The sequence below is a fragment of the Egicoccus sp. AB-alg6-2 genome, from assembly GCF_041821025.1.
Taxonomy (GTDB): domain Bacteria; phylum Actinomycetota; class Nitriliruptoria; order Nitriliruptorales; family Nitriliruptoraceae; genus Egicoccus.
On the sequence record NZ_JBGUAY010000002.1, the window covers coordinates 1 to 111,289 of the forward strand.

General features: G+C 71.7%; 112 protein-coding genes and 2 pseudogenes (1 of these 114 cut by a window edge). 70 read left to right on the forward strand and 44 right to left on the reverse strand.

The features are described from left to right. On the forward strand, positions 1 to 670 hold a 670-nt coding region (locus ACERMF_RS02580), incomplete at its 5' end, for a PxKF domain-containing protein (RefSeq protein ID WP_373667459.1). A gap of 49 nt (positions 671 to 719) precedes the next feature. On the opposite strand, the gene ACERMF_RS02585 is transcribed toward ACERMF_RS02580, so the two are convergent. Beyond that, on the reverse strand, positions 720 to 2,693 hold the full coding sequence (locus ACERMF_RS02585; protein ID WP_373667460.1) for a S8 family serine peptidase: 1,974 nt from the start codon (positions 2,691 to 2,693) through the stop codon (positions 720 to 722). A 244-nt stretch (positions 2,694 to 2,937) separates the two neighbouring features. Further along, positions 2,938 to 4,887: a protein meaA gene (locus ACERMF_RS02590; RefSeq protein WP_373667898.1), complete on the reverse strand. Its 1,950-nt coding sequence runs from the start codon at positions 4,885 to 4,887 to the stop codon at positions 2,938 to 2,940. Between the two features lie 226 nt (positions 4,888 to 5,113). On the opposite strand from ACERMF_RS02590, the gene ACERMF_RS02595 reads away from it, so the two are divergent. The 3 genes from ACERMF_RS02595 (at position 5,114) to ACERMF_RS02605 (ending at position 7,565) form a co-directional block, all read left to right on the forward strand. Then, a complete protein-coding gene (locus tag ACERMF_RS02595; protein WP_373667461.1) occupies positions 5,114 to 6,127 on the forward strand; it encodes a murein hydrolase activator EnvC in 1,014 nt (337 codons plus the stop codon). A gap of 149 nt (positions 6,128 to 6,276) precedes the next feature. After that, positions 6,277 to 6,723 carry a DMT family transporter gene (locus ACERMF_RS02600; protein WP_373667462.1) on the forward strand — a complete coding sequence of 149 codons (447 nt, stop codon included), beginning with the start codon at positions 6,277 to 6,279 and terminating at the stop codon, positions 6,721 to 6,723. A gap of 44 nt (positions 6,724 to 6,767) precedes the next feature. Further along, entirely contained in the window at positions 6,768 to 7,565 is a 798-nt protein-coding gene (locus tag ACERMF_RS02605; RefSeq protein ID WP_373667463.1) for an META domain-containing protein, read from the forward strand. A 96-nt stretch (positions 7,566 to 7,661) separates the two neighbouring features. On the opposite strand, the gene ACERMF_RS02610 is transcribed toward ACERMF_RS02605, so the two are convergent. Continuing rightward, the gene (locus ACERMF_RS02610) at positions 7,662 to 8,315 is read right to left on the reverse strand and encodes an O-methyltransferase (RefSeq protein ID WP_373667464.1); all 654 of its coding nucleotides are present in this window, start codon (positions 8,313 to 8,315) and stop codon (positions 7,662 to 7,664) included. A 104-nt stretch (positions 8,316 to 8,419) separates the two neighbouring features. Here ACERMF_RS02610 and ACERMF_RS02615 point away from each other — a divergent pair, with 104 nt between their 5' ends. The 3 genes from ACERMF_RS02615 to ACERMF_RS02625 are packed head-to-tail and all read left to right on the forward strand — an operon-like array spanning position 8,420 to position 11,238. Continuing rightward, complete coding sequence (locus ACERMF_RS02615; RefSeq protein ID WP_373667465.1) at positions 8,420 to 9,025, forward strand: NYN domain-containing protein; 606 nt, start codon at positions 8,420 to 8,422, stop codon at positions 9,023 to 9,025. Positions 9,026 to 9,027: 2 nt separating this feature from the next. Beyond that, a complete protein-coding gene (locus ACERMF_RS02620; RefSeq protein ID WP_373667466.1) occupies positions 9,028 to 10,293 on the forward strand; it encodes an arginine deiminase in 1,266 nt (421 codons plus the stop codon). A gap of 54 nt (positions 10,294 to 10,347) precedes the next feature. Next, a complete protein-coding gene (locus ACERMF_RS02625; protein ID WP_373667467.1) occupies positions 10,348 to 11,238 on the forward strand; it encodes an EamA family transporter in 891 nt (296 codons plus the stop codon). Here the strand turns inward: ACERMF_RS02625 and ACERMF_RS02630 are convergent. From ACERMF_RS02630 to ACERMF_RS02645, 4 genes are all read right to left on the reverse strand, one after another. Next, positions 11,218 to 11,511 (reverse strand): SH3-like domain-containing protein, encoded by a 294-nt coding sequence (locus ACERMF_RS02630; protein WP_373667468.1) that lies wholly within the window; start codon positions 11,509 to 11,511, stop codon positions 11,218 to 11,220. The two genes, ACERMF_RS02625 and ACERMF_RS02630, sit on opposite strands and share 21 nt — an antisense overlap. Before the next feature lie 71 nt (positions 11,512 to 11,582). After that, entirely contained in the window at positions 11,583 to 12,218 is a 636-nt protein-coding gene (locus ACERMF_RS02635; protein ID WP_373667469.1) for a carboxymuconolactone decarboxylase family protein, read from the reverse strand. A gap of 108 nt (positions 12,219 to 12,326) precedes the next feature. Continuing rightward, positions 12,327 to 13,409: a LacI family DNA-binding transcriptional regulator gene (locus ACERMF_RS02640; RefSeq protein ID WP_373667470.1), complete on the reverse strand. Its 1,083-nt coding sequence runs from the start codon at positions 13,407 to 13,409 to the stop codon at positions 12,327 to 12,329. A gap of 45 nt (positions 13,410 to 13,454) precedes the next feature. Then, a complete protein-coding gene (locus tag ACERMF_RS02645; protein ID WP_373667471.1) occupies positions 13,455 to 14,483 on the reverse strand; it encodes a nitrile hydratase subunit alpha in 1,029 nt (342 codons plus the stop codon). Positions 14,484 to 14,838: 355 nt separating this feature from the next. Between ACERMF_RS02645 and ACERMF_RS02650 the strand changes: the two genes are divergently transcribed. The 11 genes from ACERMF_RS02650 (at position 14,839) to ACERMF_RS02700 (ending at position 26,082) form a co-directional block, all read left to right on the forward strand. After that, on the forward strand, positions 14,839 to 16,017 hold the full coding sequence (locus tag ACERMF_RS02650; protein ID WP_373667899.1) for a M24 family metallopeptidase: 1,179 nt from the start codon (positions 14,839 to 14,841) through the stop codon (positions 16,015 to 16,017). 173 nt (positions 16,018 to 16,190) lie between these two features. After that, positions 16,191 to 17,168, forward strand: a complete 978-nt coding sequence (locus ACERMF_RS02655; protein ID WP_373667900.1) for a thiamine pyrophosphate-dependent dehydrogenase E1 component subunit alpha — start codon at positions 16,191 to 16,193, stop codon at positions 17,166 to 17,168. Next, positions 17,156 to 18,136 (forward strand): alpha-ketoacid dehydrogenase subunit beta, encoded by a 981-nt coding sequence (locus ACERMF_RS02660; RefSeq protein WP_373667472.1) that lies wholly within the window; start codon positions 17,156 to 17,158, stop codon positions 18,134 to 18,136. Before ACERMF_RS02655 ends, ACERMF_RS02660 begins: the two co-directional genes overlap by 13 nt. A 63-nt stretch (positions 18,137 to 18,199) precedes the next feature. Beyond that, a complete protein-coding gene (locus tag ACERMF_RS02665; RefSeq protein WP_373667473.1) occupies positions 18,200 to 19,648 on the forward strand; it encodes an NAD-dependent succinate-semialdehyde dehydrogenase in 1,449 nt (482 codons plus the stop codon). A gap of 419 nt (positions 19,649 to 20,067) precedes the next feature. Next, entirely contained in the window at positions 20,068 to 21,426 is a 1,359-nt protein-coding gene (locus tag ACERMF_RS02670; protein ID WP_373667474.1) for an amino acid ABC transporter substrate-binding protein, read from the forward strand. Positions 21,427 to 21,522: 96 nt separating this feature from the next. Continuing rightward, the gene (locus ACERMF_RS02675) at positions 21,523 to 22,404 is read left to right on the forward strand and encodes a branched-chain amino acid ABC transporter permease (protein WP_373667475.1); all 882 of its coding nucleotides are present in this window, start codon (positions 21,523 to 21,525) and stop codon (positions 22,402 to 22,404) included. Further along, complete coding sequence (locus ACERMF_RS02680) at positions 22,401 to 23,603, forward strand: branched-chain amino acid ABC transporter permease (protein WP_373667476.1); 1,203 nt, start codon at positions 22,401 to 22,403, stop codon at positions 23,601 to 23,603. Before ACERMF_RS02675 ends, ACERMF_RS02680 begins: the two co-directional genes overlap by 4 nt. Further along, positions 23,600 to 24,331 carry an ABC transporter ATP-binding protein gene (locus tag ACERMF_RS02685; RefSeq protein ID WP_373667477.1) on the forward strand — a complete coding sequence of 244 codons (732 nt, stop codon included), beginning with the start codon at positions 23,600 to 23,602 and terminating at the stop codon, positions 24,329 to 24,331. Before ACERMF_RS02680 ends, ACERMF_RS02685 begins: the two co-directional genes overlap by 4 nt. Then, positions 24,324 to 25,028, forward strand: coding sequence for an ABC transporter ATP-binding protein (locus ACERMF_RS02690; protein WP_373667478.1), 705 nt, complete (start codon positions 24,324 to 24,326; stop codon positions 25,026 to 25,028). Before ACERMF_RS02685 ends, ACERMF_RS02690 begins: the two co-directional genes overlap by 8 nt. A gap of 38 nt (positions 25,029 to 25,066) precedes the next feature. Further along, positions 25,067 to 25,501 carry a RidA family protein gene (locus ACERMF_RS02695; protein WP_373667479.1) on the forward strand — a complete coding sequence of 145 codons (435 nt, stop codon included), beginning with the start codon at positions 25,067 to 25,069 and terminating at the stop codon, positions 25,499 to 25,501. Then, the gene (locus tag ACERMF_RS02700; RefSeq protein WP_373667480.1) at positions 25,501 to 26,082 is read left to right on the forward strand and encodes a carboxymuconolactone decarboxylase family protein; all 582 of its coding nucleotides are present in this window, start codon (positions 25,501 to 25,503) and stop codon (positions 26,080 to 26,082) included. Before ACERMF_RS02695 ends, ACERMF_RS02700 begins: the two co-directional genes overlap by 1 nt. Before the next feature lie 304 nt (positions 26,083 to 26,386). Here the strand turns inward: ACERMF_RS02700 and ACERMF_RS02705 are convergent, their stop codons facing one another. Then, positions 26,387 to 28,051, reverse strand: coding sequence for an amidohydrolase (locus tag ACERMF_RS02705; RefSeq protein WP_373667481.1), 1,665 nt, complete (start codon positions 28,049 to 28,051; stop codon positions 26,387 to 26,389). A 152-nt stretch (positions 28,052 to 28,203) separates the two neighbouring features. Between ACERMF_RS02705 and ACERMF_RS02710 the strand changes: the two genes are divergently transcribed. The 12 genes and pseudogenes from ACERMF_RS02710 to ACERMF_RS02765 all read left to right on the forward strand — a co-directional run. Continuing rightward, positions 28,204 to 29,565 (forward strand): amidohydrolase family protein, encoded by a 1,362-nt coding sequence (locus ACERMF_RS02710; RefSeq protein ID WP_373667482.1) that lies wholly within the window; start codon positions 28,204 to 28,206, stop codon positions 29,563 to 29,565. A 68-nt stretch (positions 29,566 to 29,633) separates the two neighbouring features. Next, positions 29,634 to 30,569 (forward strand): cupin domain-containing protein, encoded by a 936-nt coding sequence (locus tag ACERMF_RS02715; protein ID WP_373667483.1) that lies wholly within the window; start codon positions 29,634 to 29,636, stop codon positions 30,567 to 30,569. Positions 30,570 to 30,615: 46 nt separating this feature from the next. Further along, positions 30,616 to 31,323, forward strand: coding sequence for an SDR family NAD(P)-dependent oxidoreductase (locus ACERMF_RS02720; RefSeq protein WP_373667484.1), 708 nt, complete (start codon positions 30,616 to 30,618; stop codon positions 31,321 to 31,323). 24 nt (positions 31,324 to 31,347) lie between these two features. Next, positions 31,348 to 32,403: a LacI family DNA-binding transcriptional regulator gene (locus ACERMF_RS02725; protein ID WP_373667485.1), complete on the forward strand. Its 1,056-nt coding sequence runs from the start codon at positions 31,348 to 31,350 to the stop codon at positions 32,401 to 32,403. Between the two features lie 73 nt (positions 32,404 to 32,476). Next, the gene (locus ACERMF_RS02730; protein WP_373667486.1) at positions 32,477 to 33,712 is read left to right on the forward strand and encodes an LVIVD repeat-containing protein; all 1,236 of its coding nucleotides are present in this window, start codon (positions 32,477 to 32,479) and stop codon (positions 33,710 to 33,712) included. 271 nt (positions 33,713 to 33,983) lie between these two features. Continuing rightward, positions 33,984 to 34,775 (forward strand): ABC transporter ATP-binding protein, encoded by a 792-nt coding sequence (locus ACERMF_RS02735; RefSeq protein WP_373667487.1) that lies wholly within the window; start codon positions 33,984 to 33,986, stop codon positions 34,773 to 34,775. Positions 34,776 to 34,826: 51 nt separating this feature from the next. Continuing rightward, positions 34,827 to 35,969 carry an ABC transporter substrate-binding protein gene (locus tag ACERMF_RS02740; RefSeq protein WP_373667488.1) on the forward strand — a complete coding sequence of 381 codons (1,143 nt, stop codon included), beginning with the start codon at positions 34,827 to 34,829 and terminating at the stop codon, positions 35,967 to 35,969. A gap of 69 nt (positions 35,970 to 36,038) precedes the next feature. After that, entirely contained in the window at positions 36,039 to 36,815 is a 777-nt protein-coding gene (locus ACERMF_RS02745; protein ID WP_373667489.1) for an ABC transporter permease, read from the forward strand. Then, positions 36,812 to 37,642, forward strand: coding sequence for an ABC transporter permease (locus tag ACERMF_RS02750; protein WP_373667490.1), 831 nt, complete (start codon positions 36,812 to 36,814; stop codon positions 37,640 to 37,642). The genes ACERMF_RS02745 and ACERMF_RS02750 overlap by 4 nt, the downstream gene beginning before the upstream one ends. A gap of 108 nt (positions 37,643 to 37,750) precedes the next feature. Further along, complete coding sequence (locus ACERMF_RS02755; protein WP_373667491.1) at positions 37,751 to 38,722, forward strand: NAD(P)-dependent oxidoreductase; 972 nt, start codon at positions 37,751 to 37,753, stop codon at positions 38,720 to 38,722. A 136-nt stretch (positions 38,723 to 38,858) separates the two neighbouring features. Beyond that, a pseudogene (locus ACERMF_RS02760) lies at positions 38,859 to 39,254 on the forward strand (aminopeptidase P family N-terminal domain-containing protein); the annotation flags it as partial. Between the two features lie 48 nt (positions 39,255 to 39,302). After that, positions 39,303 to 39,980: pseudogene (locus tag ACERMF_RS02765) on the forward strand (M24 family metallopeptidase); the annotation flags it as partial. Between the two features lie 11 nt (positions 39,981 to 39,991). Here ACERMF_RS02765 and ACERMF_RS02770 read toward each other — a convergent pair. Then, entirely contained in the window at positions 39,992 to 41,563 is a 1,572-nt protein-coding gene (locus ACERMF_RS02770; protein WP_373667492.1) for a 2-oxo acid dehydrogenase subunit E2, read from the reverse strand. Between the two features lie 222 nt (positions 41,564 to 41,785). On the opposite strand from ACERMF_RS02770, the gene ACERMF_RS02775 reads away from it, so the two are divergent. Genes ACERMF_RS02775 through ACERMF_RS02785 form a run of 3 tightly spaced genes read left to right on the forward strand, consistent with a single transcriptional unit; the run spans position 41,786 to position 44,937 of the window. After that, complete coding sequence (locus tag ACERMF_RS02775; protein ID WP_373667493.1) at positions 41,786 to 42,979, forward strand: MFS transporter; 1,194 nt, start codon at positions 41,786 to 41,788, stop codon at positions 42,977 to 42,979. Continuing rightward, positions 42,976 to 44,190, forward strand: a complete 1,215-nt coding sequence (locus tag ACERMF_RS02780) for a M24 family metallopeptidase (RefSeq protein WP_373667494.1) — start codon at positions 42,976 to 42,978, stop codon at positions 44,188 to 44,190. The genes ACERMF_RS02775 and ACERMF_RS02780 overlap by 4 nt, the downstream gene beginning before the upstream one ends. Before the next feature lie 3 nt (positions 44,191 to 44,193). After that, entirely contained in the window at positions 44,194 to 44,937 is a 744-nt protein-coding gene (locus ACERMF_RS02785) for a sulfite exporter TauE/SafE family protein (protein WP_373667495.1), read from the forward strand. 12 nt (positions 44,938 to 44,949) lie between these two features. On the opposite strand, the gene ACERMF_RS02790 is transcribed toward ACERMF_RS02785, so the two are convergent. Then, positions 44,950 to 45,972 (reverse strand): LacI family DNA-binding transcriptional regulator, encoded by a 1,023-nt coding sequence (locus ACERMF_RS02790; RefSeq protein ID WP_373667496.1) that lies wholly within the window; start codon positions 45,970 to 45,972, stop codon positions 44,950 to 44,952. Between the two features lie 611 nt (positions 45,973 to 46,583). Here ACERMF_RS02790 and ACERMF_RS02795 point away from each other — a divergent pair. The 7 genes from ACERMF_RS02795 (at position 46,584) to ACERMF_RS02825 (ending at position 54,575) form a co-directional block, all read left to right on the forward strand. Next, positions 46,584 to 47,453: an ABC transporter ATP-binding protein gene (locus ACERMF_RS02795; protein WP_373667497.1), complete on the forward strand. Its 870-nt coding sequence runs from the start codon at positions 46,584 to 46,586 to the stop codon at positions 47,451 to 47,453. Further along, entirely contained in the window at positions 47,450 to 48,310 is an 861-nt protein-coding gene (locus ACERMF_RS02800; protein WP_373667498.1) for an ABC transporter permease, read from the forward strand. The genes ACERMF_RS02795 and ACERMF_RS02800 overlap by 4 nt, the downstream gene beginning before the upstream one ends. Before the next feature lie 97 nt (positions 48,311 to 48,407). After that, positions 48,408 to 49,571, forward strand: a complete 1,164-nt coding sequence (locus ACERMF_RS02805) for an ABC transporter substrate-binding protein (protein WP_373667499.1) — start codon at positions 48,408 to 48,410, stop codon at positions 49,569 to 49,571. A gap of 80 nt (positions 49,572 to 49,651) precedes the next feature. Next, positions 49,652 to 50,815, forward strand: coding sequence for an LVIVD repeat-containing protein (locus ACERMF_RS02810; RefSeq protein ID WP_373667500.1), 1,164 nt, complete (start codon positions 49,652 to 49,654; stop codon positions 50,813 to 50,815). Then, complete coding sequence (locus ACERMF_RS02815; protein ID WP_373667501.1) at positions 50,812 to 51,819, forward strand: amidohydrolase family protein; 1,008 nt, start codon at positions 50,812 to 50,814, stop codon at positions 51,817 to 51,819. Before ACERMF_RS02810 ends, ACERMF_RS02815 begins: the two co-directional genes overlap by 4 nt. Next, on the forward strand, positions 51,816 to 53,426 hold the full coding sequence (locus ACERMF_RS02820; RefSeq protein WP_373667502.1) for a phytoene desaturase family protein: 1,611 nt from the start codon (positions 51,816 to 51,818) through the stop codon (positions 53,424 to 53,426). Before ACERMF_RS02815 ends, ACERMF_RS02820 begins: the two co-directional genes overlap by 4 nt. A 63-nt stretch (positions 53,427 to 53,489) precedes the next feature. Beyond that, entirely contained in the window at positions 53,490 to 54,575 is a 1,086-nt protein-coding gene (locus ACERMF_RS02825; protein ID WP_373667503.1) for an alpha/beta hydrolase family protein, read from the forward strand. 16 nt (positions 54,576 to 54,591) lie between these two features. Here ACERMF_RS02825 and ACERMF_RS02830 read toward each other — a convergent pair whose 3' ends face one another. The 10 genes from ACERMF_RS02830 to ACERMF_RS02875 form a co-directional block, all read right to left on the reverse strand. Next, a complete protein-coding gene (locus ACERMF_RS02830; protein ID WP_373667901.1) occupies positions 54,592 to 55,194 on the reverse strand; it encodes a trimeric intracellular cation channel family protein in 603 nt (200 codons plus the stop codon). Between the two features lie 46 nt (positions 55,195 to 55,240). Then, positions 55,241 to 55,621, reverse strand: a complete 381-nt coding sequence (locus ACERMF_RS02835) for a cupin domain-containing protein (RefSeq protein ID WP_373667504.1) — start codon at positions 55,619 to 55,621, stop codon at positions 55,241 to 55,243. After that, positions 55,621 to 56,688, reverse strand: a complete 1,068-nt coding sequence (locus tag ACERMF_RS02840) for a Gfo/Idh/MocA family protein (RefSeq protein ID WP_373667505.1) — start codon at positions 56,686 to 56,688, stop codon at positions 55,621 to 55,623. Before ACERMF_RS02840 ends, ACERMF_RS02835 begins: the two co-directional genes overlap by 1 nt. A 19-nt stretch (positions 56,689 to 56,707) precedes the next feature. Continuing rightward, positions 56,708 to 57,478 (reverse strand): creatininase family protein, encoded by a 771-nt coding sequence (locus ACERMF_RS02845; protein WP_373667506.1) that lies wholly within the window; start codon positions 57,476 to 57,478, stop codon positions 56,708 to 56,710. Between the two features lie 27 nt (positions 57,479 to 57,505). Beyond that, complete coding sequence (locus ACERMF_RS02850; protein ID WP_373667507.1) at positions 57,506 to 58,468, reverse strand: NAD(P)-dependent oxidoreductase; 963 nt, start codon at positions 58,466 to 58,468, stop codon at positions 57,506 to 57,508. 88 nt (positions 58,469 to 58,556) lie between these two features. After that, entirely contained in the window at positions 58,557 to 59,801 is a 1,245-nt protein-coding gene (locus tag ACERMF_RS02855) for a threonine synthase (protein ID WP_373667508.1), read from the reverse strand. 15 nt (positions 59,802 to 59,816) lie between these two features. Next, a complete protein-coding gene (locus ACERMF_RS02860; RefSeq protein ID WP_373667509.1) occupies positions 59,817 to 60,839 on the reverse strand; it encodes a LacI family DNA-binding transcriptional regulator in 1,023 nt (340 codons plus the stop codon). 46 nt (positions 60,840 to 60,885) lie between these two features. Beyond that, positions 60,886 to 61,953 (reverse strand): alpha/beta hydrolase family protein, encoded by a 1,068-nt coding sequence (locus tag ACERMF_RS02865; RefSeq protein WP_373667510.1) that lies wholly within the window; start codon positions 61,951 to 61,953, stop codon positions 60,886 to 60,888. Further along, the gene (locus ACERMF_RS02870; protein WP_373667511.1) at positions 61,950 to 62,831 is read right to left on the reverse strand and encodes a xanthine dehydrogenase family protein subunit M; all 882 of its coding nucleotides are present in this window, start codon (positions 62,829 to 62,831) and stop codon (positions 61,950 to 61,952) included. The genes ACERMF_RS02865 and ACERMF_RS02870 overlap by 4 nt, the downstream gene beginning before the upstream one ends. Position 62,832: 1 nt before the next feature. Further along, a complete protein-coding gene (locus ACERMF_RS02875) occupies positions 62,833 to 63,321 on the reverse strand; it encodes a (2Fe-2S)-binding protein (protein WP_373667512.1) in 489 nt (162 codons plus the stop codon). A 107-nt stretch (positions 63,322 to 63,428) separates the two neighbouring features. On the opposite strand from ACERMF_RS02875, the gene ACERMF_RS02880 reads away from it, so the two are divergent. Next, entirely contained in the window at positions 63,429 to 65,693 is a 2,265-nt protein-coding gene (locus ACERMF_RS02880) for a xanthine dehydrogenase family protein molybdopterin-binding subunit (RefSeq protein ID WP_373667513.1), read from the forward strand. A 65-nt stretch (positions 65,694 to 65,758) separates the two neighbouring features. Next, positions 65,759 to 66,769, forward strand: coding sequence for a YeiH family protein (locus tag ACERMF_RS02885; RefSeq protein ID WP_373667514.1), 1,011 nt, complete (start codon positions 65,759 to 65,761; stop codon positions 66,767 to 66,769). 172 nt (positions 66,770 to 66,941) lie between these two features. On the opposite strand, the gene ACERMF_RS02890 is transcribed toward ACERMF_RS02885, so the two are convergent. Further along, on the reverse strand, positions 66,942 to 68,477 hold the full coding sequence (locus ACERMF_RS02890; protein WP_373667515.1) for a phosphoenolpyruvate carboxykinase: 1,536 nt from the start codon (positions 68,475 to 68,477) through the stop codon (positions 66,942 to 66,944). Positions 68,478 to 68,731: 254 nt separating this feature from the next. Here ACERMF_RS02890 and ACERMF_RS02895 point away from each other — a divergent pair, with 254 nt between their 5' ends. The 5 genes from ACERMF_RS02895 to ACERMF_RS02915 all read left to right on the forward strand — a co-directional run bounded on the left by ACERMF_RS02895 (position 68,732) and on the right by ACERMF_RS02915 (position 72,126). After that, positions 68,732 to 69,562, forward strand: a complete 831-nt coding sequence (locus tag ACERMF_RS02895; protein WP_373667516.1) for an ABC transporter ATP-binding protein — start codon at positions 68,732 to 68,734, stop codon at positions 69,560 to 69,562. A gap of 70 nt (positions 69,563 to 69,632) precedes the next feature. Beyond that, positions 69,633 to 69,899 carry a bacterioferritin-associated ferredoxin gene (locus tag ACERMF_RS02900; RefSeq protein WP_373667902.1) on the forward strand — a complete coding sequence of 89 codons (267 nt, stop codon included), beginning with the start codon at positions 69,633 to 69,635 and terminating at the stop codon, positions 69,897 to 69,899. A gap of 66 nt (positions 69,900 to 69,965) precedes the next feature. Next, complete coding sequence (bfr, locus tag ACERMF_RS02905; RefSeq protein ID WP_373667517.1) at positions 69,966 to 70,445, forward strand: bacterioferritin; 480 nt, start codon at positions 69,966 to 69,968, stop codon at positions 70,443 to 70,445. A 104-nt stretch (positions 70,446 to 70,549) separates the two neighbouring features. Beyond that, positions 70,550 to 71,758: an acetyl-CoA C-acetyltransferase gene (locus ACERMF_RS02910; RefSeq protein WP_373667518.1), complete on the forward strand. Its 1,209-nt coding sequence runs from the start codon at positions 70,550 to 70,552 to the stop codon at positions 71,756 to 71,758. Continuing rightward, positions 71,755 to 72,126, forward strand: a complete 372-nt coding sequence (locus ACERMF_RS02915; RefSeq protein WP_373667519.1) for a DUF6027 family protein — start codon at positions 71,755 to 71,757, stop codon at positions 72,124 to 72,126. The genes ACERMF_RS02910 and ACERMF_RS02915 overlap by 4 nt, the downstream gene beginning before the upstream one ends. Here the strand turns inward: ACERMF_RS02915 and ACERMF_RS02920 are convergent. Both ACERMF_RS02920 and greA read right to left on the reverse strand, forming a co-directional pair. After that, entirely contained in the window at positions 72,123 to 72,857 is a 735-nt protein-coding gene (locus ACERMF_RS02920; protein WP_373667520.1) for a LuxR C-terminal-related transcriptional regulator, read from the reverse strand. The genes ACERMF_RS02915 and ACERMF_RS02920 overlap by 4 nt on opposite strands. A 126-nt stretch (positions 72,858 to 72,983) precedes the next feature. After that, complete coding sequence (gene greA, locus ACERMF_RS02925) at positions 72,984 to 73,448, reverse strand: transcription elongation factor GreA (RefSeq protein WP_373667521.1); 465 nt, start codon at positions 73,446 to 73,448, stop codon at positions 72,984 to 72,986. Between the two features lie 187 nt (positions 73,449 to 73,635). On the opposite strand from greA, the gene ACERMF_RS02930 reads away from it, so the two are divergent. Beyond that, the gene (locus ACERMF_RS02930) at positions 73,636 to 74,403 is read left to right on the forward strand and encodes an isoprenyl transferase (RefSeq protein ID WP_373667522.1); all 768 of its coding nucleotides are present in this window, start codon (positions 73,636 to 73,638) and stop codon (positions 74,401 to 74,403) included. 49 nt (positions 74,404 to 74,452) lie between these two features. Here the strand turns inward: ACERMF_RS02930 and ACERMF_RS02935 are convergent, their stop codons facing one another. Together ACERMF_RS02935 and ACERMF_RS02940 are read right to left on the reverse strand one after the other, a co-directional pair. Continuing rightward, positions 74,453 to 75,703 carry an APC family permease gene (locus ACERMF_RS02935; RefSeq protein WP_373667523.1) on the reverse strand — a complete coding sequence of 417 codons (1,251 nt, stop codon included), beginning with the start codon at positions 75,701 to 75,703 and terminating at the stop codon, positions 74,453 to 74,455. Further along, entirely contained in the window at positions 75,700 to 76,113 is a 414-nt protein-coding gene (locus ACERMF_RS02940; RefSeq protein WP_373667524.1) for an arsenate reductase ArsC, read from the reverse strand. Before ACERMF_RS02940 ends, ACERMF_RS02935 begins: the two co-directional genes overlap by 4 nt. A gap of 455 nt (positions 76,114 to 76,568) precedes the next feature. On the opposite strand from ACERMF_RS02940, the gene ACERMF_RS02945 reads away from it, so the two are divergent. The 4 genes from ACERMF_RS02945 to ACERMF_RS02960 all read left to right on the forward strand — a co-directional run bounded on the left by ACERMF_RS02945 (position 76,569) and on the right by ACERMF_RS02960 (position 80,573). Then, entirely contained in the window at positions 76,569 to 77,972 is a 1,404-nt protein-coding gene (locus ACERMF_RS02945) for a PhoH family protein (protein ID WP_373667525.1), read from the forward strand. Positions 77,973 to 78,062: 90 nt separating this feature from the next. Continuing rightward, on the forward strand, positions 78,063 to 78,659 hold the full coding sequence (locus tag ACERMF_RS02950; RefSeq protein ID WP_373667526.1) for a TetR/AcrR family transcriptional regulator: 597 nt from the start codon (positions 78,063 to 78,065) through the stop codon (positions 78,657 to 78,659). Positions 78,660 to 78,726: 67 nt separating this feature from the next. Next, a complete protein-coding gene (locus ACERMF_RS02955; protein WP_373667527.1) occupies positions 78,727 to 79,737 on the forward strand; it encodes an ATP-binding cassette domain-containing protein in 1,011 nt (336 codons plus the stop codon). Beyond that, positions 79,734 to 80,573 carry an ABC transporter permease gene (locus ACERMF_RS02960; protein ID WP_373667528.1) on the forward strand — a complete coding sequence of 280 codons (840 nt, stop codon included), beginning with the start codon at positions 79,734 to 79,736 and terminating at the stop codon, positions 80,571 to 80,573. Before ACERMF_RS02955 ends, ACERMF_RS02960 begins: the two co-directional genes overlap by 4 nt. Positions 80,574 to 80,583: 10 nt before the next feature. Here the strand turns inward: ACERMF_RS02960 and ACERMF_RS02965 are convergent, their stop codons facing one another. Continuing rightward, entirely contained in the window at positions 80,584 to 81,399 is an 816-nt protein-coding gene (locus ACERMF_RS02965) for a tetratricopeptide repeat protein (RefSeq protein ID WP_373667529.1), read from the reverse strand. A 118-nt stretch (positions 81,400 to 81,517) separates the two neighbouring features. Here ACERMF_RS02965 and ACERMF_RS02970 point away from each other — a divergent pair, with 118 nt between their 5' ends. Both ACERMF_RS02970 and glpX read left to right on the forward strand, forming a co-directional pair. Further along, positions 81,518 to 82,294 carry an enoyl-CoA hydratase/isomerase family protein gene (locus ACERMF_RS02970; protein ID WP_373667530.1) on the forward strand — a complete coding sequence of 259 codons (777 nt, stop codon included), beginning with the start codon at positions 81,518 to 81,520 and terminating at the stop codon, positions 82,292 to 82,294. A gap of 71 nt (positions 82,295 to 82,365) precedes the next feature. Continuing rightward, positions 82,366 to 83,355, forward strand: coding sequence for a class II fructose-bisphosphatase (gene glpX, locus ACERMF_RS02975; protein WP_373667531.1), 990 nt, complete (start codon positions 82,366 to 82,368; stop codon positions 83,353 to 83,355). Between the two features lie 18 nt (positions 83,356 to 83,373). On the opposite strand, the gene ACERMF_RS02980 is transcribed toward glpX, so the two are convergent. Then, positions 83,374 to 84,054, reverse strand: a complete 681-nt coding sequence (locus tag ACERMF_RS02980) for a helix-turn-helix domain-containing protein (RefSeq protein ID WP_373667532.1) — start codon at positions 84,052 to 84,054, stop codon at positions 83,374 to 83,376. Between the two features lie 85 nt (positions 84,055 to 84,139). Here ACERMF_RS02980 and arsB point away from each other — a divergent pair, with 85 nt between their 5' ends. Beyond that, positions 84,140 to 85,246, forward strand: coding sequence for an ACR3 family arsenite efflux transporter (gene arsB / locus ACERMF_RS02985; protein ID WP_373667533.1), 1,107 nt, complete (start codon positions 84,140 to 84,142; stop codon positions 85,244 to 85,246). Between the two features lie 19 nt (positions 85,247 to 85,265). Here arsB and ACERMF_RS02990 read toward each other — a convergent pair whose 3' ends face one another. Beyond that, positions 85,266 to 85,598, reverse strand: coding sequence for an ArsR/SmtB family transcription factor (locus tag ACERMF_RS02990; protein ID WP_373667534.1), 333 nt, complete (start codon positions 85,596 to 85,598; stop codon positions 85,266 to 85,268). Positions 85,599 to 85,810: 212 nt separating this feature from the next. Between ACERMF_RS02990 and ACERMF_RS02995 the strand changes: the two genes are divergently transcribed. Next, positions 85,811 to 86,206, forward strand: a complete 396-nt coding sequence (locus ACERMF_RS02995; protein ID WP_373667535.1) for an ArsI/CadI family heavy metal resistance metalloenzyme — start codon at positions 85,811 to 85,813, stop codon at positions 86,204 to 86,206. Positions 86,207 to 86,243: 37 nt separating this feature from the next. Continuing rightward, positions 86,244 to 86,423: a hypothetical protein gene (locus tag ACERMF_RS03000; protein WP_373667536.1), complete on the forward strand. Its 180-nt coding sequence runs from the start codon at positions 86,244 to 86,246 to the stop codon at positions 86,421 to 86,423. A gap of 40 nt (positions 86,424 to 86,463) precedes the next feature. Here the strand turns inward: ACERMF_RS03000 and pstB (ACERMF_RS03005) are convergent, their stop codons facing one another. The 5 genes from pstB (ACERMF_RS03005) to ACERMF_RS03025 all read right to left on the reverse strand — a co-directional run bounded on the left by pstB (ACERMF_RS03005) (position 86,464) and on the right by ACERMF_RS03025 (position 91,730). Next, positions 86,464 to 87,384, reverse strand: a complete 921-nt coding sequence (gene pstB, locus ACERMF_RS03005; protein ID WP_373667537.1) for a phosphate ABC transporter ATP-binding protein PstB — start codon at positions 87,382 to 87,384, stop codon at positions 86,464 to 86,466. 17 nt (positions 87,385 to 87,401) lie between these two features. Further along, positions 87,402 to 88,301, reverse strand: coding sequence for a phosphate ABC transporter permease PstA (gene pstA, locus ACERMF_RS03010; protein WP_373667538.1), 900 nt, complete (start codon positions 88,299 to 88,301; stop codon positions 87,402 to 87,404). Further along, the gene (gene pstC / locus ACERMF_RS03015; protein ID WP_373667539.1) at positions 88,298 to 89,302 is read right to left on the reverse strand and encodes a phosphate ABC transporter permease subunit PstC; all 1,005 of its coding nucleotides are present in this window, start codon (positions 89,300 to 89,302) and stop codon (positions 88,298 to 88,300) included. The genes pstA and pstC overlap by 4 nt, the downstream gene beginning before the upstream one ends. A 72-nt stretch (positions 89,303 to 89,374) precedes the next feature. Further along, positions 89,375 to 90,514: a phosphate ABC transporter substrate-binding protein PstS gene (pstS, locus tag ACERMF_RS03020; protein ID WP_373667540.1), complete on the reverse strand. Its 1,140-nt coding sequence runs from the start codon at positions 90,512 to 90,514 to the stop codon at positions 89,375 to 89,377. Positions 90,515 to 90,698: 184 nt separating this feature from the next. After that, positions 90,699 to 91,730, reverse strand: a complete 1,032-nt coding sequence (locus ACERMF_RS03025; RefSeq protein WP_373667541.1) for an alpha/beta fold hydrolase — start codon at positions 91,728 to 91,730, stop codon at positions 90,699 to 90,701. A gap of 72 nt (positions 91,731 to 91,802) precedes the next feature. Here ACERMF_RS03025 and pstB (ACERMF_RS03030) point away from each other — a divergent pair, with 72 nt between their 5' ends. Both pstB (ACERMF_RS03030) and ACERMF_RS03035 read left to right on the forward strand, forming a co-directional pair. Continuing rightward, positions 91,803 to 92,666 (forward strand): phosphate ABC transporter ATP-binding protein PstB, encoded by an 864-nt coding sequence (gene pstB / locus ACERMF_RS03030; protein WP_373667542.1) that lies wholly within the window; start codon positions 91,803 to 91,805, stop codon positions 92,664 to 92,666. Next, on the forward strand, positions 92,663 to 93,319 hold the full coding sequence (locus ACERMF_RS03035) for a phosphate uptake regulator PhoU (protein ID WP_373667543.1): 657 nt from the start codon (positions 92,663 to 92,665) through the stop codon (positions 93,317 to 93,319). Before pstB (ACERMF_RS03030) ends, ACERMF_RS03035 begins: the two co-directional genes overlap by 4 nt. A 20-nt stretch (positions 93,320 to 93,339) precedes the next feature. On the opposite strand, the gene phoU is transcribed toward ACERMF_RS03035, so the two are convergent. Next, positions 93,340 to 94,005 carry a phosphate signaling complex protein PhoU gene (gene phoU, locus ACERMF_RS03040; protein ID WP_373667544.1) on the reverse strand — a complete coding sequence of 222 codons (666 nt, stop codon included), beginning with the start codon at positions 94,003 to 94,005 and terminating at the stop codon, positions 93,340 to 93,342. Positions 94,006 to 94,060: 55 nt separating this feature from the next. Between phoU and ACERMF_RS03045 the strand changes: the two genes are divergently transcribed. The 4 genes from ACERMF_RS03045 (at position 94,061) to nth (ending at position 97,545) form a co-directional block, all read left to right on the forward strand. Next, positions 94,061 to 94,747 (forward strand): response regulator, encoded by a 687-nt coding sequence (locus ACERMF_RS03045; protein WP_373667545.1) that lies wholly within the window; start codon positions 94,061 to 94,063, stop codon positions 94,745 to 94,747. After that, complete coding sequence (locus ACERMF_RS03050; protein WP_373667546.1) at positions 94,744 to 96,048, forward strand: sensor histidine kinase; 1,305 nt, start codon at positions 94,744 to 94,746, stop codon at positions 96,046 to 96,048. Before ACERMF_RS03045 ends, ACERMF_RS03050 begins: the two co-directional genes overlap by 4 nt. Before the next feature lie 86 nt (positions 96,049 to 96,134). Next, a complete protein-coding gene (locus tag ACERMF_RS03055; RefSeq protein WP_373667547.1) occupies positions 96,135 to 96,833 on the forward strand; it encodes a sensor histidine kinase in 699 nt (232 codons plus the stop codon). Between the two features lie 31 nt (positions 96,834 to 96,864). Beyond that, entirely contained in the window at positions 96,865 to 97,545 is a 681-nt protein-coding gene (nth, locus tag ACERMF_RS03060) for an endonuclease III (protein ID WP_373667548.1), read from the forward strand. A gap of 2 nt (positions 97,546 to 97,547) precedes the next feature. Here the strand turns inward: nth and ACERMF_RS03065 are convergent, their stop codons facing one another. The 5 genes from ACERMF_RS03065 to ACERMF_RS03085 are packed head-to-tail and all read right to left on the reverse strand — an operon-like array spanning position 97,548 to position 101,271. Next, on the reverse strand, positions 97,548 to 98,273 hold the full coding sequence (locus ACERMF_RS03065; RefSeq protein ID WP_373667549.1) for a hypothetical protein: 726 nt from the start codon (positions 98,271 to 98,273) through the stop codon (positions 97,548 to 97,550). After that, entirely contained in the window at positions 98,270 to 99,784 is a 1,515-nt protein-coding gene (locus ACERMF_RS03070) for a TrkH family potassium uptake protein (RefSeq protein WP_373667550.1), read from the reverse strand. Before ACERMF_RS03070 ends, ACERMF_RS03065 begins: the two co-directional genes overlap by 4 nt. Before the next feature lie 3 nt (positions 99,785 to 99,787). Continuing rightward, positions 99,788 to 99,922: a hypothetical protein gene (locus ACERMF_RS03075; RefSeq protein ID WP_373667551.1), complete on the reverse strand. Its 135-nt coding sequence runs from the start codon at positions 99,920 to 99,922 to the stop codon at positions 99,788 to 99,790. Then, complete coding sequence (locus tag ACERMF_RS03080; RefSeq protein ID WP_373667552.1) at positions 99,919 to 100,581, reverse strand: TrkA family potassium uptake protein; 663 nt, start codon at positions 100,579 to 100,581, stop codon at positions 99,919 to 99,921. Before ACERMF_RS03080 ends, ACERMF_RS03075 begins: the two co-directional genes overlap by 4 nt. 3 nt (positions 100,582 to 100,584) lie before the next feature. After that, positions 100,585 to 101,271: a TrkA family potassium uptake protein gene (locus ACERMF_RS03085; protein ID WP_373667553.1), complete on the reverse strand. Its 687-nt coding sequence runs from the start codon at positions 101,269 to 101,271 to the stop codon at positions 100,585 to 100,587. A 103-nt stretch (positions 101,272 to 101,374) separates the two neighbouring features. On the opposite strand from ACERMF_RS03085, the gene ACERMF_RS03090 reads away from it, so the two are divergent. Further along, the gene (locus tag ACERMF_RS03090) at positions 101,375 to 102,385 is read left to right on the forward strand and encodes a 4-hydroxy-3-methylbut-2-enyl diphosphate reductase (protein WP_373667554.1); all 1,011 of its coding nucleotides are present in this window, start codon (positions 101,375 to 101,377) and stop codon (positions 102,383 to 102,385) included. On the opposite strand, the gene ACERMF_RS03095 is transcribed toward ACERMF_RS03090, so the two are convergent. After that, positions 102,310 to 103,512 (reverse strand): HRDC domain-containing protein, encoded by a 1,203-nt coding sequence (locus tag ACERMF_RS03095; RefSeq protein ID WP_373667555.1) that lies wholly within the window; start codon positions 103,510 to 103,512, stop codon positions 102,310 to 102,312. The genes ACERMF_RS03090 and ACERMF_RS03095 overlap by 76 nt on opposite strands. Positions 103,513 to 103,577: 65 nt before the next feature. Between ACERMF_RS03095 and mshB the strand changes: the two genes are divergently transcribed. From mshB to ACERMF_RS03110, 3 genes are read left to right on the forward strand one after another with little or no spacing between them, the layout of a single operon-like run. Next, positions 103,578 to 104,480: an N-acetyl-1-D-myo-inositol-2-amino-2-deoxy-alpha-D-glucopyranoside deacetylase gene (gene mshB, locus ACERMF_RS03100; protein ID WP_373667556.1), complete on the forward strand. Its 903-nt coding sequence runs from the start codon at positions 103,578 to 103,580 to the stop codon at positions 104,478 to 104,480. 39 nt (positions 104,481 to 104,519) lie between these two features. Next, on the forward strand, positions 104,520 to 105,059 hold the full coding sequence (locus ACERMF_RS03105) for a flavin reductase family protein (protein WP_373667557.1): 540 nt from the start codon (positions 104,520 to 104,522) through the stop codon (positions 105,057 to 105,059). Between the two features lies 1 nt (position 105,060). Beyond that, a complete protein-coding gene (locus ACERMF_RS03110; protein WP_373667558.1) occupies positions 105,061 to 105,465 on the forward strand; it encodes a secondary thiamine-phosphate synthase enzyme YjbQ in 405 nt (134 codons plus the stop codon). On the opposite strand, the gene ACERMF_RS03115 is transcribed toward ACERMF_RS03110, so the two are convergent. The 4 genes from ACERMF_RS03115 to upp are packed head-to-tail and all read right to left on the reverse strand — an operon-like array spanning position 105,439 to position 108,498. Next, positions 105,439 to 106,173 (reverse strand): hypothetical protein, encoded by a 735-nt coding sequence (locus ACERMF_RS03115; protein ID WP_373667559.1) that lies wholly within the window; start codon positions 106,171 to 106,173, stop codon positions 105,439 to 105,441. The genes ACERMF_RS03110 and ACERMF_RS03115 overlap by 27 nt on opposite strands. Further along, a complete protein-coding gene (locus tag ACERMF_RS03120) occupies positions 106,173 to 107,681 on the reverse strand; it encodes a TrkH family potassium uptake protein (protein ID WP_373667560.1) in 1,509 nt (502 codons plus the stop codon). The genes ACERMF_RS03115 and ACERMF_RS03120 overlap by 1 nt, the downstream gene beginning before the upstream one ends. Positions 107,682 to 107,693: 12 nt before the next feature. Continuing rightward, a complete protein-coding gene (locus tag ACERMF_RS03125) occupies positions 107,694 to 107,831 on the reverse strand; it encodes a hypothetical protein (RefSeq protein WP_373667561.1) in 138 nt (45 codons plus the stop codon). Positions 107,832 to 107,871: 40 nt separating this feature from the next. Then, the gene (upp, locus tag ACERMF_RS03130) at positions 107,872 to 108,498 is read right to left on the reverse strand and encodes a uracil phosphoribosyltransferase (protein ID WP_373667562.1); all 627 of its coding nucleotides are present in this window, start codon (positions 108,496 to 108,498) and stop codon (positions 107,872 to 107,874) included. Between the two features lie 155 nt (positions 108,499 to 108,653). Between upp and ACERMF_RS03135 the strand changes: the two genes are divergently transcribed. The 3 genes in view from ACERMF_RS03135 to ACERMF_RS03145 are tightly spaced (at most 54 nt apart) and all read left to right on the forward strand, a layout consistent with a single transcriptional unit that may run on beyond the window. After that, complete coding sequence (locus ACERMF_RS03135) at positions 108,654 to 109,763, forward strand: hypothetical protein (protein WP_373667563.1); 1,110 nt, start codon at positions 108,654 to 108,656, stop codon at positions 109,761 to 109,763. A 54-nt stretch (positions 109,764 to 109,817) separates the two neighbouring features. Then, the gene (gene pyk / locus ACERMF_RS03140) at positions 109,818 to 111,254 is read left to right on the forward strand and encodes a pyruvate kinase (protein ID WP_373667564.1); all 1,437 of its coding nucleotides are present in this window, start codon (positions 109,818 to 109,820) and stop codon (positions 111,252 to 111,254) included. Between the two features lie 8 nt (positions 111,255 to 111,262). Continuing rightward, positions 111,263 to 111,289, forward strand: partial view of an endonuclease/exonuclease/phosphatase family protein gene (locus tag ACERMF_RS03145; protein WP_373667565.1) — the beginning only. The gene runs 936 nt beyond the window's last position; only the first 27 of its 963 coding nucleotides appear in the window; the start codon lies at positions 111,263 to 111,265; its stop codon lies off the right edge, out of view.

The window sequence follows — 111,289 nt, forward strand, 5'->3', positions numbered from 1 at the left end:
CAGCAGCGACTCGAAGGACTTCACGATCGGCAAGGCTGCGACGACCACGACGGTGACCTGCCCGGCGAACGTGATGTTCACCGGTTCACCGATCGAGCTGTGCTCGGCCAGGGCTACCGGCGTCAATGGTCTCGACGTTCCGGCTGGTGTCACGTACTCGAACAACACCATGCCCGGTACTGCGACCGCCAATGGTTCGTTCACCGGCTCCGCCAACTACGCGCCGAGCACCGGATCGGCAACCTTCGTCATCGACGGGTGGACCGCACGTGGGTTCCACCAGCCGGTCGGGATCGGCAACTCGGTCCACCTGCCGAATGGTGGGGTGATCGCGCCTGACTCCAAGACCGTCTGGAACACCGCCAAGGGTGGCGCCACCATCCCGTTGAAGTTCAACCTCTTCGCGGGTTCGGCGGAGCTCAAGGACACGAAGGACATCAAGGGATTCAGTGCAACGGCCCTGACTAGCTGCAGCGCCGTGGTGGCCGGCTCCGACGAAGTGGACATCACCACGACGGGCAACACCGCGCTCCGCTACGACACCACGGAAGGGCAGTTCATTCAGAACTGGAAGACGCCGACGGTGAAAGCGGGGGAAGCGTGTTACCGCGCCACCGTCACGTTCCAGGATGGTTCGACCCTCTCAGCCTTCTTCAAGCTGAGGAAGTAGGCCGGTAGAAGCAGTGAGGGGCACCCGGAAGGGTGCCCCTCACTCGCGTTCAGCGGCTCGCCGCACCTTCGGCGACCAGGAGGTCGAGGAGGCGGGCGACGAAGCTGGCAGTCTGACCGCGGGTGACGTGACCGGCGGGGTCGTAGCGCTGGCCGTCCACACCGGTCGTGATGCCGGCCACCGCCAGCTTCCCGACCGCCGCCGCGTGGGTGGCGGTCGCGGGCACGTCGCGGAAGCGCGGGCTGCTCGGCGCCGCCAGGCTGAGGCCGTAACGCTGTTCGGCGACGCGCGCCATCAGCGTCGCCATCTGGTCGCGGCGGATCGGCGCGTCGGGCGCGAACGTCGCGTCCGAGTACCCGAGGATCACGCCCAGTCCGGACAACCGCTCGATCGCTGCCTGGTGCGGGTGGCCGGCCACGTCGCGGAACACCGGCACCGCTGACGGCCGCTCGGTCCGGCCGGTCGCGTTCAGCATCCGATCGAGCGTTGCGGCGAACTGGGCACGCGTGAGTGCCTGCCCGGAGCGGTAGTCGTTGGTCGGGAAGATGCCGATCTCCCACCAGTCGAGGCAGCTTGCCGCCTGGCTGTGCACGCCGGCCGTGGTCACCGGCGCCGGAATCCCTGCCGGGCACGCATTGCTGATCGAGCGTGTCGGCGCGACGGCCGGCGTCGCCTCCTCGACCGGCGCCGGAGCCGGTGCGGGCGCGGGAGCCACGGGCGCGGTTGCGCGGACCAACCGCTCGATCGCGGCATCGACCTGCATCCGGCCGGTGCGCACGCCGACGTTGGCGCTCTTCGCGCTGCGCTCCAGGGCGTCGCGGACCTGCGCCGGCGTGGCGGTCGGAGCAGCGGAGAAGGCCAGCGCCGCAGCACCCGCGACCAGCGGCGCCGCCGAGGACGTCCCGCAGAAGTTGGCGTACGAGCCGCCCACCCTCGTGGTGGCGTTGCACCCCGGCGCGGCGATGTCGACCCAGCCGCCGTGCGTCGACCAGTCGTAGCGCTGGTCGCGCGACGTGCTGCCGGCAACCGCGAGCACGCCGGGCAACCCCGCGGGGTAGCGAACCTCGGTCTTGCCGGTGTTCCCGGCGGACGCGACGACGAGCATCCCCTTGGCATTCGCGTACGCGACCGCGTCGTCGATCGTCCGGCTGGTCGCGGCGCTGCTCAGGCTCAGGCTCGCCACACGCGCGCCCTGGTCCGCGGCCCAGATCAGCCCCTGGGCCACGCCCGACATCGTCCCCGAGCCCTTGCTGTCCAGCACCTTCACCGGCAGGATCTGGCAGCTCCAGCACATCCCCGCGACACCGACGCGATTCCCGCCGCGCGCGGCGATGATGCCGGCAGCCGAGGTGCCGTGACCGTTGTCGTCGGCGGTGCTCGTGACCCCGGCGACGAACGAGCGACCCGGCAGAACCGCACCCTCCAGGTCCGGGTGACGGGCGTCGACACCGCTGTCGAGCACCGCCACCGTCACCTGCCGGCTCCCGGTCCCGCGCGTCCACGCCTTCCCGGCGCCGACCAGCTGCGGGCCCCACTGCTGCCCCCACAGGGCGTCGTTAGGGCGCACCACGTCGGCGCGCACCTCGACGTCGAGTTCCGCCCACTTGACCCGGCCGTCGGCGGCCAGTTCGGCGAGCACGGCGGCGCCCTCGCCGGCCGGAACCTCGACGACCTGGAGGTTGAGCTCGTCGATGACCTCGACGACCTCGCTCGTGCCCGACGGTCCGGCAGCCTGCTCGACGAGGTCGGCCGCGTCACCGGTGACAGCACCAGCACCCGTCACCGCTCCGGACGAGAAGCCAGCGGCGGTGATGCGGTCGTCGAGCGCGACGACGATCCGGTCCACCGCATCGGACGCGTCCGCAGCACCAGAGCTCACCGAGGAAACCGTCGAGCCAGGCTCGGAGCCGGCATCCGTCGACGCGTCGGCCGGCCCACCGGCCAACAGGGAGGCGACGACGGCGGCGGCCGTGACGGCGGCGACGCGGGCGTGGCGGCGCGAGTGCGCGATGAGCGTGGACATCCGTGTCCCTTGAGCGACGGCGGGGCCCCGGCCGTCGGAGGACGACAGCGCGCGCGGGGCGATGCCCCCTACTCATCGACGCCGGCACGCCGGGCTTGAGCCCTCACCGCCCACGGGCGCGGTCACCGCGCCGACCCCCCTGCCGTCACCGTGCCGACACGCCCACGGGCGCGGTCACCGCGCCGACGCGCCGCACAGCCGACGCGCCGCACAGCCGACGCGCCGCACAGCCGTCGCGCCGACGTCAGCCGGCCGGCTGCAGGCCCCGTGCCACCAGCTCGGCCACCTCGACCAGCAGCTCGGTGAGCTCGAAGTCCTTGGGGGTGAACACCGCCGCCACCCCCGCCTCGCGCAGCTTGCGGGCGTCCGACGGCGGGATGATGCCGCCCGCGACCACCGGGACGTCGTGGCCCTCGCGGCGCAAGCCCTCGACCACCTGCGGAACCAGCGACAGGTGCGAGCCCGACAGGATCGACAGGCCGACGACGTGGACGTCCTCGTCCACCGCTGCGCGCACGATCTGCTCCGGGGTCAACCGGATGCCCTCGTACACGACCTCCATGCCGAGGTCGCGGGCGCGGATCGCGACCTGTTCGGCACCGTTGGAGTGACCGTCGAGCCCCGGCTTCCCGACGAGGATGCGCAGCTTGCGGCCCACGCGTGCCTCGACGTCACGGACGCGTCGGCGTGCTTCGTCGAGTTGGGTGCCGAGCGGTCCGCCGGCGGCCAGCGCCTGCTCGCCGACGCCGGTCGGGCCCCGGTACTCGCCGAACACCTCGCGCAGGACGGCGGTCCACTCGCCGGTCGTCGCGCCCGCCCTCGCGCACGCGATCGAGGCCTCCATCAGGTTGGCGTCCGACTGCGCCGCCGACCGCAGTTCGTCCAGTGCGGCGGCCACGGCGGCATCGTCACGCGACGAACGCCACGCCTCCAGCCGCGCCAGTTGCTCGGCCTCGGCGGCGTCGTCGACCACGAGGATCCCGCCCTCGTCGTCGACCAGCGGCGACGGTTCACCGCTGGTGAACACGTTGACACCGACGACCTGCTGCTCGCCGGCCTCGATGCGACGCAGCCGACGGGCGTTGGACGCGACCAGCTCGGCCTTCATGAAGTCGACCGCGGCGATCGCACCGCCACGCGCCAACACCTCGTCGAGCAGCGCCTGCGCACCGTCGACCAGCTCGGCGACCTTGCGGTCCATGACGACCGAGCCCTCGAACAGGTCGTCGTTCTCCAACAGGTCGGTCTCGAACGCCAGCACCTGCTGCATCCGCAGGCTCAGCTGCTGGTCCCACGGACGCGGCAGGCCCAGCGCCTCGTTCCACGCCGGCAACTGCACCGCCCGGGCGCGCGCGTCCTTGGACAGCGTCACGCCCAGCATCTCGATCAGGATGCGCGCGATGTTGTTCTCGGGCTGCTGTTCGGTCAGCCCGAGCGAGTTGACCTGCACGCCGTAGCGGAACCGTCGCAGCTTCGGGTCGGTGACCCCGTACCGCTCGCGCGTGATGCGGTCCCACAGCTCGACGAAGGCGCGCATCTTCGCGACCTCCTCGACGAAGCGGATCCCGGCGTTGACGAAGAACGAGATCCGGCCGACCACCTGGTCGAAGTCGGCCTCGGGGACCTGGCCACGCTCACGGACGACGTCGAGCACCGCGATCGCGTTCGCCAGCGCGAACGCCAACTCCTGGACCGGCGTCGCGCCCGCCTCCTGCAGGTGGTAGCTGCAGATGTTGAGCGGGTTCCACCTCGGCAGGTTGGTCACCGTGTAGGCCACGATGTCGGTGGTCAGCCGCAACGACGGTGCCGGCGGAAACGCGTACGTCCCGCGCGACAGGTACTCCTTGATGATGTCATTCTGCGTCGTGCCGGCGAGCTGCGACACGTCGGCGCCCTGCTCCTCGGCGACGGCGATGTAGAGCGCCAGCAGCCACATCGCGGTGGCGTTGATCGTCATCGAGGTGTTCATCTGCTGCAGCGGGATGCCCTCGAACAGGGTGCGCAGATCATCGAGGGAGCCGACCGGGACGCCGACCTTGCCGACCTCGCCGCGCGCGAGCACGTGGTCGCTGTCGTACCCGGTCTGGGTCGGCAGGTCGAAGGCCACCGACAGCCCGGTCTGGCCCTTGGCGAGGTTGGCGCGGTACAGCGCGTTCGAGGCCGCCGCCGAGGAATGCCCCGAATAGGTGCGCATCAACCACGGCCGGTCACGTCGCTCGCTCACGATGCACCTCCCTCCGTTTCGGAGCGTAACCCCCTCGTATGGCCGGAACGGAACCCGAAGCGGGGTCGTCGACGACTTGAGGCACCGTGAGGATTGGGCTTAGCTTCGCGCTCGTGGCTCGTGGTGTCGCGCCGGGGTGGGGCGTGGCACCTCCTGCGGGCCGCCCTCTGCGGTGGCCGCAACCTCGAGGTCGTCCATGTCCGCGTCCTGCCCCTCGTCCGCGCTGCGGTCGTTGGCGTTGGCGCTCGGCCTCGTCCTCGCCTCCGGACCCGCGGCCGGTGCGCAGGAACTGGACGCCGTCCGCGACCGCGTCGAGGGGCTGCGCGACGACCTCGACGCTGCCACGCAGGAGTACGAGGCCGTCTGGGCCGAGGTGGAGACCGTCCGGACCGAACTGCTCACCATCGAGGCACGCGAACAGCATCTCGAGGGCGAGGCCCGGCGCCTGACCGCCCTGCTCGGTGACCGTGCCCGCTCGGTGTTCATGCACGGATCCACCGCGACGCTGCAGTCACTGCTCGCCGCCCGCGGGCCGCAGAACGCCGTCGAGCGGGCCGGACTGATCGCCGCACTGCAGTTCCGCCAGGGCGCGAGCCTTGAGGACGCGGTCGCCACCCGCACCTCCCTCGACCAGGCCCGCCGACTCGCCGACGACCGACGTGCCGAACTGCACGCACTCGAAGCCCGACTCGAGCAACAGCAGGCCCGACTCGCCGACCGCCTCGAGGACGCCGAGGCAGAGCTCGCCTCGCTCCAGGAGCGCGCCGACCGGCAGCGCACCATCGACCGCGGCGAACAGTCGGGCGTCTACGCCTGCCCCATGAACCCGCGCATCACCCACTTCCGCGACACCTGGGGCCACCCGCGCTCGGGTGGGCGCCGTCACAAGGGCACCGACGTGTTCGGTCCCATGGGCGCCGAGGTGTACGCCATCACCGGCGGCACCATCGCGCGGCACACGCAGGGCGGGCTCGGCGGCATCTCGCTGTACCTGCAGGGCGACGACGGCAACGTCTACTACTACACCCACCTGCAGGGCTACGCGCCGCTCGGCGCCGTCGGCACCCGTGTGGAGGCCGGCGACCTCGTCGCCTACAACGGCGACACCGGCAACGCCCGCGGCGGCGCCCCGCACATCCACTTCGAGCGCAAGCCCGGCGGTGGCGCCTCGGTCAACCCCTACCCCTTCCTCGCTGCCGCCTGCTTCTGATTCCTCTGGCGCCGGTTCCGTATCAAGGTGCGCGCGCGACGGACCGTGGTCGGTCTGAACGGTCACCGGCGGCCGCTTCCCGGGGCGCCGTGGCTGCTCGTGCTGGTCGCCTACGCTCGGTCGGCTCGCCTCCGTGGACAGGTCCGCCCGTGACGATCGCCGTTCTCGCCGCCCTGCTCGCCGGCACCCTCATCGCCATCCAATCGGCGATCATCGGGGTGTTCGGGGAGAACCTCAACCCGTTCGTCGCCGCGGTCTGGGTCCACGTCGGCGGGCTGGCGTTCGGGGTGCTCGGCGTGCTCGTCGCTCCGCGGCTCGGATTCGAGCTCGCCGCCGTGCGCCAGGCACCGTGGGGGCTGCTCGCCGGCGTGGCCGGCATGCTGCTCGTGACCGGTATCGCGGTCGCCGTCGGCGGGCTCGGGCTCGCCTCGACGCTGGCGATCGTCACCGGGATGCAGCTGGTGGTCGGCTTCGCGCTCGAGGCGACCGGCCTGATCGGGCGGGCGGTCGCGCTGGACCCCGTGCGGGTCGTCGGCGCGCTGCTGATCGTGGCCGGCGTGTACGTGGTCGCCAGCCGCGGCCCCGTGCCGGCGTGATGCAACCGGCGCCCCTGCACCGTCGTCCCACCGGCATGCGCCTCGTGACCCGCCTCCTCCTTGCCGTGTTACTGCTGACGCTCGGCGGCTGCAGCGACCCGCCGCCCGCGCCCTCGACCGCCGACCGCGACGAGCTGACCGGGTCGACCTGGCTGCTGACCGAGGGCGAGGGTCCGGCCGGGTCGGTGCTGGTCGCCGACGGTGCCAGGGTCACGTTGCGGTTCGACGAGGCCAGCGACCAGCTCGGGGGTGTGTCGGGCTGCAACCACTACGGCGCCGAGGTGGCGCTGGACGGCGACGCCATCGAAGTCGGCGGACTGGGCGGCACCGAGATGGCCTGCGAGCAGCCGCTGATGGAGGTCGAGCGGCGCTACCTCGACGCACTCGCCGGCGTGGACACCGTCACCGTCGAGGGGGACGTACTGACCCTGACCGGCCCTGACGCCAGGCTTCTCTACGACCGCGAGCCGGACGCGCCGACCGAGGCGCTGCTCGGCACCACCTGGCGCCTGGAGTCGGTGGTCCACGGCGAGGGGGACGCCGCCGCGGTCAGCCAGGCCGGTGACCCCGCCGAGTTACGACTCGGCCAGGGCACGCTGGAGCTGCAGACCAGTTGCGTGCGCGTCGCGGCGGAATGGGTCGAGCAGGGCGCGGAGTTCCGCATCACCTCCTCCAGCTACGAGTACGCCGACGAGGACGCCGTCTGTCTGCACGACGACCCCGAGCAGCAACGCATCCTCGAGGTCTTCGACGGCGCCTTCACCGCCGAGGTCGACGGCGACCTGCTCACGCTGCACGCGACCCGCAGCGACACCGGCCTGCAGTTCCGCGCCGAGGGATGACGCGCCGAGGGATGACGCGCCGCCGCTTGCCCTGCTGCCGCCGGGCGCCCGCTGCCGCAAGGCGCCCGATGTCGCAAGGCGCCCGATGTCCGTCGATCAGGCGACGCGCAGCGCCACCAGCACGCCGTCGCGCAGCGGGACCAGCGAGTTGAGGTAGCGCTCGTCGTCGGCGACCGCCCGGGTCATGGCCACGATCGCCGGGGTCACCGCGTCGCGGCCCGCCGACGTGCCGGTCCCGATCCCCGCCACGCGGCCACCCCACAAGGTGTTGTCGCAGACGAACAGCCCGCCGACGCGCACCCGGTCGCGGGCTGCCTCCCAGGCGTCGGGGTAGCCGTCCTTGTCGATGTCGCAGTAGACGACGTCGAACTCGCCCTCGAGCTGCGCGAACGAGGTCAGCGCGTCGCCGACGCGGTAGTCGATCCGCTCCCACAGCCCGGCGCGGCGCAGGTAGCCCTCGGCGAGGGCCGCGTTGTCGGGGTCGCCGTCGGTGCAGACGACCTCCCCATGCTCACCCACCGCGCGGGCGAAGAAGAAGGCCGAGTAGCCGAAGCCGCTGCCGAGTTCCATGACACGCCGGGCGCCGATCGCCCGTGCCTGCAGTTCGAGGTGGCGGCCGACCGCGCGTCCGACGATCGGGAACCCGTGCTCGCGGGCGCGGCCCTCCATCTCGTCGAGGACCGCGTCGCGCAGTCCCGTCCCGGCCAGGGCGGTCAGGTAGTCGTCGACCTCGGGCGGGAGCAGCGGCACGGCGCGTCCTTCGTGTGCGGATGGTGGCGGATCGTGCCACGACGAATGACGCCGGGCATCCACCGCGGCCTAGGGTGCGCCACGCCCGAGCAGGAGGAGCCCGCGTGGGACGTCACGTGCTGGTCTGGGACGCACCCAACGTCGACATGACGCTGGCCAACATCATCGAGGGCAAGCCCACCCCCAAGGAGCGGCCCGACCTGGCCGTCCTCGGCTCGTGGCTGGTCGACCACGCCGACCCGGGCGACGCGGTCGAGGCCGCCGTGTTCGTCAACGTCGCGCCCCACGTGGCCGGACCGATGCGCGGCTGGGTCATGTGGCTGCTCGAGCAGGGCTACCGCGTCTTCGCCAAGCCCAAGCACGGCGACAGCGACGTCGACGACGACATGGTCGCCCACCTGTGGGACCGCTACGACGAGGGTGACCTCGACGCCGTCTACGTCGGTTCGAACGACGCGCGCGCGTTCCTCGAACCGCTGGAGGAGCTGTCCGAACGTGGCGTCGTGGTCAACGTGCTCGGCTTCGCGGAGTTCGCCGGCGGACTGTCCACCGCCGAGGGCATGCGGTTCGTCGACCTCGAGTCCATCGAGGGCCTGTTCGGCGAGCCGCTGCCGCGCCTGACGCTGGAGTTGCTGCCGGTCGAAGGCCGCTGGTTCGAGCCGCGGGGCCGGTTGGGCGCCTCGCAGTCGTCGCCCGGCTGGGGGGAGTGAGCATGGCACCGCAGGAGTCACCGCAGGCGCAGGTCGCCGAGACCGCACCGGGCACGAAGGCACCGTCGGTCCGCTCCGAGGTCGGGGCGCTTCGCACCGTGCTGCTGCACCGTCCCGGCACCGAGGTCGAACGCATCACCCCAAGCAACATGGACCAGTTGCTGTTCGACGAACTGCTGTGGGTCGAGCACGCCCAACTCGAACACGACGCCTTCGCCAAGGTCCTGGGCGGCCTCGGCGTCGAGGTGCTCTACGTCGAGGAACTGCTCGCCGAGGTCGTCGCCGACCCCGAGGTCGCCCGCGCGGTCGTCGAGCGCCACGTGACCGACCGCACCTGCGGCCCGCAGGCGGTCGAGCGGGTCCGCGACCTGCTGCTGGACACCGAACCACGTCAGCTCGTCGAGCACCTGATCGGCGGGGTGACCGTCGAGGAGGTCGGTCCCGGCGACGGCCTGGTCACCGCCGTCAGCGGCCCGTCCGAGATGCTGCTGCAGGCACTGCCGAACGCGGTGTTCACCCGCGACTCGTCGGCCTGGATCGGTGAGGGGGTCGTGCTCTCGCCGATGAACCGGCTCGTACGCCGGCGGGAGACCGACCTGTTGCGCACCGTCTACTCGCACCACCCGAGGTTCGCCGAGCACCCGATCTGGTTCGGCGGCGAGGTGACCGACTACTTCCCGGCCACCTTCGAGGGCGGCGACCTGCTGGTCGTCGGCGACCGCGGCCTGGCCGTCGGCATGTCGGAGCGCACCAGCCCCGCCGGGGTCGAGGCACTGGCGACCGCGCTGTTCGACGCCGGCGTCGTCGACCGCGTGCTGGCGGTCGACCTGCCCAAGGTGCGCGCGGCGATGCACCTCGACACGATCGTGACGCAGGTCGACGTGGACGCCTTCATCACCTACCCGACGATGACGGCCAGCCTGCGCAGCTACGCCGTCACGCCGCGACCCGGCGGCGGGATCCACGTCGCCGAACGCCAGGGGTTCGTGCAGGGGCTGGCCTGGGCGGCCGGACTCGACCACGCCAGGGCGATCGAGCCGGCCCTCGGCTCGGTCCGGGCCGAACGCGAGCAGTGGAACGACGCCAACAACACCCTCGCCGTCAGCCCGGGCGTGGTGGTGGCCTACGAGCGCAACGTCGCGACCAACGAGATCCTCGAGACGGCAGGCGTCACGGTCCACACCATCCCGTCCTACGAGCTGCCGCGTGGCCGTGGTGGGCCGCGGTGCATGTCGTGTCCGGTGCAGCGCGATCCACTGGGAACGTGACTTCAAACGATTGCAGCGCTAGCTTGCGCCGATCGTAGGCAGAGCCGGAGGCGCGTGGTGGCAGGGGTCGTTCCGGCGCTGCTCGCCGCCGTCGCCTTCGCCGTCTACCAACTGGTCAACCGGCGGGCGCTGCTCGGCGTCGATGTCTACCGCGGGACCTCGACGGTCATGGGCGTCGGCGCGGTGCTGCTGCTGCTGGTCGCGGGCCTGACCGGTGGGCTCGCGCTCGTCCCCTCGGCGCCGCTCACCTCGCTGCTGCTGTGCGCGGCCGCCGGCTTCGTGCACTTCTTCTGCGGCTGGACCTTCCTCGGTTGGAGCCAGGTCCGCCTCGGCGCCGCCCGCACCGGCATCCTCATCGGCACCGTCCCCCTCTTCGGTGCCCTGATCGCCGCGCTCGCGCTCGGTGAGGCGCTCTCGCCCCAGGACGTCGTCGGTCTGCTGGTGGTCGTCAGCGGCGTCGCCATCGTCAGCGCGCGACGCGGTGCCGCCGACACCCCGGTGGCGGACGCGAGGCTGGGCGTGGCCGCCGGACTCGCGACCGCACTGTGCTGGTCGTCGTCGCCGGTCCTCATCCGCCGTGGGCTCGAGGGGCTGCCGTCGCCGCTGGCGGGCGCGGCCATCGGCATGCTCGCCAGCGCGGTCGTCTACGGCCTCGCGGTGCTGCTCACCCGCCGGCGTGCACGGCGCTCCGTGGTGGAGCCGGGGACCCGCCGCCTGCTGCTGATCGTGGGGCTGGCGGCGTCGTTCGCGATCTGGATGCAGTGGACGGCGTTCGACCTCGCTCCCGTCGCCACCGTGCTGGCACTGCTGCAGCTGACGCCCATCACCGTGGTCGTGCTGGCATCGCGGATCGGCGGCGACCGGCTCACCGGGCGGGCGCAGCAACGGGTGCTGCTGGGCGCCGCCCTCACGGTCTCCGGATCGCTACTGCTCGTCCTCGGCTGAGTCTCCCTCGGCGGGGCGCAGCCACTCCTCGTGCAGGTCGGCCAGCACCTGGTCGTGCGGCGCCCGGCCGTCGTCGAGGTCGAACAGCACCGAGTACAGCGGTGGGTAGGCCTGCCGGTGGTCGAGGGGGTTGTCCACGATCCCGTGGCGCCGCACGATCGTGCCGATGCGCCCGCGCAGGTAGTTCGGCGTGCGCGGGTTGCCGTCGGTCACGTCGTCGAGCACCTGCACACGTTGTCCCGTCCGCAGGTGCCCGACGTCGTGCTCGTCCATGCTCCGTCGCCCGTGCTCAGTCGCTCGCGCTCAGTCGTTGGTGCTCAACCGTCCGTGCTCAGTATTCCGGCTCAGTGGCTGTGCGCCCAGTAGTCCTCCGACGCCTTGCTCTGCTGCAGCGCGTCGGCGGACTCGAACCCCGGCGCCATGGAGGCCGTCGTACCCGCCATGAACTGGTGGTGGTCGATGCCGAGCAGCCGGATCCAGCTCTGCTGGCCCAGCGTCAGGCCGATCGCGCAGCCGAGCTCGACCAGTTCGGCTTCGCTGAAGTGCTGGTGCAGCCGCTTCCACAGCAGCTCCAGCTCGCCCTCGGCGCCCGGACCCCAGGCGATGGCCTGCGCATAGGCGAGCGCCGCCTTCTGCCGCTCGTCGTAGCGGTCGGACGACTCGAAGTTGAGCAGCTCGTCGTACTGCGCCTCCTCGAGCCCGGCCTTCAGCGCCTTCTCCGAGCGCTGGTTGCCGCAGTACTCGCACTTGACGGTTCGCGAGATGTAGACCCGGCACAGGTCCTTCAACTCGTGCTCGACCACGCCCTCGTGGAACAGCGCCTTCCACGAGTCGGCGAAGAACCAGAACGCGGCCGGAACGTGGGCTCGCACCGCGCTGCTCTCGGGGCGTGGGGTCCCTTCCCGGGCACAGCGCGCCATCTCCTCGCGCATGCGCTCGTCCATGTCCTCGAGCGGGACGTAACTGATCTGCTGTTCCATGTCGGCTCCCTCCGGCGGCGATGTAATCGATTGCAGAACGTCTCCACACGGAACCATGTGCACGTCGTCCCGTCAAGAGCTCGACGGCGCGGCTGCCGAGGCCCGCCGTCAGGGCACCGCCGGTGGCGCAGCGGTGGAGGCCCGGACGAGGAGGTGCGTCTCGACCGTGTGGACGGCCGTGGGCGTCGCGTCCTGATCCGCCGACGTCCCGTCCTGATCCGCCGACGTCACGCCTTCAGCCACCGACGTCGCGTCCCGTGCGGTGAGCTGTGCCAGCAGGACGTTCGCCGCCACGCTGCCGAGGCGCTCGTGGTCGATGCGCACCGTCGTCAGTGGCGGGTCGAGCAGGTCGACGAACTGCATGTCGTTGAAGCCGGTCAGCGAGACGTCGTCCGGGACCCGGCGACCCAGTTCGCGCAGCGCGCGCAGGCAACCGACGGCGACGAGGTCGTTCGCGGCGACCAGCGCGGTCAGGTCCGGGCGTCGGCGCAGCAGGGCGCCGGCGGCCCGATGCCCCTCGTCGACGGTGAGCCGGCGCGTCGTCTCGACGTCGGCGGGCGACGCGACGCCGGATGCGGCCGTGACGGCCAGGAAGGCGCGGGCGCGGTTGCGGCCCGTGGAGATCTCCGGCGGCCCGGCGACGTGTCCGAGCCGACGGTGCCCGAGCTCGAGCAGGTGGGCGACCACGCGTTCGACGCCGCCGGTGTCGTCCGGCACGACGCTCGGCAGCGGCAGACCGCTGCCACGGTTGATCAACACGACGGGGAGGTCGGGCGGCGTGGCCGGCCGCCAGTCGGGATCCAGCCGGGCCGTCGCGAGCAGGAGTCCCTCGACCTGCCGCGCCAGCATGGCGCGGATCACGACACGTTCGCGGGCCGGGTCGTTGTCGGTGTTCGACACCACCAGGGTGTAGTCGCTGGCACCGAGTGCGTTCTCGATCGCCCGGACCACCGGCGGCATGAAGGGATTGGTCAGGTCCGGAACGAGCATGCCCAGGGTCGCCGAGCGCTGTCGACGCAAACCTCGGGCGACGAGGTTGACCTCGTAGCCGAGCTCGTCGGCCGCCCGCCGGATGCGGCTGACGGTCTCGGGGCGCAGGCTGTCGGCGGTTGCCTGGTTCAGTGCCCGCGAGACCGTCGCGACCGACACGCCCGTGGCCGCGGCGATGTGGGCCATCGTGGGTCGGGCCATGTGACGGCAAGCCCTTCGGCGCGGCAGGACGACAGGGCGCGCAGCCTACGCGGGGGCCGACCCGGGCGGGGGCACCAGCGCCGCCCCGACCAGGCTCTCGGCGGTGACGAGTTCCGCCAGGGCGTCCTCGTCCATCCCCTCGGTGCCGTCGGGGCGTTGGGGCAGCACCATCCAGCGCACGTCCGAGGTCGAGTCGTGGACCCGGACGCGGACCTCGTCGGGCAGGTCGATGCCGAACATGTCGCGGATCGTGGCGCGTGGGTCGCGGACGATCCGTTCCTTGTAGGTGTCGGTGCGGTACCACCAGGGCGGGTTGCCCAGCAGGTCGTGGGGATAGCACGAGCACAGCGTGCACACCACGATGTTGTGGACCTCGTCGGTGTTCTCCGCGACCCCGAGGCGCCCCAGCTTTCCCGGCGGGATGTCCAGCTCGCGGACCGCCTCCCGTCCGGTGGCGATCAGGCGCTCCTTGAAGGCGGGGTCGAGCCACGCCCGGGCGGTGATCCGCGCACCGTTGCGGTGGTCGATCCGCGACAGCTCCTGCCGGCGCGCCTCGAGCTGCTCGGAGGTGATGCGCCCCCGACGGAGCATCGCGGTCGTGAACGCCTCGAGCAGCCGGTGGGCGTCGTCGAGTTCGCCGGCGACGGCGGCCAGGCGCTCGTCGAGCTCGCCCTTGCCGAGGTCGCGCGGCGCGATCTTGAAGAACGGGTCGTAGTCGCCCCGCTCGCGCCGCGTGTCGTCGATCGCGACCGGCTCGGCGCCCTGGTGGGGGACGGTCACCGTGGCGATCCCGCGCACGAGCCGGTCGAGCTCGTCCTCGACGAAGCGGATCGGGCCGTCCGCGTCCGCCCAGCTGCGCTCGTGCCAGGGCGTGGCCGTGGTGTGGTCGGGTGCCGCGGCGAGCAGGTCGGCGAAGGTGATGATGCCGCGCCGCAGGAAGTGCAGGACGCGTGACTCGAGCCGCTTGCGCCGGAAGTACTCGAAGTCGGTCTCGACCGCCCGCACGTGCCCCTCGGGGTCGTGGATGTGGACGTGACCGCCCCCGTGGTCGTCGTGGTCCCCGTGTGCGCTCATGACGGCTCGTCCTCGATGTGGTGGATCGACGGGTCATAGAAATCGATTGCACATCGGAAGGCAAGCGCCGAACACGAGTCCGGTCGCGCCCCGCTGCGCCGAGCGCGCAGTCGCCGTGGCCCGACGCGCGGAGGTGGCGTGCCGCCGCGGGATCCGACACCGTGGGCGGGCCATGCCTTGACGCCCCCGAGGCGGGTGTTCTATCTTGAGCAGCGGAAAGCAAACGTTTGCACGGCACACGGGGCGTTCGAACCGGTGGCCGCGCCCGGGAGGGGAGACGACGGTGGTGGAGTTCGCGCAGAGCGGTATCGCGGCCCCAGGGATCCAGCAGGTGGACTGGGAACAGCGGGTCGACATGGACCGGCTGCGGAACTACCGGCTGCAGCGCGCCAAGGCGGCGCTGGAAGCCAGCGACCTCGGCGCCGTGCTCGTGTTCGAGACCTCCAACGTGCGCTACCTCACGGCGACGCACATCGGCACCTGGGCCTACAACAAGACCGAGCGGTGGGCGCTGCTCACGCGCGGCGGCTCACCGTGGATCTGGGACTTCGGCTCGGCCGCGAAGAACCACCGCATGTACTCGCCCTGGATCGACAGCTCGCAGTCGCTGGGCGGCAACCTCGGCCTGCAGGGGGCGATCGCGCCGACCTCCGGGCTGCCGAAGAACGCGGCCCAGGAGATCGCGGCCATCCTGCGCGAGGAGGGCGTCGCGGACATGCCCGTCGGCGTCGACACCGTCGAGGTCGCGGTCCTGCGCGAGCTCGAGGCGGCCGGCATGGACGTCCGCGACGGCCAGCAGGTGATGCTCGACGCCCGCGAGATCAAGAACGCCGACGAGATCATGCTGCTGAGCCAGGCGGCGGCGATGGTGGACGGCGTCTACCAGGACATCTCCGAGGTGCTCAAGCCGGGGGTGCGCGAGAACGACATCGTCGCGCTCGCGACCAAGCGGTTGATCGAGATGGGCTCGGAACAGGTCGAGGCGATCAACTCCATCGCCGGCGAGCGCTGCAGCCCTCACCCGCACGTGTTCTCCGACCGCTACGTGCGCCCCGGCGACACGGCCTACTTCGACATCATCCACGCCTACAACGGCTACCGCACCTGCTACTACCGCACCTTCGCGGTCGGGCGCGCCACCCAGGCCCACCACGACGCCTACGCCAAGGCGCGCGAGTGGATCGACGCCGCCATCCAGGCCGTCAAGCCGGGCGTCGGCACCGACGAGATCGCCCGGCTGTGGCCCAAGGCCGAGGAGTTCGGCTTCGACTCCGAGATGGAGGCGTTCGGGCTGCAGTTCGGCCACGGGCTCGGACTCGGACTCCACGAACGTCCGATCATCTCGCGCCTGAACTCGATCGAGACCCCCGTCGAGATCAAGGAGGGCATGGTGTTCGCCCTCGAGACCTACTGCCCCGCCTCGGACGGCCGCTCCGCCGCGCGCATCGAGGAGGAGATCGTCGTGACCGCCGACGGCGCCGAACTGCTGACGCTGTTCCCGGCCGAAGAACTGTTCATCACCAACAAGTACTGAGACGAAGGCCTACCAACGTGGCAACGACGACCGCGAAGAAGACGGCCAAGAAGACGGCCGCGAAGAAGACGGCCGCGAAGCAGACGGCCGCGAAGCAGACGGCGGCCAAGAAGACCGCCGCGCGCAAGGGTGCGCCGCGTCCCAAGCCCGCGAAGCCGGCCGGTGGCGAGGAACTGAGCGAGGAGACGCGCCTCGGCCTGTACCGCCAGGTGGTGCGGCTGCGGCGCTTCGAGGAGCGCGCCTACCGGCTGTTCATGGAGGGCCTGGTCAAGGGCACCTCGCACCTCTCGCTCGGCATGGAGGCGGTCGCGGCCGGGGTCGCCGAGGCGATGAACCCCGACGACTACACCTACTGCACCTACCGCGGCCACGCCCACACGCTGGCGCGCGGCACGCCGATGGACGGCGTGATGGCGGAACTGCTCGGCCGCGCGAACGGCGTCTGCGCGGGCAAGGGCGGCTCGATGCACCTCACCAGCATCGAGCACGGTGTGATGGGGAGCTACGCCATCATCGGCGCCCACCTGCCGATCGCCGTCGGTTCGGCGTGGTCGGCCCAGCTGCGCGGCAGCGACCAGGTGACGGTGTGCTTCTTCGGTGACGGCGCCACCAACATCGGCGCGTTCCACGAGGCGCTCAACCTCGCCGTCGTGTGGAACCTGCCGGTCGTGTTCGTGTGCGAGAACAACCTCTGGATGGAGTACACCGCCATCGCCGACGTGACGGCGGTCGAGCACCCCGCCGCCGACCGCGCCGCCGCCTACGGGCTCGAGCGGATCGTGGTCGACGGCAACGACCCCGAGGCGGTCCACCTCGAGGCGAAGAAGGCCATCGACAAGGCCCGCTCCGGGGGCGGCCCGACGATGTTCGAGGCGATGACCTACCGCCACGGCGGCCACTCGCGGGCCGACCCGGGCGACTACCGGCCCAAGGAAGAGGTCGAGGAGTGGCTGGCCAAGGACCCGCTGCCGTTCTACCGGCAGCGGCTGCTCGACCTCGGGGTCGACGCCGGCGTCCTCGACGAGATCGAACAGCAGGCACAGGCCGACGTCGACGCCGCCACCGAGGCAGCCAAGAACGGCCCACTGCCCGACATCGACAGCGCGTTCACCGACGTGTGGGCGGACGGAGGTTCGTCATGGCGGAACTGATCACCTACCGCGAGGCGGTGGCCAAGGCCATCGCCCAGGAGATGCGTCGCGACGAGTCGGTGGTGTTCCTCGGCGAGGACATCGCGGCGGCGGGCGGCGTGTTCAAGGCCACCAAGGGCCTGCTCGACGAGTTCGGGCCGACCCGGGTGCGCGACACCCCGATCTCCGAGGAAGCCATCCTCGGCGCGGCGATGGGCGCTGCGATGACCGGCATGCGCCCGATCGCCGAGATCATGTTCTCCGACTTCCTGGCCACCTGCTGGGACATCGTCGCAGTCGAGATCGCCAAGTCGCGCTACATGACGGCGGGCCAGGTCAAGGTCCCGCTGGTCATCCGCACCGCCAACGGTGGCGGCCTGCGCTTCGGCGCCCAGCACTCGCAGGCGGTCGAGAACTGGGCCATGATGATCCCCGGCCTGAAGGTGGTCGCTCCCTCGACCCCGGCCGACCTGATCGGGCTGTTCGCCGCCTCGGTGCGCAGCGACGACCCGGTGCTGTTCTTCGAGCAGAAGTCGCTGTATCCGACCAAGGGCGAGGTGCCCGACGGCGAGATCGTCGACGAGCTCGGCGTCGCCAAGACGGTGCGCAAGGGCGACGACGTCACGATCGTGGCGCTGGCCGCGATGGTGCCGCGCGCGGTGACTGCCGCCGAGCGGCTCCAGGAGGAGCACGGCATCTCCGCCGAGGTCATCGACCTGCGCTCGCTGGTGCCGATGGACACGCGCACCGTCCTGGAGTCGGTGTCGCGGACCAGCAGGCTGGTCACCGTCGAGGAGAATCCCCGTCTGTGCGGCTGGGGAGCCGAGGTGGTCTCGATCGTGGGCGAGGAGTGCTTCTGGGACCTCGACGCACCCCTGACCCGCATCACCACCCCGCACGTGCCGTTGCCGAGCGCGGACACGCTCGAGGACGAGACGCTGCCCAACGTCGACCGCATCACCGAGACGGTCGCCAAGGTCGTCGGCTGACGCGGCGGCCGGGGCGCACCCGGCCGCCTCGCAACGACCCGCGACCCACGCCAGGGAGCTGACATGTCGGACGTCATCGCGAAGATCCCAACGGACCTGTCCATCGGCGGGTCGTGGCAGCCCGCCAGCGATGGCGAGCGCTTCGACGTGCACGACCCGGCCACCGGCGAGGTCATCGCCTCGGTCGCGTCGGGCTCGGCCGAGGACGCCACCGCGGCGGTCGCCGCCGCCGACGCGGCCGCGGCCGAGTGGCGCGCGACCCCGCCGCGCGAACGCGGCGAGGTCCTGCGACGGGCCTACCAGGCGATCATCGACCGGCGCGACGAACTCGCCGAGGTGATCGTTCGCGAGAGCGGCAAGAGTTGGGGCGACGCCATCGGCGAGCTGACCTACTCGGCCGAGTTCTACCGCTGGTACGGCGAGGAGGCCGTGCGCGCCATCGGCGGCATCTCCATGGCTCCGGGCGGCGACAAGCGCATCATCGCCCAGCACCGGCCCGTCGGCGTGTCCGTGCTGGTGACGCCGTGGAACTTCCCGGCGGCGATGGCCACGCGCAAGATCGGTCCTGCGTTGGCGGCCGGCTGCACCGTCGTCCTCAAGCCGGCCTCCGACACCCCGCTGACGGCGTTGCTGCTCGGCGAGATGCTGACCGAGGCGGGGGCGCCAGCCGGTGTGGTCAACGTGATCCCCTCGCGCCGCTCGGGTGCGACGGTGGGCACGATGCTGCAGGACCCGCGGGTGCGCAAGGTGTCGTTCACCGGCTCGACCGAGGTCGGCCGGATGCTGCTCGAGCAGGCGGCCCAGCAGATCCTCAACTGCTCCATGGAGCTCGGCGGCAACGCGCCGTTCGTCGTCTTCGGCGACGCCGACCTCGATGCCGCCGTCGAGGGCGCCATGGTCGCCAAGATGCGCAACGGCGGGGAGTCGTGCATCGCCGCCAACCGCTTCCTCGTGCACGACAGCGTGGCCGAGGAGTTCTCGCGCAAGCTCGCCGAGCAGATGGGCGCACTCAAGCTGGGTCCGGGCATGGACAAGAGCAACGACGTCGGCCCGGTCATCAACGAGGGCGCCCGCGAGGAGATCGCCGGCATGGTCGACCAGTCGGCCTCCGGCGGCGCCAAGGTGCTGGTCGGTGGCAAGTCGCCGTCTGGCCCGGGCTGGTTCTACGAGCCGACCGTGCTCTCGCGCGTCGACCGCGACGACCCGCTGCTCGCGCACGAGATCTTCGGCCCCGTGGCGCCGGTCACCTCGTTCAGCAGCGACGACGAGGCGATCGAGCTCGCCAACGCCACCGAGTTCGGGCTCGCCGCCTACGTCTACAGCGGCGACCTCGCCCACGGCCTGCGTGCCTGCGAGGCGATCGAGGCCGGCATCGTCGGGCTCAACCGCGGCTTCGTGTCCGACCCGGCGGCGCCGTTCGGCGGCATGAAGCAGAGCGGTCTCGGCCGCGAGGGCGCCCACGAGGGCCTGCTCGAGTTCCTCGAGACCCAGTACATCGCCGCCGCCTGGTGAGCTGACGCAGCGAACGTCCGGCGAGGCCCGCCCTCGAAAGGGGCGGGCCGCGCCGCGTCCGGCGAGGGGTGGGGTGACGCGGCCCGGGTCATGTCGCGCGGGTGGATCGTTGTCGCGCCAGCGCCGCATTGGTGCGCGCGGGGCGCGACAGAGCGGCGCTGGCGCGACATGACCCGGGATGACCCGTGCGGCGCGCTGCGTATCGGCTTCCGGCCACAAAACGCTGGCTAACCGGCCCGAAAGGGCCAATGCAAACGTTTGACATCATTCGGGGGCGCGTATAGCGTCGGCGTGCGGCTTGGGAGGGCTCTACGCGGCGGGCAGGTGTCCGCTGTCGGATGCGTGACGAGGGATGGGATCGCGTCGCGGTTCTGCAAACGTTCGCATCCGGGGCCCGGGAGACGCCGCGGGAGGACTTCATGCGAGTACGGTCCCGATGGATCGCGCTGCTGGCCGCGATGTCGCTGGGCGTCGTCGCGTGCGGCGGTGCCGACACGACCGAACCGGACGCCGCGGCGCCCGAGGACACGGCCCCCGACGACGGTGGGGACGACGCGGAGGGTGAGACGGGCGAGGACGGCGAGGCCGCACCGGAGCCGTCCGGTGACCCGATCCAGATCGGCGGGGCGCTCGCCCTGACCGGTCCCTTCGCACCGACGGCGAAGATCCACGAGATCGTCGCCGAGCAGTTCGTCGAGATGCTCAACGAGCAGGGCGGCCTGCTCGGGCGGCCCGTGGAGTGGACCGTGCTCGACGACGAGTCGCAGCCGGAGCAGTCCGCAGCCCTCTACGAGCGGCTGATCACCCAGGACGGGGTCGACCTCGTCATGGGTCCCTACGGCACCGGCTCGATCACCGCGGCCATGGCCGTGGCCGAGCGCTACGGCTACGTGTTCCCGCACCACACCGCCAGCCTCACCTACGCCTACACCTACGACAAGCACTTCCCGACCTGGTTCGTGGGCCTCAACACCCACCACACCACGCCGCGCAAGGTCTTCGAGGCCTACGAGTCGCTCGGTGACGACGCCCCGCAGACCGTCGCGTTCGTGACCAACCGCTTCCCGGGCACCGACTTCCTGGTCTACGGCGTCGACGGCGACCAGGGCGCCCTGCGGGGCGGCGGCGGTGCGCTCCGTGTCGCCGAGGAGATGGGGCTCGACGTCGTCCTCGACCTCTCGTTCGACATCGGGACCACCGACTTCTCCGGCATCGCGCAGCGCGTCGCCGAGGCCGACGCCGACCTGCTCTACGTCGGTGCGCTCGGTGAGGACGGCACCAACCTGCTGGCCTCGCTGGCCCAGCTCGGATACACGCCGCGCAACCACTTCTACCAGTGGCCGGCGCCAGGTCCGATGCTCGCCGCCGGTGAGCTCGCCGAAGGCGCCACCTCGGTGACCATCTTCGAGCCCTACGAGCCCTACCTCTCCAACGAGGGCGCGCAGGAACTCGTCGACCGGTACCGCGCCGGCGCCGAGGAGGAGGGGCTGTCCTACACCGACCCCGAGACCCAGGCGGGTGCGTCGTGGGCGGCGTGGCAGGTCCTGGTCGCCGGGGTCGAGGGCTGTCAGTGCCTCGACCACGACGAAATCGCCGATTGGCTGCTCAACAACCCGATCGACACGGTCCAGGGCACCTTCGAGTACCGCGCCGACGAGCAGAACTACGGCGACGACATCCAGACCATCAAGCAGATCCAGGACGGTGGCTGGTACGTCGTGCACCCCGAGGACGCCGCAAGCGACGGACGTTCGCTGCAGGCCGGCTCGGGCGACTGAAACCGCAACCACCGGCCGGGGCCCCGCCGCACGTCGCGGAGCCCCGGCCGGCACGACTGGCGTCCGACGCACGGGGCGGACCACGGGAGGTGACCCATGACGCTGATCACCCAGACCCTCGCGACCGGCATCCTGCTGGCGGGTCTGTACTCGATCTTCGCGCTGGGCCTGAGCCTGCAGTGGGGCCTGCTCCACACCATCAACTTCGCCCACTTCGGCTTCGTCTTCCTGACCGCCTACATCACCTATGAGATCGCGACGACGTTCGGGCTCGACCCGCTGGTCGCCGTCGTCGTCACCGGCCCCGTCGGGGCGCTGCTCGGCATCGCCCTGCAGGTGTTCATCACCCGCTTCAAGATCGACGTGTTCGGGTCCCTGATCGTCACGTTCGCGCTGTTCCTCATCTTCGAGGCCGGCATGACGATGCGGTGGACCTCCGACCTGGTCCGCATCCCGCTCGACCAGAACCCCTACTTCATCAAGGCACTGCGCTTCGGGCCGTTCACGCTGCCGCTGACCGGCGTCATCGCCCTGGTGGCCGCCCTGCTCGCCTGCGGCGGCGTGTGGTGGCTGCTCAACCGCACCCACGCGGGCAAGGGGATGCGCGCGTTCGTGCAGGACCCCGAGATGGCGTCGGCGTTCGGGGTGAACTACCCCCGCCTGGCGATGCTGGTGGCCGCCATCTCGGGCGCCGCGGCCGGCGTGACCGGCACCCTCGTCGGCATGCTGTTCGTCCTGACCCCGACGGGCGCCGAGATCTGGATCGCGGTCATCTTCGCGGTCGTGCTGCTCGGCGGGCTGGCCAACCCCCTCGGCGTCATCGGTGCCGCGCTGATCATCGGGCTCGTCGAGTCCTTCACGCGTCAGTTCGCCGACCCGGCACTGGCCCGGCTCATGGCGCTGGTGGTGCTCGCCGTCGTGCTCATCTTCCGTCCCGGCGGACTGTTCAAGCCGATCGTCGAGGAGGCACGCGAATGAGCTCACGCCACCCGCTTCGGCCGCAGGTCCTGGCGGCCTGGGCACTGGTCGCGCTGCTGCTCGCGGCCATCCCGACCCTGCAGGGCATCTTCGACTTTCCGCTCTACAACCTGATCTTCCTCTACCTGGTGTTCTTCTGGGTCGCGCAGGCCACCAGCTGGAACCTGTTCAGCGGCTACTCGGGCTACTTCAGCTTCGGGCAGGGCGCGTTCTTCGGCGCGGGCATGTACACCACGGCGATCCTCGGGGCCCGACACGGCTGGTCGCTGCTGCCGACGCTGCCGATCGCGGCCCTCGTCGCCGGCACGATCGCCCTGGCCACCGCGTTCCTGGTGTTCCGTCTGCGGCGGCTGTCCGGCGAGATCTTCGCGCTGTTCACGCTCGTGGTCGCCCTGGGCATCGGGGCGTTGTCGAACAACTGGACCGCCATCGACGGCGGACGCGGCATCCCGCTGGGGCAGCTCGACTATCCCGACTGGCTCGGCTCGACCACCCAGATGCTGTACTACGTCGGCCTGCTGATCGCCCTGGTCGCGGTCTTCATCGCCTACCTGATCCAGCACAACCGCTTCGGCGCCGGCCTGTTCGCGATCCGCGACGACGAGAAGGTCGCCGAGGCGATCGGTGTCCCGACCCTGCGCTACAAGGTGGGCGTGTTCGCCCTCAACGGCGTGATCGCCGGGATCTCGGGCGGCCTGCACGCCCAGCAGGTCAACTTCATCAGCCCCGGCAGCACGTTCTCGCTGCGGGTCCCGGTGTTCGTGATCCTGATGAGCGTCGTCGGCGGTCGCCGGCACTGGTTCGGTCCCGTGCTCGGCGCGGTGCTGATCTACACCGTCACCGACCGGATGTCGGGCGCCGGCTACGCCGAGTTGAGCCAGATCGTGCTGGCCCTGGTCCTGATCACCGCCACGCTGTTCCTGCGAGGCGGCATCTCCACGCGCCTGCTGGAACGTCCCGTGCCGCCGGTCGTCGCCCTGGTCGCGGTCACGGCGATCAGTGCGCTGTTGACCGACAGCACGGCGATCACCGTGTTCGCCTACGGCCTCGTCGCCGCCCTGGTGGTGCTGTTCCTCCCGGCGCGGGTCGTGCCGGGCACGGGATCCGGACGCCGACGTCGACCGCCAGGCGGTGCGGCGGAGCCGGTGCTCGGCCGCGACGAGGACGCCGACGTGGCACCGCAGGAGAGCGGCCGATGAGCGAACCGCTGTTGCGCTGTGAGGGCCTGACCAAGACCTTCGGTGGTCTGCGCGCCGTCGACGGCGTCGACTTCGAACTGCGAGCGGGCGAGGTCCGCGGCCTGGTCGGCCCCAACGGCTCGGGCAAGTCCACCACCATCAACCTGCTGAGCGGCCACCTGCCGATGGACTCGGGGACCATCGCGATCGAGGGGACCCGGATCGAGCGCCTCGCGCCCCACAAGATCAGCGGTCTGGGCCTCGCCCGGACCTACCAGATCCCGCGTCCGTTCAGCACACTGACCGTCCACGAGAACGTCCGGGTCGCCGCCCACTTCGGCGCCACCGACTCACGCCCCGACGACATCGACGCCGAGGCCGACAGGTGGGTCGAGTTCGTCGGTCTGGCGCCGGTCGCCGGCCTGCTGCCCGACACCATCACCCTGCACCAGCGCAAGCTGCTGGAGCTCGCCCGGGCACTGGCGACCCGCCCCCGCGTGCTGTTCCTCGACGAGGTACTCGCGGGCCTCAACCCGCGCGAACTGGTCGAGGGCATCGAGCTGGTGCACCGCATCAAGGGGCTCGGCATCAGCATCGTGGTCGTCGAGCACATCATGCGCGTCATCCTCGACCTCTGCGACCACCTCACCGTCCTCAACTTCGGCAAGGTCATCGCGCAGGGGCAACCCGAGGAGTGTCTGCGCGACGACGACGTCGTCACCGCCTACCTCGGAGGCCACCATGCTTGAGGTTGCAGGCGTCAGCGCCGCCTACGGCGAGGCCGAGGTCCTCCACGACGTGTCCCTGCGGGTCGAGGAAGGCGAGATCGTCGCGTTGCTCGGCCCCAACGGCGCCGGCAAGACCACGCTCGCCAAGGCCCTCATGCGCCTGATCCCGGTCAGCGCCGGGACGATCCGCCTCGGCGAGACCGACCTGCTCGCCAGGCCCCGCCACGAGGTCGCCGCCGCGGGGCTCGCGATCGTGCCGGAGGGCCGGCGGCTGTTCACCAAGCTCACCGTCGAGGAGAACCTCGAACTGGGCGCCTACAGCCCTGCGGCGCGGCGCGAGTTGAAGCAGACCAAGGAGATGGTCTTCGGCCTGTTCCCGCGCCTGCTCGACCGACGTCAGCAGCTGGCCGGCACCCTGTCCGGTGGCGAGCAGCAGATGGTCGCGCTCGGGCGCGGACTGATGGCCAAGCCGTCCTTCCTCGTCATGGACGAGCCGTCGCTGGGCCTGAGCCCGCTGCTCGTCGACACCATGTTCGAGCTGATCCAGGACGTGGTGAAGCTCGGCGTCGGCGTCCTGCTGGTCGAGCAGAACGTGGCGCGCACGCTCGAGATCGCCAGCCGGGGCTACGTCCTCGAGCAGGGCCGCATCGTCCAGCACGGCTCGCGCGAGGAACTGCTCGGCAGCTCACGGATCCGCGAGGCCTACCTGGCGCTCTGACGCGCCAGCCACCACGACCACCGACCCGGGAGGCAGGCATGAGCGACCACCTCGAGGTGGTGCACCACGACGGCTACGACCCCGCCATCAACTCGCTGTTCGTGCCGGCGATCAAGGTGCGGTCCGGCCACCCCGTCTACATCTCCGGGGTGACCGCGGCGCCGGTCTACCACGACCACCCGCACATCCCCGAGGACTTCGACGCCATCCCGCTGGACGCGCAGAGCCAGGTGGCGCTGGTGTTCGAGCACCTCGACCAGGCGCTGGAGGCGGCCGGTTGCCAGCGCTCGGACGTGGTCATGCTCACGCGCTTCCTCGTCGACGTCGAGGGCGACCAGGACGTCATCAACCGGGCCCAGGGCCAGTACTTCGGCGACCACCTGCCCACCAGCACGACGGTGCAGATCGTGCGGCTCGCCACCGACCCGCGTCTGCGCCTGGAGATCCAGGCCGTCGCCATCGCCCAACCCTGATGGCCTGGATCGAGCTCCCGGATCCGTCGACCGCCCAGGGGTCCCTCGCCGACGCGTTCGCGGCCGGGGAGGCCCGCTACGGGCAGGTGCTGCAGACCTGGCGCGCGGTCGGCATGGTCGAGGGCGCCTTCGAGGCCTATCTGCCCTACCTGTCGGCCGTGGTGGGACCCGGGCGCGTGCCGATCCGGGTCAAGGACCTCAGCGCTCTACGCGTCGCCGTCCTCAACCGTTGCCGCTACACGATCAGCCACCGGGTCGCGTCGGCCCGCCGCAACGACCTCGACGAGCGCGACATCCTGGCGATGGGGGATCCGGCCGCGGCGGAGCTCGACGAACCGCTCGCTGCCGCGGTCGCGTTCACCGACGCGGTGACGCTGTCCCCGCCGACGACGTCGTACCTCGACGTTCCGCAGGCGGTCGCCCCGGACGTGCTCGTACGGTGCAAGGCGGTCTTCGACGAGCACCAGATCGCGGAACTCACCCTGTCGATCAGCCTGTGGAACGCGCTCGCACGCTTCCACCGCGTGCTCGGCCTCGACCTCGACATGCCCCCACCACCCCCCGAACTCGAGCCCCGCTGACCCGCGGCCGGGGCGTGCGGGCGAGCGCCGCCTGTCCACTTTCGTGCGGGGACACGAAAGCGGGGACGCTCGGGTGCCCGCAGCGCCGTATCCCCACCGGTTTCGTTCAGGGGCACGAAAGCGGGGACCGCTCGGGTGCCCGCAGCGCCGTATCCCCACCGGTTTCGTTCAGGGGCACGAAAGTGGGGGCGCGGCGCGGCGGGCCGCGGCGGGGGCCGCGCGCGCGCCGGTTTTCGTGCGGGGAGCCGAGAGTGGGGGTGGGCGGCGCGGCGCGCGCGGTGCGGTCCGCGGGGCGTGGGAGCGGTCAGGGGGTGGTGAGGCCGGCGAAGTCGCCGCTGGCGTGGGAGACGCGGCCCTCGACGACGGTGAGCTCGCTGCGGAGCCGGCGGATCGCGTCGTCGTCGACGGTGAAGTAGTCGTCGTCGAGGACGGCGAGGTCGGCGGCCATGCCCGGCTCCAGTGCGCCGCGGTCGTGCTCCTCGACGCTGAACCACGCGCTGCCGCGGGTGTAGGCGTGCAGGGCCTCCTCGCGGGTCAGGCACTGCCGGGGGTCCCGCTCGGGGCCGTCGTCGTAGGTGCGACCCGTCACCAGCCACCACAGCGACACCCACGGGTTGGGGGAGGCGACGCGCGTGGCGTCGGTGCCGGCGCCCAGCGGGATGCCGCGGTCCAGGATGTTGCGCAGTGGCGGGCCGCGCCGCACCGCCTCCTCGCCCCACACGCGTGCGGAGTCGGTCGCGCGGTACACGAGGCGGTCCTGGACGGCGATGCCGGCGCCGAGCCGGGCGACCCGGTCGAGGTTGTGGTCGCTGATCGGCTCGACGTGTGCGAGCGACCAGCGCAGTCGGGCGATCGGCACCTGCCGGTGGACGCGCTCCCAGACGTCGAGCACCGCGGACGTCGTGTCGTCGAGCACGGCATGTATGTGCAGCGGCCACCCGGCACGGGCGACGTCGAGGAGGATGCGCTCGAGCTCGTCCTGGGCGGCGGGCGCGACGCTGAAGTCGTGCAGGCCCTCGAGGTCGTGGCAGCCGAAGTGGGCGATCTCGCCGACACCGACGTGTTGCAGCCACGCGTCGCCGAACCCCGGACGGGTGTGGCGGACCCAGGCGCCGATCTCGTCGGCCTCGCCCCCACGGGTGGCGGCACAGACGTACAGCCGCAGCTTGAGCGGGAGCGGGCCCTGCCGCCACAGCTCGAACAGCGGACGGTACGAGTCGGGGGTCATGCCGAGGCCACCGGCATCGATGGCTCCGGTCAGCCCGTACCCCGCGAGCGACCGCAACATCGCTTGGGTCGAGGTGGACGGTTCCTGCGGACTGGGTGCGGGGCCCTGACCGAGGCAGTGCTGGAACGCGCCGATGCCGCGCACGACGCCGGTCGGCTCGCCGGTGGCCGCGTCGCGGTCGTAGGCCCCGCGTTCGGGGTCGGGGGTTCCGCGGTCGATCCCGGCCGCCCGCAGGCCGGCGGCGTTGAGCACCGCCTCCTCGTACAGCAGTTGGACGTAGACGGGGTGCTCGGGCGCGAGCGCGGTGAGCTCGGCCGACGTGGGGCCACGCCGTTCGCGGAACTGGCCGCCGTGCCAGCCGCCGACGACGCGGATCCAGGTGCCCGGTGGTTGGGTGTCGACCTGCTCGCGGATGATGTCCAGACCGGCTTCGAGCGAGTCGACCTCGAACCAGAACCGCTCCTGGTCCCAGGTCAGCCCGCCGCGCACCACGTGGATGTGCGAGTCGATCAGGCCGGGCACGACCGTGCGGCCGGCGAGGTCGACCACCTCGGTCGCGGGGCCGATCAGGTCCTGCAGGTCGCGGTCCGCACCCACACGTGCGACCGCACCGCCGCGCAGGGCGACGGCCTCGACGGGTGCGGCGTCGGTCTGCGCGTGCACCTTCCCCGAGCGCAGCACCAGGTCTGCGTGCCCGGAGGAACCGCTGCGCCTGGCCCGAGTTGGCCACTGGATCGTCATCGCCGTGTCTCCTGCCGGCTTCGGTTCTACCAGGAGCGAAAAACTGTTGCAACCGTTTGCATCGGCGCGTAGGGTGAGGCTGCGCTGGGAGGCGCGAGACGGAGCAGAAACGGGACAGGCGCGCCGCGCGCGTGCCGGAAAGGGGGGCCGGGATGGGCCGGCTGCTGCTGCAGGGAGGGTGTGTCCTGACCATGGACAAGGACATCGGGGACCATGCGGTCGCCGACGTCTTGATCGAAGACGACAAGATCGCCGCCGTCGGGGTCGATCTCGACGTCGGGGACGCCGAGGTGGTCGACGTGCGGGGCCGGATCGTGATCCCGGGCTTCGTCGACACCCACCGCCACACCTGGGAGGCGGCCATCCGTGGCTGCGCCCCGAACGCGACGCTCGACGACTACTTCGTCGAGGTGCTGGACAGCTTCGCACCCGTCTACCGGGCCGAGGACGTCTACGCGAGCAACCTCGCCGGCGCGCTGGAGTGCCTCAACGCGGGCATCACCACGCTGGTCGACTGGTCGCACATCAACAACACGCCCGAACACCCCGACGCGGCGATCGCCGCGCTCAAGGAGGTGGGCATCCGCTCGCAGTACGCCTACGGCAGTGCGAACACGTCGCTGGCGGACTACTGGTTCGAGTCCAAGATCGTGATGCCGGCCGACGACATCCGCCGCATCCGCGACACCTACTTCAGCAGCGACGACGGCCTGCTCACGATGGCGCTGGCGACCCGCGGCACGGGATTCTGCGTCGACGACGTCGTCACGCAGGAGTGGAAGCTCGCCCGCGAACTCGGCATCCCCATCACCGTGCACGTGGGCATGGGGCGGCTCGCCGGCCGCTTCTCCATGGTCAAGAACCTCGACCGGCTCGGACTGCTCGGGCCCGACATCACCTACGTCCACGCCTGCTACCTCGACGACGAGGAGTGGCGCATGGTCCGCGACAGCGGTGGCACCATCTCGATCGCCGCGCAGGTCGAGCAGCAGATGGGCCACGGCTACCCGCCGACGGGCCGGGCGCTGGCCGAGGGCCTGCGTCCGTCGCTGTCCATCGACGTCGTCACGACCGTGCCGGGGGACATGTTCACGCAGATGCGGGCGGCGTTCGGTGGCGAGCGTGCGGCGGTCAACTCCGACTGCTGGCAGGCCGACGTCGACATCCCCGACACGATGCTGACCGCCCGGCAGTTGCTGGAGATGGCCACCATCGACGGTGCGTACGTCGCCGGCGTCGAGGACCGGACCGGTTCGCTGACCCCCGGCAAGCAGGCCGACATCGTCGTGATCGACGGCACGGCCCCCGGCACCGCTCCGGTGATCGACCCGGTCGCCACCGTGACCTTGGCCGCCGACGTCTCCAACGTCGAGTCGGTGCTCGTCGCGGGACAGTTCAAGAAGCGCGACGGCAAGCTCGTCGAGGACTTCGGGCGGGCCCGTGACCTCGTGACGGCGTCCCAGGAGCACCTCGTCTCGCAGGTCAAGCACCAGCCCGGCTGGCTGCTGGCCTGACGCCCACGTCGCCGCGCCCCGGCCACGGGGCGCGGCCGCCCCTGCCCGCACGGACACAAGGAGCCCACGTGAGCCTTCGGCACCTCGTCGCCCTGGCGACGGACGCGCAGTACGACACCCCGACGATCTTCGACGGCCACAGCGAGGGGCACACCCGCTGGGACGTCGTCGGACCCGACCGCGGCTCGGTCCACATGGGCTTCGGCATCTGCCAGCTCGACGCCGCCGGCACCATCGACTGGCACCTGCACTCCTTCGAGGAGAGCTTCTTCGTCCTGTCGGGCGAGGTCGTCGTCGAGACCCCGGAGGGCTCGTTCCGCCTCGTCGAAGGCGACTACGGCGTCGTGCCGGTCGGTGTCCCGCACGCCTGGCACAACGACGGCGACCAGCCGGCGAGGTGGGCCGAGATGCTGGCGCCCCAGGGCCGCTCGGGCGACGCGACCGACACGTTCTTCGTCGACGCGCCCCCGGGACGGTGGGCACCGGGCGCGGACGCGGGGGCGGGCGAGCCGCAGCTGCTGGATCCACGCGATCCCCGCTGCCGCTCGTTCGGGCACTTCGAGCCGCACCACATGGAGCCGTCGCAGCAGACCCAGGACAAGCTGGCGCTGTCGGCGAGCATGCGCACCGCGCTGCTGGTGTACAGCGGCATCAGCGTCAAGATGATGGTCGACTCCGACCTCGGCGCGTTCCTGGCCACGATGTTCATGGTCCAGTACGAGCCGGGTGGGTTCGCCGGCGCCCACGACCACCCTTTCGAGGAGGCCTACCTGATCCTCGAAGGCGAGGTCGAGACCGTCATCGACGGTCGGACCTACCGCCTCGGGCCGGGCGACGTCGCCTTCGCCGGCGTCGCGTCCACCCACGAGTTCGCCAACGTCGGCGACGGGCCCGTCCGCTGGCTCGAGACCCAGGCGCCGCAGCCGCCAGGACGCCACTCCTACCGCTTCGCCCGGGACTGGGCCTACCTCGAGCAGCAGCTCGGGCACACACACGACCACTGACGACCGCAGGCGCGACCGCGCGCCGGGACACGAGCAAAGGACGAACGTGGGAACTCCAACAGGTGCCGTCGTGGTCGTCGGGGCGACCTCCGGGATCGGCCTGGCGACCGCCCGCCACTACACCGACCTCGGTCACGAGGTGTGGGTGACCAGCCGTGACGCCGGCCGCGCCGAGGAGACGGCGCGCGAGCTGGGCGGCAGCGCCCGCGGCATCGCGCTCGACCTCGCCGACCCGGGCTCGATCGCAGGTGCGCTGGCCGACGTCGGGCCCGTCGCGCGGCTGGTCATCGCCGCCGTCGACCGCGACGAGAACACCGTCCGCGACTACGACCTCGAAGGCGCCATGCACCTGGTGACGCTCAAGCTGGTCGGCTACACCGAGGTGGTGCACGCGCTGGTCGACCGTCTCGGCGACGACAGCTCGATCGTGCTCTTCGGCGGGCTGGCCAAGGACCGTCCCTACCCGGGTTCGACCAGCGTGAGCACCGTCAACGGCGGCGTCATCGGCATGGTCCACACGCTCGGGGTCGAGCTGGCGCCGGTGCGGGTCAACGCCATCCACCCCGGCATCGTCGGGGACACGCCGTACTGGGACAGCAAGCCGGACGGCGCGCTGGACCCCATCGTGGACCGAACCCCGCTCGGCCGGCTCGTCACCACCGACGAGGTGGTGCACGCGACCGTGTTCCTGCTGGAGAACTCGGGGGTCACCGGCGTCAACCTCAACGTCGACGGTGGTTGGATGCTGCGCTGATGCCCGCCCGGGGAGGACGCCGCCATGGCGGTAGGTGAACGGCCGACGGTGACCATCCGCGACGTCGCGCGGGCCGCCGACGTCCACGTGTCGACCGTGTCACGCGCCCTCGATCCCCAGAAGCAGTGGCTGATCGCCGAGGCGACCCGGCTGCGGATCCTCGAGGTGGTCGAGGAGCTCGGCTACCGGCCCCACCGCGGTGCCAGCGGTCTGCGCCGGGGACAGACGCGCACGATCGGTGTCGTCGTCCCCGACCTCGGCAACCCGCTGTACGCCCCGTTCCTGCGCGGGGTCGCGCGGGCGCTGGACGCCGCCGACTTCATGCCGCTGGTCACCGACACCGAGGACGACCACGATCGCCTCGTGCGGATCCTGCGGCATCTCGAGGAACGCCGCGTCGAGGCCGTCATCACCACGGCTGCACGCGAGGGCGACGTCGCGCTGCTGCAGCAACTGCGCGCCTCGGGCACCGAGGTGGTGTTGGCGGTGCGGACGCTGTCGGACAGCGGCCTGCCGACGGTCCCGCACGACGACGTCCTCGGCGGGCGGATCGCGGTGGACCACCTGCTCGAACTCGGACACCGCCGCATCGCCCAGGTCCAGGGGCCGCTGGACGTGGAGCCGTTCCGCGCCCGCTCGCAGGGGTGTGAGGACGCGCTCGCCGCGGCCGGCCTGGCGGTGGTCGCACGCGCGCAGGCCGCGTCGAGTCCCACGGTCGCCGAGGGGGAGCGGCACACCCTCGAACTCCTGCGCAGCTGCGGCGACGCACCGCCGACCGCCTTGTTCGTCCAGAACGACCTGCTCGCGCTCGGTGCGCTGTCGGCACTGCGGTCGCGCGGGTTGCGCTGCCCCGAGGACGTCTCCGTCGTCAGCTACAACGACGCCTTCTTCGCCGCCTACACCCAGCCGGCGCTCACGACCGTCCGCCTCCCGGCGCACGCGATCGGCTATGCGGCGGGCCGGCTGGCGCTGCGCCACGTGGCGGGTGAGGACGGCGACGTCGGCACCTCGGTGCAGCCCGAGCTCGTGGTCCGTGACTCGGCGGCAGCGCCGGCAACCGGATCACCACCCGCGGCCTGATCTCTTCGCCGCGGCCGGATCGCCGCCCCCGGCCGGATCACCGTCCACCCGACCGTCGTCGCAGGAGCGTCCCGTGTCCTCCCCAGCGCCCTCCCACCGTGCCGAGGGCTTCGAGCTGCTCGGCTACACCGATCTCGACGGCCGGCCGGGCTTCAAGTTGGCCCTGCAGGTCACCGGGGGCCGGTGGTGGTTGTACGTAACCCGCTTCTGGGAGCCGGGGGTGTGGATCGTGGACGTGACCGACCCGACCTCGCCGGCCGTCGTCGACGAGATCCCCGGTCCCGACGATCCCAACGTCGCGACCTGGCAGGTGCAGGTGGCCGACGGGCTGCTGGTGCTCGGGCTCGAGCACCGGCCTCTCCCCTGGGGCGGCGACCCCACGGCCGCCGGGGCCGAGGGCTTGGAGTTCTGGGACGTCGCCGACCCCACCTCGCCGCGGCGCCTGTCGGGGTACGCGTACGGCGGGCACGGCACCCACCGCAACCACTACACCGGCGGCAACCTCGTCCACGTGACCGCGTCCGTACCCGGGTTCGAGGGCAACATCTACTCCATCCTCGACATCGAGGACCCGGCCCGACCACGCGAGGTCGGCCGCTGGTTCCTGCCCGAACAGTGGGTCGCGGGCACGGCGCCGGGTGCGGCGCCCGGCCGGCGGATCTCGTTGCACGGCCCGCCGTATCCGCACGGGGATCGGGCCTATCTGCCCTACGGCGCCGCGGGCATGGTCGTGCTCGACATCAGCGACGTCCGGACGCCGCGGCTGGTGTCGCGGCTCGACATCGGTGGCGCCTTCAGCAGCATGATCGCGATGCACACCGCGATCCCGCTGCCCGGTCGGGGGCTGGTGGCGGTCAACACCGAGGCGATCGCCGAGCGCAGCGAGGAGGCCTACAACTTCGCCGGACTGGTCGACGTCACCGACGAGCGCGAGCCCCGACTCGTGTCCCTGCTGCCCGTCCCCGTCCCACCCGACGGCGCCGACTTCGCCAACTTCCAGCGTCGCGGTGGCCGCTTCGGACCGCACAACCAGCACCACCCCCAGAACGGCGCACCGCACCTGTTCCAGTCCGAGGACCTGCTCTACCTGACCTGGTTCAACGCCGGGCTGCGGGTCTACGACATCAGCGACCCGTACCTGCCGCGCGAACGCGGCTGGTTCCTGCCCGACGACCCGGTCGAGCGCCGCGGTCTGCTGCCGCGCGGGGCGCTGGTGACCCAGTCCGAGGACGTCCTCGTGGACAACCGCGGGGTGGCCTACCTGACCGACAAGAATCACGGTCTGCACGTGCTCCGCTTCACCGGGTGAGGGGCGCTGAAACTTCTCTGAATTCGGGCCGGTCGCGTTGACGCTGGGGGAAGCGCTCCGTACGGTTTGGGGCAACAAACGTTTGCAGTGCCGGTGCACCTGCAGACGCGAAGGACTCGACAGGACGTCGCCCGCCACAAGCGCGACGTCCGGCGTCGGACGGCTCACCTGCCGTCCGGGCGCCCACGGGAGTGTCGATCCGCACCGTGCCCGACGCGATGACGTCGGGTCACCTCGACGTGCACACCCGTCCGGTGACAGGGGAGAGACCATGGACGCGACGACGGCCGCACCCGACCGCATCGTCATCTCGGATCTCTGCAAGTCCTACGGCGACCTGACCGTGTTCGACGGCATCGATCTGGCCGTCGGCGAGGCGGAGATCGTGTCGTTGGTGGGCCCTTCGGGGTGTGGCAAGACGACGCTGTTGCGCTGCATCGACGGCCTCATCCCGGCGACCGCGGGCCAGGTGAGCATCGACGGTGAGCCGGTCACCGAACCTCGCGAGGGTGTCGCCATCGTGTTCCAGCACTTCGGCCTGTTCCCGTGGAAGACCGTGCAGGACAACGTCGGCTACGGGCTACGCATGGCCGGCATGAGCAAGCGCGAGGTCCGCAAACGTGTGCCGAAATTCATCCAGTTGGTGGGGCTCGAGGGCTTCGAAGAGTCCTACCCGTATCAACTCTCCGGCGGCATGCAGCAGCGAGCCGGACTGGCGCGCGCGCTGGCCATCGAACCACGGGTGCTGCTCATGGACGAGCCGTTCGGCGCCCTCGACGCGCAGACGCGCGAACTGCTGCAGTTCGAGTTGCTCAGCATCTGGCAGCAGCAGCCGACCTCGATGGTCTTCGTCACCCATGCGATCGAGGAAGCGGTCCTGATGGGCCACCGGATCGTGCTGCTCAAGGGCCGTCCGAGTTCGGTCGCCGAGGTCATCGAGGTGGACCTGCCGTGGCCGCGCACCCGCGAGACGTTGTCGCTGCCCCGCTTCCAGGAGATCCGCGAGCACGTGTGGGGCCAGTTGATGGGTGAGGCCGCAGCCGCCGTCCGCGAGCAGCACTGAAACCGTCACCGACGACGTTGCGGCCCAACGGTCGCGAGGAGAGGGAGACCCATGCGAACGAGGACGAGAACCGGCCTGCGGTCGGTCACGGCCGCCGCGGCGGCGCTGGCGCTGGTACTGGCCGGCTGCGGTGGTGGCGACGACCCCCAGACGGCACCGGGCGACGAGCCCGGTGACGCCGCCGAGCCGGGGGCTGACGCCGGTACCGACGCCGATGCCGATCCCGACGCCGAGCCCGGCGTCGAGCTCGAGGACGTTCCCCCGATCACCGTCGGCACCATCGGGATCCCCTCGATCTTCTCGATGGTGATGCCGGCCGTCGCCGAGGAGGCCGGGTTCTACGACAAGTACAACGTCGACGTCACCTCGCGCCCCATGGAGACCGGCGTGGACGCGGCCAGGGCCGTGCAGGGCGGGGACCTCGACATCGCCTGGTCGCCGACCGGGCCGGTCATGACCTTCGCCGGCACCGGCGTCGACGTCGCCGCGTTGATGGGCATGGACAACATCGACTGGCTGGTCGGAACGACCAATCCCGACATCCAGGCGTGTGAGGACCTCGCCGGCGAGACCATCGGCGTCGACTCGGTCGGTGGTGCGCGCTACAGCGTGCTCGAGATCATCCTCGACTCCTGCGGTCTGTCGATCGACGACGTCGACGTGGCCGGGTTCCCGGGACCCGCCGCGATCCAGGCCGTGGTCGCCGACCAGATCCAGACCTCCGTGATCCACATCGACGACGTCTACGTGATCGAGGAGCAGGGCACCCAGACGATGGAGGTGGTGGCCTTCCTCGCCGACTCCGACCCCAACCAGCACTACCTGGTGCTGTGGACGCTTCGCAGCTCGATCGATGACAACCGCGAGTCCTACGTCCGGCTGTTGGCCGCGTACACCGAGGCGGTGCGGTGGATGAACGACCCCGCGAACGAGGACGAGGTGGTGCGTATCGGCGCCTCGGCGACCGGACACAGCGAGGAGGTGGTCCGCAACTCCATGGCCGACTTCCTGGAACTCGAGTTCTGGCCCGTCGACCGTCACGGGCTCCCGGAGGAGAAGCTCGAGGCGACCATCGACGAACAGGTCCGGCTCGACAACATCCCCGAAGGGGACGCCCCCGCCTACGACGACGTCGTCGACGTGTCGATCTGGGAGGACGCGTTCGACCTCGTCGAGCAGGTCACCGGCAGCTGACCCCGCCCGTGCGGGCCGTCGCTCTCGCCTCGGCCCGCACGCGGCGTCCCTGCGTCGACGACCGGAGAGATGGACACCTTGACCACGATGCGAGCGCACGCGCCGAAGTACCTCGTGTACGCGGCCAGCCTGCTGGTGGGCGCGGTTGCCTGGGAGGTCGTCGGGCACCGCACCGACCCGATCTTCCTGGTGCCGCTCTCGGACACGTTGGTGAGGTTGTGGGAGCTGACCTCCAGCGGGGTGCTGCCGCGGGCCCTGGTGGCCTCGTTGCAGGTGTTCGGCCTGGGGCTGTTCTTCGGTGTGGTGGTCGGCGCGCCGGCCGGGCTGCTGTTGGCTCGCATCCGGTTCCTGCGGGAGGGTGCCGAGGGCTATGTCACGGCGGCCTACGCCACCCCGATGGTGGCGCTCATCCCGTTCATCCTCGCGATCTTCGGCTTCGGGTTCACGCCCAAGGTCATCGTGGTGTTCCTGTTCACCGTGTTCCCGATGATCATCAGCGTCTTCGAGGGTGCGCGCTCGGTCGATGAGAAGTTCCTCGAGGTCGCCCGCTCGTTCCGGGCCAGCGAACGGGAGATCTGGCGCGACGTGGTGCTGCCCTACACCCTGCCGTTCGCCATGACGGGCCTGCGTCTCGCGATCGCCCGCGGCCTGGTCGGCATGATCGCCGCGGAGTTCTTCCTCGCCGTGGCGGGTCTCGGTGAGTTGATCCTGGTCACCTCGCGGCGGTTCGACACCGGCGGGGTGTTCGCCTCGATCCTGGTGGTCTGCCTGCTCGGGGTGACGTTCATGGCCATCGGGCAACGTCTCGAGGACCGGTTCGCCGCGTGGCGGGAGGTGGGCCGATGAGCACGGCCACCCGTGCCTCGACGACGGCGGGCAGGACCGCCCCGGCGGCGCCGCCCCGGCCGCCGTGGAAGCGCATCCCCTACCGGCTGCGCGCGCGTGTCGCCGTCGGACTGCTGCTGCTGGCGTTGTGGGAGGTGGGGATCCGGCTGCTGGCCCCGCCCTACGCGGCGCGCCCGTCCACCGTGGCACCGGTCGTCCCCGAGGTGCTCACGTCGGAGCAGTTCCTGACCGCGTTCGCCGGCACGATGGTCCCCATCGCGCAGGGGCTGGCGATCGGGATCGCGCTCGCCGTGCTGGTGGGTCTGGCGATGGGGCGGATCCGGTGGGTGGAGTGGGCGCTGCGCGGCTACACCAATGCCCTGTTCGCGCTGCCCATGGTCGCGGTCGTGCCGCTCATCACCATGTGGCTCGGCTACACCGAGGCGTCGCGGCTGGCGATCGTGATCTTCGCGACCTACTTCCCGATGGTGCTGTCGGTCTACGACGGCGCCCGGGCGGTCTCGGGTCGCTACCTCGAGGTGGCCGCCACCTACCGGGCGCCGCGCCGTCACGTCTGGTTCGGTCTGGTGCTGCCGGCGTCTATCCCCTACCTGCTGACCGGATTCCGGCTCGCGTCGGGGCGCGCGCTGGTGGGCGCCGTCGTCGCCGAGTACATCATCAGCATCCCGGGCCTGGGGTTCTACATCCTGCTCAACGCCCGCAGCTTCCGGCATCCCGAGGCGTTCGTGGCCGTTCTGGCGCTGGCTGGGGTCGGGGTCGGCATCGTCGTCGCGGTGCGTTGGGCGACCCGGCGTTTGGCGCCCTGGTACGCCGCGGAGTCGCGGTGATGACCCGCGAGGCGTGCGACGGGTGGGTGCCCGGGGGCGTGTTGTTGACAACGTCCGCAACTTCCGGCAATGTTCCCTGCAAACGTTTGTAGCGCGAGGATGGACCACATGACAGATCAGGCCGCACCGACCATCGGTTGGCTCGGGACCGGACGCATGGGCTTCGAGCTCGCCGTCCGGTTGCTCAACTCCGGCACCTCGCTGAAGGTCTGGAACCGCACACGCGAGAAGGCCGAGCCGTTGGCCGGCCTCGGCGCGACGGTGGTCGACCGCCCCGCCGACCTCGCCGACTGCGACATCGTGTTCAGCATCGTCTCGTCCTCCGACGTCTTCGTCGACGTCACCCTGGGGGAGGGCGGTCTGCTCACGGTCGACGGGTCGGTTCCGGGTCTGCTGGTGGACTCGTCCACCATTTCCGCCGACGCCTCCGAGCGGGTGCGCCAGGCCGCCGACAAGGTCGGCTGCAAGCTGCTGGCCGCGCCGGTCAGCGGCAGCCCGAAGGTGATCAAGTCGGGTCGTCTCGGCGTCGTGGCCTCGGGTCCGCGCGAGGCGTTCGACACCGCGCGTCCCTACCTGGAGCGCTTCGGAAACACCGTCACCTACGTGGGCGAGGGCGACCACGCCCGCCTCGTCAAGATCTGTCACAACCTCATCCTCGGCGTCGTGACCCAGGTGCTGTCCGAGACGACGGTCCTGGCCGAGAAGGCCGGCATCGCCCGGGCCGACTACCTCGAGTTCATCAACGGCAGCGTCATGGGCTCGGTGTTCACCAACTACAAGACGCCGGGGCTGGTCAACCTCGACTTCTCGCCGACGTTCACCGGACACCTGCTGCGCAAGGACTTCGAGCTCGGGCTGGACGCCGCCCGCGAGCTGGATGTCGCCCTGCCCGTGTCGGCCCAGGTCCACCAGATGGTCGTGGACATGATCGGCAACGGCCTCGGCGACGAGGACTTCTCGCACCTGCTGACCATGGCGGCGCGCGGCGCAGGTCTCGAGCTCACCTCCGAGGACCGCGACGACGTCTCCGACGGGCTCACGCCCCCCATCGACGATCTCTCGCAGCGTCGCCCCGAGTGACGTCGCGCACGACTTCGGCGCCGGTCTGCGTTCGCCGCGGGCCGGCGCCGAGCCATGTCTCCGCCGCAGGCGAGGGGAGCCGACCGTGACGACCTCCTCCGCCGGCTACCTCCGCTTCAGCGACGACGAGCACGCCCGCCGCGCGGATCTCGTCCGGGCTTTGCTCGACGACGAGGGTCTCGACGCCGTCGTCGTCTTCGGGTGGTCCGCGCTCGGCCGCGCGCTGCAGGCCGACGTGCACTACCTGTCGGGGTTCCTGGGCATGCGCGACAACTACGTGCTGTTCCCCCGCGACGGCGACCCGGTGCTGTTCGTGCAGAGCTTCAACCACGTCCCCAACGCCGCGGCGGTGTCTCCCCTGGACGACGTCCGCTGGGGCGGGGTCGACAGCGGCGAGACGCTGGGCGCGGAGCTGGCCGCGCGAGGTGCGCGGGAGGTCGGCGTGGTCGGGCTCATGCCCTACCAGCACCACGAGCGGATGCGGGCGAGGTCGGGAGCGCGGCTGCGCGACCTCACGTCCGCGTTCCGGCGTCTGCGGGTGGTCAAGAGCGACGAGGAGCTGGCGTGGCTGCGGCGCGGTGCCGCCCACACCGACGCCGCCATGGCCGCACTCCGCGAACAGATGCGACCGGGGATGCGCGAGTACGAACTCGCCGACGTGATCGAGCGCGCCTACACGCGCGCAGGCGGACTGACCACGTTCCACTACCTGGCCTCGACGCCGAGGTCGGCACCAGACCGGTGCGTGCCCGCCCAGGTGCTCTCGGACCGGGTGCTGCGGGCCGGCGACGTGGTCACGACCGAGATCAGCGCCTCCCACGGTGGCTATGCCGGCCAGTCGCTGCGGACCTTCGTCCTCGAGGCGGAGCCGACCCCGCTGTTCGCCGAACTGCACGAGGTGGCGCTCGAGGTGTTCCACGCGGTGGTCGCGGCGATGCGGCCCGGTGCGACCGAGCAGGACGTCCTCGACGCGGCGAGCCCCATCGCGGCGCACGGCTTCACGATCGTCGATGCGCTGGTCCACGGCTTCGGGATCGGGATCCTGCCGCCGTCGATCCGGACCCACGAGACCACCCACGACCCCGCGCCCTGGACCTTCGAGGTCGGCCAGACCCTGGTCGTGCAGCCCAACGTCGTGACCGCCGACGAGTCCGCGGGCGTCCAGGTCGGCGAGCTGGTCGAGATCACCCCCGACGGCGCCCGCTCGATGCACGAGTTCCCCGTCGAGCTGGTCCGTGTCGGCGCCCCGACCGCCTGAGAACGGCGAATTCAGGCGAGTTCGGCGACCTCGTGGTCCCAGCCTTCGCGGTCGAGTTCCGCGGCGAGGTCGCTCAGGAAGCGGGCCGCGTCGGCGCCGTCGACCAGGCGGTGGTCGTAGCTCAGGCACAGGTAGGTGCGGTGGCGCACCGCGAAGGTGTCGTTGCCGAAGTCGTCGGTGACCACCACCGGGCGCTTCTCGATCGTCGGCGTGGCCAGGATGCCCACCTCGGGCGGGTTGAGGATCGGCGTGTCGAACAGCGACCCGCGCGAGCCGGTGTTGGTGATCGTGAACGTGCCGCCACCGATGTCGTCGGGGGTGAGCTTGCGGTCCCGCGCCCGGGTGGCGAGGTCGGCGATGCGGCGCTGCAGTCCGACGACGTTGAGGTCCTGCGCGTCACGGATGGTGGGGACCACCAGCCCCTGGGGCGCGTCGACCGCGAGGCCCAGGTTCACCGAGGTGTGGAACACGACCTCACCGCCCTCGAGGTCGATCGACGCGTTCAGCAGCGGGTGCCGCTGCAGCGTCTTTGTCGTGGCGCGCGCGATGAAGGCCAACGGCGACAGGCTGGTGCCGTGTCGGGCACGGTGTGCGGCGTTGACCGCCGCCCGGACGTGCATGATGCGGGTCACGTCCGCCTCGACGGCCGCGGTGAGCTGGGCGGTCGTCTGCAGGCTCGCGAGCATGCGCTGCGCGATGATCCTCCGGGTGCGCGACAGCGGCTCGACCCGGTCCCCGGGCAGCTGGTGGGGCGGCGCCGCCGTGGGGGACGCGGCGACGGCCGGAGCGCCGTCCGCCGCTGCGGCCGTTCCGACCGGCGCGGGTGCTCCCGCAGGTGACCTCGCGCCGGTCTGGGCCTGGTCGGGCTGCTCGGCGGGTGCCTCGACGGCCGCCATGACGTCGGCGGGGGTGATGCGCCCGTCGCGCCCGGATCCGACCACGCCGCTCGGGACGAGGTCGTGTTCACGCAACAGGCGCTTCACCAGCGGGGACAGTCGCGGTCGGGTCCGCTGGGCCATCGCGCGCACGTCGTCGGGTGTGACGCGCCCTCCTGCGCCGCTGCCGGTGACGTCACCCGCAGCCAGGCCGTGCTCGCGGAGCAGGCGCTTGACGAGAGGCGACAGGGGCCCGGCGTCGGCGCGACCGGTCCCTCGAGCACCTCCGCTGCGCCGCTCGTCCCCGACGTCGCCGGCCGGTACCGGGGCATCCGCCACCACCTCCGCGGCGGTGTAGGACTCCGGGTCGCTGGGGCGGGGCTGCGCGGCAGCGTCGTCGGACGCCCCCGCCGGCGCGGCGACGTCGTCGGACGCACCGGTCGGCTCGGAGACGTCGTCGGACGCGTCGTCCCCGCCGTCGAGTTCGAGGATCGGCTGCCCGACGGCGACGACGTCGTCGATGTCGGCGAGCAGTCGGGTGACCCGCCCGGCCGCGGGGCTCGGAATCTCGGTGTCGACCTTGTCGGTACTGACCTCCGCCACGGCCTGGTCGAACGCGACCTCGTCGCCGACCTCGACCAGCCAGGCGACGATGGTCCCACTGTCGACCGACTCGCCCAACTGCGGCAGCGTCACCTGGGTGGCCATCGACGCGCTCCTTCTCGTCTCGGGAGGCTGCGCTTGACGCGCGCAGGACTTCGCGCGATGCTAGCACAGCAATCGATTGCATCGTCTGGTGCAGTCCGGGTGACCCGCTCATCGTCCGGCTGCCGATGCCGGAGGGGAGCGCAGCATGTCGAAGGCCAGCCAGGCTGACGGGCCGGCCGCGTGACGCCTCCCGAAGACGCCCCCCTCCTGCCACGACGCGCGATGACCCTGGTCGGCGGCGTCGTCCTGCTGATCTCGATCGGGGCCTTCTTCCGGGTGCCGCTCCTGCCCTCGATCGGTGACGAGCTGTCCATGAGCCCCGGGCAGCTCGGGCTGATCACCACGGTCTTCGCCCTCGGGCGACTCGTCACCGACATTCCGGCCGGCCGCATGGCCGACCGGATCCCGCCGCTCCGCTCGCTGGGCCTGGCCGGAGCCATCCTCGCCGTGGGCAGCATCGGCGTCGCGTCCGCGGGCGCAGGGGTGTGGGTGATCACGGCCGCGTTCGCGCTCGGCATCGCGTCGGCGCTGGCCAACACCACGGGGATGACGTTCTTCTCCACGGCCGCACCCGCGGCACAACGCGGTACCTCGATGGCGGTGTTCTCGGCGGCGCTGCTGGGCGGCCAGGCGCTCGGCCCTATGATCGGTGGGGCCATCGGTGGTGCGGCCGGGTGGCGGACCGCCATCGCGAGCGCCGCCGTCGTCGGCCTGGTCGTCGCACTGCTCGGTGCCTTCTCCAACCGCCTGCCGAGGCCCCCGCAGGCGGCGCCGGGGGGCGGGCACCACGGCGTCATGCCCTCGGGTCCGGACCCGACGCCCCGGCTGCAACGCTGGCTGCTGTTCTCCGTCGCCTTCTCGTTGTTCTTCATGCTCGGGTCGATGCCGCAGACGCTGATCCCGATCATCGGGGATGCACGGTACGCGTTGACGCCGGGGCGCATCGGCCTGGCCCTCGGGATCGGTGGCGCGTGTCGGTTCGTCGGCGCCATGGTCGGTGGGCGGCTCGCCGATCGCCTCTCGCGCAAGATCTCGCTCATTCCCGGCATGGCGCTGTGCACCGCTGGCATCGCGATCCTGGCCGTCGACCTCGGCGTCGCCGGGTGGGTCGCCTCGATCGTGCTGCTCTCCCTCGGCTCCTATGGCGTGTCCGTGTCGGCGACGATGCTCGCCGACCACGCCGGGGGCAGCGGCGTCGGCCGGCGCCTGGGCACCTACCGGTTCGTCGGTGACGTCGGCCTGATCGCCGGTCCGACGCTGTCTGGCGTGTTGTACGAGCGGGTGAGCGACACCGCGGCCGTGCTCCTCGTCGCCGGTCTCGTCGGCGCCGTGACGCTGCTGTGCGCGCTGCTGTTGCGCGAGACCCGCTGGATCGACGAACACCCGACGGCCGACGTCGCAGGAGGAAACGCATGACCACCGGGCCCTTCGGTTGGACCCTGCCGGACGCCGCCCAGCGGCGTGCCCTCGTCGAAGCGTCGTGGCCGCGGGCGTCGGCGCAGGAGATCGCGCGCCGCCGCGCCGCCATCGCCGAGGTGGCGGCCGAACGCGACGTCGACCTCGTGCTGGTCTACGGCGCCGACCGCGCCGGTTCCGGCGTGCCGTGGCTGACGTCGTGGCCCGTGACGCGGGAAGCGGCACTGCTGCTCGACCTGCGCAGCGGGGACGCCGACCTGTGGATCCAGTTCCACAACCACGTCCCGCTCGCCACGGAGCTGGCACAGGACTGTCGCGTCCACTGGGGTGGCCCGGTCACGGCACAGACGCTCGTCGACGCGCTGTCGGAGCGCGGTTCGGGCCGACGGCTGGGCGTGGTCGGCCCCGTCACGGTGCCGCTGAACCGCGCCCTGGCCGGGGCCGTCGACGAAATCGTCCCGCTCGGCAGCGACTACACCCGCCTCCGGCTCGTCAAGAGCCCCGAGGAGCTGGACCTGCTCGCCGCTGGTGCCTACCTGTCCGACCTCGCCGCAGCGGCGCTGCGTGACGGGATCCGCGAGGGGACGACCGACCACGAGATGGCCGACCTCGTCGAACGTGCCTACGTGCCGCTCGGTGGCACCACGCACATCCACTACTTCGGGATCACGGCGATGGACGCCCCGGATCGTGGGGCGCCGGCGCAGATCACGACCGGACGGGTGCTGGCGCGGGGCGACGTCGTCGTCACCGAGCTCTCCGCCGCCCTCGAGGGGTACGCGGGCCAGGTGCTGCGCACCATGACCCTCGACGACCGCCTCGCGGCCCCGTTCGACGAGCTGCACGCCGTCGCCGATGCGGCGTTCGACGCCGTGTGCGCCGCCATCCGCCCTGGGGCGACGGCGGGGGACGTGGTCGCAGCCTCCGGCGTGATCGAGGCGGCCGGCTACACCATCGTCGACGACCTCGTCCACGGCTTCGGCGGCGGCTACCTGCCCCCGGTGCTCGGCTCGGCGAGCCGGCCCGCCGGTCCGCTGCCCGACCTGGTGTTCGAGGCGGGGATGACGGTGGTCGTCCAACCCAACGTGACCACGCCCGACCACCGGGCCGGGGTGCAGACCGGCGAGCTGGTGGTCGTCACCGACGACGGGGTCGTGTCGCTGCACGACGTGCCGCGCGGGCCGTGGCTGGCCGCGGGCGCAGGGCGGTAGCCGGTGGACCCCCAGGCCGTCATCATCATCTTCGTGGCGATCGCCCTCGGCGCGTTGATCAAGGGCGTCACCGGGTCCGGTCTGCCGCAGATCGCGATCCCGGTCATGGCGATCTTTCTCGGGGTCGAGCGCTCCGTGGTGATCATGGCGATCCCGGGCATCGTCTCCAACGCCTGGCTGATCTGGCGCTTCCGGGGTCACTTCGGACGGACGCGGGACCTCCCGACGCTGCTGACCACGGGCGTCATCGGCGCCGTGGGGGGTACCTGGCTGCTGAAGGCGCTCGACCCGCGCATTCTCTCGGGCGTACTGGCGCTGATCATCCTGGTCTACCTCGTCGTGCGCCAGACCCGACCGGAGTTCGAGCTCTCACCGACGGCGACGCGGCGGTTGTCCCCACCCGTCGGCCTGGCGGCCGGCACGCTGCAGGGCGCCACCGGCATCTCGGGTCCGCTGGTGACGACGTGGTTGCACAGCTACCGGCTGGATCCACCGGTGTACATCGTGTCGCTCGTGACCCTGTTCCAGGTGTTCGGCACGGTGCAGGCGATCACGTTGGTCGGCCTGGGGCTGTTCACCCCGACTCGCGTGCTCGAAGGCCTGCTGGCCCTGGTGCCGATGGTCATCGCCCTGCCGATCGGCGCCCGGCTGGCGACCCGGATGTCACCGAAGACCTTCGACGTCTGGATCGTGCTGCTGTTGCTCGGTTCGGCCGGCAAGTTGGCCCACAGCGCGATCTGGGGCTGAAACGCCCCCGTGTCAGGCTGCCGGTGGGGCGGTCGACCCGCGCACCCGCAGCTCGGGCGGCAGGCGCAGGCTCATGCCGCCGGTGCCCGGGTCCTCGATCTCGGCCAGGATCAACTCGGCCGCCTTGACCCCGATGTCGTAGTGCGGGATGCGGACGCTGGTCAGCGGTGGGGCGAACCGGTCGGTGAAGGGGATGTCGTTGTAGCCGACGATGGAGACGTCGTCGGGGATGCGGATGCCACGGTCGGCGGCCACGTCGTAGCAACCGAGGGCCACGAGGTCGTTGGCCGCCACGACGGCGGTGAACGCTGCGTTCCGATCGAGCAACGCACGGAAGCCCATCACCCCCGCCTGCTGCGTGAACCAGCTGCAGAACACGATCAGATCGGGGTCGACGGGCAGATCGCAGCCGTCCATCCAGGTGAGGAAGCTCTGGTGCCGGTTGAGGCCGGTCGACACCGAGCGCGGACCGGCGAGGTGGGCGATCCGGCGGTGGCCCAGGGACGCGAGGTGGCGCACGGCGAGGCCGATGCCGACGTGGTCGTCGCCGCTGACCGACGGCAGCGGCGGCTCGTCGGCGGTGCGGTTGACGAGGACGACGGGGTAGTCCGACCGCAGCATCCGGGTCAGCATCGGGTGCTCGCGCTGGGCCGTGGCGACGATCAGCCCGTCGACACGACGGCGCGCCATCACCTCGAGGATCGCCCGCTCCTTCTCCTCGGCGTTGTCGGTGTTGGCCAGCAGCAACGTGCAGCCGGCCTCGGTGAGACGGTCCTCGATCCCGCGCACGATGGGGGGGAACAGGGGGTTGGTGAGGTCGGGGACCAGCATCCCGATCGTCATCGTGCGATTGACCTTCAGCCCCTGGGCGAGCGCGTTGGGCTGGTAACCGAGGTCGCTGGCCGCCTTCAACACCCGCGCAACCGTCACCGCGTTCACGAGCGTGCGCGTGCGCTCGTTGAGCGCCCGTGACGCCGTCGACGGGTGGACGTCGGCGCGTGTGGCGACGTCGCGCAGCGTGATCGTGCGGTTCACGGGCTCTCCCCTGCCCCTCGTTCCCGCGACGCCAGCGCGCAGCAGGGCGTGGCGAGCGCGGCACGATTCCGCACGTTCTCCCGAGGTGCGCGGCCGTCTCCCACTGGGGGAGAACGCTACGCGGTCCGTGGGCGGGCGGCAAACGTTTGTTGCGGACGGGCCGGTCGGGCCGGGGCCGCCGCGCCTCGAGGGCGACGTCGCCGCCGGATCGCCGGCCACCGACGAGCCAGAGGGCGCTCAGCGCTCACGCCGTGCGCGCCGTTCCCGAACGATCCGCGGAGGTGCGCCAGCCGTGCAGCCCGTCTGGGGCCAGTTGCAACCGATTGCCGAGGCAGGATCGGGCGAGAACCCGCCTGCGAACGGCATTCTGGGCGACTCCGGCGTCGTGCGGCGGGGGTGTCACGGGCGGCCGTCGTCCCGGCGCGCGGATCGGCGCCTCCGAGCGCGATAGGAGCCTACGGGGAGGGACCGTGGGCAGGGAGCGGACATCCCGCCCGCCAATTTCCTGCAATCGATTGTCAGAGGACGAGCGTCGTGGTTGGATGGACCGCGAGGTGGCACGGGAGCGCCATCGTCACGCGGGACCGGGTCGATCCGGTCGGGAGGATGGGATGACCAGCATGTCGACATCGCCGACGCGGTCGAGCGCGTCCGACGAGCGGGCGCCTGCCGACGTCGTCATCGACGCTCGGGACCTCGTCGTCGGCTACCGCAAGCTGCGCGAGAAGATCGAGCTCACCGCACTGACCGGGGTGACCCTGCAGATCCGCCGCGGCGAGTTCATCGCCATCGTCGGTCCGTCGGGGTGCGGCAAGACGACCTTCATCAACGTCGTCGCCGGCCTGGTCAAGCCATGGTCGGGATCGGTGTCCGTCAACGGCAAGCCCGTCAACGGGCCGAGCCCCGACCGCGCCATGGTGTTCCAGGACTACGCGCTGATGCCGTGGCGGACGGTCAAGGACAACGTCACCTTCGGCCTCGAGTTCCAGCGTCACGGGCTCAGCAAGCAGCAGCTCGAGGACCGCGTCGCGGAGTACATCGACCTCGTCGGGCTCACGGGTTTCGAGGACTCGTTCCCGTACGAGCTGTCGGGCGGGATGCGTCAACGCGTCGGGATCGCCCGGGCCCTGGCCTGCGAGCCCCAGATCCTGCTCGCCGACGAGCCCTTCGGCGCCGTCGACGCCATGACGCGCGAAGGCATGCAGGGCGAGCTCGAGCGGATCATCGCGCAGACCGGGCAGACCGTCGTGCTGATCACCCACTCGATCGACGAGGCCATCACGCTCGCCGACCGGGTCGTGGTGATCTCCCACCGACCGGGCCAGATCCGTGAGGTCGTCGACGTGCCGCTGCCACGGCCGCGTGACCCGGTCGAGGTGAAGGCCAACCCGGTCTACCACGAGCTGCGCGAGCACGTGTGGGACCTGCTCAAGGCCGAGACCTTCGGTGCGAACGTCGTGGACGAGGAGGCGCAGGCATGAGCGCGACCGTCGAGCCGAAGACCGCCAACGCGCCCGGCGCGGAGCCGGGCCGCACACCCGAGCGCAGTTTCCGCTACGGCCCGCTCAACTACCTGCGCCGGTATGGCGCCATCGGCCTGGTGATCCTCAACCTCACCACGTTCTTCATCATCTGGGAGCTGTTCGCGCGCTCCGGCGCGGTCAACCCGCTGTTCCTGCCCAAGCCCAGCGACGTCTTCACGACCATGTTCGCGGAGTTCGGGCCCGACGGGGTGCTGCGCGAGAACATCCTCATCAGTGCGCAGCTGTTCGGCAGCGGCATGCTCGCCGCCGCGGCCGTCGGGATCCCGATCGGGCTGCTGATGGGCGCGAGCCGGGTCGTCGACGCGATCATCAGCCCCTACGTGTGGGCCATGGCGTCGCTGCCCCGCGTGGCGTTGATGCCGCTGCTGATCCTGATCCTCGGGTTCACCACGACCGCGCGGTTCACGCTGGTGTTTCTCTCGGCGGTGTTCCCGATCATCATCAACTGCATGGCCGGGGTGAAGACGGTCGACCAGTCGCTGGTGCGCGCCGGACAGGTGTTCGGCGCCAACAAGGCCCAGCTGTACCGGAAGGTGATCTTCCCCTTCACCCTGCCGTTCATCATCTCCGGGCTCAACCAGGGCATGACGCGCGGCCTCGTCGGGCTGGTCATCGCCGAGATCTTCGGCGGCAACAAGGGCCTGGGCTATCTGACCAAGCGCGCGGCCGAGCAGTACAACTCGCCGCTGCTGTACGCGGTGCTGTTGATCCTGGTGATCTTCTCGCTGCTGTTCGTGCAGATCGTCCGTTGGATCGAGATCAAGGCGGCTCCCTGGCGCAACTACCAGGGCTGAGATTTTCGGCGGGACCACCCGTCGGGAAAGTGTCCCAAGGGACGTCGTGGACGGTCACTCGGCCGTGCACGGGGAGCGGGATCCGGGAGGGTCTTCCATGAAGGCAATCAAGAAGTGGCAACGCGCCGCTGCCGTGCTCGGCGCCCTGACGTTGGCGCTCACCGCCTGCGGCGGGACCGACGCGACCACGGGCAGCGAGGAGCCGGCAGCCGGCACCGACACCGACACGGACGCCGGCACCGACACCGACACGGACGCCGGTACCGACACGGACACCGACACCGACACCGGTGACGGTGGCGAGTCCGCCGCCGGTGCGGACTGGTGCGACGACACCGACGTCACCGAGTCGATCGTGGTCGGCATCAACAACCCCAACTACGCCACGCAGCTCGCGGTCGTGCTGGCCGACGAGAAGGGCTACTTCGCCGAGCAGGGCATCACCGACGTCGAGATCATCGAGACCGACGAGTACATCGCCGGCCTGATCGGTGGCAGCCTCACGATCGCGCAGGGCGACACCGACGTGACCTTCGGGTCGGCCGACGCCAGCGGTGAGGACCTGGTCTATCTCGGTACCTACCGCAACGGCGAGTACCAGATCATGGGTACCGCGCCGGGCATCGAGAACCCCGAGGACCTGATCGGCCAGCCCGTCACCGGTGGTGACCTCGAGGGCCGCAACACCTCGCTCATGCGCAAGTTCCTGCAGGAGCTCGGCGTCGACCCGGACGAGGTCGAGTTCGTGCCGATGGGTGGCAACTCCGACGCCCGCCTGCAGGCGGTCATGCAGGGCACGGTGAAGGCCGCCAGCCTCTTCCCACGTCACAAGGTGCCGCTCGAGGAGGCCGGCGGGAAGTTCATGTACGAGGAGTTCGAGGTCAACCCGCAGGAAGGCGTCATCGTCATGGGTGACACCCTCGAGAACGACTGCGCGACCGTCATCGCCTACATGACCGCGGACCTGATGGCCCGTCGCGACATGTACGACTTCTCGCTGAAGGACGAGCACCTCGAGATCATGCGGAGCCGTGGCTTCGAGATCCCGGACTTCTTCGAGGAGGTCTACCAGATCGAGGTCGAGCAGGTCGGTGAGACGGCCGGCTTCGACGTCGCCGAGATGGACGAACTGGTCCAGGAGATGATCGAGCTCGGCGAGCTGCCCGAGGGCCTCGACTGGCGCCAGTACGTCGACCTGCGGCCGCTGCACACGGCCCAGGAGGCGCTGGGCATCGAGCCCGAGCCGGCCAGCCTCGACTGACGCGTCGAGCACCACAGCCGGACCGTGGCCCGGGCGGCGACCAGCCGCCCGGGCCACGCCCGTCGAGGAGCGAGATCATCATGACCCGACCCGAGGAACGACACGGCCTGCGTCTGCTCGGCCACTCCCGCCTGAACGGCTACGGCGACGGCATGCAGGTGTTGCGCGAGGGGGATGCGCTGTACGTGGGCCACTTCGGCCCGAGCGGCATGGGGACCTCGATCCTCGACGTCAGTGACGTGACCGACCCCCGGGTCGTGCGCCAGTGGGAGGCGCCTCCGGGCAGCCACACGCACAAGGTGCAGGTCGCCGACGGCCTGCTGCTGGTCAACCACGAACAGTTCCGGGGCGGGAAGAACTTCTCCGCCGGCATGGCGGTCTACGACCTCGCGGATCCGTTCGACCCGAAGCAGATCGGGTGGTTCGACTCGACCGGCAAGGGTGTGCACCGCATCGTCTACACCGGCGGCCGTTACGCCTACATGTCGGCCATCCCCGACCGCTTCGAGGATCGCATCTGGGTCATCGTCGACCTCGACGACCCGACCCGGCCCGTCGAGGTCGGACGCTGGTGGTGGCCCGGGCAGCGCGACGACGAGGAGCCGACGTGGCCCGAGGGCAAGCGCTACGCGGCCCACCATGCGCTGATCGACGGCGACCGCGCCTACCTCGGCTACAACGACGCTGGCATGGTCATCCTCGACATCAGCGACGTCACCTCGCCACAGGTCGTCAGCAAGCTGACCTGGGACCCCGTCGGGGACACCCACACGTGCCTGCCGCTGCCGGGGCGTGACCTGCTGGTGGTGACCGACGAGGAGGTCCACGACCAGGTCGCCGCCGGACCCCACTACGTACGCGTCGTCGACATCAGCGACGACCGCAACCCCGAGGTCATCGCGGTCGTGCCGCCCCCGGAGGGCGACTACGCCACCCGCGGCCTGCGATTCGGTCCGCACAACACCCACGAGAACCGGCCGGGCAGCTACCGCAGCGCCGAGGTGGTGTTCGTGACCTACTTCAACGCCGGCCTGCGCGTCTACGACCTCGCCGATCCGGCCGACCCCGTCGAACTGGCCCACTACCTGCCGCCGCTGCCCGAGGGCCAACCCGACCTGCAGATCAACGACGTGTTCGTGGCCGACGACGGGCTGATCTACATCACCGACCGCTGGGCCGACGGCGTCTACATCCTCGAACCCGAACCCGAACTGCGCGCACGCATGGAGGAAGCCCGCCTGTGACCACCTACGACGTCCACGCCCACTGCGCGCCCGAAGGTCTCCTGGCGCTGTTCGCCCGCGAGGGCGACCGCTACGGCACCGAGTTGGTCGACACCGACAAGGGCCAGGCGGTCCGGTTCGCCGGTGGGGTGACGACCCCCGCGCTGCGGCCCGACTTCGACGACGTCGCGCACCGGCTGGAATCGATGGACGCCGCCCGGGTCGACGTGCAGCTGATCTCGAGCTGGATCGACCTCACGGGCTATTCGCTGCCGCGCGACGTCGGCGTGCGCTACGCCCGCATGTTCAACGAGTTGCTGGCGCAGACCGTCGCGGCCCATGCCGAGCGCTTTCTCGGGCTGTGCACGGTTCCGCTCCAGGACGGCGCCGCGGCCGCCGACGAGCTCCGGCACGCGGTCACCGAGCTGGGCATGGTCGGGGTCGAGATCGCCACGACGGTCGACGGGCGCGACCTCGACGATCCGGATCTCGAGCCGTTCTGGGGTGCGGCGGCCGAGTTGCGATGCCCGGTCGTCATCCACCCCTACGTGTCGCTGGCCGGGCGTGGCGTGTCGCGCTACTTCCTCGGCAACCTGGTCGGCAACCCGGCCGAGTCGACGATCGCGATCGCCCACATGATCTTCGGCGGGGTGCTGGACCGTCATCCCGACCTGCGGCCGGTCCTGTTGCACGGTGGCGGCTTCGCGCCGTGGCAGTCGGGCCGCTGGGACCGCGGCTACGACGCCGTGTCCCACCTCACCGGCAAGGGGGGCATCGCGACCCGGCCGACGGAGTTGCTGGAGCGGGTCCACTTCGACACCGTCCTGCACGACCCCAGGGTGCTCGCGATGCTGGTGCAGTGGGCTGGTGCGGAACGGGTCGTGCTGGGCTCGGACTACCCCTTCCCGATGGGTGACCTGACGCCCGTGGACACCCTCGACGCCGTCGCGGACCTGGCCGATGCCGACCGCGAACTGATCCTTGGCGGCAACGTCGAGCGCCTGCTCGCCGAGGTCCGGCGGTGACGTCGGCCGCCCCGACCGTGCCGGGGAGGACGACGGCGGACGTCGTGGTCGCCGGCTCCGGGCACAACGCGCTCATCACGGCCGTGTACCTCGCGCGTTCCGGCCGTGAGGTCGTCGTGCTGGAGGCCCGCGAACGACCCGGCGGCGGGGCGGTCTCCGAGGAGTTGGTGCTGCCCGGCTACGTCATGGACACCTGCTCGACCGGGCACACCCTGATCCAGAACAACCCGGTCATCGCCGACGACGAGCTCGGGCTGCTGGCGCGCTACGGGCTGACCTACCTCGACCCGGACCCGGTCGCCCACGTCGCCTTCCCCGACGGGGAACAGTTCACGATGTGGCTCGATCCCGAGCGCACCGTCGCCGAGTTCGCCCGGTTCTCGCGCGAGGACGCCGACACCTACCGCCGGGTGCTGCGCGAATGGGCCGAGATCGGACCGCTCGTCGGCCGCTCGCGCCGCCACCCGATCGGCTTCGGCCCCTCGCTCGACGACCTGCTGCGAGAACATCCGCGCGGTGGGGTGTGGCGCCGCCGCCTGGCGCTGAGCGCCTGGGACGTGATCCGCCACGAGTACCGCGAGCCGCACGTCCGGGCGTTCGTGTTCTGGCAGGCGTTCATGACCCTGGTGTCGCTGGACCTGCCCGGCTCGGGGATGCTGCCGTACTCGATCATGGCCGGCCGGCAGCGCCGCAGCTGGACCATCCCGCAGGGAGGGTCCGGGCGTCTGACCGACGCGCTGCTGGCCGCGCTGGCCGATGCCGGCGGGACGGTGGTGTGCGAGCAGGAGGTGGTCGAACTCGTGCTCGACAACGGTCGCTGCGTCGGCGTGGAGACGGCGACCGGTGACCGGTTCCTCGCACGTCAGGCCGTGGTCTCCTCGATCCACGTCAAACACCTGGTCGACATGGCGCCCCGCGACGCCTGGGACGAGTCGTTCCTGTACGGGGTCGAGACCTTCGATCCCGGCCTGCCGATGTTCGCGGTGCAGTTCGCCACCACCGAGCCGCCACGCTTCGCCGGCGCGCCGCACACGCCACCGGCGGTGTCGTCCGGGCTCGCCGGCTGGCCCCAGGACGTCGTCGACGTGTGTCGCGAGATCCGCGACGGTCGTCCCTCCGAGCGGTTCCCGTGGATCCTCGTCGCCACGCCGACGGCGGCCGACCCCTCACGCGCCCCGGACGGACATCACACCGTCAAGTTCCTGGTGCCGTGCTCGTCGGTGCCGCCACGCGGGGCCGCGTCGTGGGACGAGGTCAAGGAGGACCATGCCGACGCGCTGCTCGCCGCCGTACGCGCGTTCGCCCCGAACCTGACCGACGACGCCGTCCTCGGCCGCCTCGTGCTCAGCCCGCTCGACATCGAGCGCGCGAACGCCCACATGGTCGGCGGATCCGCGCACGGCGGGGACCGCGGCGTGCCGTTCAGCGGCCCGCTGCGCCCCGCGCCCGGCTGGGCCCAGCACCGCACCCCGATCGCGGGCCTGTACCAGACCGGCGGCACGACCCACCCCGGCGGATCCATCACGGGCACGCCCGGACGCAACGCGGCCCAGGTCCTGCTGCAGGACCTCGGCACCTCGCTCGAGGCGGTGCTGGCACGACCCTGACGACGGGTCACGCCGGCCTCGCCCGACGGAAAACCCCAGCACCTGCGACGGAAGGCTCTTTCGGTGGCCGACACGACCGACGTCGACCCGAGGATCGCGTCGGCGATCTCCCACTGGGCGCCCCGCTTCGTCGCCAACGGGGTCCCGCTCGCCGACTTCGAGGAGGTGACCGGCTCACTGACCCGGTGGGAGGACTGGTGCCGCGCCTGGTCGGCGCGCGGCGAGGTGCACGAGTCGCTCGGCCATCGGGCGCTGGCGTCCGGCCACACGCTCAGCGCCGGCGAGCACCTGACCCGGGCCGCGGTGTGCTTCCACTTCGGCAAGTTCCTGTTCGTCGACGACCCGCAGCAGATGCGCGAGGCCGGCCGCCGCGCGGTCGCGTGCCGCAACGCCGCACTGCCGCTGCTCGACCCGCCGGGGGAGCGGGTGGCCGTGCCGTACGAGGGCACCGAGCTCTACGGCAACCTGCGTCGCCCCGCCGGCGCCGAGCGTCCGCCCGTCGTCGTGATGTGCATGGGTCTGGACTCGACGAAGGAGGAGATGCACGACTACGAGCAGCGGTTCCTGCGCCGCGGCCTGGCCACCTTCGCGTTCGACGGTCCCGGTCAGGGCGAGGCCGAGCACGACCTCGCCCTGTGCCCCGAGTACGAACGACCGGTCGCGGCCGTGATCGACCACCTGCAGACCCGCGCCGACCTCGACCCGGAGCGGATCGCGCTGTGGGGCGTATCGCTGGGGGGCTACTTCGCGGCCCGGGCGGCCTGCTTCGAACGACGCGCGAAGGCCTGCGTGTCGCTGTCGGGCGCCTACGAGCGCAAGACCAACTTCCACGGCCGTCCCCCACTGAACATCGCCGCGTTCCTGTACCGCGCGAAGGTCGACGACCTCGAGGCAGCCGCCGAGGTGTCCGCACGCATGACGCTGCGTGGGCATGCGGCGGGCATCACCTGCCCGCTCTACGTCGTGGCCGGCAGCGCCGACCGGATCACGCCGGCATCCGAGGCCGAGAAGCTGGCCGCCGAGGCGTCGGGCCCGGTGGTCCTCGACATCGTCGAGGGCGGCAACCACGTGGTGAACAACTACTGGTACCGCTACCGCGACCAGACCGCCGACTGGCTCGCCGAGCAACTGGGCGTCGCCGGCGACTGACGCGATCGGCGTCCGGTCACTGCGGCTCGCGTGGAACCGGGAGGTGCAGGCCGGCGAGCCGGCTGCCCGCGCGCAGCCCGGCCGCGACGACGGCGCCCACCACGAGCGCGAGTGGCAGAGAGAACGGCGCCAGGAGGAACACGCACGCCGCGCCGGCGGCCGCGGCCGTCGCGTAGAAATCACCGGAGCGGTACATCACGCCGGGGACGACGCCCGACAGCACGTCGCGGATGATGCCGCCCCCGATCCCGCTGACCGCGCCGACGAACACCGTGCCCAGGAGGCCGAACCCGACCTCGACGCCGCGCTGGGCGCCGAGCGCGGCGAACAGGCCCAGGCTCAGCGTGTCGGCCACGTACAGCAGGCGGCCCGTCGGCAGGCGATGGTGCGTCGCGAACACCACCAGGCCGGTCGCGACCGGTAGCCACAGCAGCGCCTCGTCGGTGAGGGCGGTCGGCGGGATGATCCCGACCACGACGTCGCGCACCGAGCCGCCCCCCACGGCCGTCACCACGGCCAGGATGACGACCCCGGCGATGTCGAAGCGCTTCCGGACGCCCGCCAGGGCGCCGGCCATCGCGAAGGTGACGACGCCGGCGTACGACAGCGCCTGTTCCAGGTTCAGTTCGCCGCTCCGGTCCCGGCTCGGGCGCACGGTAGCCGGGTCAGTCCCGCGACGGTCCCAGGTCGGGGCCGTCCAGCTCCTCGAGGTTGGCGGCCAGGTCCGGGTGCGGGAAGAAGCACAACAGTTCGAGTTCCACGCCGGGGTCGGGCAGCGTCGCGTGCGCCGCCCCGGCGGGGACCAGGAACGTGTCGCCCGGTGCGACGGCGGTGCGCCCGCCGTCGACCCAGGCGGTCCCCGTCCCGGACAAGACGTGCACCACCTCGACGCTGTGGGGGTGGCGATGCGGGCGCCGGTCCGCGTCGGGGTACAGACGGACCTGGCGCACGCTGACGGGAACGCCGGGGAAGGCCGCGAACGGGTCGGCGGCGTCCCGCCCCGGCAGGGGCCGGAACTCCAACGCGTCCCGCGGTCCGAGCAGCATCAGCCGATCGCCGCGCCGGCGCCGGCGGCCTCGATCACCTCGGCGACCTCGACCAGTGCCCCGTCGCGCCGCGCGGAGAGCAGCCCCGCGTGGACCACGGCCAGCGCGCGCACGGCCTCCTCGACGCCGACCTCGATGGTCGCCTCGCCCCGGATGGCCCGGCCGAACTCCTCGAGTTGCTCGCGGAACATGTCCGTCGGCGGCAGCTCGACCGGGGTGCGCTCGATCTGCCCGAACTCCTGCGACACCAGCGAGCTGTACGCGTCCGCCTCGTGCGACTCGTCCCAGTGGGTGAAGTCGAGGTCGTAGCGCAGGTTGGCTTTGGTGCCCTGGACGTTGACCGTGTAGATGCCGGGCGACGCCCAGCCGGCGCCGAGGTAGCCCAGCGCCCCGGAGGCGAACTCGAGGATGGCCATGACCGCGTCCGGGACCTCGGCCTTCGTGAACACCTTGCGGGTGCGCGCGGTGACGGCCGTCACCGGACCGGCGAGGTACTGCAGGTTGTCGGCGTGGTGGACACCCAGCTGGCTGAACGGGCCACCCGGCGCCTTGTCCTCGTACCAACGCCAGGTGTCGGGGGTCAGCTCGAGGCCGCGCTCGTTGGAGAAGTTGGCCTCCAGCATGGACACGCCGCCCGTGCGACCCGAGTCGATCCAGGTCTTCATGACGCGCGAGCCCGACAGCCGGCGGGCGCTGTGGCCCACGGCGAACGTCTGGCCGGTTGCGGCAACGACCTGCGCGATCGCGGCGGCGTCCTCGAGCGTGGTCGAGATCGGCTTCTCGGTGTAGACGGCCTTTCCCGCTTCGAGGCAGGCCGTGATGATGTCGCGGTGTGTGTCGTTGGGCGTGGTGACGATCACGCCTTCGACGGCGTCGTCGGCCAGCAGCTCCTCGAGGCTCGCGGCCGACCGCGGCACGCCGAACTCGTCCTGGAACGCGGCGCGCTTGTCCTCGGCGCGGCTGAAGCAGGACACGAGCTCGATCGCGTCGCTGCGGAGCACCGAGCGACCGAGCACCTTGGCCCACCGGCCGAGCCCGATCGAGGCCAGGCGGATCTTGTCGGACATGCGCTTCCCTTTCGCGTGGTCAGTCGCCGGCGCGGCGCCGGGCCTGCAGGTCGAGGATCATCCGCACCCGCTCGAGGGTGGCGTCGGCGACGTCGGCTGCGAACGTCTCGGCCCGGGCCGCTGTCGCCCAGGCGGGTTCGCCGTACCAGCCGTCGTCGGCGAGGGCGGTCACGTCGGTGACGAAGCCGTAGACCTCGTGCGAGCGGCGCATCGCGTCCATCTCGAGGGCGTCGTCCGGCCGGGTGGGGGCGTCCACCCGATCGGTCCGAACCAGCGCGGGATCGTGGGCCAGGACGGCGAGGGTCTCGATACCCCCGCCGTGCGTGAGCTCCCCGCCGGCGTCGGCGTAGATCCGCTGGGCCGTGTAGCACGCCTGGACCGCCACGAACGTCAGCTCCCGGGTGTCCTGCAATTCGGTGGCGACGGCGTTCATCGACGCGTTGTTGCCCTCGTGCCAGTTGACCAGCACGATCGTCGCGATGCCGTGGTCGGCGAGTTCGTGGCAGATGTCGGTGAGCAGCGCCTCGAACGTGCTGCGCCGCAGGTTGATCGTCCCCGGGTGGCCGGCGTGGATCGGCGTGACCCCGTACGGGCCGAACGGGACGTAGAGCGCGTCCAGGCGTTCGGCGAGCGCCTTGGCCACCAGTTCGGCCGCGAAGGTGTCGGTGCCGCACGGCAGGTGTGGGCCGTGCTGCTCGATGCTGCCCAGGGGCACCACGGCCACCGGGTTGTCGGCGACCGCGTCACGGACGTCGGGACTCGGCAGATCGGCGATCGATCGCAGCGTCATCGGTTGGCCTCTCGTGACGGGTCGGTATCAGGTCGGGTCGACGACGACGTCGTCGGGTCGCTCGCCACGTAGCAGCGCCTCCGCGGCCCGGGCCGCCTTCTGTCGCATGTCCGCCTCGGACTCCTCGCTGTACCACGCCGTGTGGGGCGTGAGCACCACCTGGTCGGCGACGGCGTCGAAGCGGCTCGCGTCCACCGGCTCCTGCGCGTGCACGTCCAGTGCCGCCACCGCCGGCCGCCCCGTCCGCAGCGCCGTCACCAACGCGTCGGGATCGATCAGCGAGCCCCGGGCGGTGTTGACGAGCACGCTGCCGGGGCGGCAGTTGGCGAGCTCGGCGGCGCCGAGGAGGGGTGTGCCGTCGGCGTTGCCTGGTACGTGCAGGCTGACCACGTCGGCGGCGGCGAGCAGGTCGTGCAGGTCGGCCACCTGCTCGTGCCCTTCGGCCACCTCGGAGACGAACGGGTCGTGGACCAGGACCCGGAAGCCGATGCCGGCGAACAGTCCGGCCGCGTAGCGACCGATGCGGCCGTACCCCACCACCGCGGCGGCACTGGCCGAGGGAAGGTGCAGCGGGCGCAGGTGGTCGAAGCCCCAGTTGCCCGCCCGCACCCAGCGGTCGCTGGCGACGACCCGCCGGAAGCCGCTCATGGCGAGGGCGAGCGCGTGCACGGCCACGGCCTCGGTGCCGTAGTCGCTGACGCGAGCGACCCAGATGCCCTGCTCCCGGGCCGCGTCGAGGTCGATCGAGTCGGTGCCGATCCCGTAGCGCACGATCCCACGACACGACAGGCGGGCCAATACCTCGGCGTCGAAGCGTGGCCGGGAGCCGCACAGGATCAGCTCCGCCTCACCGGCGACCGCCAGGATCGCGTCCGCGTCGGCGCCGTCGCCGGTGACCAGGCGCACGTCGTGGTCGGCCAGGACGGCTTCCTCGATGGACAGGTCGGGATAGCGCGTGCCGAGGACGGCAACCACGGTCTCGCCCAACACCGCCCTCCCTCGCTCCCGTCACCAACCTAGGCGACAATCGATTGCACGCCAAGGTATGTCCAGCAGGACGCACACGCCGGCGTCCAGGTCACGCCGGTCGCAGCGCCGCCAGCAGGGCCCCCGGGTCGAAGTCGGCGGGGTCCACCACGGGCGGGCGCCCGGGAAGGGGCGGTGCCGGATACTTGGCACCGATGCCGGTGTCGAAGACGACGACGCGTTCGTCGCGACCGATCCAGCCCGAGGCACGCAACTCCCCGGTGGCGGCGACGACCGCGGCGGTCTCGGGACTGACGTAGCCGGCGCCGTGCGCCCCCGCGAGCAGTTGCGCCCGGTCGATGTCGGCCTCGTCGACGGCGACCGCCGTTCCCTCGGAATCCCGCAATGCCTGCAGGATGAGCCGGTCGCCGACGGCCCCCGGCACGCGGATGCCGCCGGCGCGGGTGGTCGCCCCCTGCCAGGGTTCGGCCTCGAGGTCGCCGCGCTCGAAGGCGCGCACGATCGGTGCGCAGCCGGTGGCCTGCACGGCGACCATGCGGGGGCGCCGGCCCGTGACCAGGCCGAGGGCCTCGAGCTCCGCGAAGGCCTTCCACATCCCGACCAGACCGGTGCCGCCACCGGTGGGGTAGAGGATCACGTCCGGCAGCTCCCAGCCGAACTGCTCGGCGAGTTCGAGCCCCATCGTCTTCTTGCCCTCGACCCGGTAGGGCTCCTTGAGGGTCGAGACGTCGAAGGCGCCGGTCAGCGCCGCCAGTTGCGCTCCCACGCGGCCGCAGTCGCTGATCAGTCCCTCGACCAGGATCAGCTCGGCGCCGCACACCAGCACCTCGACCTGGTTCACCTCGGGCGCGTCGACGGGCATCAGCACGGTCGCCGGCAGGCCCGCGGCGGCGGCGTAGGCCGCAAGCGCGCCGGCGGCGTTCCCTGCCGAGGGCGCGATGAAGCTCGTGGCGCCCAGTTCGGCGTTGCGGGACACGGCGGCGGTCATGCCGCGGGCCTTGAACGACCCGGTGGGATTGCCGCCCTCGGCCTTGATCCGGAGATCGCCCAGGTCGAGGCGGTGGCCGAGTCGCGGCGCCGTCACCAGCGGGGTGTCGCCCTCGCCGAGGTGCACGATCGCCGCGGGGTCGCGGACCGGCAGCAGCTCGCGCCACCGCCACAGGCCCCGCGGACGTTCCCGCAGCGACGCGGGGGTCAGGGTCCGGGCCGCCGCCTCGAGGTCGTAGGTCGCGAGCAGGGGCCGGTCGTCGACCGGGTCGAGCCGGTGCAGCTGGTCGGCGTCGTACGCCTCGCCGGAGCTGGAACCGTGCAGCGAGACGAGGGTCGAGTCGGGCATGGGGACTCTCCGGACTCAGGAAGCGCCGGGCGCGGCCGTCGACTGGCGCACCACCAGCTCGGGGGCGAGTTCGACCGCCTTGCGGGCGCGGCGGGCGGGCGGATCGTCGAGCAGCCCCAGCAGCAGCTCGCCGGCCCGACGTCCCATCTCGTACTGCGGGATGCGCACGGTCGTCAGCGGCGGATCGATCAGGTCCACGAGCGGCATGTCGTTGAAGCCGACCAGCGACACCTCCTGCGGCACCCGGCGGCCGGCCGCCCGCAGCGCCCGCAGACAGCCGATCGCGAGCAGGTCGTTGGCGGCGCAGATCGCCGTGACGTCGGGGTGCTGCTCGAGCAGGCGCTGGCACGCCTCCATGCCGTCGCCGACGGCGAAGATCGCGGCGTGCTCGACCAACGCGGGGTCGTAGACCCCGGCGTCGGTGGCGAAGGTCTCGAACGCCTCGGCCCGGCTGCGTCCGGTGGAGGTGTCGGTCGGTCCGGCGACGTGCGCGATCCGCCGGTGGCCGAGGTCGAGCAGGTGTCGGACGGCCAGCGTGACCCCGGCGGCGTCGTCGGGGACCACGGCCGGCACGGACGGATCGGTCCCACGACGGTTGACCAGCACGACCGGGAGGTTGCCGACGGCCGCGGTGCCCTCGTCGCTGTCGAGGTGGGAGGTCGCGACGACCAGGCCGTCGACCTGGCGGCCGACCAGGCTCTGCAGGCTGCGTGCCTCGCGCCGGGCGTCGTTGTCGGTGTTGGTGACGATGAGCGTGTAGCCGCCCGCGTCCAGCGCGTCCTCGAGCCCGCGCACGATGGGCGGGAAGAACGGATTGGTGAGGTCGGGCAGCAGCATGCCGACCGTGTGCGAGCGCTGGGTCCGCAGTCCGCGGGCGAGCACGTTGGGCTGGTAGCCGAGCTCGCTGGCCGCGGCGAGCACGCGCTCGACCGTCTCCGAGCGCAGCATGGCCGCGGTGCGCTCGTTGAGCGCCCGCGACACCGTGGAGACGTCGACACCCGCGAACCGGGCGACGTCGGACATCGTCGTCTTGGCCATGGTGGGGGACCCTAGGCCAGCGCGCCGGAAGCCGCCGTGAAGCGGTTCAGAGCCGGCCTCCGAGGTGTTGCGCCATCCAGTCCGCCGTGCGGTAGCGGTAGGCGTGGGCGCGGTTGTTGGCGACGTGGTTGCCGTCCTCGATGACCAGCAGCTCGGTCGGCCCGGTGGCCTCCGTCGCCAGCCGCTCGGCGGCCTGCCAGGGCACCAGTCGGTCGAGCTTGCCGGTCACCACGAACAACGGGCACGAGATCTGCGGTGCGGCGTCGACCAACGTCAGCGAGCGGCCGTGCTCGCGCGCCTCGTCCTGCGTCGCCAGGTGGGACCGGACCCGGAACGCCTCCCTGGTCAGGTCGGGGAGCGCGTCCCATCCGGCCTCCCAGTCGTAGGGCCCCGACAGCGAGATGCAGGCCCTGACGCGCTTCTCGAACGCGGCCGCCCGGGGGGCGTAGTAGCCGCCGAGGCTGACGCCCCACAGCCCGATGCGGTCGCCGTCGAGGTCGGGTCGTGCCTGCAGGTGGTCGACCACGGCCGCGACCGGGACCTCGTAGTCGCCGCGGATGGGCAGGTCGTACTCCGCCTCGCCCTGGCCCGGTCCGTCGAAGGCGAACGTGGCCAGCCCGCGGGCGAGGAACAGCTGCTCGTACGCGTGCATCTCCTCCTTCGCGGAGTCGAGCCCCATGCACATCACGACGACGGGCGGACGTTCGACGCCGGACGGTCGCCGCAGGTTGCCGTACAGGGAGGTGCCCTCGAAGGGGACGGCCACGCGTTCACCCGGCGGGTCCACGAGGGCGAGGGCGTCGGTGCGGCACGCCACCGCACGACGGTGCGCCGCACGCATCTCCTCGACGTCCTGCACGAACAGGAACTTGCCGAAGTGGTAACAGACCGCCGCCGTCGTCAGGTGCGCACCGGCGCTCTGTCGCCGGCCGGCGTCCAGTGCCTCGCGACCCAGCTGCTCGTGCATGCCGGCGCGCTCGGCCCAGGCCCCGCACCACTCCTCCCACCGTTCCACGCCACCGGTGACCTCCTGGAAGTCGGTCAGCGGAACCCCGTTGGCGACGAACCGGGGGGCCCAGTGGCTGATGGCGGCGGTGACGCGCTCGTCGGTCATGGTCGTGGCTCCGGGTCCGGGACGTCGAGGTCGAGCGCCCGGCCGAGGGCGCGGGCGGTCAGGACGCGCGCGAGGTGGCGGCGGAAGGCGGCGTCGGCGTTGCTGTCGCTGGGGGGCGAGGTGTCGACGTCGGCCAGCGCGGCTGCCGCGGCGATCGCGGCCGGCTCCGCGGGACCACCGCGCAGCGCACCCTCGGTGGCCGTCGCACGCAGGGGTACCTCGCCCATGTGCGTGAGCCCGACGCGAACGTCGGCGATCCGTCCCTGCTTACGGCGGACGAGCGCGCAGGCGCCGACGACGGCCCACGCGTGCGACACGGGCGCGAACTTCTCGTACGCCCACGACCACCCGGCGAGGTCGGGCACACGGACGGCCAGCAGCACCTCCTCGGGCGCGAGCACCGTCTGCAGGTGCCCGGTGAAGAAGTCGGCGGCGCGGACCCGGCGGCGACGCTTCTGGCTCGCCAGCACGAACTCCGCGTCGAGGGCACGGGCGAGGGCCGGCAGGTCACCGGCGGCGTCACCGTGGGCCATCGCGCCACCGATCGTCCCGCGGTGCCGGACCTGCGGGTCGCCGATCCGCCGCACGACCGCGGCCAGTGCTCCGCAGCGCGCGGCCAGCACGGGCGCGTCGATCACGTCCTGGTGGGTCGTCGCGGCACCGATCTCGAGGTGGTCGCCGTCGACACGTACGCCGCGGAGGGCCTCGACGCGGCCGATGTCGATCAGCACCCCCGGTGTCGCGAGGCGGAACTTCATCAGCGGCAGCAGGCTCTGCCCGCCGGCGAGGAGCTTCGCGTCGTCGCCGTGCTCGTACAGCGCCGCCACGACGTCGTCGACCGTCTCCGCCCGGTGGTAGTCGAAGGCCGCCGGGAACACCTCAGGCCCCCGGCTGCGCGGCGAGCTCGTCGGCGGCCTGGCGCACCGCCGCCACGATGGGCGCGTACCCGGTGCAGCGGCACAGGTTGCCCTCGAGGCCTTCGCGGATCTCGGCGTCCGAGGGGCGTGGGTTGTGGTCGAGCAGGTCCTTGGCGGCCATGATCATGCCCGGGGTGCAGTACCCGCACTGGAGCGCGTGGCAGTCCCGGAAGGCCGACTGCAGCGGGTGCCAGGCCGCGGGCTCGTCGGGCGGTGTGAGACCCTGCACCGTCGTCACCTCGCAACCGTCGGCCTGCACGGCCAGCACCGTGCAGCTCTTCACGCTGCGACCATCGAGGAGCACCGTGCACGCGCCACAGTTGGTCGAGTCGCAGCCGACGTTGACCCCTGTACGGTCGAGGTCGTCGGTCAGCAGGTGGACCAGCAGCACCCGGGCGTCGACGTCACGGGTCACGGCGTCGCCGTCCACGGTCAGTCGAATCGATGGCATGCTGCCCCCTCCCGCGTCCGCTTCAGGGCGATGCTAACGTAACGCGCGGTATCAATCGATTGCAACAGGATCTGCCGCCCACGGCGTGGAGCACCCCAGGAGCAGCGATGGCGACGGCCCCCGGCACCGCGCCCCACCGGCTCGAGGACGACCGGCTCGTCCACGGGCGGGGCCGGTTCGTCCCCGACCTGCGCCCGCCGGGCCTGCTGCACGCCGCCTTCGTGCGCAGCTATCTCCCCCACGCCCGGATCGTCGAGGTGGACCGCTCCGACGCACAGGGGATGACCGGCGTCGCGGGGGTGTTCACCGCCGACGACCTCGACCTGCCGCCGATTCCCGGTGCGACCGGCCGTGGTCCCGAGGTCGCGATGCCCCGGGAGATCCTGGCGCGCGAGCGGGTGCGCTATGTCGGCGAACCGATCGCGCTGGTGGTCGCCGAGGACCGCTACACCGCGGCCGACGCCGCCGAGATGTGGGTCGAGCTCGACGAACTGCCGGTCGTTGCCGACCCGGTCGCCGCGCTCGAGGACGCCTCCGTGCTGCATCCCGGGCACGGCTCGAATCTCGTCTCGTCCTCGGTGGTCGGGGTCGAGGACCCGGCCGACGGTCCCGCCGGTCCGGTCAGCGTCACCGTCCGCGTCGACAACCAGCGGCTGGCGCCCGCGCCGATCGAGCCGCTGGGCATCCTGTGCGAACCCGGCGAGGACGGCCGGCTGACCGTGTGGTGCGGGCACCAGGCGCCGCACCGCCTCCAACGGCAGCTCGCCGGGCTGCTCGGCCTCGATGCGGCCCGCATCCGGGTCGTCGTGCCCGACGTCGGCGGCGCGTTCGGCATGAAGGGGATGCTGTTCCCCGAGTACGTGGCCGTCGCGGCCGCCGCACTCCGGCTCGACCGGCCGGTGCGCTGGGTCGAGAACCGCACCGAGCACTTCCTCGGCGGCACCCACGGACGCGGCCTGCACCACACGGTCACGCTGTCCGGCGACCCCGACGGTCGGGTGCGCCGCGCCCGCGTCGAGATCGTCGCCGACCTCGGCGCCTACCCGCACAACGGGTCCCAGGTGCCGTTGTTCGCGCGGTTCGTCGCCGGCGGCCTCTACGACCTTCCCGACCTGTCGGTGACGACCCGGATGGTGGTCACCAACCGGGCGCCGACTGGTTCGTACCGGGGGGCCGGCCGGCCGGAGGCCGCCTACGCCATCGAACGCGCGATGGAGGCCTACGCCCGTGCCTGCGGCCTCGACCCCGCCGAGGTCCGTCGCCGCAACCTCGTCGCGCCCGACCGCATGCCCTACCGGGCGGCCACCGGGGCGCTGTACGACAGCGGGGACTATCCGGCCGCGCTCGACCTCGCCCTGCGCCTGGCCGACTACGACGCCGTGCGCGCCGAGCAGGCACAGCGGCGGGCCCGTGGCGACCACGGACTTGGCATCGGGATCGGCGCCTTCGTCGAGCGGGCCGGCGGCGCCATCGGCTCGGACGAGTACGCGCGGGTCGAACTCGCCGACGACGGCCACGTCGTGGTGCGCACCGGCACCTGCGCCACCGGCCAGGGACACCGCACCGTCTGGTCCCAGCTGACCTCCGCGGTGCTCGGCGTGGCCGCCGACACCGTCGAGGTCGTCGCCGGCGACACGGACGCGGTCGCGGACGGCATCGGCTCCTTCGCGAGCCGCTCGGCCCAGGTCGGCGGCTCGGCGATCCACCTCGCGGCCGGCCGCCTGCGCGACCGGTTGCGCGACCTCGCCGCCGAACACCTCGAGGTGGACCCCGCGGACCTGCAGTTCCGCGACGGCGAGGTCGCCGTGACCGGTGCGCCGCAGGTCGCCGTCACGCTGGCCGACCTCGGCCGGCTCGCCGCCGAGCACGGCGTCGCCGTGCACGAGGAGGAGCGGTTCGACCCGCAGGCGCAGACCTTCCCGTACGGCGTCCACGTCGCGGTCGTCGAGGTGGACGGCGCCACCGGCAGGGTCGAGATCCGCAAGCTGGTCGCCGTCGACGACTGCGGCAACGTGCTGCACCCCGAGATCGTCGAGGGGCAGGTCGTCGGCTCGCTGATGCAGGGCATCGCCCAGGCGCTGTACGAGGGACTGCAGTACGAGGACGGCCAACTGCGGACCACCACGTTCGCCGAGTACCACGTACCGACCGCCATGGAGGCGCCACCGATCGTCAGCGACCGGCTCGTCAGCCCCGCGCCGTCGAACCCGCTCGGGGTCAAGGGCTCCGGCGAGTCGGGGTGCATCGGCGCGCCACCCGCGATCGTCAACGCGGTCCTCGACGCGCTCGAGCCGCTGGGGGTCGACGACCTCCAGATGCCGTTGACGGCCCGGACGGTCTGGAGCGCCATCCAGCGCGCCCGTCGGTCGTGACGGGCAGCGGCCGCATCGACCCCGACCCGCGCGCGCCGGCCGCGTCCGACAGGGTGCGTCCCGTCGTGCCCGGCCTCGTCCTGGCCGCCGTGGTCACCGCGGCGGCGTTCGCGGTCGCGGCGGCCTTCGCACGAGCCGACGGCCCCCGCCTCAGCCCCGTCTTCATCGCCGTGCTCGTCGGACTCCTGCTGTCGCTGTCCGTGCCCGAGCTCACCGGCGGACGCGCCGTCCCGGGATTCCGCCTGGCCACTCGCGGGCTGCTGCGCCTGGCCATCGTGCTGCTCGGGCTGCGCTTCAGCCTCGGCGTGGTGCTGGAGGTCGGGGCACGCGGCCTGCTGGTGGTGCTGGCCGTCGTGGCCACCGGGCTCACCTTCGGCGTCGTGGTCGGCCGCCGGCTCGGCGCGTCGCCGCGTCTGGCCTGGCTCGTCGGAATCGGCACGGCCATCTGCGGCACCAGCGCCATCGCCGCCGCGGCACCCATCGTGGGAGCCGAGGAGGACGAGGTCTCGGTCGCCTCGGTCATCATCACCGTGTTCGGCACCGCGGCGATGGTGGTGCTGCCCGTCGTGGGGCACCGGCTGGGCATGGACGCCGACACCTTCGGGGTCCTGGCCGGCGCCGGCGTCCACGACGCCGCGCAGGCCATCGCCGCGGGATTCAGCTTCGGCCCGGAGGCCGGCGGCACCGCCACGATCGTCAAGCTGGCACGCACGAGCCTGCTGGTGCCGGTGCTGCTGGTGCTCAGCGTGGTCCACGGTCGGCGCCGGGGCGCCGTGACGGCCGACGGCGGGCGCGTCCGGATCCGGGTGCCGTGGTACCTCGTCGGGTTCGTCGCCGCCGCGGCGGTACGCACCCTGGGGGACCGGGTGCTCGGTGACGCCGGCGGGTGGGTGGCGCTGTTGGACGCGGTCGCCACCTCGACCACCGCGCTGCTGGTGTTGGCCATGGCCGCCTTCGGGCTGCAGACGCGGCTGTCCGCGCTGCGCGAGGTCGGCCCCCGCGCCGTCGCGGCCGGGCTGACGACCGCCGTCGCCTGCGCCGTCGTCGCCACCCTCGGCGCCCTCACCCTGACCTGACCTGCCCCGCCTGACCGCGCCCCGCCGCCCCGCCTCGCCGCGCCATGTCGCGCGAGCAGCTCCGTGTCGCGTATCCGCCGCACGCCTGCGGGATCGGCGCGACAAGGAGCCGGTCCCGCGACATGACGAGGGGCCCCCGCGGGGGCCCCTCCCGAGCGTCCCGGTGGGCGGGTCAGCCGGCCTTGACGATGCTCTGGTCCAGCGTGGCGAACTTGGCGAGGTACTCCGCGCGCTCGGTCTCGAGCTTGTCGACCAGGGCGCGGTACTCGTCCATGCGGCCCTGACGCTCGTAGAGCTTGCGCGGCTGCAGCAGTTCCTCGTCGTCGATGCCCGGCAGCGTCGAGGCGACGAGGTAGCCGAAGTCGGGGTCCTCCTCCCACTCGATCGTGCCGTCGACGATCGCCTCCTGCACGGCCGCCGAGTGGGGGATGCGGACCTTCTTCGAACGGTCGTCGTCGTCCCCGCCGCCGATCCGGCCGGTGTTGAACAGGTAGACCTCGAGGTCGCAGGTCTCGAGCAGTTCGAGGAACCGGTTGCCCATCGAGGACTCCTCCTCGAACCAGAACGGGTTGGTGCCGGGCACGCGCAGGTTCTTGCCGGCCTCGTGGGCGCCTCCGGCCGAGGTGCCCTTCGTCTCGCCGAGCATGAAGTAGTAGGCCGCCTGCTCCGGGTGCAGCTTGGCGACCGCGGGGATCAGGTTCTCGTTGCGGTTGAGGATGAACAGGTAGTGCGCCTTCGGCAGGTCCTTGGGGTCGCGGTGGCGGATGTTCGCCATCGGGAACGTCACCCGGCCGTTGGCGGTGTAGCTGTCGTCGAAGAAGTCGACCTTGCCGGTCTCGGGATCGACGGCGACGGACTCGAGCCAGGCGTCGGGCCGCGTCGCGCCGCCGTAGATGGTCGGCTCGTCGTCGGGGTCGAGCCCGAAGGACTTCGCGAAGCAGCCGTTCTCGGTGGTGTAGACGGTGCCGCCCGGCATCAACGCGATGAAGTCGTCCTGCACGGGCAGCGAGCCCTTGACGTTGCGGAACGTGGTGGTCGTCTTGCCGGTACCGGAGAGACCGATGATCAGCGCGAGCCGCTCGTTGCCGTCGGGGGTCGACTCGGCCGGGAACGTCTTCGCCCCCGAGTGCATCGCCAGCCCGCCACGGTCGTAGACCAGCTTGTTCCACATCCGCAGCGAGCCCATCTTGGACTCACCGAAGTAGTCCGAGCCGAACACCCGGGTGACGTAGTTGTCGAGGTCGACGAGGATCAGGCACTCCTCGTGGTGTTCGGGCACGCGGAAGCCGGGGGTGTAGATGACGGTGAACTCCGGCGTCCAGTCGTCGTCGCGGTCGAAGTACAGCTGCTGCTGCATCGCCGGGACGTTGCTGTTGGCCTTCTCCATGAACAGGCGCGTCCCGGTGCGGAACGCCGGGTCGGGGCCGACGTAGCCCTCGATCAGCACCATGTCCTGCTCGGCGATGTAGGCGTCCTGCTTCTCGGCCCACTGCTGCGCCTCGGCACGGGGCATGACCTGCTTGCCCGTCGGTTCGTCGGACACGAAGAACGTCGAAGGCGTCAACCGGGCCAGGATCCGCGCCTGGTAGTTGAGGTTCCCGAACTCCGTTTCGGTCACGCGCGGCATGTACTCGAGCACCCATTCCCGGAGCTCGGCCTGCGTGGGGTTGGCTACGACGGACTTGGCTTGCGGCAACGCGAACGTCACGCTCGATCCTCCGGGGAAGGTGCCCGGCCCTCCACCGGGCGGCGACCCTCGTGGACAACGGTAGCCGGCCGGGACGACGGCGGACGAATTGGCGCGTTTGCGGAATTTTGCGGTTGCAATCGTTGGCAGCACCAAATATCGCGCGCGGACGGGACGATCGGGCGGGTGCGGTCGGCCGCTGCGTCGAGGGCTAGCCTCTGCCGTGGCCGCCGGGTCGTCACCGCGGTCGGCGCTTCGAGGGAGAGTGCACACGCATGGACGAGTGGGACCAGGCGGTGTCTTTGCGCGGGATCGGCGTCCGCGTCGACGGTGCGACGCTGCTGGCCGACGTCGACCTCGAGGTTGCCCGCGGCGAGCACCTCGCCGTCCTCGGCCCCAACGGTTCCGGCAAGACCACGCTGTTGCGCGTCCTGTCCACCCACCGCTTTCCCACGGTCGGCGAGGCGAGCGTCCTCGGCGCCCGGTTCGGACGGACCGACCTGCGGGCGCTGCGCGCCAGGATCGGCTTCGTCAGCACGGCCCTCGACGAGCTGTTGCACGTGCGCGCACCGGCGCTTCCGCTGGTGGCCGCCGCGGTGACCGGCGGCCTGTGGCCGCCCCCGACGGTGCTCGACGACCCCGTCGTCGCCGACGCCGCGCAGCGGGCGCTGACGCGGGTGGGCGCCGGGCACCTCGCGCAGCGGCGGGTCGACACGCTCTCGCAGGGGGAGCGGCAACGGGTCCGGATCGCACGTGCCCTGGCGGCCGACCCGGACCTGCTGCTGCTCGACGAGCCGTTCGCCGGCCTCGACCTCGGCGGTCGCGAGTCGTTGCTGCGCGACCTCGACGCGGTGCTGGCCGAACCGGGCGGGCCCACCACCGTCCTGGTCACCCACCACCTCGAGGAGTTGCCCCGAGGCGTCCGCTCCGCCCTGTTGCTTCGCGAGGGGAGACCGGTGGCTTCGGGCGCCGTGGACGAGGTGCTGCGTGACGGCCCCGTGTCGCGGTGCTTCGGGCTCGCGGTGGCGGTCGGCGCGACCCAGGGGAGGTTCACGGCCCGCGCGGTGGCCGCCGACACGAACCTGGCGCGTTCGACAGACAGGTGAGGTTCACCTAATCTGGCGTGGTCGCCCGGTTCGCCGGAACTGCCTCATCGCCGGAGCACCCGCCGTGTACGTGTGCCACTGCAACGTCGTGAGCGACCGCACCATCCGTGCCGCGATCGCCGACGGTGCCGCCGACGTCGACGCCGTCGGCGCGCGCTGCGGTGCCGGCGACGCCTGTGGGGGATGCGTGCCCACCATCGAGGCATTGCTCGCCGAGGCCGCAGCCGCGATCCGGACCCCCGAGCTGGTCGGCCTGCGCCAGGCCGCGCGTCGGCGTCTGGCCGGCCACACCTCCTTCAGCCCGGGGCCGGCACTGGCCCGGCCGGCGGCCGGCTGACCTAGGGTCGCGTCCCACCTCCGGGTCGCGTACGGCGGCTCGTCCGACTCTGCACGAGGACACACCATGGCACGTGGCGACGAGCGGATCATCGAACTGCTCAACGACATCCTCACGTTCGAGCTGACGCTCATCAACCAGTACTGGCTCAACTACCGCATGCTCGACAGCTGGGGCCTGTACGGGCTCGGCGCGGTGTTCAAGAAGTACTCCCTCGAAGAGATGGAGGACGCCGACCGCTACATCGACCGGATCCTGTTCCTCCAGGGGCACCCCAACCTGCAGCGCATGAACACGGTGCAGGTCGGCGAAACCGCGCAGGAGATGCTGCAGCTCGCCATGGCCCGCGAGGCCGAAGCCGTCGACAAGCTCAACGCGGGCATCGCGCTGTGCCTCGAGGTCGGCGACAACGGCACGCGCGAGCTGCTCGCCGAGGCCGTGCGCGAGGAGGAGGAGCACCTCGACTTCTACGAGACCCAGCTCGACGCCATCGAGCTGGTCGGGCTGCAGAACTGGCTGGCGCAGTTCACCCTCGGTGCGGAGTAGGCGCCCCGGCCACCGTGCCCGACCGCGGTGGTGAGGGCGCCAGCCGTTAGCCTTTCGTCGGGAGCCCGTTCGCCGTCGTCCCCGCTGCGCTGGAGGAACCACCGATGCCCGAAGCCGTGATCGCCGCCGCCGCCCGAACCCCCATCGGTCGCGCCTTCAAGGGCTCGATGACCGAGCTGCGACCCGACGACCTCACCGCCACCATCATCCAGGCGGCGATGGACCAGGTGCCGTCGCTGTCCCCGTCCGACGTGGTGGACCTGCACCTCGGCTGTGGCCTGCCCGGTGGTGAACAGGGCTTCAACATGGCCCGCGTCGTCACCACCCTGCTGGGCTGGGAGGTGCCCGGGACCACGGTCACGCGCTACTGCTCCTCGTCGCTGCAGACCACCCGGATGGCGTTCCACGCCATCAAGGCCGGCGAGGGCGACGTGTTCGTCTCGGCCGGCGTCGAGATGGTCTCGCGCTTCGTCAAGGGCAACTCCGACTCGCTGCCCGACACCAACAACCCCCGTTTCGCCGACGCGCAGGCCCGCACGCAGCGCACCGCCGAAGCGGGCGCGGACCGCTGGGAGCCGGCCGACGGGCTGCCCGACATCTACATCCCGATGGGCCAGACCGCGGAGAACGTCGCCGCCCTCCGGGGCGTGTCCCGCGAGGACCAGGACGACTTCGCGTACGCGTCCCAGACCCGCTACGCCAAGGCGGACGCCGAGGGATTCTGGGAGCGCGAGATCACCCCGATCCAGCTGCCGAACGGCCAGACCCTGGCGAAGGACGACTCGCCGCGGCCGGGCACCGAGCGTGAGAAGCTGGCGGAGCTGCAGCCGGTGTTCCGGCCGAACGGCACCGTCACGGCCGGCAACGCCTGTCCGCTCAACGACGGCGCCGCCGCTCTGGTGATCATGAGCGACACCAAGGCGGCCCAGCTTGGCATCCAGCCGCTCGCGCGGATCGTGTCGACCGGGGTGTCGGCGCTCGACCCCGAGATCATGGGGCTCGGTCCGGTCGGTGCGATCCGCCAGGCACTCGACCACGCCGGCATGACGATCGACGACATGGACATCGTCGAGATCAACGAGGCGTTCGCCGCCCAGGTCATCCCGTCGGCCCGCGAGCTCGGGATCGACTTCGACAAGCTCAACCCGCACGGCGGCGCCATCGCCGTCGGCCATCCGTTCGGGATGACCGGTGCCCGCATCACCGGCACCCTGCTCAACGGCCTGCGTCACCGCGACGCCACCTTCGGCCTGGAGTCGATGTGCGTCGGTGGCGGCCAGGGCATGGCGATGGTGGTCGAGCGGCTGGCATGACCGAGCGGCTGGAGCTGCAGCGCTGGGACGGTCCGGCCGGCGACGACGCCTTCGCCGGGCTGCGCGCCGACGTCGCGGCGTACGGGCACCTCGATCCGCTCGAGACGCTGCGTGGACTGAGCGAGGCGAGCGGGCTGCCCGTGGGCGCCCTCGCGCACTACGTCCTGGCGCGCTGGGCGAGCGGGGGGAGCGAGGCGCTGCTCGAACTCGGGGTCTCGGGTGTCGACCACCTTGCCCGCCTGGTCGCCGAGGCGGAACGGGCGGGGACCGACGCCGCGAGGCTGGCGGCCTACGCCGCGATGCGTGACGTCGTCGCCTGGCTCCGCGCCGGCATCGACGCCGACCCGGACACGCCGACGGACGACTAGCGGATCAGGCCCAACCGGAACGCGCGCGCGACCGCCCCGGTGCGATCGGGCACGTCGAGCTTGACCAGCAGGTTCTGCACGTGGGTCTTGACCGTGCGCGCCGACAGGCCGAGCCGCAGCCCCACCTGCTGGTTGGTCAGGCCCTCGGCGAGCAGCTGCAGCACCTCGAGCTCGCGGGGCGTCAGGGCCGACGCACCGGACTCGCGCGGTTCCTGCCGCCACGAGCCGGCCAGCTGCATCGCGATCGAGGGGGAGATGATTCGTTCGCCGGCAGCGGTCCGCGCGACGGCGTCACGCAGCTCGTCCGCGCTGGCGCTGGTGAGCAGGAAGCTGTCGACGCCGGCGATCACGGCCTCGCGCAGGTCGATGACGGTGGCGCCGTCGGCGACGACCAGCACGCGCAGGTGTTCGTGCAGGGCCTTCGCGGTCGCGACGACGCGGAAGGTCTCGGGGTCGTCGTCGCGCAGGCCCGCCACCAGGATCGTCGGACGCAGCAGTTGCAGGTGCTCGACGACGGCGTCGACGCCGCACTCCCCGGCCACCTCCTGTTCGGCGAGCAGGGTCCGTAGGCCGGCGCGGAACACCGGACGCGCATCACAGACCAGGATCGTCGTGGAGGTCTCGTACTGCGGCGCCGTCAGCAGCAGGTCGCCCGCCGCCGACTCGGCCGCCGGCTCGATCGGGGGCATGACCGCATCAGGGTCGCCGAGGATGGGACCGCTTCGATGCACGGGGGAGCCTTTGGGAACCGACAGCGAGCTATCAAACCGGTCCGCGCCGTTTCCGGCGTGCGGGCCGTGGGTGATCTTCTCGCCGCCGTATGGTCCCCTCGCACTAGCCCCGACGCGAGCGCAGGTCTACGGGGTCCGGATCTCGCGCACCTCGACATCGAGCGTCACGCCGGTCGGGGTCGTGAAGCTGACCTTGTCGCCCTGTTTGGCGCCCACCACCGCCGTCCCCATCGGCGAGTCCGCCGAGAGGATCTCGAGCTCGTCGTGGTGGTCCTCGCGCGAGCCGACCAGGTAGACCTCTTCGTCACCGTCGACGTCGAGCACCACGACCAGCCCGGGACGCACCTCGTCGGTGTCCTTCGGCTGACCGATCTTGGCGTCGCGCAGCAGCGCCTCGAGCTGCCGGATGCGCGCCTCCATCTTGCCCTGCTCCTCCTTGGCGGAGTGGTACTCGGCGTTCTCCTTGAGATCGCCGTGGCCACGCGCGACCTCGATCTCCGCGGAGATCTGGGGACGACCCTCGGTCTTGAGCGTCTCGAGCTCGTCCTTGAGACGGTCGAACGCCTCCTGGCTCAGCCACGTCTCGGCCACGGGGAACACACCTCATCCACGTCGATGACAACAAAGGACGTCGTGGGGTGGCGGATGCTGCTCCCGGCCCCGCCACGACGAACGCCCGGACCGCGGGGCCCGGGCGTGATCAGCTCGGAGCCTACCACGCCGCGGGCCCGGCACGCCAACCCGGGGGCCGGCGCACCACGGAGTAGAGTCGAGCGTCATGGGTGTTGCTGACGTCGTCTACCGGGTCTACGAGCGACGGCTCGCCGAGGAACTCTCGGGCGGGCCGCTGCCGCAGCATGTCGGCGTGATCCTCGACGGCAACCGCCGCTTCGCCCGCGAACGCGGCCTCGACGACCCCAGCCGCGGGCATGCCCTGGGGGCCGCACGGATCGACCCGTTCCTGCGCTGGTGCAGCGAACTCGGGATCCCGTACGTGACGCTGTGGCTGCTCTCCACGGAGAACCTCGCCCGCGACGACGCCGAGGTCAGCCAGCTGCTGACCATCATCGAGGAGACCGTCCGGCGGCTCGCCAGCAACGGTCGCGGGCTACGACTGACCGCCGTCGGTGCGCTCGACCTGCTGCCCGAGGACACCCGGCGCGCCCTCGCCGACGTCGAGGCGGCCACCGCCGACAACGACGCGCTGCGGGTCCAGGTCGCGGTCGGCTACGGCGGGCGCCAGGAGATCACCGACGCGCTGCGCAAGCTGTTGCTCGCCGGCGCCGAGGCTGGCCGCTCCCTCGAGGACGTCGCCCGCGAACTGTGTCCCGAGGACATCGGCGACCACCTCTACACCACGGGGCTGCCCGACCCCGACCTGATCATCCGCACCTCCGGCGAGGTCCGCCTGTCCGGCTTCCTGCTGTGGCAGTCGGCCCACAGCGAGTACTACTTCTGCGACGCCTACTGGCCCGACTTCCGCCGCATCGACTTCCTCCGCGCCCTCCGCGACTACCAGCGTCGATCCCGCCGCTACGGTCGCTGAGCGACCTCACGGCGGGCGCCCCGAGCACGAGGCGACGCCGATCCCGCCGCTACGGCCGCTGAGCGGCGCGGGTGACCAGCCAGACCAGCGAGCCGACCGCGAGCAGGGCGGCGCCGCCGATGACGGCGACCGGTGGCAGGCTGCCCGCCAGCAGGACACACAGCGCCAGGCCCAGCCGCGCCAGCCACCGCGGCCAGCGCCGCTCGGCGCCCGTGAGCGTCGCCGCCGAGGCGTTGGTCAGGGCGTAGTAGGTCAGGACCGCGAAGGAACTGAACCCGATCGCGCCGCGCAGGTCGGCCACCAGCACGATGGCGCACACCGTCGCGGCCGCCGTGAACTCGGCGTGGTGCGGTGTCCGTCGCCGCGGGTGGACGGCATCGAGGAAGCGCGGCAGTTCGCGACGCCGCGCCATCGACAGCGTGGTCCGGCTGACCCCGGCCAGCAACGACAACAGGACCCCGGCAGCGGCGATCGCGGCCCCCACCCGGACGGCCGGCGCGGCGGCCGCGAACCGTCCGGATTCCACGGCCGCCACCAGCGGCGCGGGCGCCTCGGCCAGCGCCTGTGGACCTGCCGTCAGCAACGCGGCGCCCAGCACGACCGCGTAGACGGCCACGACGATCCCCAGCGCCAGCGGGATGGCGCGCGGAATGGTCACCGCCGGATCCTCGACCTCCTCGCCGAGCGTCGCCAGCCGCGCGTAGCCGGCGAACGCGAAGAACAGCAGGCCGCCCGCCTGCAGCACGCCGTACGGTCCGGCGGGCAGGGCGGCGTCGAGGTTGCCGGCCGCCGGCCCGCCGCCGCCGAGCATGGCCGCCACGGCGACGGTCAACGCGGCGAGGACCAGTGCGACGATGACCCGGCTGAGGCGTGCCGTCTTCTCGACGCCGAGGTAGTTCACGCCGGCCATGACCACGACCGCGGCGATGCCGATCGGGCGTGCGTATGCGGGGGCGACGTAGGCGCCGAAGGTCAGGGCCATCGCGGCCAGGCTCGCCGTCTTGCCGACGACGAAGGACCAGCCCGCGAGAAAGCCCCAGTAGGACCCGAGTCGTTCGCGCGCATAGACGTAGGTGCCGCCCGCCTCGGGGTGCAGCGCGGCGAGTTGCGCCGACGAGGTCGCGTTGGCATACGCCACCAGGGCGGCGAGCGCCAGCCCGAGCAGCAGCCACGACCCGGCCGACGCGGCAGCGGGTCCGGGTGCGGCGAAGATCCCGGCACCGATCATCGCCCCGAGCCCGATGACGACGGCGTCGAACGTGGTGAGACGGCGGGCGAGCGAGGGGGAGGAGTGGTTCATGACGACGCTGCGAGACCCAGCTCGTCGAGCAGGCCACGGACGCGGACCTCGATCTCGTCGCGGATGGGGCGCACGGCCGCCGTCCCCAGACCGGCCGGGTCCGGCAGCTCCCAGTCGAGGTAGCGGGTCCCCGGCACGTACGGACACGTGTCCCCGCAGCCCATCGTGACCACGACGTCGGTGGTCGCCAGCACCTCGTCGGTCCATCGCTGGGGCGCGTGGCCGGCGATGTCGATGCCCACCTCGCGCATCGCCTCGACGGCGGCCGGGTTGACGGCCTCGGCCGGTTCCGAACCGGCGGACAGCACCCGAACCCGGTCACCGGCCAGCGTGCGCAGCCAGCCCGCCGCCATCTGCGAGCGTCCGGCGTTGTGGACGCACAGGAACAGCACCGTCGGGCGCGTGGGCATGGCTGGCTCCTCGTCGGGGATGCGCGCAGATTAGCTCAACGATCATCGAGATAAAGATCGCGCTGCGTGACGGGGCGAACTCGCAGCCGGTGCGCGTCCACCGTGCCGGCCAGCCGGCCGGTCACCGCCGGCCACCGGTCGAGGTTGCGTCGCCGGGAGGGGGCTCGGCGGTACCGTCGGCGACGTTGGAAGCCACCACCGACGACCGAGACGACCACGGTGCCGCCACTGCCACCAGACCACCTCTCGCGGAACGCCCGGGCCGGACTTCCGCCGACCGGGGATCCGTCCCCCGAGGTGCCTGACCGGCTCCCGGAGGCGCTCGGCGCCGACCGCCCGGGACCGCGGGCCACCATCACCGCACTGCACACGCCACCCCGTTGGGGTGGCGTTCGTCGTTCCTGGGCCGGTGACGGGAGCACGTCGCCCCGCTGGCTCTGGCTGGGGAGCTGCTCATGTCCACGTTGACCCGTCCCGTCCCGTCGCGCCGGAAGGGTGCCCGGCGCACCTACGTGCTCGACACCTGCGTCCTGCTCGCGGACCCGAACGCGCTGTTGAAGTTCGACGAGCACGACGTGGTCATCCCGCTCGTGGTGATCGAGGAACTCGACCGCAAGAAGACGGCGGTGGACGACGTCGGACGCAATGCCCGGCTGGCGCTGCGCGCCATCGAGGACCTGCGGGTGCAGAGTTCGGGTGGTCTGCGGGATGCGCTCCCACTGCCGACGGGCGGGACCGTGCGGATCGAGTCCAACCACGTCGACGTGGCGTTGCCGCCCTACCTCGACAAGGCGAAGGCCGACCACCGCATCCTGTGCGTCGCCATCGGGCTGCAGGGCACGCTCGTCACCAAGGACGCGGGCCTGCGGATCAAGGGCAGCCAGCTCGGCGTGGAGGTCGAGGACTATCGCGGCGACACGGCGAAGACGACCGAGCACGACGCGGGCGTCGTCGAACTCGACGTCGACGCGGCCTTCCTCGATCTGCTGCACCGCGACGGCAAGGCGCAGCTCGAGCGCGATCAGGTCGACCTGCGTCCCGCAGGTGGTGAACTGTGGCCCAACGCCTGCCTGGTGCTCAAGGCGGGCCGGTCCTCCTCGGGGCTCGGCCGGGTCCTCGACGTCGACGAGGACGGCGTCGCGACCGTGCACCGCGTGGCCGGGCACCGGGCGGTCTTCGGCATGGCGCCCCGCGACGTCCGGCAGACGTTCGCCATCGACCTGCTGCTCGACCCCGACGTCCCGTGTGTGTCGCTGATGGGGATGGCCGGCACGGGCAAGACGTTCCTGGCACTGGCCGCGGGGCTCGAACAGGTCACCGAGGCGACCGCCTACCGGCGGCTGTCGGTCTACCGGCCGCTGATCGCGGTGGGCCGCCAGGAGATCGGCTACCTCCCGGGTGACCTCGACGAGAAGCTGGCGCCGTGGATGGCGGCCGTGCACGACAACCTCTACGCGTTGCTGCGGCGCGGTGACACCGGGCCGGCGGCGGTCGGGCGCGGCGCCCGGGAGCACCGACAGGTCCAGGCGACCATCGACTCGTTGATCGACCGCGGGCAGCTCGAGCTGGCCGCCATCACCTACCTGCGGGGGCGGTCGATCACCGACGAGTTCGTGATCGTCGACGAGGCGCAGAACATCGAGCTGTCCGCGCTCAAGGTCGTGCTGACCCGGATGGCGACCGGTTCGAAGGTCGTCTTCTGCGGTGACCTCGGCCAGGTCGACAACCCCTACATCTCGCCCTACGGCGGCATGGCGGCACTGATCGAGAAGATGAAGGGCAGCCCGCTGTTCGGCCATCTCACGCTGACCAAGGGCGTGCGCAGCCCGCTGGCCGAGCACGCGGCCACGATCTTCTGAGGACGATCCTCCGCCGCCGACGTTGACAACGGAGGTGGGTGAGCGCACACTCATCGCTGTGAGTGAGCGCTCACTCATCCCGGAGGCGTCGTGGGCGGCATCGAGGAACGGCTGATCGACGCGGCCGCCCGCGTGCTCGAGCGCGACGGCGTCCGTGGGTTGACCACGCGCGCCATCGCGCTCGAGGCCGGCTGCGCCGAGGGATCGATCTACAACCACTTCGGCAACAAGGAGCACCTGCTCGCCGCCGCCGTCAACCGCCGCGTGATGCTGTTCCCGGCGCTGGCCGCCGAGTACGCCGCCACGCCGGGGCAGGAGGACGTCGACGAACGGCTGCGGGAGCTCGCCACGGCGGCGATGGCGTTCTACCGCGGCGGTTCGGGACACCTGGCCGCCCTGCTCGCCGACCCCCACGCGGTCCGCAACCACCTGCGCGAGGTCCACGCCCGTGGCGGCGGGCCCTGGCGCACGCTCGAGAACCTCGCCAACTGGCTCCGCGACGAGCAGGCGCTCGGCCGTGTCGCCCCGGAAGCCAACCCCTCCGCGGCGATCACGGCCCTGCTCGGCAGCGTCCTCTACCACGTGATCACCAGCACCGTCTGGGACGTCGAGTTCGGCGCGCCCGACGACGACACCGCCCTCGACCGGGCCGTGGCGGCGATCTGGTGGGGGCTCGCGCCCACCTGACCGCCCGTCTTCGCGTTCGGCCTCCCTCCGGCACCCGCGTTCGTCCGCCTGCCTTCCAGGAGCAGCCATGTCGGCACCCATCGTCGACGTCCACGACGTCCACCACACCTTCGGCAAGGACGTGCACGCGCTGGCCGGGGTCGACCTCGCCATCGAGCCCGGCATCGTCTACGGCCTGCTCGGTCCGAACGGGGCCGGCAAGACCACCCTGATCCGCGTCCTGGCGACGCTGCTCGTGCCCTCCCGGGGCCGGGTCACCGTCGCCGGCGTCGACGTGCTGGCCGACCCGGTCGCCGCGCGCACCCGTATCGGCCTGGCCGGGCAGTTCGCGGCGGTCGACGACTACCTCAGCGGCCGCGAGAACGTCGAGATGGTCGGGCGCCTGTACGGACTGTCGGCCCGCGACTCACGGCGCCGCACCGCCGAGGTGCTCGAGGGCGTCGGACTCGCCGCCGACGCGGGCCGCCTCGTGCGTACCTACTCCGGGGGCATGCGACGCCGCCTCGACCTCGCCGCTTCCCTGGTCGGACGGCCGCAGGTGATGTTCCTCGACGAGCCCACCACCGGTATCGACCCGCGCAACCGTCTCGACCTGTGGGAGCTGATCCAGGGCCTGGTCCGTGACGGCACCACGGTGCTGCTCACGACCCAGTACCTCGAGGAGGCGGACCAGCTCGCCAACCGCATCGGCGTCATCGACCGCGGCCGCATCATCACCGAGGGCACCGCCGACGAGCTCAAGGACACGCTCGAGACCGCGGTGCTGCAGGTCGGGGTCGCCGCCGACGACCGGACGGCCGTCGCCGCCCTGCTCACCGAGTTGACCGGCGACGAGCCGACCAGCGACGCGAACCGTGGCCACCTGCGGGTGCCCGCGCGCACGGGGACCAGGCTCCTGCTCGAGGCCGTCCGACGCCTCGACGCCGCCGGCATCGAACCGAGCGACGTCGCGCTGCTCAAGCCCAGCCTCGACGACGTGTTCCTCTCGCTGACGGGCGAGCGCCCCGGCACCGACGACCAAGCCGCAGACACGTCCACGGGCCACCGCCCGTCACGACGCACCGGAGCCCGCCGATGAGCGCCATCGCCGCCCACCCGTCCCAGGAAGGCCGCATCGGCCTGCGACGGGCCGTCACCGACACGCTGGTCATCGCCCGCAGGAACCTGCTCCGCAACGTCCGGCTGCCGCAGCTGCTGCTGTTCTCCACGATCCAGCCGGTGATGTTCCTGCTGCTGTTCAACTTCGTCTTCGGGGGCGCCATCGGCGGGGCCCTGCCGGCGGGCTACGACTACATCCAGTGGCTGATGCCGGGCCTGCTCATCCAGATCGCCACCTTCGGTGCCGGGCAGACGGCGATGGGGCTGACCGAGGACCTCTCCAAGGGCGTGATCGACCGGTTCCGTTCCCTGCCGATGGCCCGCTCGGCCGTGCTCGCCGGCCGGACCCTCGCCGACCTCGGCCGCAACGCGGCGGTGCTGTCGTTGATGCTGGTGGTCGGGTTCGCGATCGGTTTCCGCTGGCAGACCACGTTCCTGGGGTTCCTGGCCGGCTTCGGCATCGCCCTGCTGTTCGGCTACGCCCTGTCGTGGGTGATGGCGACGATCGGCCTGTACGTGCGCAACCCGGAAGCGGCCCAGTCGGCGGTGTTCCTGCCCGTCTTCCCGCTCGTGTTCGCGTCGTCGGTGTTCCTGCCGACGCAGACGATGCCGGACTGGCTGCGCACGTTCGCCGACCACCAGCCCATCACCGTGGTGGCCAATGCCCTGCGCGGCCTGATGCTCGGACCCGAGGCGCTGTTGCCGGGGCAGACGGTGGCCGGCCAGGTCGGGGCGGCGTTCGCCTGGATCGTCGGCATCACGCTGGTGTTCTCGCTGCTTGCCGTCCGCGTCTACCGACGGGTGCAGGCCAGCTGACGACGAGGAATCAGTTCAGGCGGGCCCGCGCACGGATCGCGGCCCGCCTGACCTCCTCGGCGTCGCTGGCGTCGGGGCCGACGAGTTCGAGATAGCTCTCGTAGGCCTGCGCCGCGAGATGGAACTGGCCGACCTGGGCGAGCAGCTCGCCGTGGACGCGGTGGTCGTCGGGCATCCGGTTGGGCAGCAGCAGCTTGAGCTCGATGGCCCAGCGGGCGTCGAGGTGTCGTTGCTCGGCGAGGTAAGCCCGCGTGAGGTCGTTGAGCTGACGACGCACGACGTTGACGGCCGGTGACGGGCGCAGCATCGAGCGGCGGAACCCGAGCTGGCCGGTCGTGGCGCGGTGGACGTGCTGCGCCAACTGGTCGTGGTCGAGGGGCGCACCGCCGCGCGAGGGATCGATGACGAGCGGCCGCTCGCCGGCGGCGATGCCCACGACCACCAGCCCCGGAAGCGCGATCGGATAGGCCTTGATCCCCACCCGCCGCGCGATCGAGACGTAGAGCATCGTCAGCGTCACCGGGACACCGGCCCTGCCGTCGAGCACGTCGGGCAGGAGCACGGTGTCGGGCGCCGGCCCGGGCGCCGCGCGAAACCCGTGCGCGTGCCCGAGATAGGTCCTGAGCGCGGCGGCCTCGGTGTCGGGGTCGCCGGCCCGGAAGCCGCTGGCGCGCAGGCCGTCGGCCAGGGCGTCGAGGCGGAGCAGCGCCCGGTCGACGTCGAGGTCGGGATGTGCCTCGGCACCGACGAGCAGGGCGGCCTCGGCGAGGTCCGCGTCGTGGCGGCGGACCAGCGAGACGAGGCGGCTTCTGGTGTGCTGCGGCATGCCGCGAGGCTACTGGAGTGGCTTCGAACCCCGGAGGCACCATGACCGCGGGCAAGGCGCCCCTAGGCTCGGGTCCGACCTTCGCCTCGCCGACCTCCACGCTCCGACAGGAACCGCCGTGCCCGATGCCGCCACGCCCGCACCCGTCGGCGTCGAGGTCGTCGAGGTGCCCGCCGGCCGGCTGCGGCTGGTCACGCTGACGCGGCCCGATGCGCGCAACGCCATGGACACGGCGCTGCTGATGGCGCTGGCGGACGCGCTGGACGATGCCGACCGGGACGCCGAATTGCGCGGGCTGCTGGTCACCGGCGCCGCCGGGATGTTCTCCGCCGGTGCCGACGTGCGCGAGCCACTCGGTGACGGTGGCCGCCGCCGGATGGAGCTGTTCACGACGGTCTACGAACAACTGACCCTGCTGCGGGTCCCCACCGCGGCGGCGGTGGAGGGGTACGCGGTCGGTGGTGGCGCCGAGCTGGCCGCCGCCTGCGACCTGCGGGTGGCGGCCGAGGACGCCGTCTTCCGCTTCCCCGGCGCCGTCCACGGCATCCCGGTCGGCACCGCACGCACCGTGGGCCAGGTCGGCCTCTCGGTCGCCAAGGACTGGGTGCTCTCGAGCCGCGACGTCCCGGCCGCCGAGGCGTTCCGTACCGGATTCGTCCAGCGGCTGGTGGCGGCCGGCGAGACGGTCGCGGTCGCGCGGACCTGGCTGGCGCAGGTCGCCGGTCGTGACCCCGACACGGTCGCGCTGCTGAAGCGCCTGTTCAACGACGCCTCGGGGCTGCGCAACCGGGTGGCCTTCGAGAACGACGCGCTTCGCGCACAGGCGGAGACCGGGCGGCTGGACCCCGGCCTCGACCGCGACCTGCCCCGGACCGTGCGGCCCCGACGGGTGTGAACGGCCGCGGTGCGGATCACTAGAGTCATCGGCACTGCACATGCCCCGGTCGGGGGTCGAAGGGAGCCGCGGTGAACCCGGAGAAGCCGGATCGCAACCTCGCGATCGAGATCGTGCGCGTGACCGAGGCGGCCGCGCTGGCCGCGGCCCGCTGGCAGGGGCTCGGCGACAAGGAAGGCGGTGACCAGGCCGCCGTCGACGCCATGCGCAAGATGCTCGAGACGATCGAGATGGACGGCACGGTCGTGATCGGCGAGGGGGAGAAGGACGAGGCCCCGATGCTGTTCAACGGCGAGGCCGTCGGCACCGGCAACCCGCCCCAGGTCGACATCGCGGTCGACCCCGTTGACGGCACGCGCCTGCTCGCCGACGGTCGACCCGGGGCGCTGGCGGTGCTGGCCGCGGCCCCGGCCGGGACCATGTTCGACCCGGGCCCGTGCGTCTACATGGAGAAGCTGGTCGTCGGCAACGAGGCGGCCGACCTGGTCGATCTCGACCGCCCGCTGGCCGACAACCTGCGCATCGTCGCCGACGCCAACGGCAAGGAGATGCGCGACCTCACGGTGATGATGCTCGACCGGGACCGCCACGAGGAGGCCAAGCGTCAGATCCGCGAGGCCGGCGCCCGGCTGCAGCTGATCACCGACGGCGACGTCGCCGGCGGCATCCTCGCCGCCTGGGACGAGCGCCCCGAGGTGGACCTGCTGTACGGCATCGGGGGGACGCCCGAGGGCGTGGTGACCGCGTGCGCCCTCAAGGCCCTGGGTGGCCAGCAGTTGGGCCGGTTGTGGGCCCGCAACGACGACGAGCGGCGGGCCGCCGAGGAGGCCGGCTACGACCTCGATGCGGTGCTGACGGTCGACGACCTGGTCCGCAGCGACGACTGCTTCTTCTCGGCCACCGGCATCACCCCGGGCCAGCTGGTCAACGGGGTGCAGTTCCGCGGGAACGGCGCGATCACCCAGTCGCTGGTGATGCGGGGCAAGTCGGGCACGGTGCGGCTGATCTCCGCGCGCCACCGCTTCGAGAAGCTGCGCCGGTACGCGTCGGTCGACTACTGACCGTGCCGGTGCGTCGGGTCACGCGGCGGCGGCACGCGCCAGGCGGTCGATCCTGACGCGAAGCTCGTCGAACGCGTGCTGGAAGTCGGCCCGGGCTCCCGCGGCGGGGTCCGGGATCGACCAGTGCAGGACCGGCGCGTCGAAGGGCACCCGGCGTTCGTGCGCGCGGTCGCAGACCGACACGACGAGGTCGGTTCCCGGAGGGACGGCGTCGAGTGGCCGCGGGGTGGCGCCCGAGAGATCGAGGCCGTTGCGCCGGGCGACGGCGACGGCGCCGCGGTGCACCCGGGCGGCCGGCGTCGTTCCGGCCGAGTGCGCCTCACGGCCGGTCCGCGCCTGCCACAGCGCCGCCGCCAGCTGCGAACGCGCCGCGTTGGCCGTGCAGACGAACAGCACCCGCTCGGCCCCGGTGTCCAGCGGAGGAGGCGGCCACAGGTGGGCGACCCGGTCGTAGCGCAGGCTCACGTAACGGCGTCGGTGGTCGCCCTGGGAGGGCCGGCGTCGCACGAGTCCGGCCTGCTCGAGCGTGTTGAGGTGGAAGGCGAGCAGGTTCGCGGACACGCCCGCGATCGTGCCCAGTTCCTTCGGCGCGCGGTCGGTCAACTGCAGCGCATCGACGATCCGCAGGCGCGTCTCGTCACCGAGCGCGCGGTGGATCGCGGCACGGACGGCGAGATCGGTGGTCGTGGCATCGGTCATTCGCTCAAGAATAACTGAGCTAACCTGCGAGCGCCGACGACCGCGGCGCCAGCACGTCGCGAGCCCGCCCCTGCCGGAGCCCCGCATGCCATCCGAGACCCCTTCGACCGCCGCGGCCGTCGACGCGCGTGACGCCGCCGTGACGGGGCGACTGTCGCTGCTCGACCGCTTCCTCCCGGTGTGGATCGGCGCCGCCATGCTCGGCGGGCTGCTCCTCGGCCGCCTGGTCCCAGGTGTGGGCGAGGCACTCGAGGCGCTCGAGATCGACACGGTCTCGCTCCCCATCGCCGTCGGGCTGCTGGTGATGATGTACCCGCCGCTGGCAAAGGTCCGTTACGGACAACTGCGCGAGGTGACCGCCGACCGGCGGCTGGTGGTCACCTCGCTGGTGCTGAACTGGCTCGTCGGGCCGGCGTTGATGTTCGCCCTGGCGTGGACGTTCCTGCCGGATCTCCCCGAGTACCGGACCGGGTTGATCATCGTGGGCCTGGCCCGCTGCATCGCGATGGTCCTGATCTGGAACGACCTCGCCTGCGGCGACACCGATGCCGCCGCGGTCCTGGTCGCCATCAACTCCGTGTTCCAGATCGCGGCCTACTCGCTGCTCGGCTACTTCTACCTGTCGGTCCTGCCCGGCTGGCTGGGCTGGGAGCAGCAGACACTCGACGTCTCCCTGTGGCAGATCACCCGGGCCGTCCTGGTCTTCCTCGGCATCCCCTTGCTCGCCGGCTTCCTCACCCGCACGCTGGGGGAGAAGCGCAGGGGCCGGGCGTGGTACGAGGGCACGTTCCTGCCGCGCATCGGGCCGTGGGCGCTGTACGGCCTGCTCGCCACGGTGGTCATGCTGTTCGCATTGCAGGGCGACCAGATCGTCGCCAACCCGCTCGACGTGGGTCGGATCGCGATCCCGCTGCTGGTGTACTTCGCGCTCATGTTCGGCGTGTCGTTCGCGCTCGGCAGGAAGGTCGGCCTGGGCTACGAGCGCAACGCCACGCTGTCGTTCACGGCGGCCGGCAACAACTTCGAGCTCGCCATCGCCGTCGCGATCGGCGTGTTCGGCGCCACTTCGGGGCAGGCGCTCGCGGGCGTGGTCGGACCCCTCATCGAGGTGCCGGCCCTGGTCGGGCTGGTCTATGTCGCCCTGTGGGCCCGGCGCCGCTTCTACCCGGGATCGCCACCTCCGCGTAGATGACGTTCGTGCGGCCGCCGTCTCATCGGAGGGCGAGCGCCTCGCGGAGCACCTCGACACGGTCCGCGGCCACGCGGAAGTAGGCCCAGCGGCCGCGCTGCTCCCGCTCGAGCAGCCCCGCCGAGGTGAGCGCCGTCAGGTGGTGGCTGATCGTGGGCTGGGACCGGTCCAACGGGGCGGTCAGGTCGCAGACGCAGGCCTCGCCGTCGGGTGCGTTGGCGATCAGGGACAGCAGCCGCAGCCGGATCGGATCCGCGAGGAGCTTGAACGCGGCGGCGAGCTGCTCGGCCTCCTCGGCGCTCAGCGCGGCCTGCATGACCGGGGCGCAGCACGGTTCGATCGTCTGGACGTCCATGGCGGTCTCCTGGCGGCGAAGGCGTGCCTGGCACGGCGTCGCGTCGGGGGGCGAGCCGCATCGTGCCGGTCACATCGACGCACGTCAATGCGTTGTGCGCACGGTTCCGCACCACGCATCGACGGACGTCGATGAGACGTCTATGGTTTCCATATCGACGCCGATCGATACGGGCCGACGGGGCCCACCGGCGTCACCCGAGGAGCACGACCATGTCCCGTGTCCAACTCGCCCTCGACGTCACCGACCTCGACGCCGCCGTCGCCTTCTACACCGCGCTCTTCGGCGTCGGACCGGCGAAGCGCAAGCCGGGTTACGCCAACTTCGCGGTCGAGGATCCACCGCTCAAGCTGGTCCTGCTGGAGGGCGCCACCGGCGGCACCCTCAACCACCTCGGCATCGAGGTGGTCGACCGCGACGCCGTGAACTCCGCCGCCGGGCGGCTCGCCGCCGAGGGCCTCGCCACCGACGAGCGCGCCGGCGAGACCTGTTGCTACGCCACCCAGGACAAGGTCTGGGTCGGCGACCCCGATGGCGCGCGCTGGGAGGTCTACACCGTGCTCGCCGACGCCGACACGTTCGCCGAACCGTCCCTTACCTGCTGCTGAACCGCTGGCACGTCCACACGAAGAGCGAGGAAGAACCATGGACCCGATCACCCTGCTGCAGATCACCCACGTCGAACAGCGCGTCGCCCGGGCCACCGCGGCCGCGCACAACGCCGCCGTACGCCAACGTCGGGCCCGGGCGCGCGCACGTCGCTGGTCGCTGGGCGACCTCATGGTGACGCGCCGGGCGGCCCCGCCGGCCTGCGCGACCTGCTGACGGCGAGTCGGCGGGCCACGGGCGCGGGCGCCCGGTGCGGTCAGCCGAAACGGCCGGTGATGTAGGCCTCGGTCCGCTCGTCGGCGGCCTCGGTGAACAGCGTCTCCGTGCGGTCGAACTCCACCAGTCGCCCGGTCCGCTGCCCGTCCTCGTCGTCGATGTCGACGGTGAGGAACGCGGTCCGGTCCGAGACCCGCGCCGCCTGCTGCATGTTGTGGGTCACGATCACGATCGAGTACTGACCGCGCAGTTCGCGCATCAGGTCCTCGATCTTCAGCGTCGCGATCGGGTCGAGGGCCGAGCACGGCTCGTCCATCAGGATCACGTCCGGCTCCAGCGCGATCGCCCGGGCGATGCACAGCCGCTGCTGCTGGCCGCCCGACAGCGAGGTGCCGGGGGCGTTGAGCTTGTCCTTCACCTCGTCCCACAGCGCCGCGCCACGCAGGGCCTGCTCGACCCGGTCGCCGAGTTGGCGGGTCATACCGTGCAGCCGCGGCCCGAACGCCACGTTGTCGTAGATCGACATCGCGAACGGGTTCGGTTTCTGGAACACCATGCCGATGCGGCGGCGGACCTCGGCGGCGTCGACGGCGGGGTCGTAGATGTCCTCGCCGTGGTAGGTGACCGAGCCCTCGACCGTGCAACCCTCGATGAGGTCGTTGAGACGGTTGAGCGTCCTCAGCAGCGTCGACTTGCCGCAGCCGGACGGGCCGATCAGCGCCGTGATCTCGCCGGTCGGGATCCGCAGGTCGATGTCGGCGACGGCGGCGTCGCCGCCGTAGCGCACCGTCACGCCGCGGATCTCGAACACGGCGCCGTCGATCTCGGACGGCACGGTCGGTTGGTCGCGGCCGTCCAGGTGTGGCCTGGTCGTGGACGCGCCGCCCGCGGATTCGGTCACCGACAGGGTCGCGTCCGGGGTGCGCACGCCCAGGTCGGTGGGGAGGGGGTTGTCGGTCATGTTCGAAGACCTCGCGGTCAGCGGCGGGTGCCCCAGCGCGCCGTGACGAACCGGGCAGCCAGGGTGAGGATCAGCACGACCAGCATCAGGAACAGCGCGCCGGCCCAGGCACGCTGCTGGCCGGCGGGAAAGGGCTGGCGGGCACCGCGATAGATCAGCAGCGTGAGGGAGGCGATGGGCGTCCCCTGCAACTGGCTGACGACCTGCAACGAGCCCAACGCGGTCAGCAGCAGCACGGCCGTCTCGCCGGCGGCCCGGGCGACCGCAAGCATCGCGCCGGTCACCAGTCCCGGCGCCGCACTCGGCACGACCACGCGCAGGATCGTCTGCCACTTGCGTGCGCCGAGGCCGATCGAGGCCGCCCGCTGGTCCTCGGGGACCAGCTTGAGCATCTCTTCGCTGGAGCGGACGATGATCGGCAGCATGAGCACGGCGAGTCCGGCGGCCCCGACGATCGCTCCGAACCCGAAGGCGCCGCGGACGAGCAGGGCGTAGATGAACAGGCCGACGAAGACGCTCGGGACCCCGGTCATCACGTCGGTGAAGAACCGGATGACGCGCGGCAGCCAGCCCCGCCCGTACTCGGTGAGGTAGATCGCCGCGAGAATGCCCACCGGCACCGAGACCAGGGTGGCGAACCCGACCATGTAGGCCGAGCCGATGATGCCGTGGACGTAGCCGCCGCCCTCGCGGCGCGCGCCCGGCTGAATCTGGGTCAGGAACTCCCCGTCGAGCGCCGGGAGTCCGCGCCGGGTGACCTCCGCGAGGATCAGCACCAGCGGAACCACGGCCACGACCATGCCGAGCGAGAGCAGCAGACGGGCCAACGAGGACCGGCCGCGGCGTCGGCGCGTGTGGGCGTCGACCTCGCGCAGGCTGACACGCGGCCGGTCGGGCCGGATGAGGGTGTCGCTCACAGCGCGGCGTCTCCTGCGACGCGCCCGATCCGCCACACGAGCAGCCGGGCGAGGACGTTGACGATGACGGTGATCAGGAACAGCCCGACCCCGACGGCGATCAGGGCGTCCACGGTCTCGGGCGCGGCGTCCTGGAAGGTGCTGGCGATGTGGCCCGCCATCGACTGACCGGCGAAGAACAGGCTCGCGCCCCAGCGCTGCTGGCCGCCGATGAGCATCGCAACGGCGATCGTCTCGCCGAGGGCACGGCCGAGGCCGAGCATGGTGGCGCCGACGATGCCCGGGAACGAGCGCTTGACGATGACGCGGCGCATCACCTCCCAGTCGGTCGCGCCCATCCCGTAGGCAGCCTGGATCTGGTCTTCGGGGGTCTGCGCCATGACCTCGCGGGCGATCGCCGTGATGATCGGCAGGATCATGATGGCGAGCACGTTGCCCGCGATGAAGTAGTTGACGTTGCGGGCCGGGCCCTCGAACAGCCACCCGATGAGCGGGACGTTTCCCAAGGTGGCGATCAGCACCCGCGAGATCGGTTGGAGCACGACGGGGGAGAAGAACAGCAGGCCCCACAGCCCGTAGACCACCGAGGGAATCGCGGCGAGCAGCTCGACGGTGGCGGACAGCGCCTGACGGAACCGCCTCGGCGCGATCCGGTTGATGTAGAGCGAGATGGCCAGTGCCAGCGGGAGCGCGATCGCGATCGCGATCGCGGAGCTGATCAGCGTGCCGTAGATGAACGCGAAGGCGCCGTACGCGCCGGTGAACTCGTCCCGGCTCGACCCCGCGTCCCACTCGCTGCTGGTGAAGAAGCTGACGATGCCCTGGTAGTCGAACACCGGCCAGGCGTCGCGCGCGGTCGAGCCGATCATCAGGCCGAGCACGGCCAGGACCGACACGCCCGCCGCAAGGGCGATCGCGCGGAACAGCGGATCGGCCCAGCGGCCGGAGCCGGTGGGCCGCAGGTCGGGGCGTCGGTCGGGGGACGTCGAGGTGATGCTCACCCAGGGCCTCCTGCGTGGTGCGACGAGTGGCTGGTGGGCGCCGCAGGACGGCGACGCCCACCAGCCGGGAGATCAGTTCTGCGCGTTGATCCGCTCGATGGCGGCGAGCACGTCGGGCTTGACGTCATCGGCCAGCGGCGCGTAGCCGAGTTCCAGGGCGAGGTCGTCGCCGTTCTCGACCGCCCACGTCCAGAAGTCGATCAGCAGGTCCGCCGTCTCCTGGTCGTACCCGCACTCCCAGGCGAAGATCCAGTTGGTCCCCGCGATCGGATAGCCGTCGCCGCCGACCCCGAGGATGTCGAACCGGAAGTCGTCGGGGATGTCGATCGCCGACAGCGCGGCGGAGGTGGCCTCGAGGGTCGGCTGGACCGCGTTGCCGTCGCGGTTGACCACCGAGGCGGTCTGCAGCCCGAGTTCGAGCGCATAGGCCTGGTTGATGTAGCCGATGCCGCCGTCGTTCTGCGTGATGCCGGCGGACACGCCCTCGTTGCCCTCACCACCGATGGTCCCCGACGGCCACTGCACCTCGGTGCCCTCACCGAGCGTCCAGGTGTCGGTGTCGGCGTCGAGGTACTTGGTGAACACCGAGGTGGTCCCCGAGCCGTCCGAGCGGTGGACGGGGATGAACTCCTTGTCGGGAAGGTCGACGCCGGGGTTGAGCTCCGCGATCGCGGGGTCGTTCCACATCGTGATGCGTCGCTCGAAGATGTCGGCGATCAGGTCGCCGGTGAGCACCAGCTCCTCGATCTCTGGCTCGTCGTAGGCGATGGTCACCGCGCCGAAGACGACCGGGATCTCGATGGGGTCGCAGCCACGCTCGGTCGCGGCCAGCTGCAGGTCGTCCTCCGCCAGCACGCGTTCGGACGAACCGAAGTCGACGGTCTGGCTGAGGAACTGCTCGATCCCGCCGCCCGAACCGATCGACTGGTAGTTGATGAGGGCGTTGGGGTTGACGTCGTCCGCGTACGCGAAGATCCACTCTTCGAAGACCGGCGTCGGGAAGGTGGCGCCGGCCCCGTCGAGCGCGCCGGCCGGCCCGCCGGCGGTGGCCGGGTCGTCGCCGTCCTCGGCGGCCGGTTCGTCAGCGGTTGCGGGAGCGTCCTCGTCGACCGCCTGCGCGGTCGGGTCGCCGATGTCGGGGTCTGCACCGCAGGCGGAGACCAGGAGGGAGGCAGCCGCGAGGACGGCGGCTCGCCGGGTGAACGTACGCATCGAGTGTCACTCCAGGAGCGTGGCAGCGGAAGGGCGGAACGACGGTGACGCTACGAAGCCCGTCTTCCGGTGCCGTGACCTGCGGTGGAACGGAAGGTGAACGATCCCGAGTCTGGGTCACCCAGGTGAACCCGCGGTTGCGGACAGGCGACGTCGAGCTGACCATCGCGGCCCGAGGCGCGCGTCAGTGCCTGCGCAGCGCGGAGACGCGTCCCGGCCGACCGCGGGTGGGCGCAGCCGCGCACCCCAGGCGGCGGTGGAGGAAGTCCGCGATCGCGTCGTGGATCTCGTCGGGGAACTCGAGCAGCGCGCCGTGGGTGGCGTCGTGGACCACGCGCAGCTCGGCATCGGGGATGGCCGCCAGCATCTCCTCGCCGACCTCCTTCGGGGACCAGGGGTCGGCCGAACCCACCAGCACGTGCGTCGGGACGTCCACCTCGTGCAGCCACGGCCCGGCGTCGAAGTCGTGCATGCCCCTGGCGACCTCGACCGCGACGGCGGGGTCGCACGCGGCGAGGTGGCGGAAGTAGTCGTCCATCTCCTCGACCGGGGTGTAGGGGCCCAGCGCCCGGATCGCACGCGCGACCGGCATCGCCACGGGCAGACGGGGAGCGAGCGCGGCCAGGCGGCGGATCGGCCCCGGCACCAGCGGTACCGCGTGGTAGAGCAGCGGGAACAGGCGACTGCCGAGATCGGTGCCGTAGAAGGTCCGCATCGGCGACGAGAAGGGGCCGGTGACCAGCACCAGGCCGGCGACGAGGTCGGGGCGCTGTCGCCACAGTGCGAGCGCGACCTCGCAGCCCATCGAGTGGCCCAACGCCACCGTGCCCGTCAGGCCCTCGGCGTCGAGGACGGCGGCGACGTCGCCCGCGAGCCGCTCGATGGTGTAGTCCTCGGCCCGGGCGGGTCGCAGCCGGCTGCCGCGGTCCGGAGGGCAACCCGACGCACCGACGCCGCGGTAGTTGAGGACGACCACCGGGTGGCGTTCGGCGAGCGCGCCGGCGACACGCGCCCAGTGGTTGTCCGGACACAGGTACCCGGCGCAGAGCACCAGGGGGATCGTGTCGTCGTCGCCCCCGAGCACGGTGTAACGGATCGTCACCCCGTCGGCACTGACGGCCTCGCGGTCCTTGGTCCACACGTGACCGCCCCGGTCGCGATCGGGCCGTGCACGCGAAAGGCCCAGCGCCGCACCCAGCGTTCGCCCGGCGTTCATCGGACGTTCACCCTGACCTCGCACACTTCGTCACGACCGCCGACCGTAGCCCCCACCGGTGCAGGAGAACGCATGCGAGCCCCGACCGCCGCCGTCGCGCCCCGTCCCGCGCCGGTCGCCGAGCCGCGCGGCGCCGTCGCCACGGACGGCCCGTCTGCGCCGCCCGTGCTCCGCCTCGAGCAGGTCGGCGTCAGCTACGGCGCGGTAGCAGCCGTCTCTGGCGTGTCCTTCGACGTGCGCACCCGCGAGATCACCGCGCTGATCGGACCGTCCGGATGCGGCAAGTCGACGCTGCTGCGGGCGATGAACCGCATGAACGACCTCGTCGACGGCGCCCGGGTCGAGGGTCGCGTGACCTACCACGACCGGGACCTGTACGCCCCCGACGTCGACCCGGTGGAGGTCCGTCGCCGCATCGGCATGGTGTTCCAGAAGCCGAACCCGTTCCCGAAGTCGATCTACGACAACGTGGCGTTCGGTCCCCGCCTGCTCGGGCGCGTCGACGACCTCGACGACGTCGTCGAGCACGCCCTGCGTGCCGCCGCGCTCTGGGACGAGGTCAAGCACGGTCTCGACGCCTCGGGTCTCGCCCTCTCGGGTGGCCAGCAACAGCGGCTGTGCATCGCCCGGGCCATCGCCACTTCGCCGGACGTCCTGCTGATGGACGAACCCTGCTCCGCCCTCGATCCGATCGCCACCCTGAAGATCGAGGACCTGATGCGCGAGTTGCGCGAGCGGTACACGATCGTGGTGGTGACCCACAACATGCAGCAGGCGGCGCGGGTGTCGGACTGGACGGCCTTTCTCTCGGTCGACGTCGACGGGACCTCGAGGAGCCGGGGCGGCACGCTGGTGGAGTTCGACCGGACCGAACGGCTCTTCACCCAGGCCGCGGACGAGCGCACGGAGGCCTACATCACCGGACGGTTCGGTTGACGGCCCTGCTCCGCGGGGCCTTCCAGGCCCGGCTCGACGACGTCGACGACGAGCTCGTCGGGGCCGCGCTGGTGGTCGCGGAGGCGCTGCCACGCACGGCGAGGGCGCTGCTGCAGGGGGAGGCCGCCGTCGCCGACGTCGTCCGCTCCATGGCCCGCGACGTCAACGAACGCTGCCGCTGGGTCGAGGAACAGGGGTTCGTGCTGCTCGCGCGCGAGGCACCGGTCGCGGGGGACCTGCGGCGGCTGGTCGGCATCCTGCGGCTGGTCACCTCCGTCGAACGCTCGGCCGCCCTGCTGCGGCACATCGGTGAGGCGGTCGAACGCGTCGACACCACGGCGTTGCCCGACGAGATCCGCGCCATCATCGAGGCGCTGGGGACCTCCGCCGGCGAGGTGTTCCGTCAGGGGGTCGATGCCTGGCGACGCCGGGACGCGCTCGCCGTCCACGAGGTCGATCGGGAGGACGAGATGGTCGACCGGCTCCAGCAGCGGTTGCTCGGCCGGGCCCGTGAGGTCGTCGACGCGCCGGCGGAGTTGTTGCTGCTCGGACTGCTGGCCCGGTACTACGAACGCATCGCCGACCACGGGGTCTCGTTCGCGCAGCACGCGGCGTTCGCGGTGACGGGAGCGCGGATCGACGTGGGCCGGTGAGGCCCGTCGACGCTGCCCGCTCAGCGCTCGGACGCGGACAGTTCCACGGTCCGGCCGGTCGCGACGAAGACCGTCTGTTCGGCGATGTCGACGCCATGGTCGGCGAACCGTTCGAGCAGCCGGGCCAGCTGGATCATGTGGGTCGCCCATTCGAGGCGGTGCTCGTCCTGGGACGCCAGGCGCACCAGCCGGTGGAAGATGCCGAGGTTGAGCCGGTCGACGTCGTCGTCGAGGCGCGCACACGCCCTGGCGTGCTCGACGTCACGGTGCACGAACGCCTGCATGGCCGCGTGGGCCACCTCGCGGGCACGAGTGCCCATCTCGAGCAGCTGCCCGGTCAGTGCCTCGTCGGCCGGCAGGTCGCGGACCCGCTCCACGGTGCGGGCCACGCCGGACGCGTAGTCGCCCATCCGCTCGAGGTGGAGGCTGACGTGGATCAGCGCCGTCAACAACCGCAGGTCACCGGCGACGGGGCCGTGCAGCGCGACGACGGCCAATACGCCCTGCTGCACCTGCTCGTAGGCACGGTCGAGTTCGTCGTCGGCGACCACGACCCGTCGGGCGGCTTCGAGGTCGGAGACCTCCAGCGCCTGCAATGCTTCACCCAGCATCGCGTCGGCACGCTCGCTCATGGCCACGACGCGCGTCAACAGCTGGTCGAGCTGGGCCTGCAGGTCGTGCCGCATGACGGACCCCCTTCGCCCTCCGTAGCGTAAGACCCAGGACAAGGAACCACCACCGATGCCGAAGCTGTTGCTGGTCGAGGACGAGCAGGCGATCGCCGCGGGGCTGGCGATCACGCTCGAGGCCGAGGGATTCCAGGTCGTCTGGGTCAAGGACGGGCTCGAAGCCATTCCGGCCTGGGAGCGCATCCGCCCCGATCTCGTCGTGCTCGACCTGATGCTGCCGGGCATGTCCGGTACCGAGATCTGCCGGGCGATCCGGGCCCGTTCCGACGTCCCGATCATCATGCTCACGGCCCGTGAGGCCGAGGTCGACCGGGTCGTGGGGCTCGAACTCGGCGCCGACGACTACGTGACCAAGCCGTTCTCGACCCGCGAACTGATCGCCCGCATCAAGGCCGTGCTGCGTCGCGCCCCGTTGCACGACCTCGGCGGGGACGATGCTCCCGTCGAGGCGTCCGGCGTCCGCGTCGACCGCGCCCGCCACGAGGTCCGCGTCGACGGGGTGGCGGTCGAGCTGCCGCCGAAGGAGTTCGAACTGCTGGCCTACCTCGTCGAACACGCCGGGCGGGTGCTCACGAGAGGACAGCTCATCGACGAGGTGTGGGGCAGCGACTACGTGGGGGACACCAAGACGCTCGACGTCCACATCCGTCGCCTGCGCATGCGCGTCGAACGGGAACCGGACGCGCCGACCCGGATCCAGACCGTGCGGGGCGTGGGCTACCGGTTCGCCGACTCGTGAATCCGCGCCCGCTGTTGCTCGCGCTGGCGTATGGCGTGCTGGCGTACGCCGCGACCCGGATGCTGTCGGCCGGCGCCGCGATGGCGGTGGTGGTGGCGGGGGCGATCGGGGTGTGGATCGTCGCCGACACGTTCGAGTCGCGCCGTCTCAGCCGACTGACGGGCCGGGTCGGCGCCTGGCTGGTCGAGGAGGACCACCGTCCGGTGCAGCTGCGCGGAGGCCCCGAGTGGCGCGAGCTCGGGATCGCGCTGAACACGCTCGGAGCCGAATACCAGCGCCGCGGGGAACGCATCGCCCGCGAACGCCCGTGGCGTCGGGAGCTCGTCGACTCGCTGGTGCAGCCGGCGCTGCTGTTCTCCGGTGACGGCCGGATGCTCGCCGCCAACGCTCCCGCCCGCGACCTGCTCGGCATCCCGGTCGACGCGGAGCGCATGACCGTCGTGCAGGCCGTCGGCAGCACCGCCCTCGCCGAGTCGGTCCACGAGGCCAGGATCTCGCGCCAGCCGGTCACCATCGACGCCGAGCATCGTGGCCACGAACTGCGTGCAACCGTCTCGCTCGTCGGCGACGAGACCCTGATGATCATCGTCGACCGCACCCGCGAGCGCCGGACCGAGGAACTGCGTCGCAACTTCGTGGTCAACGCCTCGCACGAACTCAAGACCCCGGTGACGGGGATCCAGACCCTGGCCGAGGCGATGCGGGTCACGCTCGACCGCGATCCCGGGCGGCTGCCGTCGCTGATCAACCAGCTCGGTGACGAGGCCGAACGGCTCGCCCGGCTGGTCAACGACCTGCTCGACCTGCGGCGGCTGGAGGAGCGTGGCCCGCTGGAGCGCGTCCCGGTCGACCTCGCCGAACTGGTGCGGCAGGTGGTCGTCGGTCTGCTCGCCCGGGCCGAGGAGCGCGAGGTCGAGCTGGTGGTCGACGCTCCCGACCGCGCCCGCGTCGCAGGGGTGCCCGGCGACCTCGAGGTGATCGTCAAGAACCTCGTCGGCAACGCCGTGCAGTACAACCGACCCGGCGGCACCGTCGTCGTCCGTCTCGCGCCCGAGGACGGCGGCTACCTGCTGACCGTGCGTGACACGGGCATCGGCATCCCGCAGCAGGACCTGTCGCGGGTCTTCGAGCGGTTCTACCGCGTCGACACCGCCCGCTCGCGCGAGACGGGCGGGACCGGCCTCGGCCTGTCCATCGTGCGTCACGCCGTCGAGCGGCACGGCGGCAGCGTGCGCGTCGACAGCCTGCTCGGCGAGGGCACGACGTTCACGGTCCGGTTGCCGGTGGCGCCTCCGCCCTGAGCCCACGCCCCTTCGCTCAGCGCACGACCAATTCGCGTTTCAGGAGGCAGACGATTGGCTGCGCCCGGAAAGAGGGTAGGCAGCCGATGGACGACGACGAGCAACGGGACCTGTGGGAGGCGACCGCCGCGGCGGTGGCCCACGAACTCGCGACGCCGCTTGCGGCGACCCAGGCCGCCATCCGTCTGCTCGCCGCCGCCGAGAGCGACGACGAGCGGGAGCAGCTGAGCGACGCCGCCCTGCGCAACCTGCAGCTGCTGGAACTGCAGGTGCGCCGGCTGCAGCAGTTGGACGCGGCCGCGCCGGCGCCGGCGGTGCAACCGGGCGTCGACCTGGCCGCCCTGGTGCGGGAGACCGTCGAGGACCTCGCGCTGACGACGCTCGGTGACCACCCCACCACGGTGGAGGCGCCCGGGCAGGTCGTGCTCGAGGCCGATCCGAACCAGCTGCGGCAGGTGCTGTTCAACCTGCTCTCCAACGCCGCCAAGTACTCGCCGGCCGGACGCGACATCGTGATCGACGTCGAGCCGGGCGCCGACGAGGTGATGCTGCGGGTACGCGACCGCGGGGAGGGCGTCGCCCCCGAGGACGCCGACCGGATCTTCGAGCGCTACGAGCGTGCCGCGACCGACCACCAGGGCGCCGGCCTGGGCCTGTACCTCTCGCGGCGGATCGCCCGCGCGCACGGTGGCGACCTGCACCTGGTGCCCGCCGAGGGCGAGGGCGCCGTCTTCGAGCTCGTGCTCCCGACCCGCCAGGGCGGCGGGGCGACACGCGGGGAGTGACCGACGCGGGCCCGCCACTAGCCTGCCGGCCATGAACCCTCCAGACCTCACACGCGAGCGGGGCAAGACGCTGCGTGCTCCCGCGATCCTCGACGCGCTCTCGCACGAGCTGCCCGATGCCACGATCGCCCTGGAGTTCTCGAATCGGTGGGAACTGCTGGTCGCGACCATGCTGTCGGCCCAGTCGACCGACGTGAAGGTCAACGAGGTCACCCGCGTGCTGTTCCGCGAGCTCCCCGGTCCCGAGGCGTTCGCCGAGGCGCCGCTGGAGCGCATCGAGCAGCTGATCGGCGCCCTCGGGCTGTTCCGCCAGAAGGCGAAGAACGTCCAGGCCACCGCCCGGCTGCTGCTCGAGCACCACGGTGGCGAGGTGCCGGACACCATGGAGGAGCTGCTGGCGCTGCCGGGTGTCGCGCGCAAAACGGCCAACGTCGTGCTGTCGAACGGGTTCGGTGTCCACGTCGGTGTGGTCGTCGACACCCACGTCGCGAGGCTCGCCAGGCGCCTGCGGTTCACCCGCGAGGAGGACCCGAAGAAGATCGAGCGCGACCTGATGCGGTTGTTCCCGCAGCAGCGGTGGCTGGACGTCTCGGACCTGCTCATCCACCACGGTCGCCGGACCTGCCATGCCCGGCGTCCCCGCTGCGAGGACTGCGTGATCGAGCCGCTGTGTCCGTCGTCGCAGGAGGCGGGGCTCAGCGACAAGCGGTAGCGCTAGCGGCGACGCACCCGGCGTGACCAGATGACGCTCGCGACGGCGATCAACGCCAGCATGCTGGCGACGACGGCCTGCACCGCGTGGAAGGGCTCGACGACCTCGACGGTCGGCGACACGATCTCGAGGTGATCGGCGCGCAGGGTGATGCCCCCGCCGTCCTGCGGGTCCGCCCGGTGCAGTACCCCCTCGAGCTGGAGGATGTCGCCGCGGCGCCCCGGTCGACCCACGCCCTCGATCTGCTCGTGCAGCCCGTCGGGCAGCCACACCGACAGGCCGGTGTTGAACCCACGCAGCTCGCGGTGCCCGCCCAGCGGGCCGACCTCGAGCGCGTAGTCGTCGTCGTTGACCTGCAGCCACGCGCCACCCTCGCGCGGCAGGACCTCGCCGATCGCCTCGCCGACGAACACGACCCGAAGGCCGTCGAAGGCGCTCGGACAGGCATACACGTGCCCCGAGGTGATGCGGCGGCCGCCGACGAGCGTCTCGCCCATCGCCTGCAGGAAGTGCTCGTCGGCGCCCCGCCGACAGATGCCCGGGTCCTCCTCGATGCCGATCGGCGGCAGGTTCTCGACCAGGAACGGGGTGGTGTCGAGCAACGGCTTGGTACGCAACAGCAGCTCGGCACCCCCGAGCAACGTTGCGACGGCGACCACGGCGGCGACCAGCAGCCGGCGCGTCGGTCGACGGCGGTGGCGGCGGGGGTTGGACACGGCGCTGCTCATCGGGACGCCCGTCCGCGGGCGAGCGAGATCAGGTACCCGATCAGCGCGAACACGGCCACGAACTCCAGGCGGCCGAGCCACATCTGGACCAGGTAGACCGCCATGAGGCCACGCGGCATGTCCGGCTCGGTCACGCCGATCGACAGGCCCATGTTCGCCGCCGCGGAGACCGACTCGAACAGGGTCTGGGTGATGTCGTAGCCGCCGTAGGCGAGCCCCACCATCGCCCCGAGCAGGTACGTGACGACGAACAGCAGCAGCACCGTCGTCGCGGCCCGTGCCATGTCGTCGCGCAGGATCGTGCGGCGGCCGGCGTTGTAGGTCGTCACCACCACCGCCGACTCCGGGTTGAGCAGCTTGCGGACGTCGTGGACCAGGGTCTTGGCGGCGATGCCGACGCGGATCGCCTTGATCCCGCCCGCGGTCGACGATGCCATCCCGCCCAGCGCCATGGTCGCCACGATCGCCGCGGGCGCCATCACCCCCCAGTCGGTCAGATAGGTGTCCCCGACATTGACCTGGAATCCGGCGCTCGAGACCGCCGAGATCATCGTGAAGAACCCCTTGCGGATGAGCGCCGGCAGGGTGTCATAGGTGCCCGACCGCACGAGACCGAAACAGATCACCGCGAACAGCACGCTCGACGACAGCGCGAGCGTGCGCGTCTCGATGTGCCGCAGCACCTGCCGTGGGTCCCCGTGCCACATCTGGAAGTGGAGCCCGAACGAGATCGCCCCGGCCAGCATCAGCACCAGCAGGACCGCCTCGACGGCGAACGAGTGGTAGTAGATGACCGAGGCCTGCATCGGCGAGAAGCCGCCCGTGTCGAACGCGGCCAGGAACAGGTTGACGCCGTGGTAGAGGGCCCGGGCGGGAGTGAAGCCGGCGACCAGCAGGGTCACCGTCACCGCAAAGGTCCCGACCACCAGGTAGGTGGCGGCGACCTTGTAGATGAAGCGTGACGTGCGGATGAAGTTGGGCAGGATCCGCTCGTCCCGGGCCTCCGCGAGATACAGGGTCCCGATCCGCCCGCCGCCGGCGGCGAACAGCGACAGCACGACGATGATGATCCCCTGGCCGCCGGCGAAGTGCGTCAGATGGCGGTACAGGTCCATCGAGTAGGTGGTGTGGTCGAGGTCGCTGATGACCGACAGCCCCGTGGTGGTCAGGCCCGACATCGCCTCGAACACCGCCGAGAGCAGATCGGCGTAGTGCCCGGACAGATACATCGGAACGGCGGCGAAGATGGCGCCGATCAACCACGCCAGAGCGACCGTGACCATGCCATGGGCCCAGGTCAGCGGCTGGCGGGTGGCCAACCGGGCCTCGGCGACGGAGCCGGCGATGGCGGTCAGCGCCGCGCCGATCACCAGTGCGGACAGCGTGTTCCACTCGCCGAGCACGAGCGCCACGACGGCCGGGACGAGCATCAGCAGCGAGAGGCCGAGCAGGACCTTGCCGAGGTAGAAGCCGATGAGGCGCAGGTCGTCGGCGCCCGGACGCAGCAGCACGGCTCAGCCGACCAACGCGAGCATGACCAGCGCGATCAGGCATGCGGCGGCGAGCGCGCTCAGCGCCATCAGGGCCAGCACGCCGATCCCGCGAGCCGCGGCACGCCCGGTCGGTTCGGGAGCGCGGTCCTGCCTCACCTGCGGCCCAGCAGCGTGTGGGTCAGACGTTCCTCGAGTTCGGGGCTGGTCAGCACGACCACCTCGTCGCCCGGCAGCAGCTGGGCGCCGCCTCGGGGGATCACGGTCTCGCTGCCCCGGAAGATGGCGACCAGGACCGCCTCATGGGGCAGGTCGAGGTCCTCGATGGCGCGCGGGCCCGGTGCCCGTGGTCCGTCGGGGATGCGCAACTCGACCAGGCTCACGCGGCCGCCCTTCAGGCTGGTGAGGTGGATCAGTTCGCCGATGGAGAACTCGTTCTCCAGCAGCTCCGAGATCAGCCGCGTCGAGGACACCGGCTCGATCCCGAGCCGCTCGAAGATCTCGACGTTCTTGGGGGTGTTGACCCGGCTGATGGCGCGCTTGACGCCGAACTCGATCTTGGCGAGCTGACACGCCACGAGGTTGTCGTCGTCCTCGTGGGTGGTCGCGACGAACACGTCCGCGCGGTCGGTGTGCGCCTGCTCGAGGTAGCGGACGTCGCAGGCGTCGCCCTCGATGACGAGCACGTTGGTCTCGGCGACCAACTGCTCACAGCGGGATCCGATGCGTTCGACGACGGTGACCTCGTGCCCCTTGTCGATCATGTCCTTGGCGATGTAGCGGCCGATCTTGCCGCCGCCGGCGATCACGACGTACACGAGCTACTCCTGACCCATGTGGATGCGCTCGCGGTCGAACGGATCGCGGACGAGTTCCTGGATGCGGCGGTGTGCCGCGGGCTTCATCGCCGCGGTCAGCACGTCGTCGCGTTCCAGTCGGTCGGTCCGGTCGGGGATGAAGACGCGCGTGCCGCGACGAACGGCGGCGACCCGCAGCTGGCCGTCGACCTCGAACTCCTCGACGGTCATGCCGTGACCACGCGTGTCCACCTCGAGGTCGACGATCGAGACCTCGGTGTCCGTGAAGGCCACGTGCAGCGGGTAGCTCTCGTCGCGGAACTCGTTGAGGAACAGCTTCGCGATCAGGCCGGTGCCCGACACGTACCGCACGCCGAGCTTGCGGTAGACGTCCTCGCGCTCGGGGTTGAACAGCCGCGCGATCGTGCGGGGGACGTCGTACAGATGGGTCGCGATCTCGACCGCCATGAGGTTGGCGTTGTCGAAGCGGGTGACCGCGATCAGTCCGTCGGCGCGGTGGACACCGGCCTGTTCGAGCACGTCGCGGTCGGTGCAGTCGCCGACCACGGTCTCGCCGTTGAACGCCGAACCGAGCCGGTCGAACGCCAGCGGGTCGACGTCGCAGACGACGACGTCGGTGTCGGCGTCCTCGGACAGGCGGTCGGCGATCTCCGCCCCGAGACGGCCACAACCACCGATGATGATGTGCACGACGGGTTCTTCCCACGACGACCAAGCCGTCCGACCTGGCCAACGCGACAGTATGCCAAGGCCGGGCACGGGCGCGGTAGGCAGCCGTCGGTACGCTCGTGGCATGCCTCCTACCACGCTCCTGCTCGCGGCGCCGCGCGGATTCTGCGCGGGCGTCGACCGTGCCGTCCTGATCGTCGAGAAGGCGCTCGAGTCGTACGGCGCGCCCGTCTACGTCCGCCACGAGATCGTCCACAACACCCACGTGGTCGAGTCGTTGCGCCGCGAGGGCGCCGTCTTCGTCGAGGACGAGACCGTGGTGCCCGAGGGTGCGGTCGTGGTGTTCTCGGCGCACGGCTCGCCGCCCGAGGCGTTCGCCAACTCGAAGCGGCTCGGCCACAGCCTGATCGACGCGACGTGCCCGTTGGTGACGAAGGTCCACAACGAGGCCCGCCGCTTCGCCGAGGCCGACATGGACATCGTGCTGATCGGTCACGAGGGCCACCAGGAGGTCATCGGCACGATGGGGCAGGCGCCGCGTTCCATCCGCCTGGTCGAGACGCCCGACGACGTCGACGCGCTCGAGTACGACCACGACGCGAACATCGCCTACATCACCCAGACCACGCTGTCGATGGACGAGACCAGCGCCGTGGTCGGCCGGCTGCGGGAGCGCTTCCCGATGCTGCACCAGCCGAAGAAGGACGACATCTGCTACGCGACCCAGAACCGCCAGGACGCGGTGAAGGACCTCGCGGGCGCGTGTGACGTCATCCTCGTGGTCGGCTCGCAGACCTCGTCCAACAGCAAGCGGCTCGTCGAGGTGTCGCGCGACCGGGGCACCCCGGCACACCTGATCGACTCGGCCGCCGACATCGACGAGGCCTGGGTCCGCGACGCCACCACGGTCGGGCTGACCTCGGGCGCCTCCGCGCCCGAGGTGCTGGTCGAGGGGGTCATCGACTGGTTCCGTGACCGCGGGCTGCAGAAGGTGCGCACGGTCACGACCGTCGAGGAGGACGTCGAGTTCGCGATGCCGTCGGTGCTCACGCGCCGGCTTCAGGGCAGCGGCGCCTCGTCGACCGACGGGTCGGGTTCGTCGGCGCCGTCCGCGTCGGCGCGCGCCCGGACGTAGGCGTCCCACAGCGACGGGGCGAGCACCTCGGTCTGCCACGGTCGCAACTCGACGAGCGCGCACAATTCGGCGGCATCCTGCGGCTGCCCGGTGATCGCCCGCCACAGCGGCTTGGACGGACACAGCACGCCGGCGTCGACGCCGAGCTCGTCGGCCACCTCGGTGCGGGCGCGACGCAGCGCGTCGAAGACGCGGCGATCGCCGTCGGACCAGCGGTGCCCGGACGTCTCGCGCGGTTCGGGAGCGGCCTCGAGCCCCCGCTCGACGGCCGCGAAGAGGTCCGCGGCGTGGCGGCGCAGCAGGTTGCGCCGGCGCTGGCTGCGCCGGACCAGCTGGGGGACCGTGCGCGGTGGCTCGGTGGCGATCGAACGCAGCACGTCGTCGTGCAGCAGCCGGTTCGGAGCGATGTCGTGTTCCTGGGCCAGCCGCTCGCGCTCCTCCCAGACGGCGCGCAGCACGGCGCGCTGCTCCGGTGCGAGGCGCCCGCTGCCCTTGACCCGGGTCCAGTCGCGCGTCGACTCCCCGGCCCGGGCCACGGTGGCGGTCAGCTCCTGCTCGTACCAGTGGCGTCGTCCCGCGGCGTCGAGCCGGTCGGCCATCTCCCGCCACAGGGCCGGGAGATGGACCACGTCGCCGGCCGCGTAGGCGGCCATGCCGTCGGAGAGCGGCCGCTCCTCCCAGTCCGCGCGCTGGTAGGCCTCCTTGTCGGCGGTCAGCTGGACCCCGAGCACCTCGTCGAGCAGTGATCCCAGCCCGGTCGGCAGACCCAGGACCGCCGCCGCCACGGCGGTGTCGGCGACCCGGTCGGGGACCACGCCCTTCGCGGCGAGCGGTTCGAGGTCGTTCTCGATCGCGTGCAGCACCGCGACGCGGTCGGGACCGAGGAAGGCGTCGAGGTCGGGCATGGCCGGCAGCGTGACGCCGTCGAGCAGCAGGCAGTGCCCGGCGACGCCGACCTGGACCAGGGCCGCCCGGCGGAAGTAGCTGTCGGCGTCGGCACGTTCGACGTCGACACCGACCACGTCCGCTGCCACGGCCCGCAGCCCGTCGGCGACCTCCTCGTCGCGGTCCACGAAGCGCACGCTGAAGGCGTCCAGCGCCGCTGGCGGCTCGGTGACGCGGCTCATGTGGCCTCGGAGGACGACGGCCGGCAACCCTACCTCGCGTGGTCGCCGTACCCCGATGTGGCACCATGCCCCGATCACGCGAGGAGCTGGCGTTGACGGTCCCGACGCTGTTGTGCGTCCACCCCCATCCCGACGACGAATCGATCGCCTGTGGCGGGCTCTTGGCCCGCAGCGCGGCCGAGGGCCGGCGGGTCTTCGTCGTCACGTGCACCGGCGGCGAGGAGGGCGAGAACCTCGCCGGTATCGACCTCGGCGACGAGGACCTGGTCTCGCACCGCCGGCGGGAACTCGCCGACGCACTCGCGGCCCTCGGCGTCACCGAACACGCCTACCTCGGCTACCGCGACAGCGGGATGGCCGGCAGCGAGGCCAACGGCCACCCCGACAGCTTCCACCGCGCGGACCTCGACGAGGCGGCCCGCCGACTGGCCGCGATCCTGCGCCGGGTGCGACCGCACGTCGTGGTCTCCGACGACGAGCGTGGCACCTACGGCCACCCCGACCACGTGAAGGCCCACACCGTCACCGTACGGGCCGTCGAACTCGCGGCGGACCACGGTGCCGACGTGCCAGGCGAACCGTGGCAGGTGGCCAAGCGCTACGTGCACGCCATCGGCCGCAGCCGACTGTGGCAGCTGCACCGGGCCCTGGTCGCCGCGGACCTCGTCTCGCCGTTCGGTGCGGCGGACACGCTGATGGAGGACCTGCCGTTCGGCGTCGACGACGAGGTCATCACCGCCGAGATCGACGTCGAGGAGTGGATGCCGCGCAAGCGTTCGGCGATGGCGGCCCACCGCAGCCAGATCGCCGACGACAGCTTCTTCCTGAACCTGCCCGACGGTCTGATGCGGCAGACACAGGCGATCGAGCAGTTCGTCCTCGAGCAGGGCCCGCCGAGCCCCGAGGTGCCCGAGACCGACCTGTTCGCCGGCATCGCGAGCAACGATGGGACGGTCGTCGCTGGGTAGGGTGGCGGGTCAGCATCCCGAGCACAGGACGACACCCGCGTGTCCGAGCCGCTTCCGCGCCACGCCCCGGCGACCCCGGACGGGACCGCCGACGGCGGTCCCGACGACGCGGCCTTCCGCGCGGCGCTCGGCCGTTTCGCCACCGGGGTGGCGGTGATGACGGCCGTGACCGACGGCGTGGCCCACGGGATGACCGCCAACGCGGTGTCGTCGGTGTCGCTCACGCCGCAACTCGTCCTGGTCTGCGTCGAGCGAACGGCCGTCATGGCCGAGCGTGTGCGCACGGCCGGCAGTTTCGCGCTGAGCTTCCTCGCGGCCGACCAGGTCGCGCTGTCCGCCTGGTTCGCCGACCCCACCCGGCCCGACGAGGCCCAGTTCGCCGAGGTGGCGTGTCGGACCGAGGCCAGCGGCGCACCCGTGCTCGAGGGCACGGTCGCCTGGGTCGACTGTCGCGTCGAGGCGATCCACACGGCCGGCGACCACGACATCGTCGTCGGCGAGGTGCTGGCCCTCGGCACCGGCCCGGCCGACGACCCGCTGCTGTACTACGCCTCCGACTACCGCCGCCTGCAGGGCTGACGTGCACACCCGCCGACACACGCTGCGCACCGGTGACCGGCGCATCACCGACGTCACCGACCTGTGCGCGGCGTTCGTGGCCGAGATCGGGACCGACGGGCTGTTGCACGTCTTCCTGCCCCATGCGACCGCCGGGCTGGCGCTGCTCGAGACCGGCGCGGGATCCGACACCGATCTCGCGGACCACCTGGACGCCCTGCTGCCGCGCGACGACCGGTGGCGACATGCGCACGGGGCACCGGGGCACGGCGCCGACCATGTGCTGCCGGCACTGATCAGCCCCAGCCTGGTGGTCCCCGTGGACGCCGGACGTCTGGCGCTCGGGACGTGGCAGAGCATCGTCGTGGTGGACACCAACCCCGACAATCCCGAACGGACGCTACGGCTGTCGCTGCTCGCCGGTTGAGCCGTGCGGAACGGCGTGGCCCTCGGCCCGTCGGCGCAACCAGATCCCACCGGCGAGCAGGCACGCGCCGACCGCCAGCGCGAGCTGGGCGTGGTCGAGAGGAGACTCCACGTCCACCGGCTCCGCCACGATGACCACCTCGTCGGCGCGGAGCGTCAACCCGCCGGCGTCCTGAGGGTCGGCCCGGTGCACCACACCGGTCAATTCCACGACGTGCCCCCGGCGTCCGGGACGGCCGGGCCGGAGCCCGTCGAGGTGCTCCTCGGGGATCCAGACCTGCAGGCCGCTGTTGACGCCCCGATGTTCGCCGTGCGCCGGCAGCGGCCCGACCTCCAGCGCGTACGCGTCGTCGTTGACCTGGGTCCACGCACCGCCACGGCGCCGGAGCAGGTCACCCACGATCTCGCCGACGAAGACCACCCGGTGACCGTCGAACGCCCGCGGGCAGGCGACCACCATCGCGGTCGTCACCCGGCCGGCGGCATCGAAGCGTTCGGCGAGTCGTTCCGCCGGTTCGGTGTCGGGGTGCTCGCGTTGGCACCGGACCACCTCCCCGGCCTCGGGGGCCAGCTCGGGGACGAGCAGCAGGGCCGGGTCCGCGGGGCGGGACACGGCGCCCTGCAGTGCCTGCAGCCCGACGACCAGCACGAGCAGCGACACCACCGGCACCAGCACCAGGCGGGCGGCGGGGGCACGACGGGACGCCATCAGTGCCTCCTCGCCAGCAGGGAGACGCCATAGCCGAGGAAGGCGAAGGCGGCCATGAACTCGAGCCGCCCGAGCCACATCTGCAGGATGTAGGTCAGCTGCAGCAGGCGGGGCATGTCCGGGTCGGTGATCCCGACCGACAGCCCCACGTTCGCCGCCGCGGACACCGACTCGAACAGCGTCTCGGTGACGTCCCAGTTCCCGTAGAGCAGCCCCACCAGGGCGCCACCGAGGTAAATCACCACGTACAGCAACAGGATCGTGGTCGCCGCGATCAGGGTGGGGGGCCGCAGGATGCGTCGCTTGCCGGAGTGGTAGGTCGCAACCGTCACGGCCGACTCCGGCTGCAACAGCCGGCGCACCTCCCGCAACAGCCCCTTGGCCGCGAGACCGATCCTGAGCGCCTTGATGCCGCCAGCGGTCGACCCCGCCATGCCACCCAGCCCCATGACCGCCACGACGGCCGCCGGCGCGAGCACCCCCCAGTCGGTGACGAACAGGGTGCCGTTGTTGACGGCGAATCCGGTGCCGGAGTGGGCCGAGAGCAGGGTGAAGAACCCCTTTCGGAACAGCGGTTCGGTGCTCGTGTAGGCGCCCGAACGTGCCAGTCCGTACAGCGCGAGCACGCTGAAGGCGCTCAGCGTGACGAGCAGCGTGCGGACCTCGAGGTTGCGCAGCAGCTCACCGCGTGCGCCGGTCCACAGCAGGTAGTGCAGACCGAACGAGATCGTCCCGGCCACCATCAGCACCATGAGGACGGCCTCCACCCCCGCGGAGTGGTAGTAGGCGATCGACGAGGAGGCCGGCGAGAAGCCGCCGGTGTCGAAGGCGGCGAAGAACAGGTTCACGGCGTGCCACACGCCGCGCCAGCCGCCGAGACCCGCGACCGACAGGCTGAGGAACAGGGCGAGGGTGCCGGCGAGCAGGTAGGCGCCGGCGATGAGGTAGATGAACCGTGCGGTGCGTACCACGCTCGGCACGATGCGCTCGTCGCGGCCTTCGGCGACGTAGAGGGTGCCGATGCTGGAACCACCCGCCGTGAACAGCGACAGGGCGACGATCACGATGCCCTGCCCGCCGGCGAAGTGGGTCAGGTGCCGGTACAGGTTCATCGCGTACGACAGGTGGTCGAGGTCCTGCGCGACCGACAGTCCGGACGTGGTCAGGCCCGACATCGCCTCGAACCAGGCATCGAGGAAGTCGCCGAAGTGCCCCGAGAGGAACAACGGCACGGCGGCCAGGACCGAACCGAGCAGCCAGGCGACGGCGACCACGACGGTGCCGTGGGCCCACGTCAGCGCGGCGCGGGTCTGCAGGCGCCACTCCGCCGCCTGCCAGATCGACGCCGCGATACCTGCACCGGCGAGCAGAGCGGTCGCGGCGTCCCACTCGCCCACCACCACGGCGACGGGCACCGGGAGCGCCATCATCAGCGCCAGGGCCATCGCGACCTTGCCGAGATAGAACCCGATGATGCGGAGGTCGCGACCGTCGGGACGCAGGAACATCGCCGCCCCGGCTCAGGCGAGCTGGGCGGCGGCCGCCGCGAGCCCGAGGCCGGCGACGGCCAGGGCGGCGGCGGCGAGGGCCACCAGGGTGATCCCGCGCAGCGCCCCCCGCCAGCCGGGTGGCGCGTTGCGCGATGCTGCCGGATGCATCAGCGACACCTTCCGGCCGACGTGGCCGCCGTCGAACGCCTCAGTGTGGCGTGCCGAACAGCCGGTCGCCGAAGTCGCCCAGGCCGGGGTTGATGTAGCCGTTCTCGTCCAGGCGCGGGTCGATCGCCGCGGTGACGATCCGGACCCCGGGATTCTCGTCGAGGATGCGGTCCACCCCCTGCCGGGTCGCGACGACCGAGAGCACCGTCACCTGTTCGGCACCCTCGGCGTCGAGCGCCTTCACCGCGTCGGAGGCGGAACCACCGGTGGCCAACATCGGTTCGAGGACGAGCACCCACGCGCCGTCGAGGGGCGGCACCTTGAAGTAGTAACGGCGTGCCTGCAGGGTGGCGGCGTCGCGCTCGAGCCCGATCATGCCGACCAGTGCGGTCGGGAGGACGTCGTGGACGCCGGCGAGCAGGCCGAGCCCGGCGCGCAGCACCGGTACCGCGACGATCGTGCGTCCCGGACCCGTGGCCGGCGAGGGGCCGAGCGGCGTCTGCACCGTCGAGGTCGCGCCCGGCAGGTCGGCGACCGCCCGCAGCGCGAGCATGGAGCCGAGGCGCTGCGCATGGTGGCGGAAGTGCTCGGGGGTCGTGCGCTCGTCACGCAGCGAGGCCAACTGGATCCCGGCGACCGGGTCGTCGAGGACGGTGACTGCGGACACGGGCGCACTCCGATGCACGTTCGGGACTCGGCCGGTTCGCTGCCGGCCGGCGGTAGCCTACGCCTGCGCGCGCCGCTGCCAACCGCGGCTCCCGGGCGTGCGGCCCGCCGAGCGCCGTGGCCGCCCCGTCCGGGCCCGAGCCACCAGGAGGGCCGATGTCGTCGCGACCCCGCGGCCGGGCGGTGCTCGCCCTGCTCGTGCTGGTCGCCATGCTGGCCTGCACGTCCGAACAGCCGGCACCGGCGCCGACGCCGGCGCCCGAACCCTCGGTGGCGCCGACCGGCCCGGCGGGCCTGCGCGCCGGGATCGTCCTGCCGCCGGCGTCGGGCCCCAACGATCCGCAGTCGGCCCAGCTCGCGGCGGCCATGCGTCCCCTGCAGTCGATGCTGCCCGACGAGGTGACCCAGCTGCGGCCCGTCACGCCCGACGGCCCCGAGTTCGTCGGCGACCTCGCGCGCTTGCTCGTCGACCGTGGCACCGAGCTGGTCTGCCTGGTCGGCGCCGACGTCATCCGGGTCGCCAACCAGCTCGCGTCCCGCCATCCCGAGCGGACGTTCTGTGCCGTGCCGGGCGCAGGGGTCGAGCGCCCCGAGAACGTGCGGGTCGTCGACGTCCGCTTCGAGGAGCTCGGACACGTGGCGGGGGCCGCGGCCGCCGGGGCCGTCGACGACGGCCCGGTTGCTCTCGTCGTGGCTCCCGACCGTCTCGGCACCCAGCGGTTCCGTGCGGGCGTCCGTGCGGGCGTGGGGGACACGGTCCTGCTCGAGTGGTTCCCCCAGTCGGCCGAGGCGGCGCGCACCGCCGTCGAGGAGGCCATCGCGGCGGAGGCGCGCGTCCTGATCCTCGACGTGGGCTGGCAGCCGAGCGAGTTGCTGGCGACGGCCCACGAGGCGGGCCTGCTGTTGGCGGGCCCGATGACCGCGCTGGCGGGCCGACAGTTCGAGGCGTCCAGCGTGCTGGCCTGGACGATCCGGTGGGAGTTGGTCCTGGGGCCGGTCGTCGCGCGGTTCGCCGACGACGAGACCGACGTCCGCGACTCGGTCGGGCTCGCCGACGACGTCTTCGTCGTGACCGTCGGCGCCGGCGCCGATCGCGGTGCGCTGGACACCGTCATCACCGAGCTCCGGGACGGTCGCCGCGATGCCGCGCCGGGCGCGGTGCCGCCACCCGCGACGGCGGACGAGGATCCCGGCGCGTCCGATCGCGACGCCGGGCGGGAGGGCACCGGGGACCCGCCGGTCGAGGACGACGACGACGGGGCGTAGTCGGCGCTCTACGATGCGCCCTTCCACTTCCGCTCCCAAGCACCTGAGGCTCTCGTGCGTCGTGCCAAGATCGTCGCAACACTGGGTCCTGCGCTCGACGACCCCGACCGCCTGCGCGCGGCCATCGCCGCGGGCGTCGACGTGGTCCGGCTGAACTTCTCCCACGGCACCAAGGAGGACCACAAGCGCCGGCTCGACCGCATCCATGCCGTCGCGGCCGAGGTCGGGCGGAACGTGGGCAGTCTCGGCGACCTGCAGGGCCCGAAGATCCGGCTCGGGATGGTGCCCGACGACGGCGTGGTGCTCGAGGACGGTGGCGAGGTCGTGCTCGTCACCGGGGTCGAGACGCTCGACCGCTACGAGGAGCGCGACGGTGTCCCGGTCCTGCCCGTGGTGTACGAGCACCTCGCCGAGGACGTCGAGCCCGGTGCCCTGATCCTCATGGACGACGGCCTGCTGCGCCTGGTGGTCTCGCGCGTCGACGGTGACCGGGTCCACGCCCGCGTCGTCTCGGGGGGGCCGGCCAAGTCGCGAAAGGGCGTCAACCTGCCCGGCGTCGCGGTTTCGGCGAAGTCGCTGACCGACAAGGACCGCGAAGACGTCCAGACCATGGTCGAGATCGGCGTCGACTGGATCGCGCTGTCGTTCGTGCGCCGTCCCGAGGACGTCCGCGAGATCCGCGACCTCGTGCGCAGCCTGGGCGGCGAGCAACCGATCGTGGCGAAGCTTGAGCGTCCCGAGGCGGTCGACAACCTCGAGGACATCATCAAGGAGACCGACGCGGTCATGGTCGCCCGCGGCGACCTCGGTGTCGAGGTGGGTCCCGAGAAGGTGCCCGCCATCCAGAAGCAGATGATCGACCTCGCCAACCGCTACAGCAAGCCGGTGATCACGGCCACCGAGATGCTCGACTCGATGATCCGCAACCCGAGGCCGACCCGCGCCGAGGCGTCCGACGTCGCCAACGCCATCTTCGACGGCACCGACGCCGTGATGCTCTCGGGCGAGACCGCCGCCGGCCGCTTCCCCGTCGAGGCGGTCCGCACGATGGCACGCATCATCGAGGTCGCCGAGTCGGCTCCCGAGCGCATCCACACCGTCCCTCCGATGACGGGCCAGGTGCTCGGGCGCGTGGTCGCCAAGGCGGCGAAGCAGGTCGCCGACGACGTCGACGCCACCGCGATCCTGGTGTTCAGCTTCTCCGGCAGGTCGGTGCAGCTGGTCTCGAAGTTCCGGCCGACCCAGCCGGTCATCGGGCTGACCACCGAGCACGCGACCGTGCGGCGGTTGGCGCTGATGTGGGGCACGACCGGAACGGTGGTGCCGATGAAGGACCACTCCCGTGACCTGATCCTGGCGGCCGAGGAGGTCTGCCTGGAGAAGGGCTACGGGGTGCGCGGCGACACCGTCGTGATCGTGTCGGGGATCCCCGGTGGGCACGGTGGTACCAACCGCGTGATGGTCCACCGCCTCGGCCAGGCACCCGACTGACCAGCGGGTTGCGGACGATCGCCGCCCTCCACGCG

Coding starts and splice junctions, on each gene's coding strand:
- ACERMF_RS02595 (WP_373667461.1), top strand. CDS start 5,114: ATGTCCGCGTCCTGCCCCTCGTCCGCGCTGCGGTCGTTGGCGTTGGCG.
- phoU (WP_373667544.1), bottom strand. CDS start 94,005: ATGCGGCACGACCTGCAGGCCCAGCTCGACCAGCTGTTGACGCGCGTC.
- pstB (WP_373667542.1), top strand. CDS start 91,803: ATGCGAGCCCCGACCGCCGCCGTCGCGCCCCGTCCCGCGCCGGTCGCC.
- ACERMF_RS02660 (WP_373667472.1), top strand. CDS start 17,156: ATGGCGGAACTGATCACCTACCGCGAGGCGGTGGCCAAGGCCATCGCC.
- ACERMF_RS02800 (WP_373667498.1), top strand. CDS start 47,450: ATGAGCGCGACCGTCGAGCCGAAGACCGCCAACGCGCCCGGCGCGGAG.
- ACERMF_RS02915 (WP_373667519.1), top strand. CDS start 71,755: ATGACCGAGCGGCTGGAGCTGCAGCGCTGGGACGGTCCGGCCGGCGAC.
- ACERMF_RS02665 (WP_373667473.1), top strand. CDS start 18,200: ATGTCGGACGTCATCGCGAAGATCCCAACGGACCTGTCCATCGGCGGG.
- ACERMF_RS02630 (WP_373667468.1), bottom strand. CDS start 11,511: ATGGACGAGCACGACGTCGGGCACCTGCGGACGGGACAACGTGTGCAG.
- ACERMF_RS03045 (WP_373667545.1), top strand. CDS start 94,061: ATGCCGAAGCTGTTGCTGGTCGAGGACGAGCAGGCGATCGCCGCGGGG.
- ACERMF_RS02695 (WP_373667479.1), top strand. CDS start 25,067: ATGAGCGACCACCTCGAGGTGGTGCACCACGACGGCTACGACCCCGCC.
- ACERMF_RS02725 (WP_373667485.1), top strand. CDS start 31,348: ATGGCGGTAGGTGAACGGCCGACGGTGACCATCCGCGACGTCGCGCGG.
- ACERMF_RS02955 (WP_373667527.1), top strand. CDS start 78,727: ATGTCGGCACCCATCGTCGACGTCCACGACGTCCACCACACCTTCGGC.
- ACERMF_RS03095 (WP_373667555.1), bottom strand. CDS start 103,512: ATGAGCCGCGTCACCGAGCCGCCAGCGGCGCTGGACGCCTTCAGCGTG.
- ACERMF_RS02670 (WP_373667474.1), top strand. CDS start 20,068: ATGCGAGTACGGTCCCGATGGATCGCGCTGCTGGCCGCGATGTCGCTG.
- ACERMF_RS03065 (WP_373667549.1), bottom strand. CDS start 98,273: ATGAGCAGCGCCGTGTCCAACCCCCGCCGCCACCGCCGTCGACCGACG.
- ACERMF_RS02935 (WP_373667523.1), bottom strand. CDS start 75,703: ATGAACCACTCCTCCCCCTCGCTCGCCCGCCGTCTCACCACGTTCGAC.
- ACERMF_RS02705 (WP_373667481.1), bottom strand. CDS start 28,051: ATGACGATCCAGTGGCCAACTCGGGCCAGGCGCAGCGGTTCCTCCGGG.
- ACERMF_RS02845 (WP_373667506.1), bottom strand. CDS start 57,478: ATGACGCTGCGATCGATCGCCGATCTGCCGAGTCCCGACGTCCGTGAC.
- ACERMF_RS03090 (WP_373667554.1), top strand. CDS start 101,375: ATGCCTCCTACCACGCTCCTGCTCGCGGCGCCGCGCGGATTCTGCGCG.
- pstB (WP_373667537.1), bottom strand. CDS start 87,384: ATGACCGACAACCCCCTCCCCACCGACCTGGGCGTGCGCACCCCGGAC.
- ACERMF_RS02990 (WP_373667534.1), bottom strand. CDS start 85,598: ATGGACGTCCAGACGATCGAACCGTGCTGCGCCCCGGTCATGCAGGCC.
- ACERMF_RS02930 (WP_373667522.1), top strand. CDS start 73,636: ATGGGTGTTGCTGACGTCGTCTACCGGGTCTACGAGCGACGGCTCGCC.
- ACERMF_RS02980 (WP_373667532.1), bottom strand. CDS start 84,054: ATGACCGATGCCACGACCACCGATCTCGCCGTCCGTGCCGCGATCCAC.
- ACERMF_RS02835 (WP_373667504.1), bottom strand. CDS start 55,621: ATGCTGCTCGGACCGCGGGACGCGTTGGAGTTCCGGCCCCTGCCGGGG.
- ACERMF_RS02865 (WP_373667510.1), bottom strand. CDS start 61,953: ATGACCGACGAGCGCGTCACCGCCGCCATCAGCCACTGGGCCCCCCGG.
- ACERMF_RS02590 (WP_373667898.1), bottom strand. CDS start 4,887: ATGCGCACCTATTCGGGGCATTCCTCGGCGGCGGCCTCGAACGCGCTG.
- bfr (WP_373667517.1), top strand. CDS start 69,966: ATGGCACGTGGCGACGAGCGGATCATCGAACTGCTCAACGACATCCTC.
- ACERMF_RS02810 (WP_373667500.1), top strand. CDS start 49,652: ATGACCCGACCCGAGGAACGACACGGCCTGCGTCTGCTCGGCCACTCC.
- ACERMF_RS02745 (WP_373667489.1), top strand. CDS start 36,039: ATGGACACCTTGACCACGATGCGAGCGCACGCGCCGAAGTACCTCGTG.
- ACERMF_RS02710 (WP_373667482.1), top strand. CDS start 28,204: ATGGGCCGGCTGCTGCTGCAGGGAGGGTGTGTCCTGACCATGGACAAG.
- ACERMF_RS02875 (WP_373667512.1), bottom strand. CDS start 63,321: ATGCCATCGATTCGACTGACCGTGGACGGCGACGCCGTGACCCGTGAC.
- ACERMF_RS02680 (WP_373667476.1), top strand. CDS start 22,401: ATGAGCTCACGCCACCCGCTTCGGCCGCAGGTCCTGGCGGCCTGGGCA.
- ACERMF_RS02910 (WP_373667518.1), top strand. CDS start 70,550: ATGCCCGAAGCCGTGATCGCCGCCGCCGCCCGAACCCCCATCGGTCGC.
- ACERMF_RS02740 (WP_373667488.1), top strand. CDS start 34,827: ATGCGAACGAGGACGAGAACCGGCCTGCGGTCGGTCACGGCCGCCGCG.
- ACERMF_RS02640 (WP_373667470.1), bottom strand. CDS start 13,409: ATGGCCCGACCCACGATGGCCCACATCGCCGCGGCCACGGGCGTGTCG.
- ACERMF_RS02940 (WP_373667524.1), bottom strand. CDS start 76,113: ATGCCCACGCGCCCGACGGTGCTGTTCCTGTGCGTCCACAACGCCGGA.
- ACERMF_RS02965 (WP_373667529.1), bottom strand. CDS start 81,399: ATGCCGCAGCACACCAGAAGCCGCCTCGTCTCGCTGGTCCGCCGCCAC.
- ACERMF_RS03125 (WP_373667561.1), bottom strand. CDS start 107,831: ATGCATCCGGCAGCATCGCGCAACGCGCCACCCGGCTGGCGGGGGGCG.
- ACERMF_RS02770 (WP_373667492.1), bottom strand. CDS start 41,563: ATGGCCACCCAGGTGACGCTGCCGCAGTTGGGCGAGTCGGTCGACAGT.
- ACERMF_RS03000 (WP_373667536.1), top strand. CDS start 86,244: ATGGACCCGATCACCCTGCTGCAGATCACCCACGTCGAACAGCGCGTC.
- ACERMF_RS03025 (WP_373667541.1), bottom strand. CDS start 91,730: ATGAACGCCGGGCGAACGCTGGGTGCGGCGCTGGGCCTTTCGCGTGCA.
- ACERMF_RS02755 (WP_373667491.1), top strand. CDS start 37,751: ATGACAGATCAGGCCGCACCGACCATCGGTTGGCTCGGGACCGGACGC.
- ACERMF_RS02945 (WP_373667525.1), top strand. CDS start 76,569: ATGTCCACGTTGACCCGTCCCGTCCCGTCGCGCCGGAAGGGTGCCCGG.
- ACERMF_RS03055 (WP_373667547.1), top strand. CDS start 96,135: ATGGACGACGACGAGCAACGGGACCTGTGGGAGGCGACCGCCGCGGCG.
- ACERMF_RS02620 (WP_373667466.1), top strand. CDS start 9,028: ATGGCACCGCAGGAGTCACCGCAGGCGCAGGTCGCCGAGACCGCACCG.
- ACERMF_RS02750 (WP_373667490.1), top strand. CDS start 36,812: ATGAGCACGGCCACCCGTGCCTCGACGACGGCGGGCAGGACCGCCCCG.
- ACERMF_RS02805 (WP_373667499.1), top strand. CDS start 48,408: ATGAAGGCAATCAAGAAGTGGCAACGCGCCGCTGCCGTGCTCGGCGCC.
- ACERMF_RS02860 (WP_373667509.1), bottom strand. CDS start 60,839: ATGGCCAAGACGACGATGTCCGACGTCGCCCGGTTCGCGGGTGTCGAC.
- ACERMF_RS03135 (WP_373667563.1), top strand. CDS start 108,654: ATGTCGTCGCGACCCCGCGGCCGGGCGGTGCTCGCCCTGCTCGTGCTG.
- ACERMF_RS03115 (WP_373667559.1), bottom strand. CDS start 106,173: ATGGCGTCCCGTCGTGCCCCCGCCGCCCGCCTGGTGCTGGTGCCGGTG.
- nth (WP_373667548.1), top strand. CDS start 96,865: ATGAACCCTCCAGACCTCACACGCGAGCGGGGCAAGACGCTGCGTGCT.
- mshB (WP_373667556.1), top strand. CDS start 103,578: ATGCCCCGATCACGCGAGGAGCTGGCGTTGACGGTCCCGACGCTGTTG.
- pstS (WP_373667540.1), bottom strand. CDS start 90,514: ATGCGTACGTTCACCCGGCGAGCCGCCGTCCTCGCGGCTGCCTCCCTC.
- ACERMF_RS02685 (WP_373667477.1), top strand. CDS start 23,600: ATGAGCGAACCGCTGTTGCGCTGTGAGGGCCTGACCAAGACCTTCGGT.
- ACERMF_RS02855 (WP_373667508.1), bottom strand. CDS start 59,801: ATGCCCGACTCGACCCTCGTCTCGCTGCACGGTTCCAGCTCCGGCGAG.
- ACERMF_RS02995 (WP_373667535.1), top strand. CDS start 85,811: ATGTCCCGTGTCCAACTCGCCCTCGACGTCACCGACCTCGACGCCGCC.
- ACERMF_RS02650 (WP_373667899.1), top strand. CDS start 14,839: ATGGACCGGCTGCGGAACTACCGGCTGCAGCGCGCCAAGGCGGCGCTG.
- ACERMF_RS03120 (WP_373667560.1), bottom strand. CDS start 107,681: ATGTTCCTGCGTCCCGACGGTCGCGACCTCCGCATCATCGGGTTCTAT.
- ACERMF_RS02895 (WP_373667516.1), top strand. CDS start 68,732: ATGGACGAGTGGGACCAGGCGGTGTCTTTGCGCGGGATCGGCGTCCGC.
- ACERMF_RS02960 (WP_373667528.1), top strand. CDS start 79,734: ATGAGCGCCATCGCCGCCCACCCGTCCCAGGAAGGCCGCATCGGCCTG.
- ACERMF_RS02700 (WP_373667480.1), top strand. CDS start 25,501: ATGGCCTGGATCGAGCTCCCGGATCCGTCGACCGCCCAGGGGTCCCTC.
- ACERMF_RS02585 (WP_373667460.1), bottom strand. CDS start 2,693: ATGTCCACGCTCATCGCGCACTCGCGCCGCCACGCCCGCGTCGCCGCC.
- ACERMF_RS02795 (WP_373667497.1), top strand. CDS start 46,584: ATGACCAGCATGTCGACATCGCCGACGCGGTCGAGCGCGTCCGACGAG.
- ACERMF_RS02735 (WP_373667487.1), top strand. CDS start 33,984: ATGGACGCGACGACGGCCGCACCCGACCGCATCGTCATCTCGGATCTC.
- ACERMF_RS02840 (WP_373667505.1), bottom strand. CDS start 56,688: ATGTCCGACAAGATCCGCCTGGCCTCGATCGGGCTCGGCCGGTGGGCC.
- ACERMF_RS02645 (WP_373667471.1), bottom strand. CDS start 14,483: ATGAGCGCACACGGGGACCACGACGACCACGGGGGCGGTCACGTCCAC.
- ACERMF_RS02775 (WP_373667493.1), top strand. CDS start 41,786: ATGACCCTGGTCGGCGGCGTCGTCCTGCTGATCTCGATCGGGGCCTTC.
- ACERMF_RS02675 (WP_373667475.1), top strand. CDS start 21,523: ATGACGCTGATCACCCAGACCCTCGCGACCGGCATCCTGCTGGCGGGT.
- ACERMF_RS02780 (WP_373667494.1), top strand. CDS start 42,976: ATGACCACCGGGCCCTTCGGTTGGACCCTGCCGGACGCCGCCCAGCGG.
- arsB (WP_373667533.1), top strand. CDS start 84,140: ATGCCATCCGAGACCCCTTCGACCGCCGCGGCCGTCGACGCGCGTGAC.
- ACERMF_RS02880 (WP_373667513.1), top strand. CDS start 63,429: ATGGCGACGGCCCCCGGCACCGCGCCCCACCGGCTCGAGGACGACCGG.
- ACERMF_RS02635 (WP_373667469.1), bottom strand. CDS start 12,218: ATGGAACAGCAGATCAGTTACGTCCCGCTCGAGGACATGGACGAGCGC.
- ACERMF_RS02690 (WP_373667478.1), top strand. CDS start 24,324: ATGCTTGAGGTTGCAGGCGTCAGCGCCGCCTACGGCGAGGCCGAGGTC.